The organism is Pseudohaliea sp., assembly GCF_054552115.1.
On sequence record NZ_JBTOLW010000005.1, the window covers coordinates 57,672 to 148,854 of the forward strand.

The following is a 91,183-nucleotide window of genomic DNA, read 5'->3' on the forward strand; positions in this document are numbered from 1 at the left end:
GCGAGGCGAGCCGGTCCGGATGGAAGGGGTCCAGCGCCGCCGTCTTCTCGCCGACGCCCAGGAACTTGATCGGCTTGCCGGTCACGGTGCGCACGGACAGCGCCGCACCGCCGCGGGTGTCGGCATCCACCTTGGTGAGTATTACGCCGGTGAGCGGCAGCGCATCACCGAAAGCCCTGGCCGTGTTCGCCGCGTCCTGGCCGGTCATGGCGTCGACCACGAACAGCGTTTCCACCGGCTCGAGTTCCCGCTCCAGCTCGGCGATCTCCGCCATCATCGCCTCGTCCACGGCCAGGCGGCCGGCGGTGTCGACGATGAGCACGTCGGCAAAGCTGATGCGCGCCTTCTCGAGCGCCGCCTGGGCGATGGCCACCGGTTTCTGCGTCTCGTCGCTGGGGAAGAAGTCCACCCCGACTTCGCCGGCGAGGGTCTCGAGCTGGCGGATGGCCGCGGGGCGGTAGACGTCCGCGCTCACCACCATCACCTTCTTCTTGTCGCGCTCCTTGAGCAGCTTTGCGAGCTTCGCCGCGGAAGTGGTCTTGCCCGCGCCCTGCAGGCCGGCGAGCAGGATGACCGCCGGCGGCCGCGTGGCGAGGTCGAGGCCCTCGTTGGCGCCGCCCATGACCTGCTCGAGCTCCGCCTGGACGATCTTCAGGAAGGCCTGGCCCGGGCTCAGGCTGGCCATGACTTCCTGGCCGAGGGCCCGCGTCTTCACGGACTCCACGAACTGCTTGACCACCGGCAGGGCGACGTCGGCCTCGAGGAGGGCCATGCGCACCTCGCGGAGCGTGCCCTGGATATTGTCCTCCGTCAGCCGGGCCTTGCCGGTAATGCTGCGCAGGCTCTGGGTGAGGCGGTCTGAAAGGCTCTCGAACATGCTTGGAATCCATGGGCACCGCGGCGGTGCTATCGCTGGCCGCGCGGCGGTGGCGGCCCCTGTCTATTGATTGTCCCGGGACAACCCGGTACAAAGGCGCGAGTATACGTGACCCGGGTTGCCGCCCCAACCTCCATGCCCATTGCCTTTATCGCTGTCGTTGCCGCCCTCCTTTACCTCGCGGCAGCCGGCCTGCAGTTGACCCACATGGCCCAGCGGCGGCAGCGCCTCTCCCGGGCGGTGCTGGCCATGGCCGTCGCGGCTCTCATCGGCCACGCCATGGTGACCTGGGACGCGCTGAATACCGACCAGGGGGTTTCCTTCGGTTTCTACCGCGCACTGTCCCTCTCGTTCCTGGCGGTGAACATCGCCTGCGTGGCCGCCCTCCTCAAGCGCCCGCTGCAGAACCTGCTGATCGGTCTCTTTCCGCTCTCTGCCCTGGCCATCGTGGTGGCGACGCTGGGCCCGGAGACGGCACACGCCCGCAGCGACCTGTCGCCGGGCATCCTGCTGCACATAGGCAGCTCCATCCTCGCCTACTCCATCCTCACGCTCGCCGCGGCCCAGGCGGCGCTGGTCGCCGTACAGGACCGGCAACTGCGCCGGCGCAACATGCACGGTATCGCCCGGTCGCTGCCACCGCTGCAGCTGATGGAGAGAATGCTCTTCGAGCTGATCTGGATCGGCGTGATCGCACTGACCGTAGCCATCGGCAGCGGGATGATCTTCATGGACAACATGTTCGCCCAGCACCTGGTGCACAAGACCATCCTCTCCATGGTCGCCTGGGTGGTCTTTTCCGTGCTGCTCTGGGGGCGCTACCAGCTCGGCTGGCGGGCGCAGACGGCGGTGCGCTTCACCCTGGCGGGCTTCGCGCTCCTCATCCTGGCGTTCTTTGGTTCGAAGCTCGTGCTCGAACTCATTCTTCACGTCGAGTAGGCCAGCGGGGCGGGTTGCCGCTACTTTCGTTTTTCTTCAAGATACTTTGTTGATGGCAACCCGGAGTCAACGTCACTCTTGAACGAGGCACCGCTGGGTCTCCTCTTCTCGGTTCTCGCTGCCCTCATCCTCCTCTCCGGTTTCTTCTCCGGTTCGGAGACGGGCATGATGTCCCTGAATCGCTACCGCCTGAAACACCTGCGCAGCCAGGACCACCGCGGCGCCCGCCGCGCGAGCACCCTGCTCGAGCGCCCGGACCGGCTCATCGGCCTGATCCTTATCGGCAACAACCTGGTGAACATCGCCGCCTCGGCCATCGCCACGGTGATCGCCATCCGCCTCTACGGCGACGCCGGCATCGTCATAGCGACCTTCCTGCTGACCCTGGTGATCCTGATCTTCGCGGAAATCACCCCGAAGACCATCGCCGCGCTGCACCCGGAGCGCGTCGCCTTCCCCGCAAGCGTGATCCTGCTGCCGCTGCTGAAGGTGCTCTACCCGCTGGTCATGGCGGTAAACACCGTGACCAACGGGCTCCTGCGCCTGCTCGGCGTGGACCCCAGCAAGGGCGGTGACGAGCATGTTTCCACGGAGGAACTGCGCACCATCGTCACGGAGGCCGGTGCGCTGATCCCGCAGCGCCACCGCGGCATGCTGGTGAACATCCTCGACCTCGAGGCGATCACCGTGGACGACATCATGGTGCCGCGCACCGAAGTCTACGGCATCGATCTCGACGATGACGACGACGCCATCCTCGCCGCCATCCAGAACAGCACGCACACGCTGCTGCCGGTATGGCGCGATGACATCAACAACGTGACCGGCGTGCTGCACCTGCGCAACGCGGGCCGCGTACTCACGGACGGCCGCCTCGACCGCGCCGCGTTCGAGCGCGAGATGGACAAGCCCTACTTCATCCCCGAGAGCACCCCCCTGCACACGCAGCTGCTCAACTTCCAGAAACAGAAACGCCGCCTGGCCATCGTCGTGGACGAGTACGGTGACGTGATGGGCCTCGTGGCCCTGGCGGACATCCTCGAGGAGATCGTCGGCGAGTTCACCTCGAACCTCTCGGACACGGACGACGAGATCTTCCCGCAGCGCGACGGCAGCTTCCTGATCACCGGCACGGCGAGCGTGCGCGACATCAACAAGGCCCTGGACTGGGAGCTGCCCACGGATGGCCCCAAGACCCTGAGCGGGCTGGTGCTGGAATACCTGGAGTCCTTCCCGGACGGCGCCGTGGGCCTCACCGTGGATCGCTACCGCCTGGAGATCCTCGAACTCGGCGGCAACATCGTGCGCACGGTGCGGGCACGCCCCGAGACCGCCTAGGCCGGCCGCGCAGGCGGCCTAGAGCAGGCGGACCGGGCTGTCGGCCTGGCGCCGCTCTTCGCAGCGGGCGAGGATGTCCTGCTTCTCCTTCGCACTGGCCATCCACCAGTCGGTGATTTCCTGGGCGCTGCGATAGCAGCCCAGGCAGATGTCATTGGCGTCCAGCGCGCACACGGAGATGCAGGGGGACGCGGGCTCGCCGAGGTCGCTCATGCCAGGGCCTCCAGGTCTTCCGAAAATCGTTTCGCGTTGCCCACGTAATGGTCCGCGTTGTGGGCGAGGGCCAGCTGCTGCTCCGGCGACAGCGTCTTCTTCACCTTCGCCGGCGAGCCGAGTACCAGGCTGCCGTCGGGAATCTCCGTGCCCTCGGTGACCAGCGCGCCGGCACCCACGAGACAGCCGCGACCGATGCGGGCCCCGTTGAGGACCACGGCGCCGATACCGATCAGGCTGCCGTCACCGACGCGGCAGCCGTGCAGCATCGCGTTGTGGCCGACGGTGACATTGGCGCCCACGTGCACCGGGTACCCCGGATCCGCGTGGATGACCGTGCCGTCCTGGATATTGCTGCCCTCGCCGATCTCGATAGCTTCCACGTCGCCGCGCAGCACGCAGGAAAACCAGACGCTGGCGTTTGCACGCAGGGTGACGCGGCCGATCACCGCCGCGTTCGGGGCGATGTAATGGCCTCCGCCTAGAAGCCGGGGCGTGCTGTCGCCGAGGCGGTACTGCATGGTCACTCTCCTCGCTGCTCAGAGCGCATCGATGTCATCGTTGGCCAGCGCCACCAGGTCCCAGGCCGGCTCCTCGTAGGGGTGCGCATCATACAGGGCGGCCACGGCCGCGCGCACCACCTGGTCGGCGCAAACCAGCTCCACGCGGTATTCCTCTACCTGCTCGATGGCCCCCTGGCTGCCGATGAAGGGCTGGCTCCCGGCCAGCGGCCGGAACTGGCCCCGGCCGGCCACCTGCCAGCAGCAGCTGTCATAGTCGCCGATGCGCCCGGCGCCGGTCGCAAACACCGCTTCCTTCACGGCCTCGAGGTGGGACGCAGGGACGTAGAAACAGAGCTTGTACACGGTCAGTCCTCCTGCGATGCGTAGTACGCGCGGGCGAAGGCCTCCAGTTCACCGCGCTCGATGGCGGCGCGGATACCCTGCATGTGGCGCTGGTAGTAGTGAATATTGTGCAGCGTATTGAGCTGAGCACCGAGAATCTCGTTGCAGCGCTCCAGGTGGTGCAGGTAGGCACGGGAGAAGTTGGCGCAGGTATAGCAGTCGCAATGCGGGTCCAGCGGCCCCGTATCGGCACGATGGCGCGCGTTGCGGATCTTGACCTGGCCGACGGAGGTAAACAGGTTGCCGTTGCGCGCGTTGCGCGTCGGCATGACGCAGTCGAACATGTCGATGCCGCGGCGCACCCCCTCGATCAGGTCTCCCGGCGTGCCCACGCCCATGAGGTAGCGCGGCGTATCGGCGGGGAGCGCCGGGCCGAGCTCCTCGAGCACGGCGAGCATCTCGGCCTTCGGCTCGCCGACGGACAGGCCGCCGATGGCGTAGCCGTCGAAGCCGGTGGCCGTCAGGCCGGCGAGGGACTCGCGGCGCAGGTCCGGGTACATGCCGCCCTGGACGATGCCGAAGAGCGCCGCGGGGCTGTCGCCGTGGGCGTCGCGGCTGCGCTGCGCCCAGCGCAGGGACAGCTGCATGGAGGCCGCGGCCTCGTCCCGGGTCGCCGGGTACGGGGTGCAGTCGTCGAAGATCATCACCACGTCGCTGCCGAGGGCCCGCTGCACCGCCATGGAGGTCTCCGGGTCGAGAAAGACCTTGTCGCCGTTTACGGGCGAGCGGAAAGAGACCCCGGCCTCGGTAATCCTGCGCATGGCGCCGAGGCTGAACACCTGGAAGCCGCCGGAGTCGGTGAGGATCGGCCCCTGCCAGCCCATGAAGTCATGCAGGTCGCCGTGCGCGGCGATGATCTCCGTCCCCGGGCGCAGCCAGAGATGAAAAGTATTGCCGAGGATGATCTCGGCACCGGTGGCGACGACATCCCGCGGCAGCATCCCCTTGACGGTGCCGTAGGTGCCGACCGGCATGAAGGCCGGTGTTTCCACCGTGCCGCGGGGAAAGTGCAGGCGCCCGCGGCGGGCTTCGCCATCGGACCCGAAGCGCTCGAAGCGCAGGTGGCAGGCCGCCCTCACCCGGCCTCCCGCGCGCCGGCGCAGGGCGTGAGGAACATGGCGTCGCCGTAGCTGAAAAAGCGGTAGCGCTCCGCCACCGCAGCTTCGTAGGCGGCGAGCACCGTCTCCCGGCCGGCGAAGGCGCTGACCAGCATGAGCAGCGTCGATTCCGGCAGGTGGAAGTTGGTCACCATGGCGTCGACGCAGCGGAAGCGGTAACCGGGGTAGATGAACAGGCGTGTGTCCCCGCGGTAAGGGGCGAACTCGCCGTTGGCCGCGGCCGTCTCCAGGCTGCGCACCGCCGTCGTACCGACCGCCACTACGCGGCCGCCACGGTTGCGGGCCGCGGCGATGGCGGCACAAGCGTCCTCGCCCACCTCGAGGTATTCGGCGTGCATCACATGGTCCTCGATCGCCTCGGCGCGCACCGGCTGAAAAGTGCCGGCGCCGACGTGGAGGGTCACCTCCGCGCGCGCGATACCGCGCTCGTCCAGCGCCGCGAACAGCGCCTCGTCGAAGTGCAGGCCGGCGGTCGGCGCCGCCACGGAGCCGTCGCGGCTCGCATACACCGTCTGGTAGCGCTCGCGGTCGGCGGCATCGTCCGCGCGCTCGATATAGGGCGGCAGGGGCATATGCCCCAGCTCGGCGAGCAGTTGCGTCACCGGCTTGCCGGGGGCGGCCACCCGGTACAGGTCGCCCTCCCGGCCGAGCACCTCGAGGCACTCGCCGCCGGGCTCGGCATCCCGGTCCGCGGCGAGGTGAATGACTGTGCCGGCCGCGGACGGTTTGCTCGCCCGCAGGTGCACGAGCGCCTCGTCGTCACCGCGCAGCCGCTCGACCAGCACCTCCACGCGCCCGCCCGTGCCCTTGCGACCCCAGAGCCGGGCCGGCAGCACGCGGGTGTTGTTGAAGACCAGGAGGTCCTCCGGCTGCAGCAGCGACGGCAGGTCCCGGAACTGCCGGTGCACAAGAGTGCCGCTTGTGCCATCGAGGCACAGCAGACGGCTCGCCGCGCGGTCCGCAAGGGGCCGTTGCGCGATGAGTTCCTCCGGCAGGTGGTAGCTGAAGTCGTCGCGTTGCATTTGCCGCGCTGCAGGGGGCGGGGCCCCGGGGCCCCGGAGCGCCGCTTACCCGGCGTCGTCTTCGGCGGACGCTTCCCCGGCCGCAGCCTCTGCGCCTTCGTCGGCAGCCGCTTCTTCTTCGGCAGCTTCCGGCTCCTCAGGCTCCGGCTGCTTCACCGCCGGTGCCGTGATCAGGCCCTCGGCCAGCAGGATGGCGACCTTCTCGTCACCGTTCACCGGCTTGCGCTCCGCATTCTCGACGGCGTAGCGGTCGTCGCGGCGCTGGTAGATGCGGTACTCGTCGGTCTTCTTGATCAGCTTCATGCCCATGGCAGTCTCCTTTCGCGTTCATGGCCCCTAGCGGGGCGTTACTCGGATCGGGCGCGAAGGATACCGGGAAAGCGCTGGGAGGTTAAGCACCGCGGCAGCCAGCCGCGCGTGTACATTGCGCCGCGGGGCCCCGTTGCTATAATCCCGCGCCTCCCCCTTCCCTGCCGGAGTGGTGGAATTGGTAGACACAGGGGACTCAAAATCCCCCGCCCGAAAGGGTTTACCGGTTCGAGTCCGGTCTCCGGTACCACTAATTCGTTTTATCCATACTTTACAGAGAGTTAAGCGTAGGCTCCCCCAACAATTCCTCCGAAAAGGGTCGCGATTTCAACCCACTGCTGCAAAACGGCCCCCTCCACCCATTACCGCCCCATAAATTCGTCGATAAGACCGATTATGGCCGAGAACTCCAATCCTGCGCGGGGCTAATACACGGGGTACGTACAGCTGGGCCGCTGCGAAAGTCGCCCTTTGGTCGGGTTTGTGTCGGGAGTGCTCGGGCTCCGGGCGGGCTAGCGCCGCCAGGAGCTCGTTCGTCTGGCCTGTGTAGAGGCCATAGCGCCGATTTTGGGCGACACAGTCAGCCAAATTGGCGAGGAGGCTAACTCAGGCGCCGCTCAAGTTTTCCCAGGTCCTTGTCGAAGCTAGCGTATCCAACGCCCTGTGCGTGAGCAGTAGCGAGAACCAGGGCGTCGACGAAGTCTACGCGACTGTCGCTGTACCACTGCAGCGCCATTCGCGCTGCAGTAGCGTCATGAGTCGCAATGCCCTTGAAAGCCAACAGCGCATCAAGACTGTCAGCGACCTCCGGACGCGGGACTTTGTAGAGCTTTTCCAGAACGTAAACGCACTCCGCGAGAACGGCTTGCGGCACAAAGAGATCACGCTCTCCGTCTACCGCCGGATCGATAATCTTTCGCGCCTTGGTAGACAGGCTTTTGTGATCATCCAGCAAGTAACGGAGGATGACGTTTGCATCAACGACGGTCATGCTTTTCCGCGACAGCGCTCGCCCACGCATCCTTCTCGGCGCTATGTTTGGCACTATCAGCATACGCGGCCAGGCGGCCAGCCATTGGGCGCACCGGCTCGATTCGCACCCCATCAGCATCAGCGACGATTCTCACAACATCACTGCCGAGTTGCTCCCTGATCTTTCGAGGAAGCGTAATCTGACCTTTGCTTGATATCTTTGCCGTGGCTTCCATTTTCTAAGAAGTAAAGCGATATTAATATTGTCGAATACTAGCAGAATGCCAGAACAAACCACAGGAGCTTGTTACATCACTTTTGCTTCCGTGGCCTTCCCCCATGCCGGCACCAGCACGGGCTGTCCCGCTCCCGGCGCTGCTTTCTTGATTTCCCTATGCAGTTTGCGAAGCGCAGCATCCGAAAGTTCTCCTGCCAGCTTCGGCATCGATGCAGCCTCCCCGAGGAGTCTCCTCGCGCTACGGCGAGTCAGGTCCAAAGGTTTTGGTGCCCCACAGGCTCCCCCATCTGTACCCGCTATAGGTGACAACAGCCGACACAGGCTTACAACAGGAAAATATCATAACCGTATGTATATATTGAGGTTTTGCAACTTGTCGCAACGCGTTACAACAGCAAATCGGGGCGGGTCTCCGGTACCAGCTGCGCCTCGACGCCGCGCCCCCTGAATTCCGGGCCCTGAAACCGTGCCGCCCCGCCCATCGCGTGCTGAACCGCGACCGCGTCAGAGGCCCGGCCAGCAACCGGGTGCCTATGCGGAAGCGCGGCACGGTTGCCGGGAACCCGCCGAAGAGCCAGGCTCTTGACGCCTTGCAGCAAACAACGGGATAAATGGGCGGGCAGGCAGGGGGAGTTGCCATGGCTCACGCGATCGTCCGACAAGGCTTCCTTCTCATCACGCTGGCGTTGATCGCGGGTCTGTTCATACCCGCGATGGCCGTCCCACGGCTCGGCTTGTCGGCGCATACGGTAGGGGTGATGGGCGGCATGCTGCTGATCGCCGTGGGCGCTGTCTGGTCGCATTTCGAGCTCAGCGAGACGCAGCGAAGATGGCTGCATACTCTCTGGCTCAGCTCAAGCTACCTGAACTGGCTCGCCTGCCTCGCGGCCGCACTCCTTGGCACGGGCAGGACAACGCCTCTCGCCTCCGCCGGTGCTGTCGGTGGCGCGCTGGAGGAGGCGCTGGTCGCGATCCTCTTCGCCACGGTAGCGCTGGTTTCCTTCAGCGCTTGCGGCCTGTCCCTCTGGGGGCTGCGGAACCCGGGCCGGTAACCGCGTTCCGCCCGCATGATCCCTTCGCTGCGAACTTCGGGCCGTGCAGGGAACGGGAAGCACCGCCTCCACGCCGGGGCCTCCCGGTTTCCCGTGATACCCTCGGGTTCCACCCACGCTGCAGCGACTCCCATCATGCTCCGCGCCCTCGCCCTGCTCCTCTTGCTCGACATGGTACTGTGCGCCTCCGCGCTGCCCGCGGCAGCGGCGGCTGCCGGGCCGGCCACGGCGGCCGATGACGCACTCCTTGCCGAGGCGCCCCGCGGCAGGCTGCCCGCGGGCGTCACGCCCCGCGCCTACCGGCTGGACCTTACCGTCGATCCCCGGCAGTCCGGTTTCGGTGGCAACGTAGCCATCGACGTGGAACTGGCGGCACCCGCCGACCGGATCTGGCTTCACGGGCAGGACCTCGTGGTCAACGAACTGACGGCCGTCACTGCCGCTGGGAACACCGTGAGGGGCAGCTATCGCGAGATGGCAGAGCCCGGCGTTTCCGTTGCCCTCTTCGAGGAAACGCTGCCGGCCGGCAAGGCCACGCTGAGAATCGCCTACGCCGGCGCCTTCGACCGTAACCTGGCGGGCCTGTTCAAGGTGGAGGAACAGGGTCGCCCCTACGTGTTGGCGAAGTCGGAATCGATCCAGGCCCGCTCCTATCTACCCGGCTTCGACGAGCCCGGCCTCAAGGCAACTTTCGATATCAGCCTGACCATCCCCCGGGGCTTCGAAGCCATCGGCAACGAACCGGTGGTCGCGCGGGAACCGGCCGGCGACGGCATGGAGCGGGTTCGCTTCGCGACCACGCGCCCCATGCCCACCTACCTCCTTTCCCTGGCCGTCGGCCCCTTCGACATCGTCGAGCGCCCGCCGCTGGCGGCAAACCCCGTGCGCAAGGACGCCGTGCCCCTGCGCGGCGTCTCCCGCGCCGGTCGCGGCGGCGCCATGAACTACGTGCTTGATGTGACTCCGCGGATGCTCGAGATCTTCGAGGAACAGCTGCGGCGCCCCTACCCTTTCCGCAAGCTCGACATCGTCGCCGCACCCCAGTGGCCCAGCGGCGCCACGGAACTGTCTGCCGCCATCACCTACCGGGAGCAGCGCATCCTGGTGGGCGACCACCCGGCGCCGGGCGCACGGCTCTCGCTCCTCGGCGTACATGCCCACGAACTCGCGCACATGTGGTTCGGCAACCTGGTCACGCCGCCCTGGTGGGACGACCTCTGGCTCAAGGAGGGCTTCGCCACCTGGGCCACGCCGCTGGTCCTCACGATTCTCGAGCCGGAGGGCGGCCACGACTTGAACGGCGCGGCCCGGGCCATCCGTGCCATGCGCCTGGACTCGCTCGCGAGCACCCGGGCGATCCGCGAGCCGATCGAAGACAACAACGATATCCGCAATGCCTACGACGCCATCACCTACGCCAAGAGCCTCGGCGTGATCCACATGGTGGACCAGTACTTCGGCCCCGACCGCTTCCGCCCGGCCCTCGGCCGCTACGTCGCCAGCTACGCCGACGGCGTCGCCGACTCGGCGGATTTCTACCGGGTCATCGGCGAGGAGACCGGTGAGCCCGGGCTGACGGAAACCTTTCGCTCCTTCGTGGAGCAGACCGGGGTACCCGTGATTGATGCCCGCGTGGAGTGTACCGGCGGTGAGGGACCGGTCGTGCACCTGCGACAATCCCGCTACCGGCCGCTCGGATCCAGGATCGATGACGCGGACAAGCTCTGGACGATCCCGGTCTGCCTGGACAGCGGCGGCCCGCGCCAGTGCCTGCTCATGCAGGGCCGGAAGGAAACGGTAGCGCTGGAAGCCGCGACCTGCCCGGAGCGGCTGCTGCCGAACGCCGGCGGCAGCGGCTACTATCGCTGGACGCTCGACAGCGAGTACTGGTGGAACGAACTGCTGGACGACCTCGACGACCCCGCCGCCCTGACCGGCGTCGAGGCCATGTCCCTCATCGACAGCGCTTTCGCGGCGTTCGAGGCGGGCGGCCTGGAGCCGCCCATGCTCCTCAACGTGGTCGGCGGATCATCCGCCGCAGGGGAGCGGCAGGTGCTGACCATGCCCCTGCCCTACCTTGCGGACTATCGCAACGCTTATTTCGACCAGCGCGCCCGCGAGGCCATCGCCATACTCGGGCGGCGCCTCTACCAGCCAGTACTGGACCGCACCGCCGGCAGCGACGACCCCGAAGAGCAGCTCCTGCACAGCGAGCTGCTCGCTTTCCTCGCGCGGGTTGCGGAAGATCCCGCCGCGCGGCGCCGGCTGGCCGGGATGGCGCACGCCTTCACGGGCTTCGGCGCAAAACGCGAGACAGGTGCGCTACCAAGCGATCTCTATGAAGCGGCGCTCGCGGTGGCGGTGCAGGACTCGGGAGCCGCCTTCGTGGATCACCTCGTGGACTTCCGACAGCAACTGGACGACCCGCTGTTCGAGGCCGCGAGCGCCACGGCGCTAGGCACGATACGCGATGCGGCACTGCTCGACCGTGTCCACGACCTGGCACTGAGTGAAGCACTCGGTCCCCGCGAGACCTTCGGGCTCATTACCGCGGCCCTCGCGGAGCCCGCGCTGCGGGACGCGCACTGGCGCTGGCTGCGGGACAACTTCAGCGCCGTGGTGAAAGCGATACCGGGTCAGTGGCGCCGGCGCACACCCCGTTTTGCAGCCCCTTTCTGCAGTGAGCGTCGCCTCGGCGAGCTTCGGGCCCTGTTTGCGACCCACGCCGACCGGGTGCCCGGGTATGAGCGGGCGCTGGCGCAGAGCGAGGAGAGCATCGCGCTGTGCATCGCGCTGGCGCCAAGGGGGAAGGCCTTCGGCGAGGCGATCGCCGCCTGGGCCGGGAACTGAATCAGGGCGCGGCGAGGACCGGTATGACGTCTTCGGCCCTGCCGGGGATCGAGCGCACGCCGGCGGGTGCGTCACCGGAAGGGTCGATGGACCAGCAGGCCCGGCGCGCCGCGCGGGAGTCCTCGACGATCCAGTCGGTAATGCCGACAGAAAAGGAGGTGCCCACGAAGAGCACGAGGTCGGCCGTGGGCAGGTAGGCCAGCACGCGCTCGAAGCCGTAGTCCGGGTGGCTTTGGTAGTGCTCGTCGAACCAGAGCACGTGGGGACGCAGCAGACCCTCGCCGCACTGCGGGCAGCGCGGCAACTGCGCGCGGGAACCGGCATCGCGGAAGGCCTCGAAGGCACTCGCCTCGAAGTCCAGGGTACCAAAGGCACCCTCCGGGCAGCGCGGCGCCGAGCAACGCACCTTGCGCGCCTTGCCGTGGATCTCCACCAGGGCGCGGGAGCCGGCACGGTGGTGCAGACCATCGATGTTCTGCGTGACCAGCAGGCTGCGTGCCCCGCGGGCCTCCAGCGCGTCCTCGAGGGCCGCGAGGGCCCGGTGCGCCGGATTCGGCTCGGCGCCGGCAACGCGGTCGAAGCGGGCCAGGTACCAGGCCCAGGCATCCGCCGGGTCCCGGCGGAAGTGGCCGAGGGTAGCCTTTTCCATGATCTCGTTTTTCCAGACGGCACCGGGATCCGAGCCGCGGAACGTGTCGATGCCGGACGCCAGGGATACCCCGGCACCGGTCACGAAGAGCACCGCCCGGGCACGGCCCAGCGCCCCCGCGAGTTCGTCGACCGCTGCCGCCGCCCCGCTCATCTCAGGCGTAGTGGGAGACGGCCGTACCGGCGAGCGCGGAGATGTTGAGCAGCCCCCGGGCGGTGATGGACGGGGTGACGATATGCACCGTGTTGTCCATGCCCATGAGGATCGGCCCGACCTCCAGCGCGCCGGCGCGCATCTTGAGGATATTGCGCACGCCGGAGGCGGCGTCGCCATTGGCAAACACGAGCACGTTGGCCGGGCCCTTGAGCCGCGAGTGCGGGAAGATGCGGCTGCGCAGTTCCGGGTCCAGGGCGGCGTCCGTGTGCATCTCCCCCTCGAAGTCGAAGTCCGGCTCGCGCAGTGAAAGCAGCTCCATGGCCGCGCGCATGCGCCGGCCGGAATCGATGTCGAGGTTGCCGAACTGGGAGTGGGAGCACAGCGCGATGTTCGGCTTGAGGCCGAAGCGGCGCACGTGGCGCGCGGCGCCGATCACCGTTTCGCAGATCTCCTCCGGCGTCGGCTCCGGGTGCACGTGCGTGTCGGCAATGAACAGCGGCTCGTCTTCCATGATCATCAGCGACAGGGCGCCCACGGCGTGACGGCCATCCCGGGCGAGCACCTGGCGAATGTAGTTGAGGTGCCAGAGGTACTGCCCGAAGGTGCCGCAGATCATGCAGTCGGCGTCGCCCAGGTGCACCATGATCGCGGCAATGGCCGTGGTGTTGGTGCGCATGATCACCCTGGCCAGGTCCGGGGTGACGCCGCGGCGCGCCATCAGCGAGAGGTAGGTCTCCCAGTAGGTGCGGTAGCGCGGGTCGTTTGCCGGGTCGACGATGTCGAAGTCCTCGCCGGGGCGCATGGTCAGGCCGGCGCGCTCGCAGCCGCGAAGGATGACCTCTGGACGGCCGATGAGGATCGGCCGGTCGGTCATCTCCTCGCTGATGGACTGGGCCGCGCGGAGCACGCGCTCGTCCTCGCCCTCGGCGAAGACGATGCGGCGCTCCGACTGCGCGGCCGCCGCGAAAACGGGCCGCATGAGCATCGCCGAACGGAACACGGAACTGTCGAGACGCGTCTTGTAGGCCTCGAAGTCCTCCACGGGGCGGGTGGCGACACCGGATTCCATCGCCGCCCGGGCTACCGCCGTGGCGACCACCCCCATGAGGCGCGGATCGAAGGGTTTCGGGATAAGGTAGTCGGGGCCGAAGACCAGCTGTTCGCCCTGGTAGGCAGCGGCCGCCTCGGCACTGGTCGTGGCGCGCGCGAGCGCTGCGATGCCGTCGATACAGGCGAGCTGCATGGCGTCGTTGATCTCGGTGGCACCCACGTCCAGCGCACCGCGGAAGATGAAGGGGAAGCAGAGAACGTTGTTCACCTGGTTCGGGTAGTCGGAGCGGCCCGTGGCGATGATGGCGTCCGGCGCCACCTCGCGGACCAGGTCCGGCATGATCTCCGGCACCGGGTTGGCCAGGGCGAAAACGATGGGACGCCCGGCCATGCGCCCGACCAGTTCGGCGTCGAGCACGCCGGGGCCGGACAGGCCCAGGAACAGGTCGGCGCCATCGATCACGTCGGCGAGGCCGCGCGCCGCCGTCGGCTGGGCAAAGGCGGCCTTCTGCGGGTTCATGTCCTCGCTGCGGCCCTCGTAAACAACGCCGTGGAGATCGACCAGCCAGATATTTTCCCGGCGAACGCCGAGCTTGAGCAGCATGTTCAGGCAGGCGATGCCCGCCGCCCCGCCGCCGGTGGAGACGACCTTGATGTCCTCGAAGCGCTTGCCGGCGATGCGCAGGGCGTTGGTCGCCGCCGCGCAGACGACGATGGCCGTGCCGTGCTGGTCGTCATGGAAGACCGGGATATTCATGCGCTCGCGGCACCGCTTCTCGACCACGAAGCAGTCCGGCGCCTTGATGTCCTCGAGATTCACCGCGCCGAAGGAAGGCTCCATGGCGCAGATGATGTCGGCGAGGCGCTCCGGGTCCGCTTCGTTGAGCTCGATGTCGAAGCAGTCGATGTTGGCGAATTTCTTGAAGAGGACCGCCTTGCCCTCCATCACGGGCTTCGAGGCGAGGGCGCCGATGTTACCGAGGCCGAGCACGGCACTGCCGTTGCTCACCACCGCCACCAGGTTCCCGCGGGCGGTGTAGTCGGCAGCCCGCTTCTCGTCGGCCCGTATTTCCAGGCAGGCCTCGGCAACGCCGGGGGAATAGGCGCGCGCCAGGTCCTGGCCGTTGGCCAGGGGCTTGGTCGCGCGGATCTCCAGCTTCCCCGGCTTGGGGTAGCGGTGGTAGCGGAGCGCCGCCTCGCGGGCGGCGTGGCGGCTCTTGTCGTCGTCCATGGCGCTTCAGTTCCGGAAGAAGTCGGTCAGTTCAAAAACATCAGTCAGTTCAAAAGACTGTCGAGTATAAAGCAAGGGAGCGGCCGGGCGTTCAACAGCCCGGTGCCCGGAGCAGGCGCCAGAGGCGCGGCAGTGCCGACCGCGGATCGCCCCGGTGCACCTCGTAGCTGGCGTGGGCCCCGGGCTCCGCGGAGCGGTCGAGCGCGAGGCTCCAGAGCGGGTCGATCTCGTTCGGCACCAGCGAGTAGCGGATATCGGCGACCCGGGCCGCGCCCGGTACGGCCAGCGCGACGTAACCGGCACTGAACCAGCGGAAGCGCGCGACGTCCCGCGCCTGCTGCGAAGCCGGGTCCAGCCAGGGCAGGTCCCTCGGGAGGTCGAGTACGGGAATCGACTCGCCGGGGCATTGCAGGGGCGCCCAGCCGGTGCGGACAGCGTCCACGAAGAAGCGCCCTTCGGCGCGGTAAATGGTCTTCCATAGCAGGATGTTGGCGAAGCTGGGCTTGGCCTCGACCCGTCCCGGCGCATGACCGCGCTCCCGGGCCAGGGCCTCGCCCAGCGCGCGGGCCTCCTCGCGCTGGAAGAGCCCGAGGCCGAGGTAGGCGAGCGCCCAGCACAGGCCGGCGGCCGCGAGGGCCCGGCGCCCGGTCACGGCCGCAAGGAGGACCGCCAGCGCCAGTGGCAGGGAGAACAGCGGGTCGATGATGGAGACCACGTTCCAGGCAATCCGCACATCGGAAAAGGGCCAGAACAGCTGCGTGCCATAGGTGGTGCAGGCGTCGAGGGGCGCGTGGGTGGCGTAGCCGAGGGTACAGCAAAGCCAGGTCGTCAGCGGGGAGAGACCGCGGCGGCGGCCGATGAGCGGATGCAGCAGGAGGGCACAGGCAGCGCCACCGAAGGGGATGATCACCAGGGAATGGGTGAACTGGCGGTGGTACTCGAGGAACAGGAGCGGATCCTCGCTGGAGCGGACCAGCACGTCGAGGTCCGGCGTCATCGCGGCGAGGAAGCCCAGCAGCCCGGCCGTTGCAGCGCCGGCGCGGCGCTGCGCGGCCTGCGGCAGGGCCGCGCCGGCGAGTCCCTGGGTCAGCGGATCCATCTGCGCTCCTCTGCGGGCGGTACAACGGGCCGCGCCGGCCCACGGGGGCCGCCATTGTAGTCGAGGGCGGCCACCGCTGGACAGCCGCTTCAAAACCCGCAGAATGCGCAGTTTTCGCGGCCGGAGCTACCCATGCGCGCCCTTCCGATCACTGTCTCCCTCGCCTTCCTCCTGTCCCTGGTCCTCGCCGCCGCCACGCAGGCGGGACCCGCCGATGCCACCCGCGCCCTGCACGACTGGCTCGACGGGCAGTACGAGGAGGAACTGGCCCTGTCGCCGGAGTCGCTGACGCGGCTCGGGCGCAAGGAACGCTACGGCGAGCTCGATGATTACAGCGCCGCGGCGGAAGACCGGTACCTGCAGTGGTTCCGGGACAGCGTCGAGAGCATGCAGGCGCGCTTCGACCGCGACGCCCTGAGCGCGGAAGGCCAGCTCTCCTGGGATCTGTGGCAGTGGCGCCTTCAGCGCCTGGAGGAAGAACTTGCCTACAGCGACCACGACTATGTGTTCACCCAGATCAGCGCCCCGCAGGCCGACCTGCCTCAGCTCATGATCAACTACCACGCGGTGGACACGCGCGCCGACATGGACGCCTACGTGCAGCGGCTGCGCGCCATCGGCCCGGCGCTCCGGCAACTCCTTGCCCGGGCAGAGGCCGCGGCGGCCCGCGGCATCCGCCCGCCCCGCTTCGCCTATGACAGTGTCATCACACAGGCCAGGGATGTCATCAGCGGCCATCCCTTCGATGACAGCGGCGACCCCTCGGCACTCTGGGCCGACGCGGACGGCAAGATCGAGGCCCTGGCCCAGGCCGGGGTCATCAGCGCAGCCGAGGCGGTGGACCTGCGCGCCGAGGCCCTCGCGGCCCTGCGCGGCCCGCTCAGTGCCGGCTACCGGGCCGTCATCGCCTGGCTGGAAGAGGACCGTGCGAATGCCAGGGCAGCGGCGGAGGGTGTGCATGCGCTGCCGGACGGCGAGGCCTGGTACGCGCAACGGCTTCGCTACAACACGACTACGAACCTCTCCGCGGCGGAGATCCACGCGCTGGGTCTTTCGGAGGTAGCACGCATCCAGGGGGCGATGCGCGACATCATGCGGAAAGTGGGTTTCGAGGGCAGCCTGCAGGACTTCTTCCGCTTCGTGCGCGAGGCGGACCGCTTCTACTACGCCGACACGGCCGCCGGCCGCCGCGCCTACATCGAGGAAACGCAGCACTACCTCGAGCTCATCGAGGCGCGCCTGCCGGACCTCTTCGGCACGCTGCCGGCCATGCCGCTGGTGGTCAAGCGGGTCGAGGCCTTCCGCGAGGAGGACGGCGGGGCCGCCTTCTACGAGGAGGGCACGCCGGACGGCAGCCGTCCCGGCGTCTACTACATGCATCTCTCGGACATGCGCGCCATGAACCGCACGGACCTGCAGACCACGGCCTACCACGAGGGCAACCCGGGCCACCACATGCAGATCGCCCTCGCTCTCGAGAACGAGGGACTGCCGCAATTCCGTCGTAACGAGTGGTACTCCGCCTACGGCGAGGGCTGGGCCCTCTATGCGGAGCAGGTCGCGGCAGAGCTCGGGCTCTTCTCCGACCCCTACTATGACTTCGGCCGGCTGAACTCCGAGCTCTTCCGCGCCATCCGCCTGGTGGTCGATACGGGACTGCACAGCAAGGGGTGGAGTGAAGAGCGCGCGGTCCGGTACATGCTCGACAACTCTGCCATCCCCGCGCCGAAGGTGCGCTCGGAGATCCGCCGCTACCTGGTGTGGCCGGGGCAGGCCACCTCCTACAAGGTCGGCATGCTCAAGCTCCTCGAACTGCGCGAGCGCGCCCGCGACACCCTGGGTGATCGCTTCGACCTGCGCGCCTGGCACGACCTGGTGCTCACAGGCGGCGCCCTGCCCCTGGAGCTGCTGGCGCGGCGGGTGGAGGCCTGGATCACGGCCGAGAACGGGGAAGCCAGCGAAGACAGCCGGTGATAGGCTATCGGCGTCCGAGGAAGGAGACTGCCCCATGAGCCACCCGCTTCGTCTGGCCCGCCGGCTCGCCCCCGCCTGCGCCCTCGTCCTGGCTGCCTGCCAGGGCGCCCCCCCCGCTGACAACGGCTACCGTGCGGAGCTGATCCGCACCAGCCACGGCGTCGCCCACATCACCGCCGACGACTTCGGCAGCCTGGGCTATGGTGAGGGCTATGCGGCGGCGGAGGACCACGGCTGCCTGATCGCCCGCGGGCTGGTCCAGGCGCGCGGGGAGCTCGCCCGCTATTTCGGGCCCGGCGACGGCCAGCGCAACGTGGTGGCCGACAGCGTTGTTCGCGCCCTGGGCGTTCCGGCCCAGGCGCGGGCCGCCTTCGCCGCGGAAGACAGCACCAACCGGGAATGGCTCACCGGCTATACCGCCGGTTACAACCGCTACCTGCGCGAACAGGGCGATGATGCCCCGGGCAGTTGGTGCGCGGGAGCGGCCTGGGTACGCACCGCCGTGCCGGAGGATTTCATGGCGCGGATGGTCCTGCTGGCGCAGACGCTGCCGCGCATGGCCGGCGCCCTCGCCGCCGCGCAGCCGCCGGAAACGGGCAGCAGCGCGTCGATCGAGCCGGCGCTGGTCCGCGAGGCGGTAGCTGCCATGCGCCTCGACGGCCTCGGCTCCAATGCCTGGGCCCTTGGCAGCGAACGGACGGAGAACGGGCGCGGCCTGTTGCTGGCCAACCCCCACTACCCCTGGTACGGCGGCAACCGGTTCTGGGAGAAGCACCTGACCATCCCGGGGACCCTCGACGTGTACGGCGCCCACCTCCTCGGCGCGCCCGGCGTGGCCATCGGCTTCAACCGCGGCGTCGCCTGGTCGCACACGGTGTCGGACAGCGAGCGCGTGGTGCTCTACCAGCTGGACCTGGTACCCGGAGAACCGACCCGCTACTTTCTCGACGGCGAGCCACGGTCCATGGTTTCGCGCACCGTCACCGTGCCCGTGCTTGGCGAGGACGGCACCCTGGCGGACGTCGAGCGCAGGCTATGGTTCAGCCACCTCGGCCCGGTCCTCACCATGCCCGGCATGCCCTGGACCGAAAGCGTCGCGTTCACTGCCCGGGACGCCAACGCCGCTAACACGCACCTCCTGTCCCAGTGGCGCGCCATGAACCTGGCCACCGACCTCGACGCGTTCATCGAGGCGCACCGGCGCTGGAACGCCATGCCCTGGGTGAACACGATGGCGGCGAGCGCCGACGGTCGCGCCCTCTACCTCGACAACTCCACCGTGGGGAACCTGAGCGAGGAGGCCATCGACCTCTGGCAGGAGCGCCTGGCCAGCGACCCGCGCACAGCCAACCTCTACGCCGAACGCGGCATGATCCTGCTCGACGGCAGCGACAGCCGCTTCGCCTGGGTGGAGGTGCCCGGGACACCGGTGCCCGGCACCGTCCCCTTCGAGCAGCGGCCCCGCCTCGAACGCCGCGACTACATCTTCAATGCCAACGACAGCTACTGGCTCACGCAGCCGGCGGCGCCGCTTACCGGCTACTCGCCTCTCTACGGCCCGGAGGCCACGGCGCGCAGCCTGCGCACGCGCATGAACGTGCAGCTGCTCGACCCGGACAGCCCCTACGGCTACGCCGGCGATGACGGCCGCTTCAACCGCCGGGAGGTCCGGGAAGCGCTGTTCTCCAACCGCAGCCTGGCCGCCGAGCTGCTCAAGGACCGGCTCCTGGATGCCTGCCGCGCAGCGACCGTGGTGAGCATCGATGGCGAGGAGCGCGACCTTCGCCCCGCCTGTGACGCCATCGCCGCCTTCAATGGGCATTTCGACGAGGACAGCCGCGGAGCGATTCTCTTCCGCGAGTGGCTGACGCGCTACGACTACGCCGAACACTTCGATGCCGGCAGTCTCTTCGCCGAGCCTTTCGACGCGGCGCGCCCGGTGGCCACGCCGGCCGGCCTCGCCGACGAGGCGCTGGCCCTCGAGCATCTCGCGGCCGCCGTGAACGTACTCGAAGCCGCAGGGCTGCCCCTGGATGCGCCGCTCGGGGCGGCGCAGGCGGCCTACCGCGCGGACCGCCGCATCCCCGTCCATGGCGGCAACCGCTACGAGGGCGTCGCCAATCTGCAGGTCTCCGCGAAGCCCGGCGAGCCGATGCTTCCCGGCGATCTCGACCATCCCAACGGCGGCCTCGACACCACGCCGGTGGCCGACTCGCGCCTGCTGACGGCCTCGGGCTATCCCATCGTGCACGGCAGCAGTTTCATCCTCACGCTCGCCTTTGAGGAGGACGGGCCGGCGGGAGAGGCGCTGCTGACCTACAGCCAGTCGGGCGACCCCGCGTCGCCCTGGTTCAGTGACCAGACGGAGCTGTACCGGCAGAAGCGCTGGCGGCCGGTGCTCTTCGAGCGCGAAGCCGTAGAGGCCGACAGCCAGTCGCGCAGGGTGCTCCGGGGGCCGCGGGAATAACGGCGTGAAGATTCTCGTCACCGGCATCGCCGGTTTCATCGGCTTCCACGTTGCCCGCGCCCTGCTGGCGCGGGGCGACCGCGTGATCGGTGTCGACAACCTGAACGACTACTACGATGTACAGCTCAAACGCGACCGGCTGGCGGCACTGAACCCGGGGGCGGGGGAACAGCTCGAGACGGTGGAGCTGGATATCGCCGACGCGGCGGCGCTGCGCTCGCTGGTGGCGGACGAAGGGCCGGACGCGGTAATCCACCTCGCCGCGCAGGCCGGCGTGCGCTATTCGCTCGAAAACCCACACGCCTACACGCACAGCAATATCAACGGATTTCTTTCCGTGCTCGAGGCCTGCCGTCATCATCCGGTCAAACACCTCGTGTACGCTTCGTCGAGCTCGGTCTACGGCCTCAACGCCCACCTGCCCTTCTCCGTGCACGACAACGTCGATCACCCGGTATCGCTCTATGCAGCCACCAAGAAGGCCAACGAACTCATGGCCCACAGCTATGCCCATCTCTACGGCATACCCACGACCGGACTGCGCTTCTTCACCGTCTACGGTCCCTGGGGCCGGCCCGACATGGCCTACTTCCTGTTCACCCGGGCCATTCTCGAGGGCAGCCCGATCAAGGTCTTCAACGGCGGTGAGATGGCGCGGGACTTTACCTATGTCGACGATATCGTCGAGGGCGTGGTGCGCGTGCTGGACCGCCCGGCCACCGCCGATCCCGACTGGTCCGCCGCGGCACCCGACCCCGGGCGCAGCTGCGCGCCCTACCGGGTCTTCAACATCGGCAACAATAGACCCGTCCGCCTCCTCGACTTCATCGAGACGATCGAGGCCGCGCTGGGTCGCGAGGCCGTGAAGGATTTCCAGCCCATGCAGCCCGGTGACGTGACCGCCACCTGCGCCGACATCGACGCCCTGGGCGCCTGGACCGGCTACCAGCCATCGACACCCCTGGCCGACGGCCTCTCGCACTTCGTCGCCTGGTACCGGGACTACTACGGACAGCCAGAGGACAGTAATACGCCATGAACGTCGTCATGATCGGTGCCGGCTACGTCGGCCTCGTCAGCGGTGCCTGTTTCGCGGAGTTCGGCGCCCGCGTCACCTGCGTGGACAAGTCGCCGGAGCGGATCGCCGCCCTGGAGCGCGGCGAGATACCCATTTACGAGCCCGGGCTGGGCGACCTGGTCGCCCGCAACATCGCGGGTGGCCGGCTTCACTTCAGCGGCGAGCTGGCCGGCCCGGTGGCAGAGGCGGACCTGGTGTTCATCGCCGTCGGCACGCCGGCACGCCGCGGCGACGGCCACGCGGACCTGCAGTACGTCTACGCCGCCGCCACCGAGCTCGCGGCTCACCTCGACGGCTACACGGTGATCATCGACAAGTCGACGGTACCCGTGGGCACCGCGCGGGAAGTACAGAGGCTGGTGCGCAAGGCCAACCCCGCGGCAGACTTCGACGTCGCCTCGAATCCCGAGTTCCTGCGCGAGGGCTCGGCCATCGGCGATTTCCTGCGCCCGGACCGGGTGGTGCTCGGAGTGGAGTCGGCGCGCGCCGAGGCGCTGCTGCGCGAGCTGTACCGGCCGCTGAACCTGATCGAGGCGCCGATCCTGGTCACGGACCTCGAGAGTGCCGAGCTCATCAAGTACGCCGCCAACGCCTTCCTCGCCACGAAGATCAGCTTCATCAACGAGATCAGCCAGCTCTGCGAGGCCACCGGCGCCGACGTGAACCTTGTCGCCAAGGGCATGGGCATGGACAGGCGCATCGGCCCGAAATTTCTCCACGCCGGGCCCGGTTATGGCGGTTCCTGCTTTCCCAAGGACACGCTCGCCCTGATCCGCATCGCCCAGGAGCACGGCGTTTCGAGCCGGATCGTGGAAGCGACGGTGGAGGTCAACGCCTCGCAGAAGGCGCGCATGGTCGCGAAGATACGCAGGGCCCTGGGCGGCAGCGAGGCCGACAAGCATATCGCCGTGCTCGGCCTGACCTTCAAGCCGGAAACCGATGACATGCGCGAAGCGCCGTCGCTGGCCATCCTCCCCGCGCTCGTGGACAAGGGCGCAAAGGTCGTCGCCCATGACCCGGAAGGCCTGGAGGAGGCGCGCGGCCTGCTGCCGGCTGCCGTGTCCTACGCCGGGACCATCGAGGAGGCTCTGACGGGCGCCGATGCCCTCGTGTTGCTGACCGAGTGGAACGAGTATCGGGGCCTGGACCTGGCTGACGTTCGCGCTCGCATGCGCGGGAACGTCTTCCTGGACCTGCGCAACGTCTACGAGCGCGAGCCCCTGGAAGCGGCGGGCTTTGCCTACACGGCCGTGGGCCGCTAGCAGCCGAGAAGCTCTCCGAGCTGCCGCTGCATACGCGCCAGGTCCGCCGGCGTGGACAGCCGGTGGTCTCCCCCCTTGACCAGGATGAGCGCCACATCGCCTTCCAGCGCCTCGAGGAGCGCCAGCGACTCACCCGGGGGCACACTCGCATCGGCGGTGCCGTGGATGATGCGGACGGGAACCGGCAGCGAGAGCCGCGACCCGTCGAGCAGGCAGTGCGCGCGCCCCTCGCGGAGCAGCGCTTCGCCGATCACATAGGGGCGCTCACCCGGATACTCGCTCGGCAGCTCGCAGGCACCCTCCGCGGCGAGCTGAGCCAGCCGCTCCCTGCCCAGCTGCCCGGGCAGCAGCCGCTCGGTGAAATCCGCTGCCGGCGCGAGCAGCAGGACGCCCGCGCAGCGCTCGGGCCGCCGCCGGGCGAGCAGTAGCGCCAGCCAGCCACCGAGAGATGATCCCACGAGCACCTGCGGTCCTTCGGCTACCGTGTCCAGCACCCGCGTGGCATCGTCCAGCCAGCCGCCGATGGTCCCGGCCACCAGCCGGCCGCCGGACTCGCCGTGGCCCCGGTAATCGAAGCGCGTGAAGGCGCGCCCCCGGTCGGCGCACCAGCGATCGAGGGCCGTGGCCTTGTTGCCCCGCATGTCGGAGTTGAAACCACCGAGGAACAGGACGCCGGGGCTACCACCGCGTCGCCGGCGAAAGGCGAGGGCCGCCCCATCGACGGCACTGAGAAATTGCGCGGGCTGCATCGGTTCCTCCTCCGCTGCCATGTACCGTTCTCCTTTCTGCGTTACCCGGTGGTCTGCTTATTGCCCAAGGGTCTGCTGGACGCTCGCAAAGCACCATGCTACTTTCAACGCAACCTGATACAAGGCACCCAAACGCTGAAACAAGGCAGCCACCAACTGCCGGCGAAGTGCCCCCCGGGAATTCGTGCAGGGACCACGAGGGGGTAAGCGCTCGCCGCGGCAGTAACACACTGTAACCGCAGTACCCTGAAAAACTGTTCCCGGGAATCGGGGGTAACAATGAGACACACCAACGCGCCCCGGCGCCGCACCAGGCCCGCCCAGGCCGCCGGCCGATGAGCTTGTCGATCTCCGGCAAGATCAACCTGCTGATTACGGCACTGGCGGTAACGGCCGGCGTCTGCCTCGTCCTCTTCATCGGCCAGCGCGAGTACGCCTACCAGCGTGACCAGCTGGTACTGCATGCGTCCACAGCAGTGTCGGGCCAGCCACACCTGCAGCTCACGCTCTACTTCCGCGAGCCGGCGGAGCTCGACAGTGCCCTCGAGCAATTCCTCGGCCTGTCGCCGGCGGTGCGCCACGCGGTGCTGCGGGACAGCGTCGGCGATGTGATCGCCCGGGCGGACCGGCCCTGGGCGGCGGACGCCATGCTGCCGCGGTTCAGCGATGCCCGCGCCGATCGCTCCCCGCTCGAGCAATCACTCTTCACCTATCACAGCCGGCTGGCCCCGCCAGGCTTCGATGCGGTCGCTGCCGTCACCGATGGCGAGACGGTCACCGAACTGATGCTGCCGATCACCTCCCTGGTGAACCCGACCGTGCCGGGCCTGTCCCGGGAGGATTTTGCCTTGACCCTGGCCAATCCTGACCGGGTAAACAGTATCTTTGTCAGCGGTTACATCGAGCTCGGGATCAGCAGCCTCATGCTGGTGGCGCAAACGGTGCCGGCCGTGACGCTGTCGGCAAGCTTCGGCCTGGCCGTCGTGCTGCTCTGTGCCCTCATCGCCCGCTTTACCACGCGTCGCATCACCCGCCCGCTCGGGGAGCTGGCGGCGGTCGCCGATGACATCGCCGCGGGCAAGCAGGCCAGGATGCTGAAGATTCGCGGCAGCGGCGAGATCAGCGATATCGCCAATGTCCTCAATACGGTCATCGCGGGCATGGAGGGCGAGAAGCAGCGCATGCACACGGATCGGCGGCTGCTGGCCATGAAAGTGGACGAACGCGATGCGCAGCTGACCGAGCGGCAGCAGGAACTGGACCGGGCAGTGAAACGGGTGAGCGAGACCCGGGACCGCTTGCGGCACCTGGCCTACTTCGACACCTTGACCTCCCTGCCCAACCGGCGCCTGTTCACCGAGCAGCTGTCGCTGCTCCTCAAGCTCGCCGCGCGCAACAAGGAACAGGTGGGCCTGATGCTGCTCGACCTCGACAACTTCAAGCGCGTGAACGATTCCCTGGGCCACCAGGCCGGAGACAAGCTGCTGCGGGAGGTGGGCGACCGGCTGGCGAGCAGCGTCCGCGAATCGGATGTCATCCATCGCAACGCCGACGAGGAGGCGCGCATGGACCTGTCCCGCATGGGGGGGGACGAATTCACCGTCGTCCTCAACCAGCTGGACCATGCCGAAGGCGCAAGCCGCGTAGCCGCGCGCCTCGCCCAGGCCATCGCGCGCCCCTTTTCGCTGCACGGCCAGGAGATCATCATCACGTGCTCCATCGGCATCGCCCTGGCGCCGGACCATGCGGAGGACGTGGAAGGCCTCCTGCGCGCAGCAGACACCGCCATGTTCAATGCCAAGAAGCAGGGGCGGAACCGCTACCTGTTCTATCGTGAGGACATGGAGGGGGCGAACCTCGAGCGCCTGAAGCTGGAAACGGAGTTGCGCAAGGCTCCGGAGCGCGACCAGCTGCTGCTCCATTACCAGCCGCAGGTGGACTCCCGTAGCGGCGAAGTCATCGGCGCCGAGTCCCTCGTGCGCTGGCAGCACCCCGAGTTCGGCATGGTCCCGCCCTTCCAATGGATCGATCTGGCCGAGGAGCTCGGCATCATCAACGAGATCGGAGAATGGGTCCTGCGCCGCGCCTGCACGGACCTGATGGCCCTGCGCCAGGAAGGGCTCGCCCTGCCCAGGGTCTCAGTGAATGTGTCGGCGCTTCAGTTCACCGACGGCTTCGTTGACCTCGTTGCCTTGATCCTCGAGGAAACCTCCCTGCCGCCGGAGGCGCTCGAAATCGAATTGACCGAGGGCATCATGATCGGCAGCCAGGACGGAGCGGTACGGATCGTCGAGGACCTGAAGGCCCTGGGCGTGCGCGTCTCCATCGATGATTTCGGCACCGGCTATTCGTCCCTCAGCTACCTCACCCGGCTGCCCCTCGACGAGTTGAAGATCGACCGCAGCTTCGTCCTCGGTCTCGCCCGGGGCGAGCGCAATGCCGAGCTGGTCCGCGGGATCATCGCCATGGCGAAGAGCCTGCACCTGGAACTCGTCGTCGAAGGGGTGGAAGACCCGGAAGAGCTCGCCTTTTTCCAGCGCGAGGGCGCCGATGTGATCCAGGGCTATCTGTTCAGCGCACCGGTGCCGCTGGAGAAGCTGCGCGCCCTGCTGGAGCCGGCCTACTTCGAGCGACAGATCGACCGCCTGACGCGCAAGCTCGCCAGCAGCGACCTTCAGCTCGAGCAGGCCTGAGGCGGCCGGCGACTACTGCTGCTGACCGCCCTGCGCCTGGCGCTGCTTCAGCGCCTGGATCTGCGTGAGGTTCTGCTTGTAGGCATCCGCGAGCTTCTCAATGCCCGATTCGGTCAGGCCACCCTCGTTCCCCGCCACGCTGTAGATCGCGTGAACGGCCGATGCCGACATGAGGGACCAGGAGACGACGTTGATCCCGATGCCCTCGTCCTTCATGGTGTTGGCGAGTTCGATAAAGCGTTCCATGCACGCCTGGTGCTGCTCGTGCTTGTCTTCGACCATGGGTTCCGTCTCCGTGGCATTTGTGAGGGCCGGAGTTTACCATTGTCTCCGCGCGGCTACCGGCCGCTTCGGCGAGACGCCGTCCCCGGCGCCCCGCTCTTCGGCTGAAGGAACCGACGCCCGCATGCCCACGCTTCGACGCCTCTCCCTGCTCGCGCTTGCCGTGCTCGCCACCGGAGCGGCGGCGCAGGAGGGAAAGGAACGCGCGCGGGAGTGGCACGGCGAGGTCGGTATTGGCGCCGAGTACGACACCAATGTCTCCGTGGACGAGGTGGACGTGACCTCCGGGGAGGCCGACTCCGCCTGGCTCGTGGATTTCGAACTCGGTCTCAACCAGCCCCTGGGCAAGCACAGTGACCTGAACCTCAACTACGACTTCAGCCAGGCAGGCTACGAACGCTTTTCCCGCGTCGACCGACAGACCCACATCCTGGGTGCGGACATCGGCACCGATCTGGGCAAGGCGAACACCGGCGTGTCCGCCTACTACATTAATTCGCGCCTCGATGGCGAGCCCTTTCTCGAGTACCTGCGCGTGTCGCCGTCGCTCTCCGGTTTCCTCGCCAGGAAGTGGTTTGCACGGGGCGCCTATGTCTACTCCGAGCGCACCATCGATGACCGCGCTGACCGGGATGCCACGACGCACTCGGGCGAGGTCGACCTCTACTACTTCCACCGCGGCCTTCGCAGCTATTTCAACTTCGGCTACCGCTACCGGGATGAGGACGCGACGGCTGCCCGCTTCGATTTCCGCTCCCACGGCCTGAAGCTGCGCTACATACGCCGCTTCGATCTTTTCGAGCGCCAGGCCAAGGTGGAACTCGCCTGGCGCTTCGAGGCCCGGCGCTACCTTTCGCCGACCCCGAGTATCGGCGAGGACCGGGAGGACGATCGATCACGCTGGAAACTCGACCTGGAAGTACCGCTGACACCTCGCCTCGCGCTCCAGACCTATGCCAGCTACGGGGACTACGATTCGAACCTTCCGCGGGCGGACTTCACCCAGACGATCGTCGGCGCGCGCCTTCGCTACGGCTGGTAGCTCAGTTCGCGGCGAGCGTCAGCAGCCCGTAGCCGTAGATGTCATCGCGCCCCGGGGGGCCCAGGTCGAGAGCGCTCCGATAGAGCAGGTCAATGATGTTTTCCGCCGGCTGGAGCTGGCGCAGGCGCGCCGCTGCGGTGACCGCAAAGGGCACCGCGAAGGAGGTGCCCGAGGATGCCGCGTACCCGCCGCCGGGGCGCGCGTGGCGCAGGTCGACCCCCGGCGCCGCGAGCGCCAGGTAGTCGCCCCGGTTGGCGAGGCGGAAGACGCGCTTGCCGGCATCGACGGCGGTGACGGCCACTACCGACCCGTACGCTGCCGGGTACATGGGCCTGGCCATCGGGCCGCCGTTGCCCGCGGCGGCCATGATCACCACGTCCTCACCGGCCGCCCGCTCGAGCGCCGCTTCCAGGAGCCTGTTCGGCGGGCCGGCGAGGCTGATGTTGATGACGTCCACGCCCGAGGACATGAGCCAGTCCACCGCGCGGATCAGGCTCACGGTGCTGGCAATTTCACCCTGGTCCCGGTCCAGTTCGAACACGGACGCCGCGTAGACCTCGGCCTTCGGCGCGAGGCCCAGGTAGTCCTCGGCGTTACCGGCAATGATGGACGCGATCGCCGTACCGTGCTCCGCGGGCATCTTTGCCCCGGGCCGCGCGAAGGAGCGGGTGCTGATACGCGAGTGGGCCAGGGCCGGGTGACTCAGGTCGACATCGCTGTCGATCATGCCGACACGCAACGCCAGGCTGTCGAGGTCTGCGGGCGGCGGCATGGCCGTCCGCGGCAGGACGCCGCTGCCCTCGGCTACGAGCGGGGCACCGGCAGTATAGATGTGATTGAGATCCACCTCGGCCCGGTCCTTGCCCACGACGTCGAGGACCCCCTGGCGTACCTCCGTGATATCGAAGCTCGAAGGCGCCGCGACTTCGGCAAGGCGCAGGCCCAGGCCCGGCAGTTCGGTGACCGTGTCGAAGAGGTAACCCTGCTCGTCCAGTTCCTCGAAGACCGCAGGCTCGGCCATGACCAGCCACTGTTCCTTGAGGATACGGTCCTCGTTGACTTCGAGGTGACTCTCGAGGTCCTCGACGATCTCGTCGATTTCCGTCTCGAGGCGTTCTTCGATGGCGGCGACCACCTGGGCCTCCACGTCCTCCTCGACGGCGCTTTCCACGGCGTTCTCGACGCCCGCTTCCACGTCGTCCTCGACGCTGGCAGCGACAGACTCCTCTACCGACGCCTCCACCGATTCCTCGACGCTGGCGGCGACGGATTCCTCCACCGACGCTTCCACCGATTCCTCGACGCTGGCGGCGACGGATTCCTCCACCGACGCTTCCACCGTTTCGGCAACGCTCTCCTCGACCGACTCCTCCACGGATTCTTCCACCGATGCCTCGACGGACTCCTCTACGGTGGCGGCTACCTCCTCCTCCACCGACTCCTCGACACTCTCCTCGACGGAGGCCTCAACGGTTTCCTCGACGGTTGCGGCCACCTCTTCCTCGACTGACTCCTCGACGGTCTCGGCCACGCTTTCCTCGATGGTTTCCTCGACCGTGTCATCCACCGACTGCTCGATGGTCTCCTCGATATCTTCCTCGATGTTCTCCTGGATATTCTGCTCGGTGACCTGCTCGACCTGGTCCTCGACCGCGTCCGCAACCTCTTCCTCGACAGCGTCCTCGACAGTCTCCTCGACGACCTCTTCTACCTGTTCCTCGACGTCATCCTCGATCTCCTCCTCAACCGGGTCGGGCCCGAGGTAGCCGCCCACGGGCAGCTGCGCCCGCGCGGAAACCGGTGTCAGTACAAGGAGCAACGCCAGGGCCAGCGCCAGCGCCGGGACAAGGGCTCGCGCTGACGGACGTACTGGGTTGAAGAAACGTTCCGGGTATCGATCCATGGTATGCACCTGCGGCGAGGTGAGGCCGCTCGGGCCGGGTATCCGCTACGTTGACGGACCGGGGGCAGATAAATTCCAGCCGGTGGAATAAACTGGCGCACCCGATCGTCGTCAGAGTGTAGCAGGGAAAGCATGTCGTCGCTCAACGCCAGGCAGCGCAATGATCTGATGGCCGAACTGCAGGGTCTCCGGCGCTTCTGCCTGTCGCTGACCGGCGCAGTGGCCGACGCGGACGACCTCCTGCAGGCAACGGTGGAGCGCATGCTGGAGAAAGGCATGCCGGAGGACGCCCACATGGCCAAGTGGGTCTACCGGGTCTGCAAGAACATCTGGATCGATGAAATACGCTCCAGGGAGGTCCGGCAGCGCTACACGCCGGCCGTGCAGGCGGGCACCGATGACACCGTGCCCTCTGCGGAAGTCCAGGCCGGCGGCGAGCGCAACCTGCGCGCCGTGAACGAAGCCTTGGGCCGGTTGCCGGACGAGCAGCGCCTGGCGCTGATGCTGGTGACGATCGACGGCAAGAGCTACGCCGAAGCGGCGGAGATCCTGCAGGTGCCCGTGGGAACGATCATGAGCCGGATCGCCCGGGCGCGGAAGAATTTGTTGACGGACAGCGCCCTGAGGGACCTATGACACCTCGCTGGGCATGACGGGATTGAGACGATGACAGACCGGGACTTCGAACTGCTGTCGCAGTACCTCGATGACGAGCTCGACAGCGCAGCACGCGCCGCCCTGGAGCAACGCCTGGCTGCGGAACCCGAGCTCGCCGACCTCCTCGCGCGCCTGCGCCGCCTCGACGGGCAGATCGCAGCCAGCGTCTGCGCCTCCGCCACGGACAGCGTCCCCGAACACGTCGCCGACCTGCTGCGCGAGGACGACAAGGTCGTACCGCTGTGCGCCCCGCTGCGCCGGGCCGCCTGGCCGGCGGCCCTCGCTGCCTCGGTCATCGCCGCCACCGCCCTGCTGCTGGTCCCCGGTGAGGACGGCCAACAGCCCCTGACCGGCAGCGACACGCTGCTCGCCGGCGCGCTGGAATCGGAGCCGTCACGTGCGGAAGGCTGGGTCATGCTGGCCGACGGCCGGGCCCTGCAGCCGGTGCTCACCTTCCCCAGCCGCGACGGCAGCTGGTGCCGGGAGTTCCTGCTCCGCGACGACAACCAGGACTGGCGCGGCGTCGCCTGCCGGGACGCGGGGAACTGGCAGACCCAGGTTGTCGCCCGGGAGACCTTCCTCGCCGCAGAGGAGGTCTACCGCCCCGCCGGTGCCGGTGACAACGACAAGGTTGCCGGCTTCATCACGCGCAACGCCGCCGATATCGCCCTGGGCGCCCGCGAGGAGCGGGCGCTCATCGCCAGCGACTGGCAGGACGCCCGCTAGCACCCGGCGCGGAACCAGTAGCCGCCCGCTTAGCAAAGATTCCCTACTCACCCCGGAATCGTGCGGTTGCCGCAGGTAGCTCTGTAGCTTGATCGGAAAGAAACGCGGGGCCCGCGGGCCCCGAGGACCGCGGACAGGAGCGCTAGCAAAAACTGCCCGGCGGTTCCCGCTGCCCGCAGCACCTTGACGCGTGCCGACGACCCATGTCGCCGCCGGACACACCGCGCGCGAGCAGCCTTGAGAGGATGAGGAGCACGCCCACCGCCCCGGAACGACCCTATGCTGGGACTATCCCGGACCCAATGGCTGGAAGGCGCTCCCTCATGAGGGTTTCACTCCACCCTTGTCTTGATGACGGGCAGCCGGGCGTCTTATTCCAGCAGCGGCAAAATTCCTGGTCGGGCCCGGCTTCCCGGACCGGCAAAGGGAGTGGATCCCGTGTTCGTGCAACGACATTTTCTCAGGCGGGTCGTTTCACCAGTTTGCGGCGGGAGTGCTCCATGAGCGCCCAGAGAACGTTGCTGGAACTGACCTGCCCGACCAGCTCACAGTCCTCGATCACGGGACGCCGGCGCTGCTTCGTGCGCAGCATGTCCTGCGCTACCTCGACGATGTTGTCCCCGGGGCGGCAGGAGTTGATGTCGGCGGTCATCGCCTCGTGGACGAAGGCCATTTCCGGGTCGCCATCGTTGTAGATCGCGGCGAGCACCGCCTCGATACAGTCGAGCTCCGATAGGACGCCAACCGGACGGCCGCTGTCGTCGACCACGGTTACCCCGGTCAGCTTGTACTCCACGAGGGTCTCGATGGCCTGCACGAGGTTGGCATCCCGGTGGATGGTCAGCGGCTTGCGGCGCATGCAGTCGGCAATCTTGGTCGGTTGCGGCATCGGCTGGCTCCTTGAGCGCTATTGGTAACGGCGACGTTAACGCCGCCGTGACGCCGAGTCCAGCATGGCGGGCAAGCAGCGCCGGGCATGCTATCGTTGCGCCTTGCCGCTCACCAGTCAGGAGGGAATGTCATGAGCAAGGGGTTCGATTTCAATGGTGCCGTCGTCTGGATCACCGGCGCCTCCTCGGGCATCGGCGAAGAGCTTGCGTGCCAGGCCGCGGCCCGGGGCGCGAAGCTGGTGCTCTCGGCCCGGCAGCAGCCCGAGCTCGAGCGCGTGCGCGATGCCTGCCTCGCAGCGGGCTCGCCCGAGGTCCTGGTGCTGCCCCTGGACGTGCTCGACTACGACGCCATGCCGGCAAAGACCCGCACGGTCGTCGACCATTTCGGCCGCATCGACCTGCTGGTCAACAACGCCGGCATCTCCCAGCGCTCCTTCTGCGTGGACACCGACTTCTCCGTCTACCGGCAGATGATGGAGATCAACGTGCTGGGGCAGATCGCCCTGACCCAGGCCGTGCTGCCGGTAATGCTCGAGCAGGGCAGCGGCCACATCGCGGTCACGTCCAGCGTCGCCGGCAAGGTCGGCGCGCCGATGCGCACAGGCTACTGTGCCGCCAAGCACGCGGTCATGGGCTTCTTTGATGCCCTGCGCACGGAAGTGGCCGCCGACGGCATTGCCGTTACCACCATCACGCCCGGGTTCATCCGCACCAACGTCGCCCGCAATGCCCTGACGGCGGATGGAACCCCCCTCGGTGAGGACGACGACGACATCGCCGGCGGCATGGCCGTGGCGGACTGCGTGCGGGAGATCGTCGTCGGCTTCGAGGCGGGGACGCCGGAAATCGCCGTCGGCGGCGAGATGGAGCTCGGGCTCCTCAAGCTCAAGCGGGAGAACCCGGAGCAGGCCTTCGACTTGCTGGCGCAGATGGCGGCCGATGCGCGGGCAAAGGCAGCAGGCTGAGGCGGACGGCTCGACAGGCTGACAGGACGGGCAAACCCCGCGCCGTGGGCCATACGCTCGGCCTGCGCTACCGCGCCGTCCTGTTCCTGCTCCTCACCCCCCTGCTCCTGGCAGGCTGCAGCGGTTATGAGCTGAAGAACATCGCGAAATCGGACATCGACCTGGTGACCGACGAATTCATCGATGAGACCCGCGCCCTGGTGCGCGAGCTGGCGGCAAAGCTCTATGCGCGCAACCCGGCGGAACTGCGCAAGGTGCCCGGCATGACCGTGGAGCGGCGCCTGCAACTGCTGAAGGATACACCGGGGCCGCTGAACTTCCCCGAACTCGGTGGGCGCGAGGGCATTGTCGCCCTGGAGGTGGTGTTCAACCCCGCTTTCGAGGGCGACCGGGTCTTCGCCCTCGTCGCGGGCCTGGGCGGCATGCTGCGCGAGGCCTATGGCTACAACACCGAGACCTACCTGCTCTCGGAGCCGCTGGAACCGGAGGCCCTGAAAACCAGCGCGCGGAATATCGAGATTCTGCTCTGGCGCCTGAAGAACACCCGCCGGGCCGACGGCCGTCCCTTCCTGGTCACGAGCGAGTACCGCGGCGTGACCGACAACCTGTCCTTTGAACGCCTCTTCGGCAAACTCATCGCCCTGCAGGACATGATGGCGCGCATCGCCGGGGACGCCGGGGACCGCCGCGTCACCCGGGCGGTGCACGCGGCGTCCTCCATGTTCATCCCCCTGCCGATCTAGCGTCCGGCGGTTTCGCCTCAGGCGGCGGCCTGTGCTTCCTCGGCGGCGCGCTCCCGGGCGTTCTCCGGCGGCTCGAAGCGCTCACCGTAGGCTGCGGCCAGCTCCTCGCAGCGCGCGACGAAACGGCCGTAGCCGTAGGTCTTCACGAACTGCAGGAAGCCCCCGGTCCAGGGCGGCGCGCCGATGCCCATGATGGAGCCGATGTTGCCGTCCTCCTCGGAGCGCAGCACGCCCGACTCCAGGCACTTGAGCGACTCGATGACCTGGCGGAACAGGAGCCGGTCCTTGACGTCCTGCTCCGGCACGCAGACTTCCGGGTTGTAGTAGAGCTCGAGAAGCTTAGGCCATATGGTCCGGCTGCCGTCCTCGGCGTACTCATAGAAGCCGCCGCCGTGATACCGGCCGCCGCGGCCATAGTCCTCCACCAGCGTGTTGATGACGCCGCGGGTGACGGTGCCGTCGCCCCACTTGTCGAGCACACCCATCTCCTTCCAGGTCTGCTGCGCCTTACGCGTCAGTTCAAGGCTCACCTCGTCGTACACCTGAAGCGGACCCACGGGCATGCCCACGGCCTTGCCCAGGTTGTCGATAAGCACCGGGTGCATGCCCTCGGCGAGGAGCCGCACGCCCTCGTCGAGGTAGGTGCCGAAGGTCCGTGATGTGAAAAAGCCGAGGGAGTCGTTGACGACGATCGGCGTCTTGCGGATCTGTTGCGTGTAGTCGAAGGCTTTCGCGAGGGCCTCATCCGAAGTCTGTTCCCCCATGATGATTTCCACCAGGGGCATCTTGTCCACCGGGGAGAAGAAATGGATGCCGATGAAATTCGCCGGCTTTTCACTGGCCTCGGCCAGCTGCGTGATCGGTAGGCTGGAGGTGTTCGAGCCCCAGACGCCCCCCTCGGCGAGGAACGGCTCGCTGCTGCGGGTGATCTCGTGCTTCAGGGCCATGTTCTCGAACACGGCCTCGATGATCAGGTCACAGCCGCCGAGGTCCGCGTCCTCCGCCGTGGGCTTGATGAGCGCCAGCACTTCCTCGCGTTTCTCCGGGGTCATGCGGCCGCGCTCCACGCGCTTGTCGAGCAGCTTTTCCGCATAGGACTTGCCCTTCTCGGCCGCCTCCAGGGAGACGTCCTTGAGAATGACCTCGATGCCGGCCATGGCGGAGACGTAGGCAATGCCCTGCCCCATCATCCCCGCGCCCAGCACACCCACCTTCTTGGTACTCGTCTGCGGGACGCCATCGGGCCGGCTGGCGCCGCCGTTGACCTTGTTCAGCCCGAAGAAGAAGGTGCTGATCATGTTCTTCGCCTGCGGCGTGGTCACCAGGTGCGTCAGGCCGCGGGACTCCACCACCAGGGCCGTCTCAAGATCCAGGCGCGTGGCCTGCACCGCCACGTCGAGGATCTTTTCCGGCGCCGGCAGCAGGCCGCGGGTCTTCTGCCGCAGCATGGCCGTGGCCGCCGGGATAAGCTGGGCGATCTTCGGCGAATTGGCATCGCCACCGGGAATGCCGAAGCCCTTGCGATCCCAGGGCTGCACCGCCGCCTCGGGGTTGTCGCGATTGGCGAGGATCCAGGCCCTGGCCGCCGGCAAGAGTTCGTCCTTCTCACGCACCAGGTCGTGGATCATGCCCTCGTCCAGGGCCTTGCCCGGCGCGATGCGCTTGCCTTCCAGGAGATAGGGCAGCGCTTTCTCGAGGCCCAGGAGCTTGGTCAGGCGGACCACGCCACCCCCCCCGGGCAGCAGGCCCAGGCTGACCTCCGGCAGGCCCAGCTGCACGCCCTTGTCATCCCAGGCGAGGCGATGATTACAGGCGAGGCACAGCTCGAAGCCGCCACCGAGGGCGGCGCCGTTGATGGCCGCGACCACCGGCACCGGCAGTTTCTCGAGGCGGCGCAGCTGGTCCTTCACAGTGTCGATGCCACCCTTGAAGCGCTCCACGTCCGCCGGCGTCACCGCCAGCAGCTCGTGGAGGTCACCGCCGGCGAAGAAGACCTTCTTGGCCGAGGCGATAACCACGCCGGCGAGACCCTCTTCCTGCTCGAGGCGGGCGACGGTCTCACCCATGGCTTCGCGGTATTCATCGTTCATGGCATTGACCGGCCCGGTCATGTCCATGGTGACGGTCACGATGCCGTCGGCGTCCTTGTCGTAGTGGAATACGCTCATGATTCGGATCCTTTTCCCGGTGGCTGGGGTGCGTCAGACGCGCTCGATGATGGTGGAGATACCCATGCCGCCGCCCACGCAGAGAGACAGCATGGCGCGCGAAAGGTCGCGCCGCTCCAGCTCGTCGACCATGGTGCTCACCAGCATGGCGCCGGTCGCGCCCAGCGGGTGGCCCATGGCGATGGCCCCGCCGTTGACGTTGGTGACGCTGTGGTCGATGTCCAGGTCGCGCATGTAGCGCAGGGCGACGGAGGCGAAGGCCTCGTTGATTTCCCAGAGATCGATGTCGGCGGTGGTCATGCCCGCTTTCTTAAGGCACTTCTTCGCGGCCGGGCCGGGGCCCGTGAGCATGATCACCGGGTCGGTGGCGAGCACGGCCGTGGCGACGATACGCGCCCGCGGCGTGAGGCCCAGGTCCTTGCCCGCCTTCTCGCTGCCGATGAGCACGGCACTGGCGCCGTCGACGATGCCCGAGGAGTTGCCCGGCGTATGCACGTGGTCGACGTGGTCCAGGGTCGGGTACTTGCCCAGGATAACGTCGTCGAAGCCCATACCGCCCATCATCGCGAAAGACGGGTTGAGCTGGGCAAGCCCCTCAAGGGTGGTGCCGGGCTTGATGAAGTCGTCGCGCTCGAGAATGGTCAGGCCGTTCTCGTCGACCACCGGCACCACGGAGCGGTCGAACCAGCCGTTGTCGCGGGCGTGGGCGGCCCGGCGCTGCGACTCGACGGCGAAGGCGTCCACGTCCTCGCGGCTCCAGCCCTCCAGCGTGGCGATGGTGTCGGCGCCGATGCCTTGCGGCACAAAGCCGGTCTTGGCCGCGAAGGCGGGGTCACCACCCATCGGACCGCCGTTGGACCCCATGGGCACGCGCGACATGCTCTCCACACCCCCGGCCACCACCAGGTCCTCCCAGCCCGACGCGATCTTCTGCGCGGCGATGTTCACGGCCTCGAGGCCGGAGGCACAGAAGCGGTCGAGCTGCACGCCGGCGACGGACTCGTCCCAGTCGGCATTCATCACGATCATCTTGGCGATGTCACTGCCCTGCTCGCCGATGGGCGTAACGCAGCCCATGACCACGTCATCGACGTAGGCGGTGTCGAGTTGATGGCGCGCCCGCAGGGCGCGGAGCAGCCCCGCACCGAGGTCGATCGGCTTGACTTCGTGCAGGGTGCCGCCGGGCTTGCCCTTGCTGCGGGGGGTGCGCACGGCGTCGTAGATATAGGCTTCGTTCGGCATGGTCTCGTCCCGTGGGGTCCACTTGAGACCCCGCATTCTGCCGTCCGCGGCGCGCGGGGGGCAATGACGCCAGCGCCCCGCCCAATTGACCGAAAGTGACAGCGCTCGGCGCGCCGCCGTGCTATCCTCGCGGCCCCGCCGGCGGCATGGACAGGAACGGATGGGCAACGCGACGATCAACTACGGCGATGTCTTTGACGCCAGCTTTCACCGCATCCTCGGCGACGGCGCCTTCAACCCCGCCTTTACGACCCGCTTTTACGAGATCTTCCTCGGCCGGGACCCGGATATTGCCGACCGCTTCGCCAACACGGACATGAGCGCGCAGAAAACCATGCTGCACGACTCCCTGTTCACCCTGGTGGACTTCTATCGCAACCGCGTGCTCACGCCGCAGCTGCGCCGCCTGGCGGCGGTGCACAGCCGGGCCCAGCACGATATCCCGGCGGACCTCTACGACCGCTGGGTGAACTCGCTGGCTGCCGCGGTGGCGGAATTCGACCCGGAGTACGACGAGGACGTGGGCCTGGCGTGGCGCCTGGTTCTGAGCCCCGGCATCACCTACATGCGCTACTGCTACGACCGCTGAGCCTGCTCCCGTGGTCCGCGCCCTGCTCGTCGCCCTGCTGCTCGCCGCCACCGTCCCGGGTGCCGTACTGGCCGCCCCGCCGGGCCACGTGCCCTGGACCACCCTGCTCGAGGCGCACGTGCACCCGATCGACGACGGTGCGAGTACCGTGGTGGACTACGACGGCTTCGCCCGGGACCGGCTCGCCCTCAACCGCTACCTCGACCGCCTGTCGGCGGTGACGCAGGCGGATTTCGACCGCTGGAGCGCCGACGAGCAGCTCGCCTTCCTCATCAATGCCTACAACGCGTACACCATCGCCCTGGTGCTCTCCGGCTGGCCGGATCTCGAATCCATCAAGGACCTCGGCGGCTTTCTGCGCACCCCCTGGGAAAAGCGCTTCTTTCGCCTCCTCGGCGAGCGCCGCTCCCTGGACGACGTGGAGCACGGGCTGATCCGCGGCAGCGGTCGCTACGAGGAGCCGCGCATTCACTTCGCGGTGAACTGCGCGAGCATCGGCTGTCCCGCCCTGCGCCGGGAGGCCTATGTCGGCGACCGCCTCGACGCACAGCTGGAGGACCAGGCCCGGCGGTTCCTTGGCGACGAAAGCCGCAACCGGGTCACAGACGGCGCCGTGGCCGTCTCGCCGCTGTTCAAGTGGTACCGGGAGGACTTCACGAGCGGCTGGCGCGGGGCCGACAGCCTCGGCGCCTTTCTCGCCCTGTACGCCGATGCCCTCGGCCCGCGCCACGTCGGCCGGGCCGCCCTTGAAGCCGGCGACCTCCCCGTTAGATTCCTCGACTACGACTGGCGCCTGAACAGCGCCTCGCCGCCCAGGGAACGCTAGCGCTCGCGCAGCCAGGCGAGCAGCGCCGCGCGCTCTTCGTCCGCCATCCCCGTCACGTTGCCCAGCGGCATATAGCCGGTGCCGAGAGCCGTCGCCGCGCGCGCGGCGGCCGCATCCACCGCGGCGAGGGTCTGAAGCTCGAGCCCCAGGGGTGCGGCAGCCATGCCGGGCCAGCTGGGCGCCTGCGCGTGGCAGACAGTGCAGTGGGTTTCCACGAGCGCCAGCGCCTCACCGTCGGAGAGCCGGGGCCCTGCGCTCACCACGGCCCGGCTGCCGTCCCAGGCCAGCCAGCCGGCCACGGCCAGGAAACCCGCGAAAGCGAACACGAGGATGGACGGACGCACGATGCCCCGGTGCCGCAGGTTGAAGAAGTGGCGGGCGAACGCGGCGAGTGCGAGCAGCAGGAACAGCAGCAGCGGCGCGGCGCGGTGGCCGTAGAGCACCGGGTAGTGGTTGCTGATCATGCACAGCAGCACCGGCAGCGTGAAATAGTTGTTGTGCGTGGAGCGCAGCTTGGCCCGGGCCAGCCCCGCCAGCGGCGGTTCCCCGCCGCTTTCGAGGCTGCGCACGAAGGCGCGCTGCGCCGGAATGATGCCGAGGAAGACATTGCCCGCCATGATGGTCCCGAGCAGCATGCCCACGTGCAGGGCCGCCGCGCGCGGGGCGAAGAGCTGGAAGGCGAGCCAGCAGGCCCCGGCCGTCAGGGCGACCATGAGCCCCGCGAAGAGCCACTGTTGCCCGCCGGGCGGGCTGCGCAGCAGCGCCTCGTAGACTGCCACGCCGGCCGCCAGGAACAGGAGGCTCGCGAGCACCGCCGCCCCCGGGCCCGGCACCCAGCTATCCTGACCTGCCAGCAGCGTCGGCGCCTGCAGGTAGTAGACGAGGCAGAGCAGCAGGAAGCCGGACAGCCAGGTGGCGTAGGCCTCCCAGTAGAACCAGTGCAGCCGGCGAGGCATGGCCGGCGGCGCCCCCCGGTACTTGCTCACCTCGTAGATGCCGCCGCCGTGGAAGGACCAGAGGTCGCCGGCGACGCCGGCGTCCGCCTTTTCCGGAGGTGGTGTCTGCAGGGAGTTGTCCAGCCAGATGAAGTAGAAGCTGGCGCCGATCCAGGCGATGCCGAAGATGAGGTGCGCCCAGCGCACGAGCAGGGCCGCGAGATCCCCGAGCGTCGCCTCCACCTCAGGCCCCCACGACCAGCCGGCCGTCGCGCTTGCGGCACTGGCCGGCGACCCAGGTCTCGCGCACCAGGCGGTCATCGCCGAGTATCTGGTAGGCGAACCACTCCTCGGCGATGTCCCGGCAGGCGGCCACCCGCCCGGCGAGGAGCGGAATCTCCCGCGGGTTGAGGCGCAGGAAGTCGGCGTCCGAGCCGGGCGCCAGGGTGCCGATACGCCCTTCCAGGCCCAGCGCGCGGGCGTTACCCAGGGTGATCGCATGGAAGGCCTCGAGCGGCGGTAGCGGCTGGCCGCCGAGCTGGCAGACCTTGTAGGCGTCGGCCAGGGTGCCGAGCATGGACAGGTCAGTGCCCGCACCGACGTCCGATGCGATGGTCACAGGCACCCCCGCCGCGGCGAAGGCCTGCCAGTTGAACAGGCCGCTGCCGAGAAACAGGTTCGAGCTCGGGCAGAAGGCAACGGCGGCACCGGTCTCGGCGAGGCGGCGGATTTCGCCGGCCTCGAGGTGCAGGCAGTGGGCTAATACCGAGCGCTCCGTGCACAGGCCATGGGCATCGTAGGTATCGAGGTAGTGCGCCGCCTCGGGGAACAGCTCGCGCACAGCCGCCACCTCCCGGGGGTTTTCCGCCAAGTGGGTCTGCAGGTAGACGCCCGGGTGATCGCGCAGGAGCTGGCCGGCGCCGGCGAGCTGCGCCGGCGAGGAGGTAAGGGAGAAGCGCGGCGTGACCGCGTAGGCGAGGCGCCCGCGGCCGTGCCAGCGCTCGATCAGCGCCCGGGATTCGTCGATACCGCACTCGGCGCTGTCGCGCAGAGCCTCGGGGGCGTTGCGGTCCATGAGCACCTTGCCGGCGATCAGGCAGAGCCCGCGCGCTTCGGCGGCGGCAAAGAGCGCGTCGGTGGCGTGATGATGGCTGGTGGCGTAGACCATGGCGCTGGTCGTGCCCTGGCAGAGGAGCGCGTCGAGGAAGTCGGCCATGGCCACGCGGGCGAAGGCCTCGTCGGCGAAACGGGCCTCCGCCGGGAACGTGTAGCGCTCGAGCCACTCGAGAAGCTGCTCGCCGTGGGAACCGATGACGTCGAGCTGCGGCGCATGCACATGCGTGTCGACGAAGCCCGGCACGACGAGATCGCCCCCGAGATCGGTACAGGACGCAAGGTCGACGCCCCGCGCCTCGGCCGCGGCCGCCGCTTCGAGCGCGGCGATCCGCGTCCCTTCGACGACCAGCACGCCATCCTCGAGGTACTCGACGCGATAGCCCCCGCCCGCCGTCGGCAGACAGTGCAGGAAGCGGCCGCGAAAGCAGCGCGCGCGCCCGGTCGTGGCCTCAGCTGCCACGGTAGGTGCTGTAACCGTAGGCCGAGAGCAGCAGCGGCACGTGATAGTGCTCGGCGCTGTCGATGCGGAAGGCCACCGCTACCTCCGGGTAGAGCGTGTCTTCCCCGCGGGCGGCAAACCAGTCGCCGGTGGCAAACTGCAGCCGGTAGACACCGGGCGCAAGAGCCACGGCGGGCGTCCAGCTTCCCACGCGGCCGTCGTCGTCGGTCACGCCCTGAGCCAGCGCCTCACCGGCCGCGTTGAAAAGCGACACCGCAAGGCCCGTGGCCGGAAGCCCCCGGCCGAGATCCAGCACGTGGCTGCTCAGGGTGGCTGTCTCCGCCATCAGGCTGTCTCCTGTTGCTGTGAATCTGTGTCGGGGCCGCTGTCCGGGGAGCTGCCCCGAAGCCCCGCGATCGCGCCCGCCAGGCGCAGGCGCGTGATCGCCGCCTGCTCCCGGGCGGCATTGGCCAGCTCCGTCGCGCGGTCGTTGGGCAGCCGCTCGCGCAGCAGATCGCGCATGGCCGCGGCGGGCTTGCCGCTGGCACAGACGATGAAGATGAAGCCGTGCCGGTCCTCGTAGGCGCGGTTCAGGGCCAGCAGGTCCGCAAGGACCGCTTCGTCGGCTGCCGCCACCTGCCCCTGCTCCCGCGCCGCCGGCGCGAAGCGGTCGCGCAGCGCGGCGAGGTCGCCGATACGGGCGTGACCGGCGAAGGCCTCGAGCAGTGCCGCCTCGTCCATGCGCTGCCAGTGCGCGGCGGCGGCACGGAGGAGTGCGGCGCCGTCGGCGAAGGGCCGCTCGGAAAGCATGGCCGCCACCCAGGGCGTGCAGTGGCAGGCGTGGAACAGCAGGCGGCGCGCCTCGACCGGCGGCGCCGTGTTGAACTCGTCGAGGGTCATCATTCCGTTGCGTGCTCCAGCAGCCGCCGCAGCTGCCGCCAGTCGAGGGCATCACCACGGATTGCGTCGCTGTCGCCGCCCTGGCGCTGCAGCAGACCGGCGGCGATGGCGATGGCGACGGCCATGGGCCGCTTGCCGGGCACCGCCGCAAGGCCCACCGGGCACTCGAGACGGTCGATGAGCCCCGCGGGAATGCCGTCGCGAGCGAGGCGCGTGCGGAAGCGCTCCGCCTTCGTCCGCGAGCCGATGAGGCCCACATTGCGCCAGCGGTAGTCGGCGAGCAGAGCATGGACCAGGCGGTAGTCGAGGTCATGGTCGTGGGTGAGTACCAGAAGCTCGGCCCCGTCCGGCAGAGTCGGCAGCGCGTCCAGCGGGTCCGCGAGGTGTTCTGCGCACACGGCCGCCGGGGGCGCGGCCAGCAGCTCGGCGCGGTTGTCGACCCAGCGCACCCGGAAGGCCAGCTCGGCGAGCATGGGCACCAGTGCCCGCGCCACGTGCCCGGCGCCGAAGACCACCACGTCGCCCACACCGGGCCGGATGACTTCGAACAGCACGCTGACGCTGCCCCCGCAGCACTGCCGGGCGTCGGCGCCCAGGGGGATTCCCGTCACCTGCTGCCGGGCCTCGCCATCCGCCAGCAGCGCCCGCGCTCGCTGGAGCACCAGGAACTCGAGCTGCCCGCCGCCGATGCTGGCCCAGCTGTCCTCCCCGGTGATAACCATCTTGGCGCCGGCCTCCCGCGGCGTGGAACCGGCGGTGCTCAGCACCGTGGCCAGCACGTAGGCCTCGCCGCGGCGCTCCCGCTCCGCTGCCGCGGCGGCCCAGCTGCCGCCGTGGAGGGCCATCAGCGGCCGCCCCCGGCGCGCGCTTCCTCGATGGCCCAATAGACCCGCTCCGGCGTCGCCGGCGGGTCGAGGCGCGGGTTGAAGCGGTAGTCACAGAAGCTCGCGCAAGCGTCGCGGAGCGCGCACCAGGTCGAGACCGCGAGCATCAGCGGCGGCTCGCCCACGGCCTTCGAGCGGTAGATGGTCTCGGCATGGTTGGCGCGGTCGAAGAGCCGCACGTTGAGCTCCCCCGGCAGATCGAAGGCGGTGGGGATCTTGTAGTTCGCCGGGCTGTCCGAGAGCAGGCGGCCGCGGTCGTCCCAGGCCAGTTCCTCGGTGGTCAGCCAACCGAGGCCCTGCACGAAGCCGCCCTCGATCTGCCCGAGGTCGATGGCCGGGTTCAGGGAGTCGCCGACGTCGTGCAGGATGTCGACCCGCTCCACCCGGTACTCCCCGGTGAGCGCACTCACCCGGACCTGGCTGCAGGCGGCGCCGCCAGCAAAGTAGTAGAAAGGCCGGCCCCAGGCTGCGTCGCGGTCGAAGTCGATCGCCGGCGTGCGGTAGAACCCGTTGGCGCTCAGCGAGACGCGCGCCAGGTAGGCCTGCCTGATGAAGTCCTCGAAGGGCAGGCTCTCGCCGCCGGCGTGTACCCGGTCGTCGGCGAACTCGACCTCGCCGGCATCGCAGCCGAAGAGCGCCGCCGCAAACGCCACCAGCCCACGCTTGATGCGATTGCAGGCATCGAGCGCCGCCATGCCGTTCATGTCCGCGCCCGAGGACGCCGCCGTCGGCGAGGTGTTCGGGACCTTGTCGGTGCGGGTGGCACTGACGAGCACGCGCTCGTAGCGCACGCCGAGCGCCCGGGCGACCACCTGCGCGACCTTCGTATGCAGCCCCTGCCCCATCTCTGTGCCGCCGTGGTTCAGGTGGATGCTGCCGTCGGTGTAGATGTGCACCAGGGCGCCGGCCTGGTTCAGGTGTTTCGCGGTGAAGGAGATGCCGAACTTCACCGGCGTCAGCGCCACGCCCCGGCGCACATCGTCCTGCGACGCATTGAAGCGGGCGACGGCCTCGCGCCGCGCCCGGTAGCCGCAGTCGTCGGCGAGCCGGCGCATAAGGTCGGGAAGCACCGATTCCTCGATGGGCTGGCCGTAGGGCGTCACGTCGCCCTCGGCATAGAGGTTGTCCAGGCGCACGTCCAGCGGATCGCGGCCGACCCGCCGCGCGATGTCGTCGAGCATGGCCTCGGCGGTGATCAGCCCCTGGGGGCCGCCGAAGCCGCGGAAGGCCGTATTCGAGACCTTGTCGGTGCGGCAGTAGAGGCCCCGGATGCGCGCGGCCTGCAGGTTGTAGGCGTTGTCCGCGTGGAACATCGCGCGATCGACGATACCCTGGGAGAGATCCGCCGAGCAGCCGCAGTCGCCGGCAAGCACCATGGTCACGCCCTTGAGCCGCCCGCATTCGTCGAAGCCCGCACGGTAGCGGTTCCAGAACGGGTGTCGCTTGCCCGTCTGCACCATGTCGTCGCGCCGCGGCAGGCGGTGACGCACCGGGCGGCCGGTGCGCACGGCGAAGAGCGCAGCGAGGCAGGCCGGCATCGCCGCCTGGGATTCCTTGCCGCCGAAGCCCCCGCCCATGCGCCGTACCTCAGCCTGGACTGCGTGAATCGGCAGGCCGAGCACGCCGGCGACCAGCTTCTGCACCTCGCTCGGGTGCTGGCTGGAGCTGTACACGTGCACCCCGCCCTCCTCGGTGGGTTCGGCGGTGGCGACCTGCCCCTCCAGGTAGAAATGCTCCTGGCCGGCCATGCGCAGCTCGCCGTCCAGAGACAGCGGTGCGGCGAGCAGCGCGGCCTCCGGCTCGCGCAGGCAGAACTCGTGGGGCGGCAGCAGGTAGTACTCGCGCTCGACCGCTGCGCCGAGATCGACGATGGCTTCCAGCGGCTCACAGTCGATGTCCGCGAGGGCAACGGCCTGCTGCGCGGCCTCGAAGCTGGTCGCCGCCACCGCAAAGACCGGCTGGCCGAGGTAGAGCACCTCGCCGTCGGCGAGCAGCGGGTCGCCGTCGAAGACCGGGGCGATGTCGCCGTTACCGGGGATGTCGGCGGCGCTGATCACATCGACCACGCCCGGTGCCTCGCGCACCCGGGACAGCTCCAGGCGCGTGAGCAGGCCACGCGCCATGGGGGCCCGGCCGGTGGCCACGTGCAGCTGGTTCGGGTAGGTCGGCATGTCGTCGACGTACACGGCCGTGCCCGCGACATGACGCCAGGCCGAGTCCTGCGGCAGCCCCTTGCCGACGGGGTCCGCCGTGGCGGCAGCTGCGGGCACGCTGCGGGCTTGTGGCGAGAGCTTACGCATGCAGCGGCTCCACCGCGTCAATGCCAAGATCGCGTCCTTCCCGGAGTTCCCGGAGCGCCCGGCGCAGCAGCGCCGCCGCCATGGCGCGGCGATAGGCGGCGCTGGCCCGCACATCGTCGATGGGCGTGAACGCCTCTGCAGCCGCGGTACAGGCCCGCTCGATAGTGCGGTCATCGAGCGTGCCCGCCGTCAGCACGCCTTCGACGGCGGAGGCACGCACCGGTGTCGCCGCCATGCCGCCAAAGGCGACCCGGACCTCCCCCACCCGGTCCCCGGCAAGGTCCAGGGACAGGGCGAGAAGCACCGTGGAAATGTCGTCCTCGAAGCGCTTGCTGAGCTTGAAGATGCGGTGCGGCCGCGTCAGCGAGGCCCGGGGGATGCGCACAGCAGCGACGTACTCACCGGCCTCGAGCACCGTCTCGCGGTAGCCGCGGTGGAAACCGTCCACCGCTACGTCGCGACGGCGGCCGTCCGCGCCGGCGATTTCCACGGTTGCGTCCCAGGCCAGCAGTACCGGGGGCATGTCGGCGATCGGCGAGCCTCCCGCGAGGTTGCCGCCGAGGGTGCCGCGGTTGCGGATCTGCCGCGAGCCGAGACGTTCGAGCATCGCCACGAGCGGCGGTGACTCCGTTTCGAACAAGCGCTCGAGCATGCTGTAGGGCACGGCGGCACCGATACGCAGCGCGTCATTGGCGTCATCAACGGCGCACAGCTCGGCCACCGCGGTGATATCGACCACCGGGTCCGGTGCCGCGTACTGCTGGGTGATCTCGAGCACGGCATCCGTACCGCCGGCGACCAGCCAGGCGTCGGGATGCTCGCGCAGCGCAGCCTGCAGGGCGGCTTCATCGCGGGGGCGGTAGTAACCGGCGGGCAGTGCCTCACCGTGGTTCACCTCACCGGCCGGCGCACCGCTTTCGGGCACCACCGGCGCCGGCGGGTAGCCGTACATGCGCCGGCCCGCCTCGAGGATCGGCCGGTAGCCGGTGCAGCGGCAGAGGTTGCCGGCGATGGCCCCCCGGATGGCGTCGTCGCCCCGGCCGCCTTCGGCATAAAGCCCGGCGAGAGACATGACAAACCCCGGGGTACAGAAGCCACACTGGGAGCCGTGGCAGTCGACCATCGCCGCCTGTACCGGGTGTCGGCCCGGTCCGTCGCTGCCGGCCAGGCCCTCCACGGTAATGACGCGCTCGCCGGCGACGCTGCCGAGAAGCGTGATACAGCTGTTAACGCTTCGCGGCACTTCCCCCTGGCGGGCGAGCAGTACGGTGCAGGCACCGCAGTCGCCAGAGGCACAGCCCTCCTTCGTACCGCAGAGGCCGGCGCGGGTGCGCAGGAAACGCAGCAGCGTCTGCGAGGGCGCGCAGCCCGTCGCGTCGTGGGTTTCTCCGTTGACCGTCAGCTGCACCGTACCCGCGCCGCCTCACCGCTGCCTGTCCGGTAAACGGTAGCAAATTACTTGCCAGCGCGGCAGGCGTTCAGGCGCCGCCCTCCCCGGCAGCGTCAACCTCGCCGGTACCGGCGCTCGCGGCGGCCGTGCCCGCACCCGCCAGCCGCGGCAGCAGGGCCAGGCAGGCAATACCGGCGACTGCCAGCGCGAGGGCGACGGCGGCGAGCGCGGCGAGCCCTTCGGTGACCAGGGGCGCCGCCAGCGCGGTGCCCCCGGCCGTCGCCGCCATCACGAACAGCAATACCAGCGCGGACGCCCGGGCGTCGTCACCGTGCGAGGCCTGCAGGGCGCAGTAGAAGCCCGGCGGCCCGCGCAGGCCGAAGCCCATGTTGAAAGGCAGGAAGAGACCGATGATCACCGCCATGTCGCGGCCACCGGCGATGCTGTAGGCGAAGAGCGCGCCCAGGCCGGCGAGGGAGAGCAGGCTGCCGCCGAGAATGACGCGCTCGGCGCCGTAGCGTGCGACCACCCGACTCGCCAGGTTCGCGGCGATGATGAAGGTGGTGATGCCGCAGACCTGCATGGTGATGAAGTCACCGAGGGTGCCGCCGAGTGTTGTCGTGATCACCACGGGCATGCCGAAGACGTAGACCAGCAGGCTGCCGAGGGCAAAGCCCTGGCTCAGCGCGTAGCGGTGGAAAACCGCGTTGGTCAGGAGCACGATGTAGCTGTGTCCGCTGCGGCGCGCGGCGACCGGTGGCAGGATGCGTCCCGCGACGGCAACGAGCGCCGCCAGGGCCAGGGCGAGCGCACCGGTGACCAGGAAGGAGGCCTGCCAGCCGCCCCGGTGCAGCAGCCACACGCCGATGATCGGCGCGATGGCCGGCGCCAGCGACTCGACGCTGCCGATGAAGCCGATAGCGCGCATGGCGCCGCGGGGACTGAACAGGGCGCGCACCATGCCTGGCGCTACTACCGCCGCGCAGGAGGCGGCCACCCCCTGCAGGAAGCGCAGCAGCACCAGCACGGGCAGTGTCGGCGCTGCGGCCGCGGCCAGGGACGTCATGCCATAGAGCCCCAGGGCGAGCACCAGAAGCCGGCGGTTGTCGTGGCGCGCGCCGATCTCCCCGAACAGCACGAGACCGATACCGGTGCCCGCGGCAAAGGTCGCGAGCACCAGCTGCGCCTGTGCCGCATCGCCGCCGAGCGCGGAAGGCAGCGTCGGCACGGCCGGCAGCACGAGGTCCGTGCCCGCGAGGCCCAGCAGCGTACAGGCAATGAGCAGCGCCGTGGCCGCCACGGCACGCGTCTGGGGAATAGCGGTTGCCTCCTCGGGCGCGGACGACATGGGCTGGCCTCGGCAGACGGTGAACGGGAAAGGGGCGCAAGGATAGCAGAGGGGCGCCCATCGTCGATTGCGCCAGCGGGGTGAACTTGCTTTACTCACCGCTCCGCAACGGCAATGCCTGTAGCAACCGGGAGAAGACCATGACCCTGCCCCGCCGCCTGCGCGTCGCCGGTGCCGCCTGCCTGACGAGCCTGCTCCTCGCCGCCTGCGGGGGCGACGGCGAGCCGGTCCCGGAACCCTCCGGCAAGCCCCGCGTCGCGCTGGTGATGAAATCCCTGGCCAACGAGTTCTTCATCAGCATGGCGGCCGGTGCCCGGGCTCACCAGGCAGCGCACGCCGACCGCTACGAGCTCATCGTCAACGGCATCAAGAACGAGAGCGACCTCACGCAGCAGGTCTCCCTCGTCGAGCAGATGATGGCTTCACAGGTGGACGTGATCGTCATCGCCCCTGCGGACTCCCGGGGACTTCTGCCCGTCACGAAGCGCGCCGTCGACCAGGGCATCGTGGTCGTCAACATCGATAACCGGTTCGATGCCGAAGCCCTCGCCGGCATGGACATGCACGTCCCCTTCGTGGGGCCGGACAACCGCGAGGGCGCCTACCGCGTCGGCCTCGCCCTCGCCGAAACGCTCGAGCCGGGCGCCGAGGTGGCGATCATCGGCGGCATTCCCAGCGCTTTCAATGCCCGGGAGCGGGCCGCGGGCTTCCGCAAGGCCATGGCCGAGGCCCGCATGAGGGTCGTCACGGAGCAGGCGGCGGACTGGGAGCAGGCAAAGGCCGCCACGGTGGCCGCCGCCATCCTCAACGAGAACCCGGACCTCACCGCCCTGCTCTGCGCCAACGACAGCATGGCCCTCGGCGCCGTGGCCGCCGTGCGCCAGGCGGGACGCCGCGGTGAGGTCGCGGTCGTGGGCTTCGACAACATCTCCGCCGCCCGCGACCTCATCGCCGGGGGCGACATGCTTGCCACGGCCGAACAGTACGGCGATCAGCTCGCGGTCTTCGGCATCGAGTACGCCCTGCAGGTGCTGGAATCCGGCGCCGCGCCGGAGGACCGCCAGACCCCCGTGGACGTCATCACCGCGGAAGACCTCTGAGCCCCGACGGCATGGAGGCACTGCTCTCGATCAGTGGCCTGTACAAGGCGTTCGCCGTGCCGGTGCTGCGCGGCGTGGATTTCACGGTGCGGCCCGGAGAGATCCACGCGCTCATGGGCAGCAACGGCGCCGGCAAAAGTACGCTCTGTAACATCGTCACCGGGCTCCTGGCCGCCGACCGCGGCGAGCTGACCCTCGCCGGCCGCCCCCACCGGCCGCGCTCGCTGCGCGAGGCGGAAGCCGCCGGCGTGCGCATGGTCATGCAGGAGCTGAACCTCTTTCCTACCCTCAGCATTGCCGAGAATCTCAGCTTCCAGCGCCTCGGCAACCGGCTGGGCCTGCTGTCGCGGCGCCGGCTGGCGGCCCGGGCGGAGGCGGCGCTGGCACGCGTCGGCCTCGCGCACCTGGACCCGTCGCTGCCGGTGGCCCGGCTCGGCGTCGGCCAGCGGCAGCTGCTGGAGATCGCCCGGGCCCTCGCCGACGAGCCCCGCCTGCTGATTCTCGACGAGCCGACGGCCGCGCTCACGGACCCGCAGATTCACCGGCTCTTCGGCGAGCTCCGGCGCCTGCGCGACGCCGGCGCGGGCATCATCTACATCTCCCACCGCATGGACGAGATCTGCCAGATCGCCGACCGTGTCTCCGTGCTCCGCGATGGCGAACTGGTCGCCACGGAGGCCGCGGCGGACCTCGACAGTGACCGCATCGTGGAACTCATGGCCGGCGCGCCCCTCGAGCGGCCGGCGCGCGGCGCCGGCCGCGCCGCGGGCGAAGCGCTGATGACCGTCGATGGCCTCGGTCGCGACGGGGTGTTCGAGGACATTTCCTTCACGCTCCACGCCGGCGAGGTACTCGGCATCGCCGGGCTCATCGGCGCCGGGCGCACAGAACTCCTGCGCGCGCTCTTCGGCGCAGACCCCGCAGACCGCGGCGCGCTTCGCCTCGCCGCGGACGGCTTCGCCACGGCGCACCGCTTCCGTCGGCCGGCGGACGCCATGGCCGCCGGCATCGGCCTGGTGGTCGAAGACCGGCGCGACCAGGGCCTGCTCCTGCCGCTGGGCATCGACCGCAACGTCAGCCTGGCCAGCTACGGAGCGCTGCAGGGTCCCGCCGGGCTGATCGACAGCGGGGCGGAAGCCGCTCTTGCCGGGCGCTACTGTGAGGCCCTGGCCGTGCGCTGCGCCGGCACCGGCCAGCCGGTGCGGGAACTCTCCGGCGGCAACCAGCAAAAGGTGCTCATCGCCCGCTGGCTGGCCCGGGACTGCCCCGTGCTGCTCTTCGACGAACCGGGTCGCGGCGTCGACGCCAGCGCCAAGGCGCGCATTCACCGCCTGATCCGCGACGCCGCGGCCGCCGGTCGCGGCGTCGTGGTGGTGTCCAGTGAAAACGATGAACTCTTCGCAGTGAGCGATCGCATCCTCGCGCTCTCCCGGGGCCGGCTGGCCGGCGAGTTCGACGCGGCGACGGTCACCGAGGAAGCGCTGCTCGCCGCCTGTTTCCGCTACCACAGCCAGGACGGCCAGCGAGAGGAGGAACCCCGTGCCGCGACGCCCTGAGATCCGCCTGCCCTGGAACTCGCTGGGGCTCGTCGCCGTGCTCGCATTGCTGGTACTGCTGTTCAGCCTGCAGAGCGACTACTTCTTTTCCGCGGTGACCTTCCGCACCCTCGCCAACCAGATCCCGACCCTGACGGTAATCGCGGTCGGCATGACCTACGTGCTGCTGGTGGCGGGCATCGACCTCTCGGTGGGCTCGGTCATGGCCCTCTGCGCCGCGCTCATGGGCGTCCTCATGGTCGATGCCGGCTGGCCGCTGCCGCTGGCCCTCCTGGCCAGCCTGGCAGCGGGCCTGGCCTGCGGCCTGGCCAACGGCGCGATCAGCGCACACTGGCGCATTCCCTCCTTCGTGGTGACCCTGGGCATGCTCGAGATCGCCCGCGGCGGCGCCTACCTCGTCACCGATTCGCAGACCCGCTACCTCGGCGGCGCGGTCGGCGCCATCGGTGACCCGCTGCCGGGCCTGGGCCTGTCCCCGGCGCTCCTGGTCGCCCTGGCCGTCGTCGCCGTCGCCCAGTTCCTGCTGCTGCGCACCGTGTTCGGGCGCTACCTGGTCGCCATCGGCACCAACGAGGAGGCGGCACGCCTGTCGGGGGTCAACACGGGGCGCTGGAAGGCCCTGGTCTTCGCCATCGCCGGCCTGCTCGCCGCCCTGGGCGGCGTATTCCAGCTCGGCTACCTGCAGAGCGCCGACCCGAACGCCGGCATCGGCCTCGAGCTGTCGGCCATCGCGGCCGTCGTCATCGGCGGCACCAGCCTCTCCGGCGGCCGCGGCTCCGTGGTCAACAGCTTCCTCGGCGTGCTGATCATCGCGGTGATGCAGACCGGCCTGGCCCAGCTCGGCGTCTCCGAACCGGGCAAGCGCATCATCACCGGCGCCGTCATCATCGTCGCCGTGCTGATCGACCAGTACCGGGAGCCGCTGGCGGCACGCCTCGCCCGGCGATGAGCATACCCGTCAGCAGTGGCAGCAGCGCCGCCGCGACGGCCCCGGGCACATTTCCGGGCCGGTCGGTGCCGGAGCGCGCCCCCCGGAGGATCGGCAGGCGGACGGGCATGGCACTCCTCTGCACGGTCTTGCTGCTGGCTGGCTGCCGACAACCCGGAGGACCGCCCCCGGGGGAGAGGGGCGATCGCGCCGCCGCGGCCCTTCACCTCGAGCCTGTCGCTGACGAGCTTCGCACCGTGTCCTGCCCGCCCGGCACGCCCTTCGCGCCGTTGGCGCCGATCCCGCTCGAGGTGACCCCGGTGGACCTCGCAGACATCGACCCGGACGAGGACCTGCCCGGTGCCGCTTTCGCCGGCGGCTGGCAGCTGGCCAGCCCCTCCCCGGCCTTCGGTGGCCTTTCCGGCCTCGCTGCCCACGGCGACCGGTCGCTGCTGGCGGTCAGCGACCGCGGGGCCTTCGTTGAGATCGATCTCGCTGATGGCGCGCCCGTCGCCGCCCGGCTGGCGCCGATGCACCTGGATGCGGCAAGCGGCAAGGCGGACCGGGATGCGGAGGGACTGGCGCTGCGCGACAATCTGGCGCTGGTCAGCTTCGAGCACCGCCACCGGGTCCTCGCCTTCGACCTCGAGCGCTGTGGCGCGGCGGCGCGGGGCGCGGCGGTCGCGGCCTTCGGCGGTGCCGTGCGCGGCCTGACGCGCGCCCTGGCGGCCAACGGCGGTGCCGAGGGCCTGGCCCTGGCGCCCGGCGGTGGACTGCTTCTCGCGCTCGAGCTCGACGACGGCGGGCTGCCGCTGGCGCAGCTGGCCGCGGACGGCAGCGCCTCGGTCAGCGCGCGCATCCCGCCCCGGGGCCGGCCGGTGCTCACGGGCATCGACAGCACCGCGACGACGCTCTACGCGGTGCTCCGCGACTACCTGCCGGGCATCGGCAACCCCATCGAGGTGCTGGCGCTTCCCCTGGGCGCCGACGGGCCCGATGCAGGCGCGGTGCGCCGGGTGCTGCGGCTGGCGCCGCGCCACGGCACGGACAACTTCGAGGGCATCGCGCTCGCACCCCGGAGCGACGGGAGCCTGCGCCTCTGGCTGATCGCCGACGACAACTTCTCGCGCCGGCAGCGGACCCTGCTCTACGCCTTCGACCTCAGGGACGACCCTCAAGCCGCGCCATAGGCCGCCAGGTCCTCGCGCAGTTGCTCGCGCGCCGCCGGCGCCAGGAAACTCGCGTCAATGGCGTTGGCGAGCAGGCGCCTCGCCGTGGGGATGTCGAGGCCGAGCTCGCGGTGGAGGGCGAGGAAGTTCTCTGTGAGATAACCGCCGAAGTAGGCCGGGTCGTCCGAGTCCACGGTCACCGCCACGCCCGCGTCCAGCAGCTGCGGCAGCGTGTGGTCCGCGAGGCGGTCGAAGACACGCAGGCGGACGTTGGACAGGGGGCAGACCGTGAGCGGAATGCCCTCCCGGGCCAGGCGCTCGACCAGGGCCTGATCCTCCACCGCGCGCACACCGTGGTCGATGCGTTCCACACCAAGCACGTCGAGGGCATCGCGAACGAAGGCGGCGGGGCCCTCCTCGCCGGCGTGGGCGGTAAGCCGGTAACCGCGCTCCCGGGCGGCGGCGTAGAGCCGGGCAAAATCCGCCGGGGGATGGTCGCGCTCGGCGCTGGCGAGGCCGATGGCGGCGAAGTGGCCGCGCCAGGGCTCGGCGGCCTCGAGCTGCGCCAGGGCCTCGGCTTCCGGCAGGTGGCGCAGGAAGCTGAGAATGAGCACCACCGACTGGCCCCAGCCGCGGCGCGCATCGTCGATGGCGGCGCTGAAACCGGCCATCACCGTGTCGAGGGCCACGCCCTGGGGCGCGTAGGTCTGCGGCTCGACCATGATCTCCGCATGCACGATGCGCTCGCTGCGGCAGACGGCGAGGTAGTCGCCCATGAGGTGGTAAAAGTCCTCTTCCGTGCGCAGTACGGAGGCGCCGTGGTAGTACAGATCGAGGAAACTCTGCAGGTCCGTGAAGGCGCAGGCCGCCTCCACGTCGGCCTCGCTGGCGTAGGGCAGCGCGACGCCATTCTTTTCCGCGAGCGCCAGCAGGCGCCGGGGCTTGAGCGAACCGTCGATATGCAGGTGCAGTTCGCATTTCGGTGCGCCGCGGATCCAGCGCTCGAAGTCATCACTCACGGGGGTCTCCTCGCCGCTCATCAAGGCGCCCGATCATGGCCCCTGGTCCGACGCTGTGCAACGCGGTCGTGCTAACGTAGGCGTTTTTTACCGCGGAGAGCGACCGTGCAGGAACGCGAACCCGAAGCGCTCTGGCTCGCCGCGCCGGCGGCCTGCTGGACCGGCACCGGCGCCGATGCCGGCGGCGGCATCGTCATCCGCGGCAACCGCATCATCGAGCTGGTGCCAGCGGGTGGCGAGGCGCGCACTCCCGGGGCGCGGCGCGAGTCCGTCGCCGGTCTGGTGCTGCTGCCCGGGCTGGTGAACTGTCACCACCACTTCTACCAGACGCTGACCCGTGCCTTTCCGGCCGCGCAGCAGAAGGAACTGTTCGAGTGGCTGCAGGCGCTCTACCCGGTGTGGGCCGGGATCGACGGCGAGGCCGTCACCGTGTCGACCACGCTGGCGCTCTGCGAACTGCTGCTTTCCGGCTGTACCACTGCCGTGGACCACCACTACCTGTTCTCCGCGAGCACCGGCGACGCCATCGACCGGCAGGTCGAGGCCGCCGCCGACCTGGGGGCGCGGGTCGTACTGACCCGCGGTTCCATGAGTCTCGGCACTTCCCGCGGCGGCCTGCCCCCGGACAGCGTGGTGCAGGACGAGGACGCCATCGTCGCCGACTGCGAGCGGCTCCTCGCGCGCTACCACGACCCGGCAGACGACGCGCTGTGTCAGGTCGCCCTGGCGCCCTGCTCGCCCTTCTCCGTCTCCAGCGAGCTCATGACCGCGGTCGCTGCGCTGGCGGCGGAGCGCGGCGCCCTGCTGCATACGCACCTCGGCGAAACCGAGGACGAGAACAGGTTCTGCCTCGAGCGCTATGGCAAGCGCCCAGTGGATGTCCTCGAGGAGACCGGGTGGCTTCGGCCCGGCACCTGGCTGGCCCACGGCATCCATTTCACGGACGCCGAGATCGCCCGCCTCGGCGCCGCGCGCGTGGCGGTGAGCCACTGCCCCTCCTCCAACCTCTTCCTAGGCTCCGGGCTCTGCCCGGTGCTCGACCTCGAGGCCGCCGGCTGCCCCGTGGGCATCGGCGTCGATGGCTCCGCGTCCAACGACCACTCCAACCTCATGGAGGAGGTCCGGCAGGCGCTGCTGGTGCAGCGGCTGCGCTACGGCAGCGCGGCCGTGGCGGCCACGGACGCCCTGCGCTGGGGCACCGCGGGCGGCGCCGCGCTCCTCGGCCGGCGAGCCCTCGGCCGGCTGGCGGTAGGCGCCGTCGCGGACCTCGCCCTCTTCGATCCGGCCGAGGACCTGCGCTTCTCCGGCGCCGGCGACCTGGTCGCGGCGCTGGTCACCAGCGGCGCCCGGCGGGCGCGGCACGTCATGGTCGACGGCCGCTGGCGCCTCCGCGACTACGCGCTGGCGGGCGTGGACCTCGATGCGCTGCGCAGCCGCCACGCGGTTTGCGCGCGGCGGCTGCAGGCGGGGTAATACCCGGACGCGCCGGGGCTCCGGCACAAAGCTGCCGATTGCGGTATGGACTTTTTTCGGACTATATTTGGTCCTGAACAGGAGGGTGGGTATGAAGCTATCGAGGCAAATCAAGCCGATCAGTTACCTGAAGGCTCATGCCGCAGAAATCGTGCGCAACCTGTCACGGCAAGGCGAACCTCTGGTTATCACTCAGAACGGTGAAGCCAAGGTCGTGCTGCAGGGCATCGAAAGCTATGAGCAAACGCAGGAGACCATGGCCCTTCTGAAAATCCTCGCGCTCGGCTCGCAGCAGATCGAGGAGGGCAAAGTCCAGCCCGCCGGTGATGTCATTCAGCGGCTTCGAAGCCGGAGCAAGAAACGCGGATGACCTTCCGGGTCTTCCTGACCGACGATGCGTCACGGGATCTGGAGGAGTTGTACGACTACGTTGCGTCCCACGATGCGCCGGGCAAGGCGGATTATCTTCTCGAGCAAGTAGAGAAAGCTTTTTCGACCCTCTCCGACAACCCGGAGCGGGGAGCCTACCCAGGAGAACTGCTGGCCATCGGGCTTCGCGAGTACCGTGAGATTTTTTTCAAGCCCTACCGCATCATCTACAGAGTCATGACCGACATTGTCTATGTCATGGTCATTGCCGACGGCCGGCGCGACATGCAGACACTGTTGCAGCGACGCTTTTTGCGCGGCTGAACATCGCGGCACCAGCCACGCACTCGCCAACGGGGATCACGCAGGTCTGGCTGCCCAAAGACGACGGCGCGCGGCGCATCCTGTTCCTCGTCGACACCCGGAACCCGGGCGACCCGATGCTCCCTGGCGGCGCCTTCGAGCAGGTCGTCGAGCTTCGAGGCGATCCCGCCGGGTTCAGTCCGCGGCCGGTGGTTGCGGTGTCGTCAGCGTATCGAGGAACAGGGCGAAGGCCGCCTCGGCGTCAGTCTCCAGGCACACGGCAGCCGGCGTGCGACCGCTGTCGGGGGCTGGCGCCATGACCCCGGCGCTGGCGGCATCGAGGTGCCGGCGCGGGGAACCGTCGGCGGCGCGATCGGGCATGGAAAGGTCCGACCCGGGGAACCAGGGCTTGTCGGTGCCGGAGGCGGCAACCGACAGCGGCATCCTCTCGCCGCGGCAGAAACGCTCGGGGTCGACCACGGTCATCGCGGCGAGGACGTCCCAGTAGTAATACTCCCCCGAGTCGATGAACCAGTCGTTGGCGTCCAGGACCCGGTCCCACCAGTCCGCCGCCGGGTTGTCGGCCCGGGCCTTCACTTCCGCTGCGACGGCGGGCGTCACGCGGACATCGTTGGTCACGTCCAGGCCCACCACCTCGACGGCCAGCGGCCCGGCGAACACGCGGTCCGCCGCCACCGGGTCCACGTACAGGTTCCACTCCGCCTGCGTATTCGGGTGACCGTCCGTGAAACCCGGCACGATGATGTTCCCCGCCTCGCGGAGATTGCCGCCCATGATCACCAGCCGGTCCACCTTTGCCGCATCGCCCGGGTAGCGCTCGAGCCACTGGGCGATGTTGGTCAGCGGTCCCGTGGCGAGCAGCGTCACCGGCTCCGCGCTGGCGGTGATCGCCTCGTGGATGAGTTCCACCGCGTGCCCGTCCCGGGGTGTGCGCTCGCTCGCGGGCACCGCGACGCCGGACAGCGCGTCCATGTCTTCCTGCCAGGGCTCCGGGAACACGAAGTAGCCATCCAGCGGCACCGGGTCGCCACAGGCCGCGGGAATCGCGGCGCCGGCGGCGGCCAGGTCTGCCAGGGCGAGGGCATTGGCGACGCCGGGCCCGCAATGCGCCTCACCGCTGCCGGCCACGGTGATGGCGCGCAGGTCCACGGCCGGATGGCGGGCGAGAAAAAGCAGCGCCGCCCAGTCGTCGATGGCCATGTCCGTATCGAAGACGACGGGGGTGGGCCGCGGGGGTGCTGCCTCGAAGCGCTCCCAGTCCGCGAGCAGGGCGTCAAGCGCGGCGCTGCCGACCCGCCAGGCGGCCTCCAGCGCCGGCCGCCCCTCGTCCGGGTAGGACGCGGTGGTGCTCCAGGCCGCCGTCCGGCCCGGGGGCGGCATCGTGAAGTTGCTCGCCGTGCGCAGCACCAGCACCCGGTCCGGGTCCACCAGCTGCTCGCGGGCAAGGCGATGCAGCGCCGTGAGTGTACCGCTGTCCTCCATGTTCGAGGTCATGAATTCCATCCCGCTGCCCGCATAGAGCGGCACCCAGTCATTGGCCCAGCGGTTCAGCTGTTCGCCGTGCCAGTAGGTGCTCGCCGAGAGGGTCTCGCCCACGGTGACGAAGGGCGGGCGCTGCGCCTCCGGGAAACCCTCGTAGGCGGCGCGGAAAGCCTTGAGTGCCGGCGTATCCGGCAGCGCCACGTCGCGCGTCTGCCGGAAGGCCCAGTCCGCGAGCGCCGCGTTCAGGGGAAAACTGATCGTGTCCAGGGTCCAGCCCGTGGAGACATCCTGCGGCCCCTGCGCCGGCTCGTCGGCGCCGAGGGGGATGAAGCCGTAGGGCCAGTGGTCCGGGATCTCCCGGGCGTCGATCTCGTAGACGAGGTCGCCGTCGACCACGGCACGCGCCCAGGCGGCGGAGCCCAGGGACAGGTCTTCCGGATCGGCGCCGGCGATGCCGGCCACCAGCCAGTAGGCCCGCGACAGGTCGAAGCGCTCATCGAGGCCCAGCGCCATGATGGACGCGGTCGCGTTGGCAATGCCGCCGCCGACACAGATCAGCAGCACGCCGTCTTCCGTCAGGTAGAGCGGGTACTCGCCGAGGGGAAAGGGGTAGCGTTCGGCAATTTCCGAACGCTCGACCCAGTACTGCAGTTCCCCGGGCCGGTCGCCGGTGGGTTCGCCGTACTCGAACATGGTGACGACCACGGCGCGCACGGGCACCGGCTCGGCGCGCACCGCGGACGCGAGGCTGCCGGCAAGCAGCGCGAGACACAGGGTCAGGATGCAGCGCATCAGGGGTTCTCCTCTCGTTCCCGGGCCGCGAGGGCCCGCAGGGTCAGTTCCAGGGCGGCCAGGGCCGCGGCGACATCCTCTTCCGCCACGGATTCCGCCGGGTGGTGGCTGATGCCCCCGGCGCAGCGGACGAAGAGCATGCCGACATCGGTGAGTTCCGCCAGGCTCATGGCATCGTGGCCGGCGCCGGAGACGATGGACACGGGATTGAGCCCGAGATCCAGGACCGCGTTCTCGAGCACCCGCTGCAGCCAGCTCGCGCACTCGACCGCCGGCGCCCGGTGCGTTTCCTCCCAGGCAACGCGCATACCCCGGCTTCCGATCAGCCGGGCCAGCTCGTCCGTGAGAGCCTCCACGGCGAGGTCCCGGGTGTGGTCCCGCCCGGCGCGGATGTCCACGGTGAACTCGCAGTCCCCGGGGATCACGTTCGGCGCCCCCGGGTAGCACTGCAGCTGGCCGACGGTGGCGACGATCTCGAAGCGGTCAGCGATGCGCTCCACCAGGTGCACGGCGCTGGCGGCGGCGACCAGGGCATCCTGGCGCATGTTCATCGGCACGGTGCCCGCGTGCCCGGCGCGCCCGCTGACCCGGACGCGGAAGCGCCGGGCGCCGGCGATGCTGGGCACCACACCGAGGGGCTGGTCGTTGTCCTCGAGCACAGGCCCCTGCTCGATGTGCACCTCCAGGTAGCCGACCAGTTCCTCGCCGGCACGGCTGGCGCTGCCGATAGCGGCCGGATCGCAGCCGAAGGCACCCAGCGCTTCGCCAAGGGTCGTGCCATCGCCGTCGCGCAGATCGAACCAGGCCGGGTCCCAGCTGCCGGCGACGGCACGGCTGCCGAGGAGCGTGGTGCCGAAGCGGGCCCCCTCCTCGTCCCCGAAGCCGAGGAGATCGACATGGAACGGCAGCGCCTCCCCGGCGGCGTGAAAACCCGCCATGGCTTCGAGCGCAACGAGCACACCGAGAATGCCGTCGTAGCTGCCGGCGTTGCGCACGGTATCGAGGTGGGAACCAAGCATCAGGGTCCGGCGTGGACCGTCTCCCGGCGCCGCGAGCCTGCCGCAGAGATTGCCGGCCGCATCCTGCCACGCCGCCAGGCCCGCCTCCTCGAGCCACCCGGCGACGCGGGCGTTGCAGCGGGCGTGCTCGGGCGTCAGGAAGCTCCGGTAGATGCCATCGTCGAGGGAGGAAATCGACGCCAGCTCATCGCAGCGGGCCATCACCCGGGCCGCCGCCGCGCGCTGCTCGGGCGTCGCCTCGAAGACTTGCTGTGCGGGCGGCGTGTCCACGGGCAGGCGTCTACCGGCCTGCGGCGAACACGTCGAGAGCGGCGGCCACGGCCTCGCCGGCCGGGGCGGCAACGCCCTCGAGGCGCAGGCACTGCTCGAGGCTGGCGAGGGTCGTGAGTACCGCGTCCCGCCGGGCGTTGTAGCCCATGGTGCCGATCCGCCAGATCACGCCGTGCAGTGGCCCGAAGGAGGTACCGATCTCGATGCCGAAGTCCGTCAGCATGCGCCCGCGAACCGCATCACCATCGACGCCGTCGGGGATGTACACGCCCACCACGTTGTGCATGCGGTGTGCCTGGTCGCCGAAGAGGCGCAGGCCCATGGCCGCGAGGCCGGCGGCCAGGGCCGCCCCCGCGACGCGGTGCCGCTCCACCGCGTTGTCGATGCCCTCCTCCAGCGCGATGCGTGCGCATTCGCGGGCGCCGTAGAGCATGCTGGTGGCTTCCGTGTGATGGTTCAGGCGGGCCTCGCTCCAGTAATCCATGATCATGGCGAGGTCAAAATAATTGGAGCGAATGCGCGCTCCCCCCGCGTCCTCGTCACCCTCGGCGCGGAGGCCGCGCTCCACGTGGCGCCGCTCGCGAATGAGCGAAGCGGCGCGGTCCGACAGCGTGACCGGAGCGATGCCCGACGGTCCGCCCAGGCACTTCTGCAGCCCCGCGGAAACAGCGTCGAGGCCCCAGGCATCGGTCTCGAAGGGGTTGCCGACGATGGACGCGGTGCAGTCGCAGTAGAACAGCACCTCGCGCTCCCGGCACAGGCGACCGAACTCGTCGAGGGGCTGGCACATGGTGGTCGAGGTGTCGCCCTGCACCGTGGCGAGGAGCTTCGGCCGAACCCGGTCCAGGGCCTCGGCAAGCTGCGCCGGGTCGCAGACTTCCCCCCAGGGGACGCTGATCGTATGGACTTCCGCGCCGCAACGCTCGGCGATCTCCGTGAGCAGCTGGCCGAAGCGCCCCATGACCGGCACCAGCACCCGGTCGCCGGGCTCCAGCAGCGACACGAGGCAGGCCTCGATGCCACCGCGCGCGGTGCTGTCGACGAGGAAGGTCCAGCGGTTTTCCGTGCGGAAGACGCCGCGGTAGAGGGCCATGGCCTGGTTCATGCAGGCGGTCATGGACGGGTCGAACTGGCCCACGAGCTGGTGGGACATCGCCCGCAGCACGCGCGGGTCGCAGGTGATCGGCCCCGGGCCCATCAACAGGCGAGGCGGAGGCAGGAAGCTCGAGCGCAGCGCGGGCGCCAGGTCGTCGAAATTCACGGGTCACCCTCCACGGCTAGGTCAGCGGGGCGAGCAGCGGCGCGGCCAGCTGCCACAGCATGCGGCCACCCACCAGGAGGAGGAAGACCGAGAAAACCCTTTTCAGCGTCAGGCCCGACAGACCGCTGCCGATCCTGACGCCCAGGGGCGCGAACAGCATGGTCATCGGCACGATGGCGAGAAAGCCCGGCAGGTTGACCGCGCCAAAGGTGCCGACGGGCGCATCCGCCGGCGTCTCGGGCAGCACCACCATGAGCAGCGCCCCCGGGAGCGCGATCACCAGCCCGAAGAGCGCCGCAGTGCCCACCGCCCGGTGGGCGACCACGTTGAAGGCGGTCATGGCGGTGACCCCCAGGGTGCCACCGCCGATGCCCATCATCACCGAGATACCGCCGATCACCGCGGCGATCAGCCACTGCCAGGGTCGCGCCGGCAGGCTGTCGCGCAGTGGCGGCGCGTTCGGGCGGAAGATGTTGTTGAGGGCAATGGCAACGGCCACCACGCCGAAGACGCCGGTAAGCAGCAGACCGTTGACGAGCGACGCCGTGACACTGCCGAGCACCACGCCCGCCACCATCGCCGGCAGCCAGGCGCGGAAGAGTGCGAGATCGACGTTGCCGCGGGCGTGGTGCGCCCGCGCCGAGGCGATGCTGGTGGGAACGATAGTCAGCAGGGACGTGCTGGTGGCGATGAGCATCGCCGACGGCGGCGAAATGCCCAGCGACTGGAACACGAGGAACAGCACCGGGACGATGACGATGCCACCGCCGACCCCGAGCAGGCCGGCGAGAATACCGGCAAGGATGCCGGCGCCGGCCAGGGCGGCGAGCACCGGCAGCCACTCGACCAGCCCGCTCAAGGGGCGGCCCCCGCCGGGCCGACGGGCGCCGCGCCGTCGCTGCGCGGGTCCGTCGCCGCGGTCACGGACCCGTCCGCCGCCTGGCAGACGGCGCCGGCGTGGCCCATGAGTTCGCTCCGTGCCGGCACTTCGCGCACCGCGTGGCCGAGGGCGCGCAGCCCCGGCGCCAGCCGCGGGAACAGGTCCGCCTCGAGCTTGAGGTCCTGGCTGTCATCGCCCCAGGTCCGGCCGAGGAGCCAGCGGCCTCGGGCAATCGCCTCGGCGAGAGGCTCACCGCCGTAGTGGTAACGCGTGAACAGCGCCGCCTGGGTTTGCGGTTGCCCCTCCCCGCCCATGGTGCCGTAGGCCAGGCGCCGGCCGTCGTCGAAGAGCGCCAGCGCCGGGTTGAGCGTGTGTCGCGGCTTGCGCCGCGGCCCGAGGGCGTTGCGGTCCGCCGGGTTGCGGCTGAAGCCGAGGCCGCGGTTGTTCCAGCTGAGGCCGTAGTCCGGGTGTACCAGACCGGCGCCGAACTCCCAGTAGAGGCTCTGGATGAAGCTGACCAGGCAGCCCTCGCGGTCCAGGGCGCCCATCCAGACCGTGTCGCCGTGCTCCGCGCGCTGCGGCCAGGGACTGGCACTCGAGTCGTCGATCGCCGCCGCATGCCGGCGCAGCGCCGCCGGCTCGAGCAGCCCGGGCCAGCGCTCGGAGAGCCGCGACGGGTCCGCAACCTCCGCATCGCGTACCGTGAAGGCGCGCTTCGTGGCCTCCACCAGCGCGTGCACGGCCTCGAGCTCGGACGGCGAGGGGTGCGCCCGGCGCCAGGCGTCGTGGATGGCGAGGATCAGCAGCGAGGCGATGCCCTGGGTCGGCGCCGGCAGGTTGAACACACGTGCCCCGGCGAGGCGGGCGGTGAGCGGCGTGACCCGGCGCGCGCGATAGGCGGCGAAATCGTCCCGGCGCAGGGGGCTGCCCTGCTCCGCAAGCCAGCCGGCCAGCTCCGTCGCCAGCGCCCCGCGGTAGACCGACTCCGTGCCCTCGACGGCGACCCGCTCGAGAAAGCGGGCGAGACCGGGGTTGGCGAGCTGCTCGCCGGCGGCCAGGGGACGGCCCTGCGGGCAGTACACGGCCTGGTAGGCGGCGGCATCGGCGAGCACCGGCTGTACCTTGGCGCTCGCCGCGGCGAGGCTGGCGGTAACCGTGATGCCATCGCGGGCGAGCGCCGCGGCCGGCGCCAGCAGTTCGGCGAGGGGGCGAGCCGGGTAGCCATACTCGGCGGCGCAGCCGCGGGCCTCGCGCCAGCCGTCCAGGGTACCGCCCAGGCAGAGCGCCGCCGGGCCGCCGCGCGCCGGCACCCCGTCGAGCCCCTGCGCCGCGTACCACTCGGGCGTGGCGAGGGCGGCGCTGAAGCCACAGGCGTCGATCGCGACCGGGTTCTCCCCCGGGGCCTGCAGCAGCCAGAAACCGTCACCACCGAGGCTGTTCATGTGCGGGTACACGACGCTGATCGCCGCCGAGGCGGCGATCATCGCATCGATCGCGGAGGCGCCGTCCTCGAGGAGCGCCTGGCCGATCCGCGCCGCGGTGGCGTGCGGCGCGCTGAACGCGACCTGAGGATGGCTCACGGGCTGGCGAGATCAGCGGGCGTCGGCGGGCGCGGGCCGTAGCGATCCCAGTTCGCGAGGAGCGTATCGATGACCCGCGAACCGACCAGGTAGGCGGACTCCAGGGACGCGTCCAGCCCCGCGTAGCCCTCGTTCTCGGCGAGGAGATTCTCGGCGGCACTGACCCCGGGCGGCGGCATGGTGTAGTTGCTCGCGGTGCGCAGCACCATCACCCGGTCGCGGTCGACACGGCCGGCACGGTCGAGCCAGGTAATGGACTGCATCGTGCCCGTTTCCTCCATGGCGGACGTCACGAATTCCCCCTCACCGTCGGTCCAGTAGTCGACCCAGTCATTGGCCCAGTCGTTGAGAATCTCGCCGTGCCAGAAGGTCAGTGCGGCCAGGTTGTCCCCCTTGAGAACGAAGGGCGGCTTCTGCGCCTTCGGGTGCTCCGTGTAACGCTCGCGGGTCCCGGCCAGGGACTCATAGTCCGGCAGCGCGATGTCCTTTGTCAGCTGGTAGGCCCACTCCGTCAGTGCGGGGTTCAGGCGGAACAGCTCGCCGGTCGGCTCCGGCCGGTCGGCATCGAAGGGCTCGTCCGTGTAGCGCGCGAGGTAGCCGTACTTCCAGTCCTCCGGCATCTCCCGGGGATCGATCTCGTGCGCAAGGTCGCCGTCCACGAGGTACTCGGCCCAGGCGGCCGAACCGATGGAGGCGTCCTCCGGATCGACGCCGGAGATGCCGGCGACCAGCCAGTAGGCGCGGGTGAGATCGAAGCGCGGGTCCATGCCCAGCATCATCACCGACGCCGCGGCCTTGGCGGTGCCGATACCGGTTACCATGACGAGCAACTTCGACGCCGGGTCGTAATACAGGTCGTGGTGCGCCGGGAAAGCGATCCGCTCGGTAAGCTCCCGGCGCTCCAGCCAGAGCTGGAACTCCCCGGCCTGGTCGCCCCGGTCCTCGCCGATCTCGAACATGGTCACCAGTACGGCGCGGACCTCCTTCGGCGCCGGCGTGGCGGGCGCGGCCAGCGCGGCGGGCAGGGCAAGCAGGGCACCGAAGCACAGCGCCAGGGCGGGTGCCACAAAAGAAGAACGGCTCATGGGGTCTCCTCGGTTCGGGTGGATGCGGGGGCGAGCTCGCAGAGCGCATAGCGGCGGCAGAGGAAGCCGTGGCTGCGCGCGTCGGTGGCGAGCACTGCCGCCGGGTCGCCGGCCAGGGCTCGCTCGAAGTTCGCGAGGCGCAGCGCGTAGCGGCTCAGGAGCGCCGCCTTCAGGGGCTCCGGGGCAAAGCTGTAGCTCAGGCTGTTGCGCGAGAGCAGGACCAGTTCCTCCCAGGACAGGTTGAACTCGCGCACGGCGACGAAGAACTCATCGGTCAGGTTCGAGTCCCACATGCCGCGATCGTCGGTGGACAAGGCCACCGGGACGCCGGTGCGCAGATACTCGGGAAAGGGATGCTGCGCGTAGTCATCGACGTATTCCAGCAGGAGATTCGAGATCAGGTTGATCTCCACGAGATAGGGGCCGTGACGCATGAGGCGCAGCGTGTGCGGGTCCGTGATGAGGTTGATCCCGTGGCCGATGCGATCCGCGCCGAGCAGCAGGGTATCGCGCACGTGGTGGTTGGGCTCGTCCACCTCGCCCGCGTGGATGGACAGGCGCACCCCATGGTGCTCGCGGCGCAGTGCCCGGAGCGTGTCCAGGAAGCGCAGCGGGTGACCCTTGTCGTTGTCCTCGCGCCCGACCATGTTGACCGCGACGAAGAGATCGCGGTTGCGCGCCACGAAGGCATAAAGCGTGCGCAGCATCTCCTCGGCGTTCGGCGCAAAGCGCAGGATCGCCACCTGCAGCTTCACCGCGACGCCCGTCGCCGCCGCATCCGCCTCGCGCAGGCGATCACGATAGATGGCCGCTACCGCGTCGGGCGGAAAGCGGCTGCCGTCGGGACGGAGGTAACCGAGCACGCCGATCATCGTCTCCAGGTAGAGCAGGCCCTCGCGCCCGAAGGCCTGCATGTTGCGGACGAGCGCATCGGCCGTGAAGTAGGGGTTCAGGTAGAGATCGCCCATGCGCTGCCAGTGGGTTTGGAAGAACTCGTCCCGGCCCTCGTGGGCCTTGTCCAGCACCATGCTGTCCAGCCAGGCCCGGCGCTGGCCGGCGTCGAGGTCCTCGAGACGCTCGAACTCCCCCCGCTCGCAGGGCGATAGCTGCTCCCAGCTGCTCTCCTGCAGCGTAAGGAACAGCAGCAGGTACGGGGCGGGGCCGAAGGCATCGCCGCCATAGGGCCGGCAATTGTCGATGCGAACCCGCGTGTAGAAATGATAGCCGCGCTCGGCCTGGGCCAGGGCGAGCTCGTAGAACCAGTCGTCGAGGACAGACCCGGAGAGGTGGTTGTGGAGGTCGCCGCCCTTGGGCATGGCATAGAGGAAGCGGTAGAGCTCCTCGTCGGTCGCCTCGGTCTTGAAGCGCTCGAACCACGCCCCGGTGTCGACCGCCGGCGGCGGCACCGCCGCGCCGGCGCCCCCGGCGAGCAGGGCGAGGAGCGCGGCGGCCGCGAGGCACAGCCCGCCGGCCCAGCCACGGCGCCGGCGGGGCGGCGTTGGCGAGGTGTGTCGTTCAGTCACGGAGAGTCTCCAGCATGAGCGGCGTAGCACAGGGGGCAGCGAGCAAGAAGAATGCCACCGGCACCCCCGGCGCGGGAACACCGCGATTATGGCACGGCGGCGACACCCCTCGCACCAGCGCAGGGCACTCTGCGCCGGCAGAGTGCAGCGAGGGCGGCGACGGCCCCGGCGCCACGATGGTATGGTACTTGCCTTCCCCGGGGGGGAACCCCGAAGGAGACAGCAACCCGTGACCGATCCCTACCCCCGAGACCTGCGCGGCTACGGCCAGCACCCGCCGGGCTTCCGCCTGCCCGGCCACGCGCGCATCGCCGTGCAGTTCGTGGTCAATATCGAAGAGGGCGGGGAAAACTGCGTCCTGCACGGCGACCCGGCCTCCGAGACCTTCCTCTCGGAGATCATCGGCGCCGAAGCCTACCCGGACCGGCACATGAGCATGGAGTCGCTCTACGAGTATGGCAGCCGCGCCGGCTTCTGGCGCCTGCACCGGCTGTTCACGCGCCGGCGGGTGCCGGTGACGGTGTTCGCGGTCACCAGCGCGATTGCCCGCAACCCGGAGGCCGTGGCCGCCATGCGCGAGGCGGAGTGGGAAATCGCCTGCCACGGCCTGCGCTGGATCAGCTACCAGCAGGTGCCGGCAGCGGTCGAGCGCGAGCACATGCAGCGTGCCATCGCCTGGCACGAGGAACTCACGGGGGCAAGGCCGTTGGGCTGGTACACGGGCCGGGACAGCCCGAATACACGGCACCTGCTGCTGGAGGCCGGCGGTTTCCTCTACGACTCGGACTCCTACGCTGACGACCTGCCCTACTGGGTCGACGGCTCTCACGGCCCGCACCTGGTCATCCCCTACGCGCTGGACACGAATGACATGCGCTTCGCCACGGCCCAGGGCTTCAACAGCGGCGACCAGTTCTTCAGCTACCTTCGCGACGCCTTCGACGTGCTCTACGCCGAGGGCGAACACTGCCCCCGGCTGCTCAACGTCGGCCTGCACTGCCGCCTCGCCGGACGGCCCGGCCGCTTCCGGGCCCTGCAGCGTTTCCTGGACCATGTGCAGGCACACGACCACGTGTGGCTCTGCCGGCGCGAGGACCTCGCCCGGCACTGGCACGAAAACCACCATCCCGACCAGGAGGGCCGCCATGACTGACAGCTCACGCCGGCGCCGGCCCGGCGCGCCCGGTTCCACCCGCCGACCCCGCGCCAGCGGGGCCTCCACGATCCTGGCCACCTCTCTCGCCGCAGCGTCGACCACCGCCGCACCCTCGGTGGAGGACCTGGTGCAGGCACTCGGCCTCGAGGCGCACGTGGAGGGCGGTTATTTCCGCCGCACCTACGCCGCGGAGGAGCACCCGCGGGTGCAGACCCCGGCGGGCGAACGCTACAGCCTGACCTCGATCTTCTACCTGCTGACGCGCGAATCCCCCACCGGCCACTTTCACCGCAACCGCTCGGACATCGTCCACTACTTCCAGCTCGGTGACCCCATCACCTACTACCTGCTGCACCCGGATGGACGGCTGGAGACGGTCGTCATGGGCCAGGACGTGGCCGCGGGTCAGCGCCTGCAGCTCACGGTCCCCGGCGGCATCTGGAAGGCGTCGTCCCTCGGCGAGGGCCCGCATGGCTACGGCCTGATCAGCGAAGCGGTGAGCCCCGGTTTCGACTACGCCGACATGACCCTCGGTGACGCCGCCAAGCTGGCCGAGGCCTTCCCCGAGCACGCCGAGCTCGTGCGGCGCCTCGCCCACGGCGACGACGGGAAAAGTACCCAAGGCGGGCGTTGACGCCTCCCCCCGGCCGACGCACCATTCCGGTGCGTCTGCGCCAGCCTGAGGAGCCCGACCGTTCCCCGCGCCGCCCGCCGTGCCCCGGCACCGGCCCCGGACCGCGCCAACTCCCTGATTCAAGGGCACATTCACGTGAATCGCTCCCGGCCCCCGGAAAACGGCGGTCTTGGCATCAATTCTGCTAAGTAGAGCGAAAGCGAAAGCGCAGCAGCTGAAACTGCGACGCCACAAGAACGTGGTCAACAGCGTCGCAAACGGGCCCCGGCCGAGCCGGCGGCCGCCTGAACTCGTCGAGGAGAAACCATGAACGTACCCGCGAAACGCCTGCCGCTGGCCGCGGCAATCACCGCGACCCTGGCCGCGGGCCAGCCCCTGCTGGCCCTGGGACAGGACAACCCGGCCCTGGAGGAAATCGTCGTCACCGGCTCCCTGCGCAGCCTGCCGGGTGAGGATGTCGACGTCTTCGGCTTCGGCAAATCGCTGCTGGAGACGCCGCGCTCGGTATCCACGATCAGCGCCGACCAGATGGAGCGTTTCAACGTCAACGATATCGACGAGTTGATAGCCTTTTCGCCGGGCACTTTCACCCAGTCCTTCTTCGGCGTCGCCGGCTCCCTGGATATCCGGGGCACGGCCGGTGAGACCTATTTCCGCGGCATCCGCCGGGTGGATAACCCCGGCAACTACGCGACGCCCATCGCCGCCGCGGACCGGGTCGATATCGTGCGCGGCCCGGCCTCGCCGATCTACGGGCCTGCCAAGGTCGGCGGCTACCTGAACTTCAATCCCAAATCCGCGAGGGCCGGCTCCGGCGAGTATCTTGACGAGAACACCGGCGGCCTCTCCTACACCACCGGGAAATGGGACCGCCAGGTCCTCGCGGGAGATCTTGGGGGGCCCATAGGGGACAACGCGGGCTACTATCTCTACGGCGAATACGAGGACTCCGACAGTTTCTATGACAACACGGCGACGGAGCAGACGATTCTGCAGGCCGCCTTTGATGTCGATCTCACGGAGCGGCTGCACCTGCAGTTCGGGGCCATGTACCACGATTTTCTCGGCAACCAGGTGGCCGGTTGGAACCGGCTGACCCAGGACCTTGTCGACAACGGCACTTACGTCACCGGCACAGCGCAGCCCCTGGATACCGACGGTGACGGCAAGATCTCGGACCAGGAGTACAATGCAACAGCCGCCTTCGGCCCCGATGGGCAGACTATTTCACAGTTCTTCCTCTTCCCGAGTTTTGTCACCGAGGAGGACCTCAACCCCCTGAGTGCCCTCGAAAACCCCGGCACCACCACACTCAGCCGGAGCAACGTACTCGTCGATCCCAACGACGAGTTGGATAACGAGACCTTGACGCTCTACTTCGATGCCATCTACGAGATGGACAACGGCCTCAAGGTGACCAACCAGCTCTTCTATGAGAGCCTCGAGAACAATAACGAGAATGCCTACGGTTTCTCCCAGGGCGGCGAGACCTGGGTGTTCGAGGAGAAGCTCATCTTTGCCTACACGCTCGACGGCAACGGCATGACGTCCAGCCTTCAGTTCTCCCCTTCGGTCCGACACACGGATTTCGAACGGGGCAACGATTTCGCCAACGAATATTTCGACCGGCGCGACCTGTCTCAGACGGCCGCCGAGCGTGATCCGTCCCTGGACACACGCCTGCTGTCGACGCAGATCGACGCCGATTACGACGACTACCGCTTTGGCGACTACACCATGTGGGGCCTGGCCTTCCTGGGGGACTTCGTTTGGGACAACGGCCTCAACATCACCTTGGGGCTGCGCCAGGACTGGCTTGATATGGAGTCCAACTCGGACCTCAACCGCTTGCTGTCTCCCGATCCGGACCTGGTAGCAGCGAACCCCAATGGTATCGTCACTGTTACCGACAGCGACGACATCACCTCCTGGACCGTGAGTGCCAGCTGGGCGACACCCCTGGGACTCATACCCTATGCGACCATCTCGGAGCAGTCGACCGTGGTTGCCAGCCAGATGGGCGACCTGCCGGTCGCCCTCGTCCGCGACGGCACGGCAACGGACGTCTCCGAGCTCGTCGAGTTTGGTATCAAGGGCAGCTATCTCGACGACACGCTGTACTTTGCGCTGGCCGCCTACGAGCAGGAGCGCACGGACTTCAATGCCCAGGACATCGTCACCAACGCGACAACGCAGACAGAAGGCTATGAAGCCGAGCTTCGCTGGGTAGTCACACCGCAGCTCGTGGTCACGGCCGCCTGGACCAATGTCGAGGTGACCATGGCAACGGCCGTGGAGAACGGGACACAGTTCAGCTTCTTCGGCGCCGGCGATATGCCTCAGATCAATCCGGCCCTCATCTATGGCGGCCAGGCCATCGGTCTCATTCCCGTGGGCGGAGAAGGCAACGTCGCGGGCCTGAAGCAGGGTATCCCCGAAAATATCTTCTCGGCGACGGCCACCTACGACTTCGACAATGGCCTGGCGGTAAACGCCAGTGTGATCGACGTCGATTCGACCTATTCGAGCTTCTCGAAGGTCGTGGAACTACCGGCCTACACCCTGGTCAATGCTGGCATCAGCTATGAGACTGATAACTGGAAGCTCAGCCTCACGGGCAAGAACCTCACCGACGAGGAGTACTTCCGGGCCAATTTCACCAATCTCTTCGGCGCACAGATCGTCCTGCCGGAACTCCCGCGTCACTGGGTCGCCAAGGTGGACTACCGCTTCTAGCGGCCTGAACGACTGCATCCGGTCCATGCAGCCTTCCAAGCCCTCGCAAGAGGGCTTTTTTTTATTGCCATTCCGTTCCGAGCGAGTACGGGATGATTCTCGGGCGCTTCAAGCTCGTCCCTTTTCGCAGTTTCCCGGATCGGATGCCGGAGAGTGCCCCCAGTCGCTCCCCGATACACGCTTTGTGGGGGCACTCTCCGGCATCCGCCCCTACCGCCCTGGCTCCGTTCCGGCGCCCCGGTTATGCGAGCGGCTGCAGGGGTGAGGGCAGGAACTGGAGAAACAGGGCCCCCGGCCCCTCGAGACCGGCGCGGCCGGTGACTTCGGCGAGGAGCCAGGTGCACTGGCATGCAGTTTGCTATTTTTCCCTGTACCGCGGCTGACCCGCGCAGCGAACCAGGCCCCTTGCCATGGATGACACCCCGATCAGCGATGCTGAACTCGATGCCCTCGCCCGCCTGGCCGGGCTGACGATCCCGGCCCACTGCCGCGAGGGTGTGCGCCTGCATCTCGCCAACGCACGCCGCATGCTCGAGGCACTGGAGCCGCTGGCAGGCGACGGGGAGACACTCAGCCTCGCGCCGGTCTTCGACCCCGCGCCAGGCAGCGGCGGGCCGGGCGCGGCGTGATCGACGCCGGAGCCCTCGCCGGCACGGTGCGCCGCGGTGAGATCACCGCGAGTGACGCCGTGGCGCAGGCCCTCGCCCGCGTCGACGCGGCCAACGGCACGCTCAACGCCTTCACCGCCGTGGTCGCCGAACGCGCCAGGCGCCGGGCGGAAGCAATCGACCGGCGCCTGGCTGCGGGCGAGGATCCCGGCCCCCTGGCCGGCGTACCCTTCGCGGTGAAGAACCTCTTCGACGTCGCCGGGCTCACCACCACCGCCGGCAGCCTGATCAACCGCGACCTGCCGGCCGCGGCAGAAGATGCTCTACTCGTCCGGCGGCTGGAGGCCGCCGGCGCCGTGCTGGTCGGCAGCCTGCACATGGGCGAATACGCCTATGACTTCACGGGCGAGAACGTCCACGACGGTCCCTGCCGTAACCCGCACAATCCCGGCTGTATGACCGGCGGCTCTTCCTCCGGTGCGGGGGCCGCCGTCGGCGGTGGCCTGGTGCCGTTCGCTCTCGGTTCGGACACGAACGGGTCGATCCGCGTGCCGGCGTCGCTGTGCGGCGTCTTCGGCCTGAAGCCCACCTACGGCCGCCTGCCGCGCACGGGCACCTATCCCTTCTGCGACAGCCTGGACCACGTGGGGCCGCTCGCAGCGACGGTATCGGACCTGGCCCTGGTCTACGACGCGCTGCAGGGCTTTGACGCGGGCGATCCGGCCTGCGCCCGCCGCGTCCCCGAACCGGCCGGCGCAACCCTTGCGACAGGGCTTGACGGTGTGCGCGTTGCGCGGGCCGGGGGCTTCCTAGCGGCCCCGGACTACCCACAGGCCCGCGCCGCCGTGGACCGGGTCTGCGCGGCACTCGACGTGAGCGGGGAAGAGCCCCTGCCCGGCGCCGCTGCCGGCCGGGCCGCGGCCTACCTGATCACCAACGCCGAGGGGGCGGCGCTCCACGACCGGCACCTGCGCGAGCGCGTCGATGACTTCGACCCGGACACCCGCGACCGTTTCCTTGCCGGCGCCCTCCTCCCCGCGAGCTGGTATCTGCGTGCGCAGGCCGCGCGCCGGGCCTGGCGCGAGGAGATGGCGGCGGTGTTCCGGCGCACGGACCTGCTGGTAGCGCCCTGCACGCCCTGCCCCGCGCCGCCCCACGGAACCCGCTACCTCGAGCTCGCGGGACGCCGGGAACTGCTGCGGCCCAACCTCGGCCTGTTCACCCAGCCGTTCTCCTGCATCGGCCTACCCGTCGTGAGCGTGCCGCTCTGGCTGCCCGGGGAAACACTACCCATTGGCGTACAGCTGGTGGCCGCCCCCTGGCGTGAGGACCTCTGCCTGCGGGCTGCGCAGGCCCTTGCCGAGGCCGGCGTTGCCGAAGCGCGACCGGGGGTGGTGTAATGCCGAACCCCGGCCAGCGGCCCGGCTCCAACCTGCCAACCGCGGAGAGACCGTCATGAGAGACTTCATCCAGGCCCTGCCCAAGGCAGAGCTGCACGTGCATCTCGAGGGCACGCTGGAACCGGAACACATCTTCGCCCTGGCCCGGCGCAACGGCATCACCCTGGAGTACGAGCGTCCCGAGGACGTGGTCGCGGCCTACGATTTCCACGACCTGCCCTCCTTCCTGAAGATCTACTACGCCGCCATGAACGTGCTGCGCGAGGAGGCCGACTTCTACGAGCTGGCCTGGCACTACTTCCGCCGCGCCGCCGCGCAGAACATCGTTTACGTCGAGCCGTTCTTCGACCCACAGGCACACACGGTACGCGGCGTGCCCTTCGAGACAGTGATCAACGGTATCAGCCGGGCCCAGCACGATGCCGCGGAGAAGCTCGGGGTGGAGAGCAACCTCGTGCTCTGCTTCCTGCGCGACATGAGTGCCGAGTCCGCCGCCGAGACCCTGGCCACGGCCGAGCCCTTCCTCGACCGCATCATCGGCGTGGGCCTCGACTCGGACGAGAAAGACAACCCGCCGTCAAAATTCGCCGAGGTCTTTGCCCGCGCCCGCTCGCTCGGCCTCAAACTGACCATGCACTGCGACGTGAACCAGAAGGACATTCTCGACCACCTCCGCGAGTGCCTGGATCTCATCGGCGTGGACCGCATCGACCACGGGATCAACGCCCTGGAGGACCCGGCACTCTGCGACGCCATCGTCGAGCGCGGCCTCGGCCTGACGATCTGCCCGGTGTCGAACCGCTTCGTGGTGCAGAGCCTGACCGGCGACGAGATCCGGCAGATGCTGGCGAAGGGCATGCGCGCCACGATCAACTCCGACGACCCCGCCTATTTCCGCGCCTATCTCAACGAGAACTTCGAGGCCCTGGTCCGGGAAGCCGCCTTCACGGAAGCCGAGGTCCTGCAGCTCGTGCGCAACGCCTTCACGGTGAGCTGGCTCCCGGACAGCCGCAAGACCGAGTACCTGGCGCGGGTCGACAGCGCCTCGCGCAGCGCGGCCGGGCACTGACGTGGCGGGGCTCCTGGAAACGCGCTTCGGCATCGAGGCGCAGGGCAGCACTGTCCGCCGCGAGCTTATGGCGGGTGTCACGACCTTCCTTGCCATGGCCTACATCACCGTCGTCAACCCGGCGATCCTCTCCGAGGCGGGCATGGACTTCGGTGCCGTTTTCGTCGCCACCTGCCTCGCCGCCGCCATCGGCACCGCGGTCATGGGCCTCTATGCCAATTACCCGGTGGCGCAGGCCCCGGGCATGGGCCAGAACGCCTTCTTCACCTACGGCATCGTGCTGGGCATGGGCTACGCGTGGCAGACCGCGCTCGGCGCCGTGCTCATCTCGGGGATCATCTTCATCCTGCTGTCCGTACTGCCCGTACGCGAGTGGCTGATCAACGCCATTCCGCGCTCCCTGAAGCTCGGCATCTCCGCCGGCATCGGCCTGTTTCTCGGCATCATCGCCCTCACCGGCAGCGACATTATCGTCCGCGACCCGGCGACACTGGTGTCCCTCGGCAACCTGGCGGCCCTGCCGGCAGCGCTGCTGCTCGTCGGCTTCGTGGTCATCGCCGCCCTGTCCGCCCGCCGGGTCACCGGCGCCGTGGTCATCGGCATGCTGCTGGTCACGGTGCTCGGCTGGTCCACGGGCGCGGCCGAATTCCAGGGGGTTTTTTCCGCGCCGCCACCGCTCACGACCTTTCTTTCCCTGGACCTCGCCGGCGCTTTCGACCTGTCCATGGTCACGGTGATACTGACACTGCTCCTGGTGGATGTCTTCGATACGGCCGGGACGCTCGTGGGCGTCGCCAACCGCGCGGGCATGCTCGACGAAAACGGCCACCTGCCGCGGCTGCGCAAGGCGCTGCTCGCCGACTCCAGCGCCACGGCGATCGGCGCGCTGCTCGGCACCTCCTCCACCACCAGCTATATCGAGAGCGCCGCCGGCGTCGAAGCCGGCGGCCGCACGGGCCTGGCCTCGGTCACCACCGCACTCCTGTTCCTGCTCTGTCTCTTCATCGCCCCGCTGGCGCAGAGCATTCCGGCCTTCGCCACCGGCGCGGCGCTTCTCTTCGTCGCCTGCATCATGGCCCGCGCCCTCGAGGATCTTGACTGGGCCAATGTCACCGAGTCCACGCCGGCTGTGGTCACCTCGCTCGCGGTCCCTCTCTCCTACTCCATCGCGGACGGCATCGGCCTCGGCTTCATCACTTACGCGGCGATCAAGCTCGTCTCCGGTCACGGCCGCGAGTGCCCGGCGGCGGTCTATGTGGTGGCAGCAGTCTTCGTGCTAAAGTTCGCCTTCCTCGGCTAGGGCGAAGACAGGGTCATGGACGACAAGGTCTACATTTCCGCGAACGACCTCCTGCTGGATTCCTTCCGCCTCGCCCAGAAGATCTATGACAGCGGCTTCCGCCCGGACTTCATCATCGGCGTCTGGCGCGGCGGTGCGCCGGTCGGGATCGCTATCCAGGAGTACCTCGAGTACGTCGGTATCCACACGGACCACATCGCCATCCGCACCTCGTCCTACTATGGCATCAACAAGCAGGACAAGACGGTGCGCGTGCACGGCCTCGACTACATCATCGACAACGTCAACGCCGAGCACCAGGTGCTGCTCGTGGACGATGTCTTCGATTCGGGACGCAGCATCCGCGCCATCTTCGACAAGCTGCGCGCGAAGACCCGGCGCAACATGCCCGAGACCATGCGCGTCGCCACCCCCTGGTACAAGCCGGCGAAGAACGTTACCGATATCACCCCGGACTACTACGTCCACGAAACAGACGCCTGGCTGGTGTTCCCCCACGAGCTCGTCGGCCTGACGCCGGAAGAGATCCAGGCCAACAAGGGCGATCTGGCCAGCACCATCAGCCCGGGGCTGCACGAGCCCTGAAGCGCGCGCCGGCCCGACGCACCGCCCGCGCCGCAGGCCGGCTACAATAGCCGGTTTCAGCAATAGCCGGTTTCAGCCGTAATCCGCTGACGTCGCACCGCCGGAGCCCCGCATGCCCCATCGCATCCCCGCCGCGTTCGCCATCCGTGCCGTCATCCTGGGCCTTTGCGGCCTGGTCGCCGCCTGCAGCGGCACACCGCGGGAAGGCAGCGTCCCGGCCCGCTACTGGTCCGTCGCCGGCGAGCAGTGGCTTGCGACCGACGACCTCGCCACGGCGGTGGCGGACGCCGACTATCTCCTGCTCGGGGAAATCCACGACAACGCGGCACACCACCTGGGCCAGGCGGACCTGCTCCGGCGCTTTCCCGGTGAGAACCTCGCGGTGGGCTTTGAGCAGCTGGACAGCGCCCAGGCCGCGGGGCTCGACGCGGCGCTGGCCAGCGACGACCCACTGGCCGCACTGCCGGACGCGGTGGCCTGGGCGGACGCGGGCTGGCCACCCTGGGGACTCTACGAGCCTGTGTTTGCGGCGGCGCTCGAGCGCGGCCGGCGCATCGTTCCACTGTCCTTTCCCCGGCGCGAGGCCTTCGCCATCGCCGAAGCCGGCTATGACGCGGTGCTGCCGCCGGAGGCGATCGCCGCCCTCGATCCGGCCGGCGTTCTCGACGCGGCGGCGCAGGCCGTGCTCGAGCGGGAACTGGCTGACGCCCACTGCGGCAAATTGCCCGCGTCGATGCTGCCGGCCATGGCGAAGGTGCAGGTTGCGCGGGACGCACACATGGCCTGGCGCCAGGTCCATGCCGGCGAGCGCGGCGTGCTTGTGCTCGGCGCGGGCCACGCGCGGCGGGATCGGGCCGTCCCACGCTTTCTCGAACGCTTGCGGCCCGAGGCCCGCATCGCAGTGGTCGTTTTCGTCGAGCGTCGACCCGACGCCACCTTCCCCGACGACTACCCGGAAGCGCAACCGGGCTTTGCGGACTTCGTCGCCGTGACCGCGGCGGCGGAGCGTCCGGACCCCTGCGCAGGCATCGGCGAACATTGAACCTCAAGCATTGAGGGAAGGACCTTGAGGCGCACAGGTTGAAAGTCGGTGTCCTCCTGCTCGCCGCCGGCCGCGGCACCCGCTATGGCAGCGACAAGCGCCGGGCGCGCCTCCCGGACGGGACGCAGCTACTCGACGGCAGCATCGCGGCCATTGCCGAAACCGGCCTCCCGCTTCGCGTCGCACTGGGCCCTGGCGACGGCGCCCTGGCGGAGGCGCTGAACCTGCGCGCCATCGACACGCTCCGCTGTGCCGAAGCAAGCCGGGGCATGGGAGCGACCCTGGCAGCTGCCGTACGGCAGCTCCCGGCCTGGGATGCGGTGCTGATCGCCCTCGGCGATATGCCGTGGCTGCGCCCTGCGAGCATCGCGGCGGTAGCGCGGGCCGCCGGGCCGGCTCTGATCTGCGTTCCCTGCCACGACGGTCGCCGCGGCCACCCGGTGGCCTTCGGCGCACGCTTCCTGCCCGAACTCGCCGCCCTCGACGGCGACCGCGGCGCCCGCGACCTGCTCCTGCGCCACACGGCGGCGGTACGGGAACTGCCGGTCGATGATCCGGGAGTGCTGCGCGATGTCGATCGTCCCGCGGACCTGGAAGATGCCGCGCTATACCCCGGGACACAGGGCCGCTAGACTAGGGCGCAAACCCCGAAAAGGGATGCCGTTTGCCCCTGTTCCCGCCCGACGCCAATCCGCCGCTGTCGCGCTGGCTCCCCGGTTTCCTGGCAGCGGTCATCGCCTGGCAGTCACTGAACATCGCGGCGCTGCACGCGGCGCCGTTCGGCGGCGCTCTCGCACCCTTCTTCCCGACGCCCTGGTCCCAGGTGCTGCTCAAGGCGCTCGCCGCTGCGGCGCTCGCCTTTGCTGCCATTCGCGGGCACAACTCGCCGACACTGCCGTCGCTGGCGCTCCTCTGCGGTGCCCTCGCCCTGGGTGCCTGGTCCAGCCTGCTGTTCCAGGCCGACATGGGCAGCTACCGGGCACCGGGCGCACCCTGGGCAGACATTCTGAACCAGGTGAGCTATGCCCTCGTCTGCCTGGCGATTCTCTGGCTGCCGACGCACGGCGCCGTGTTCACTTCCCGGCGCATGATGCTGACGGACCTGCTCATCGCCCTCGGCGCCTTCGGCCTGCTCCTGTGGGAATTCGTTCTCCTGCCGAGCCGCAACGCCAGTGAAGCACCGGCGACGCTGGCAACGCTGCTGGAGATCGGCTACCCGGTGCTAGACGCGGCTCTCCTCTCGGCACTGCTGCTGAAGTTCCCGATCTCGCGCCTCGGGCCCAATCGCGTGGCCTTCCGCCTGCTGGCCATCTCGGTGCTTGTACTGTTTCTCGCCGACAGCGCCTTCGGTATCCATCGCTACCTCCAGCAAAGCACTGCGCTGCTCCTCGTGGCCGAACTGCTCTACAGCACCGCCACCATCGGCATGCTCGCCACGGGCCTTCGCTACGGGCGCGCAGCGAGCCTGCACCCGACACCGGCGGCGCAGCAACACAGCCAGATCGACCTGTCTCCGGTGAGCGTTGCCATGATGGCCGCGGTGCTCAGCGCGCTTTTCTTCGAGGTACTGCTCAAGGACGTGCCCAGCAAGCGCATTCTCCTGGGCACGGGAGCGTTGATGATACTGCTTCTCTACCGGCAGATGCTCACCCACGCGCTGCGCAAGGCATGGATGGAAGCCCAGGAGAGACACCTCCAGGCGACCGTGGACGAGCGCACGCGGGAGCTCGCCGAGGCCAACCGCAAGCTGGAACAGCTGGCGGAGCTCGATGCGCTGACCGGCCTGCCGAATCGCCGTGCCCTGGAGCGCAAGCTCAACGAGAGCTGGCACATGTGCGCGCGCCTAAGGGAACCCCTGGCCGTCGCGATCATCGACATCGACTTTTTCAAGCCGTACAACGACAACTACGGCCACGGCGAGGGTGACAAGTGTCTCCGCGCCGTGGCGCAGGCGCTGGCCATGCACCTGCGCCGCAGCACGGACCTCGTCGCCCGCTACGGCGGCGAGGAGTTTGCGGCGGTCATGCCGCTTACGGAAGCGAGGGCCGCCGCGGGCTTCATGGAGGACCTGCGCGCCGCGGTCGCCGCCCGGCATCTCGTGCACGAACACTCTCCTGCGGCGGACCGGATCACCATCAGCATCGGTATCGCCGACTGCCTGCCGGGCGCCGGGAACCACTGGCAGAGCCTCCTGGATGACGCGGACCGGGCGCTCTATGCGGCGAAGGAAGCCGGGCGCAACCATGTGCAGGTCGCAGCCGGAGACCGCGGCTCACTGCACGGCGTCATCTGAGGCGCCCGCGCGCGCGGGTGCAAGCGCGAGGCAGTCGTCGCCGCGATCGCGGATCGCCTCGCAGGCCGCCCGGGCCGCGGCGAGTGACGCAAACGGTCCCGCCTCGAGGCGCAGGAACCGGCCCCGCTCCCCGAGTACCACCGGTACCAGCTCGTGCTGCAGACCCGCAAGGACGGCACCGTGCCGCGCGAGGAGCGTACGCCAGCCGCGTTCCGCATTGGCGGATTCGCGGTAGGCCGCGAGGCGCAGACGGTAGCTGCCGGCAAGGTCCGCCGCCCCGGCCGGCGAGGTCGGCTCCCCGGTGGCTGCCTCCGCCACCGGGGCTTCCGTTACCGTGTCCTCCCCCATGGCCCCATCCCGGCGCGCCGGCGATGCTGGCGCGGGCGCCTCCACCACCGGCTCCGGCGGCGCCTCGGACAGGGCGGGAAGCACCGCCGGGCGTACGCCGGCCTCGCGCAGGTCAGTGAAGCGGCGCCAGGCCTCGCGGTTGCCCGCCATGGCCGCCCGCGCGTACCAGGCGGCGGCGACCGACCGGTCCTGCGCCACACCGCTGCCCTGCTCGTAGGAATAGGCAAGGTTCACCTGCGCGGGAAGGTGGCCGCGCTCCGCCGCGGCGCGAAACAGGCGGACGGTCTGCTTGAGGTCCTGCTCCACACCGCGGCCGTCGAGGTAGAGCAGGGCGAGATTGTACTCCGCATCTGCCAGCCCCCGGGCAGCGGCGCGACGGTACCAGCGGGCTGCCGTCGCAGCACTCGGCACGACACCCTGCCCCCGCTCGTAGGCAATGCCCAGGGCAAATTGCGCACGGGGGTGGCCATCATCGGCCAGCGGCTGCCAGAGTGCGATCGCCGCCGTGTACTCGCCGCGCTGCCAGGCGGCTTCGCCCGCTGCGTAGTCATCCGCGACAGCGCCGGACACGAGCGCGGCCAGCAGCAGCGCCGCGGGCAGGCGCTTCGCAAGCCATCGCATCACGGCTTGCTTTGCCCACGCTGCGCCGGGCACCCGGTCTGACAGGGCACTCACGGCAGGCACACACGCACCCGGGCGCCGCCGAGCTCGCTATCCTCGAGCGCCAGCTCGCCCCGCTGTGCGTTGACGATTTCCAGCACGACCGCCAGCCCGATACCCTGCCCCTCCCGGCGCGTATCCGCCCGGGCGCCGCGATGCAGGAGCAGGTCGCGCAGTTCCGGCGAGATGCCCGCACCGTCGTCTTCCACCGTGAGGGACAGGCTGCCGCCGCCGCTGCCACCAGCCACGGTGATGCGCACACGGCTCTGTGCGTACTTGCAGGCGTTATCGAGCAGATTGCCGAGCAGCTCCATGAGGTCGCGTTCGTCACCGCGGAAACTCGCGCCCGCCGGGCAGTGCGTCTCCAGCGCCAGCTGCCGGTCCGCGTAGACCTTGAGGAGCGTCGTGCGCAGCCGCGCAAGCACCGGCGCCACCGCCACGCGCTGCAGCAGCCGGCTACTGCCTCCCGCTGCACGCTGCAGGTGCCAGCCGATCACCTGCTCCATGCGCTCGAGCTGCTCGTCGAGGAGCCGCGGGTAGGCGCTGTCCCCGGGCGCGGCGTTACGCAGCACCGCGAGCGGCGTCTTCAGGCTGTGGGCAAGGTCCGCCAGCGTGTTGCGCATGCGCTCCCGCCGTTGCTGTTCCCCGCTGAGCAGCAGCTGCAGGTTTTCCGTCACCGGGCGGACTTCCCGCGGCCACGGCCCCTCGAGGCGCGCGGTCTCGCCGGCCTCGATCCGGGCGATATCCCCCGCCAGCCGCGCCAGCGGGCGAAGACCCCAGGCCAGGATCAGGCCCTGAACGGCCAGCAGCGCAAGGATCGTCGCGCCCAGCCACAGCCACAGGCTGCGCCGGTAGGCGGCGATATCCGCATCCCGGGGCCCGGTGCTCTCGGCGACGGAGAAGCGCAGGGGTACCGCGGCACCGTCGTCCGTTTCCCAGAGAACCTGGTAGGCATGGCGCAGCAGTCCCTCGCGCTCAGACCGATGCCGCTGCCCCGGCGCCAGCTCGGGAACGCCTGCGGTGAGCGCAGCCAGCGGCTGCGGCAGCAGCGCAGCGGAGGGCGACAGCCAGAGCGGCTCGCCGCTGCCGTCCGTGACCAGCGCATAGAGCCCCGAGTTCGGTTGGGCGAGCCGGGGCTCGAGGGGCACCAGGGGCAGCGTGATACCGCCGTCGTAATCGGCCTGCGCGAGCAACGCCAGCACCTGGAGCTGCAGCCGCTCGCCGGCGGCGGCGTCGAGAGCCAGCCGGTGCGCGCGCTCGAGGGACCACCCGGTGATTCCCAGGGCGAGCGGCAGGAGCAGTGCCGAGGCGAGGAACAGGCGCGCAGCGAGGGACAGGGGCTGCCTGGTCATGCGCTCGAGCGGTCCAGGGTGAAGCGGTAGCCGGCACCGCGCACTGTCTCGATCGGCGCCAGGCCGCCCTCCGGATCGAGCTTGCGGCGCAGGCGAGCCACGAACTGCTCGATGACGTTGCCGTCACGGTCGTGGTCGTGGTCGTAGAGGTGATCGAGCAGTTCGCTGCGCGAGATCACCTCGCCGGCCCGGTGGGCGAGATAGGCCAGCGTGTTGTACTCATAGGCGGTCAGGCTCAGTTCCTCCTCCCCGCGGCACACGCGGCGGGCGCTGAAGTCGATGCGCAGCGGTCCGTAGTCCGCCACGCTCGACCGCCGTCCCTCGACCCGGCGCAGCAGCGCGCGCAACCGCGCCTCTACCTCCTCAAGGTAGAAGGGCTTGGTGACATAGTCGTCGGCGCCGGCCTCCAGCCCGCCGACCTTGTCCTGCCAGTCGGCGCGGGCCGTGAGGATGAGGATAGGCATGGCGAGCCCCTCGTCGCGCCAGCGCCGGATGAGTTCCATGCCCTCGATATCGGGCAGGCCCAGGTCGACGATGGCGATATCGCAGGGGTACTCGCTGGCGAGCCAGGCCGCCTCGCGGCCGTCCGGCGCTTCGTCGACAACGAAGCCCGCAGCCCGGAAATGGCCGGCGAGGCGTTCGCGCAGGCGCACGTCGTCCTCGACGATGAGCAGGCGCACCGCTCAGTCCTCGATGGTCACGGTCGTCACGCGGCCATCCTCGCGCAGGAGCCTTACCCGGTAGCCGTCACGGGAGCGACCGACGGCAAGCGCACGGCCGCCGTAGCGCCGCTGGGCTTCCGCCACGGCTGCGCGCGCACCGGGGTCGCCCCCGGCCGGCGCCACGAGGGACTGGCGCGCCGGCGCGCCGTTTTCCCGCTCGCGGCCGCGCTCCCGGTCGTCTTCGCGCTCGTCGCGGCCACGCTCGAGGGCCCGCAGGATGCGTTCCTGCCAGGCTTCGAGACCGTCGTCGTCGGCGCGGAGGCCGGCGCTGCCCGCGAGCAGCGCGGTGACAAGCAGGGGCAGGCAGAGCCAGCGAGGGAGCATGGGCGTGTTCCAGCGGCGGGCTGTCCCCGGGGCCGGGGGCTCAGGGCAGCGGTTTCAGCTCCACACGGACCGGGATCGTGGCACCGGGATCGCGGGCCGTGCGCGTCTCGTAGATGGTATCGCCATAGCGGTAGCTGACGCGATAGCCACTGACCCGCTCGCGCTCCCGCAGCTCATACTCCACGCTGCACACATCCTCGGTGACATAGTAGCCGTCGTCGCGCTGCTGGCGCCGGCCGATGTCGTTGCCAACGGAAGCCCCGAGGACTGCGCCGGCGCCGGCGATAACACCCTGGTGCCCCGTGTCATCGCCAATGGCCCCGCCGAGGGTGCCGCCGAGCACCGCGCCGAGGATCGCCGGCGTCGCCGAGCGGTTGCGGCCGCGCTCTACCACGCGCACGCGCTCGGCGCGGCAGGTCTCGTGGGGAATGCGCTCGGTGACGACCTCGACAATCGGCTGCGCGGACACCACGGGAGCATCGATGACAGTGCTGTGGGATTGTGCCAGGGCGAGGCCCGGGACGCTGAGAGCAAGGGCAAGCAGGGTCTTCTTCATGGTTGCATCCTCCTGTTCAACCTGCCTGCCATGATGCGGCGGCATTCCTGAACGAGGGCTGAACGCCACGGAAAAAGTCAGCAGGCAGCGTTCAGGGCGTGTTCAGGACGCCCGCGACACCATGGGGCCGTGCACTGAACCGGTGTACGCGGAAAAAAAGGAGACAACCCATGGGACGCAGACTCAGGACCCTGGCCCTGGTGGCGGCACTGGCTGCCGTTGTACCCGGCCTCGCGCTCGCCGACCGCGATGACCGCCGCTACGACGATGACCGCTGGGAACGGCGGGCACGCTGGGACGGCGACGGCCGCCAGGACCGTCGCTGGCGCACGCACCACTGGCGCCGGGACCACTGGCGCCGGGACCACTGGCGTTGGGACCACTGGCGTCGGGACCACTGGCGTGACTACCGGCGCTGGCGCGGGCACCGGGCTGTGCCCCGCCAGCGCTGGTATGGCGGCTGGTACACCGCGCCGCGCCACCCCTGGTACCCGCGCTACGGGTACCCTGACCGTCGGTACCGGGGCGCGGGCATCATCGGTGGCGCCATCATCGGGTCAGCGATCACCGGTGCGCTCCTCGACGAGGAATGCAGGGACTGCAGCCGCGACCGCGAGCTGCGGCCGACGCGCGAAAGCATCCGCTGCTACCGCCTGGAACGTTCCGCGGACGGCTACGAGCGGCGCATCGAGCTGCCGGCGAGCGAGTGCCGGCGCTAGGCGCGGCTCAGGGCGCGACGGCGCGCACCGTGCCCTCGCGGCGCGGGTCCGCGGCACCCACGAGGCCCTTCGCCGTGACACGGATCACGTGCAGCCCGGAGTTCTCGCCCTCACGCTCCTGGACCGGGTAGCCGCGGGCGGCGAGGGCGTCGGCGAGGGCATCGCCGGTGCCCGTGCCCACCTCTACCCGTACCGGTCGCCCGCGGGCGATGATGTTGGGGAAGGCGACCGCCTCCTCGACGGAGAGGCCCCAGTCGAAGACACCGAGCACCGTCTTGGCAACATAGGCCGGGATGGAGTTGCCGCCCGGTGATCCCGTGACCATGACCAGCTCACCGCTGGCATCGTCAAATATTAGCGTGGGCGACATGGAGGAGCGCGGTCGTTTGCCCGGGCCTACCGCGTTGGCGGGGTGCGGCCCGGTCGGGGACACTTCCCGGGCAAAATCCGTGAGCTCGTTGTTGAGGAGAAAGCCGGCGGCCCAGCGCGAACTGCCGAAGGGCGCCTCGACCGTGGCGGTGAAGGAGACGGCATTGCCCTCCCCGTCGACGATCGACAGGTGCGTGGTACCGCCGATTTCCTGCGTCGTATCCGCACCGTGGCGCGCTGCCTGCGGCATGCCCAGGAGCACCGCGTCCGGGTCGCCGTGGCCGGCTTCCTCCCCGGGCGCCGCGCGATCCCCGGACCGCGCTTCGATGTAGCGCGGGTCGAGCAGGTGTCGGAGCGAGAGCGTCATCGCTTCCGGGTCGCCGAAGTAGTGGTCGCGGTCGGCATAGGCGAGGCGCTGCGCATCGACGAAGCTCGCGACGCGATCTTCCCGGCCGGGGTTCTCCGGCAGCAACGCGTCGTAGAGGTTGGCGACGAGAATCTCCATGGCGCCGGAGGAGGGCGGCGTGGCACTGCAGATGCGCAGGGAACGCCAGGGCCCGCAGACCGCTTCACGCTCCACGGCGCGGTAGCCTGCGATATCACCGAGGCTGAGCGTGCCGGGATGGGGCTCTTCGGCCACCGCGGCAACGATCTCGGCGGCCACGTGACCGCCATAAAACGCGCCGGCGCCCTCCTCCGCGATCGCTTCCAGTGTTTCCGCATACTCGGGATTCCTGCGCATGGCACCGGCCTGCAGCGCCTCGCCACCGGGGTAGAAATAAGCGGCCGTGTCCGGATTGTCATCCAGCCGCGTGTACTTCCTCATGCGCTCCAGCAGACCGGCCAGCCGCGGGGACACCTCGAAGCCCGCTTTCGCGAGACGGATCGCCGGCTGGAACAGGTCCGGCCAGGGCAGCCTCCCGTGCCGGTCGTGCGCCTGCTTGTACAGCGCCACCACGCCCGGCACCCCGACGGCCAGCCCCGACTGCCAGGCATCGAGGAAACCCATGACTTCGCCGTCGCGCATGAACATGTCCACGCGTGCGCCGGCCGGCGCCGTCTCCCGGCCGTCGTGGAAGACAATGCGGTCATCCGTCCGGTCGTACACCAGCATGAAGCCGCCGCCACCGAGGCCGGAGCTCTGCGGCTCCACGAGGCCGAGGACGGCGTGCGCCGCGATGGCCGCATCCACCGCGTGGCCGCCGCGCTCGAGCATCGCCACCGCGGCGTCGGTCGCGTAGGGGTTGGCCACGGCCGCCATGGCGCCGTGGGGCCAGCCGTCGTCGGCCGCAAGCCGCAGCGGCAGGGCGATCGCGACAGCGATGAGTAACAGTTTTTTCAGTCGGGGCATGCTGGCATCCTGCTCGGGTGTGGTGCGCATGGTACCGAATGCGCGAGAGCTGCGCAGTGCTCAGCGCTGCAGCTTGGTCTCCAGGATCACCGAGGACTTGGTGCGCAGCACGCCGCGCAATTCGCTGATGCGGTCGAGGAGCTGACTGAGGGCGCCGGTGCTCGGCGCGGAGAGCACCACAATCAGGTCATAATCGCCGCTGATGGCGTAGAGAGCCTGCACTTCCGCAAGGCGGCCGAGTTGCTCGGTCACCTGCGCCGTGAGCCGCTGCTCCACCTCCACCAGCACGTGCGCGGCCACCTGCCCGGCGCGGTACGCCTCACCGAGCGTGACCGTATAGCCGGTGATGATGCCCTCGCGCTCCAGCCGCGCCATGCGATTGTGCACCGTGGCCCTGGACACGCCGAGGCGGCGGGCGAGGGCCGTGGAGCTCAGGCGGCCGTCCCCACGCAGGGCGGCGATAATGCGGTCATCCAGCGAGTCTGACATTCCGTCATAATAGCTTGACGAATTGCCATTTAGAAGGACACATCCGCGCGGTTCGGCTATTCAGAATGACAGCCCCCCCGCGTAGACTGAGACGCGATCACAGGAAGAGGCGACAGGACGAGGTGAAAGCCATGCAGGTAACCCGCGCGACCTTCGACGAGGTCATGGTGCCCAACTATAATCCCGCCGCCGTCATCCCGGTACGCGGTGAAGGCTCGCGCCTGTGGGATCAGGATGGCCGCGAGTACATCGACTTCGCCGGCGGCATCGCCGTGAACTGCCTCGGCCACTGTCACCCCGCCGTCGTCAGCGCCCTGAAAGACCAGGCGGACCGGCTCTGGCACCTGTCCAATGTCTACACCAACGAGCCGGCGCTGCGCCTCGCGCGCAAGCTTGTCGATGCCACCTTCGCCGAGCGGGTCTTCTTCGCCAACTCCGGGGGCGAGGCGAACGAAGCCGCCCTCAAGCTGGCGCGGCGCTGGGCCGTGGACCACCACGGCCCCGAGAAGGACCAGATCATCGCCTTCGAGCGGGCCTTCCACGGCCGCACCTTCTTCACCGTCACCGTCGGCGGCCAGCCCGCCTACGCCGAGGGCTTCGGCCCGCGCCCGGGCGCCGTGGACCACGTGCCGTACAACGACCTCGCGGCCCTCGAGGCGGTCATCTCCGACCGCACCTGCGCCGTGGTCCTCGAGCCCCTGCAGGGCGAGGGGGGCATCATCAACCCGGCGCCCGGTTTCCTTGCCGGCGTGCGCGAACTCTGCGACCGGCACAACGCCCTGCTGGTCTTCGACGAGGTCCAGACCGGCGTCGGCCGCACGGGCCACCTCTACGCCTACGAAGGCGCCGGCGTGACCCCCGATATTCTCTCCAGCGCCAAGGCCCTGGGCGCCGGCTTCCCCATCGGCGCCATGCTCACCACGGCGGCCATCGCCGAGAGCTTCAAGGTCGGCACCCACGGCAGCACCTACGGCGGCAACCCGCTCGCCTGTGCCGTGGGCGAGACCGTGCTCGATCTCATCAACACCCCGGAGGTGCTGGAGGGCGTGAAGGCCCGCGGCGAGCGCATCCGGGCGACGCTCGAGGCTATAAACGCCGAGCACCAGGTCTTCAGCGAGATCCGCGGCCAGGGCCTGCTCATCGGCGCGGCCCTCGCGCCGGCCTACGCCGGCCGCGCGCGGGATTTCCTCAACGCCGCCCTCGACGCCGGCACCATGGTGCTCGTTGCCGGTGCAGACGTGGTGCGCTTCGCGCCATCGCTGGTCATCCCCGAGGCCGACATCGACGAAGGGCTGCGCCGCTTCGCCGAGGGCGTTGCCGCCGTGGCGGAGCCGGCAGCGGCCGCGAGCTGACGCCATGATGGTCATCCGGCCCATCGAGGCCCGGGACTTCCCGGCCCTCGTCCGCTTTGCCTACGAGTCCGGCCACGGCTTCACCTCCCTGCCGAAAAACGAACCACAGCTGCAGGTGCGCATCGAGCGCGCCCGGCAGGCCTTCCGGGAGGGCCCGGATGCGCGCGGCAACGCGGGCTTCCTGTTCGTCATGGAGGACAGCGAGAGCGGCGCCGTCGTCGGCACCAGCGGCATCGAGGCGCGGGTGGGGACGGAGGACGCCGTCTACCACTACCACCTGAGCAAGGTCGTGCACACCTCGCGGGAGCTCGGCATCCACAATACCGTGGACGTGCTCACGCTGTGCAACGACTACTCCGGCGCCACGGAGATCTGCACGCTGTTCCTCACCCCCGAGGCCCGGCAGCGGCGCAACGGCTTTCTGCTGTCGCGCTTCCGCTTCCTGTTCATGGCCCAGCACCCGCTGTTCTTCGCCGATACGGTCATGGCGGAGATGCGCGGCGTGAGCGACGAGGACGGCCGCTCGCCCTTCTGGGGCTGGCTGCAGAAACATTTCTTCTCCATGGACCTGGCCGATGCCGTGCACCGCGTGGGCATGGGGCAGAAGTCCTTCATCGCCGAACTCATGCCCCACTACCCCGTGTACGTGAGCCTCCTCGACAAGGCCGCCCAGGCGGTCATCGGCAAGGTGCACGCCCAGACCGTACCGGCGCTGCGCATGCTGGAGCGCGAGGGTTTCCTCTGGCGCGGTTACATCGACCCCTTCGACGCCGGCCCCACGGTGGAAGCGCGCCGCGACGCCATCGGCTCCGTCGCCGCCAGCTGGGCGGAGACCGTCGCCGTCGTCGACCGCCTGCCTGCGGAGGCGCCGACGGCGCTGCTGACCAATGGCGAGTGCGCGGGCTTCCGCGCCACCCTCGGCAGCTACCGCGTCGACGACAACGGCACGCTGCAGATCGACGCCGCCGCAGCGGCGGCGCTGCGCACGGAGAGCGGCGGCCGGCTGCGGGCCCTGGCCCTGCCGGCCAGGCAGTTACGCGAATGGCAGGAGGAGCACGCCGCATGAACAGTCACTACTGGAACGGCCAGTGGCACGCGGGCGGTGGTGACCCGCTGCGCTCCACGGACCCGGCGCACGGCACGGTGCTCTGGGAGGGCCGGACGGCGACCGCTACCGATGTCGATGCCGCCATTGGCGCGGCCCGGGAGGCCGCCCCGGCCTGGGGCCGGCGCTCGCTCGACGAACGCATAGGCCTCGCAGAAACCTTCGCTGAAGCGGTGAAGGCCGACAGCGAGCGGCTGGCACGGCTCCTCGCCGCCGAGGTCGGCAAGCCGCTCTGGGAGGCGCGCACGGAAATCGGGGCCATGGTCGGCAAGGTGAAGCTGTCCATTGACGCCCAGGCGGAACGCGCCGGCAGCCGCAATCAGCCCATGGGTACCGGTACCGCTGCCCTTCGCCATCGCCCCCACGGCGTCCTCGCGGTCTATGGCCCGTACAATTTCCCCGGGCACCTGCCCAACGGCCACATCGTTCCGGCGCTCCTCGCCGGCAACACGATCGTTTTCAAGCCCAGCGACCTCACCCCCGCCGTGGGCGCGGCCATGGTCGAACTCTGGGAACGGGCCGGCCTGCCCGCGGGCGTGCTCAACCTCGTGCAGGGTGCCGTCGGCACCGGCGAAGCCCTCGCCGGCCACCCGCAGATCGACGGGCTGCTGTTCACCGGCAGCGCGAAAACCGGCCAGCTCCTGCACCGGCAGTTCGCCGGGCAGACCGGCAAGCTGCTGGCGCTGGAGCTCGGCGGCAACAACCCGCTCATCGTCGATCGCGTGGCCGACCTCGACGCAGCCGCCCACACGATCATCCAGTCCGCCTTCATCACCAGCGGCCAGCGCTGCACCTGCGCCCGGCGCCTGTTCCTGCCCGCGGGCGCAGACGGCGATGCGCTTCTCGACAAGCTGCTGGCCGCCACCCGGGGCCTGCGCCTCGGCGCCTGGGACGACGAACCGGCACCCTTCCTCGGGCCGGTGATTTCCGCGCAGGCCGCCTCAAACCTGCTCGCCGCCCAGGACGACCTCCTCGCCACCGGCGCCGAGGCGCTGCAGCCGCTCGCCGGCGACCCCCGCGGCGGGGCCTTCCTGGCGCCGGGTATCGTGGAGGTCAGCGCCCTCGGCGACGATCTGCCGGACGAAGAGCGTTTCGGCCCGCTGCTGCAGGTGCTCCGCTACGCGGACCTCGACGAGGCCATTGCCGGCGCCAACGCCACCCGCTACGGCCTCGCCGCCGGCGTCATCGGCGACGACGAGGACCGCTACCATTACTGCCGGGAGCGGCTCCGCGCCGGCATCCTGAACTGGAACGGCCCGACCACCGGCGCCAGCGGATCGGCCCCCTTCGGCGGCATCGGCGATTCCGGCAACCTGCGGCCCAGCGCCTGGTACGCCGCAGACTACTGCGCCTACCCGGTGGCCTCCGTGGAGCTGCCTGCGGTAGCGCTACCGGAGCAACCCGTGCCGGGCACACCCTGGAGCAAGGAGGGCTGAGCGACAGCATGGACCCCACGGAATTCTTCGACCGGCTCTGGGACGATTACCTGCAGCACGCGCCGAGCGCCGAGGGCATCCACGCCCTGCTCGGCGGCGGCGCGCCGATCGTCAACGACCATATCGCCCTGCGCACCTTTGCCACGGACCGCCTCGGCGTCGATGCCCTGCACCCGCTGTTCGAGGCCCTGGGCTACGAGATCGGCGACCACTACCGGTTCCGCGTCAAGAAACTGCGGGCGCGCTACTACCGCCACCCGGACCCGGCCCGGCCGAAGATCTTCATCAGCGAGCTGCTGCTCGACGAGTGCAGCGACACCCTGCGCGACACGGTGCTGGCGCTCTGTGAGCAGGTGTCCGCCGCCGCCACGGCCGAGCCCGCCTTCCTTTGCGGAAACCGGCCCTGGGACCTGCCGTTCGCCAGCTACCGCGCGCTGCGCGAGGAGAGCGAATACGCCGCCTGGCTTGCCGCGCACGGCTACCGGGCCAACCACTTCACCGTGAGCGTGAACGACCTCCCGGGCTTCGACGCCGTCGCCGCGGTGAATGCCGCGCTGAAGAGCGCCGGCTACGCGCTCAACGACGCGGGCGGTGAAATCAAGGGCTCCCCGGAGGTGCTCTTGGAACAGTCGTCCACCCTCGCCGACCGCGTACCCGTGCGCTTCAGCGACGGCGAGCAGGTTGTTCCGGGCTGCTTCTACGAGTTCGCCTATCGCTACCGGCAGGCCGACGGCAGCCTCTACCAGGGTTTCGTCGAGGCCAGTGCCGACAGGATCTTCGAAAGCACGGACGCGGGCGCATGAGCAAGCTCGACGCTGCCATCCGTGACGCCGCCCTCGCCTTTGTGGCCGAGGGCGCGGAAACCATGCGCGCCGAAACCATCGCGCTGGCCGAAATCAATTCCGGGAGCTACCACGCCGCGGGCGTGAACCGCGTGCGCGAGGCGCTGGCGGAACTGTTCGCTGACCTGGGCGCAGAGAGCACGGTCCTGCCATCAGCGCCGCTGGAAGTGCTCGACGACGACGGCGCCCTGCGGGAACGCACCCTGGGCGACGGGCTGCGTCTGCGCAAGCGACCGGACGCACCCTTCCGGGTGTTTCTCTGCGGGCACATGGACACGGTGTTTCCAGCGGACCACCCCTTCCAGGCCGTGCACGAGATCGACGGCGACACGCTCGGCGGACCCGGCGTGGCAGACCTCAAGGGCGGCCTCGTGCTCATGCACCGGGCCCTCCTCGCCCTCGAGCGCAGCCCGCTCGCGGAGAAGATCGGCTGGGAGGTGCTTCTCAACCCGGACGAGGAGATCGGCTCGCCGGTCTCGGCGCCGTGGATCCGCGAGGCAGCGGCGCGCGCGGACGTGGGCCTCATCTACGAGCCGAGTTTTCCCGACGGCAGCCTTGCCGGCCGCCGCAAGGGCTCGGGCAACTTCGCCCTGCTCGCCCGCGGCCGCGCCGCCCACGCCGGCCGGGACCACCACCTCGGCCGCAACGCCATCCGCCTGCTCAGCGAGGCCCTGGTCGCCATCGACGATCTCAACGGCCAGCGTCCGGGCGTGACCTTCAACCCGGGTTTCGTGCACGGCGGCGGCGCCGTGAACATCGTGCCGGACACCGCCGTCGGGCGCTTCAATATCCGTGTCGAGGAGCCGGAGGACACCGCCTGGTGCGAGCAGGAACTCGCGGCGATCATCGATTCCCTGGATGCGCGGGACGGGTTGTCCCTCGAGCTGCACGGCGGCTTCACCCGCCCGCCGAAAGTGCCGGGGCCGGCGAACGAGCGCCTCTTCGACCTCGCCCGGGACTGCGGTGCCAGCCTCGGCGTAGACCTCGCCGTGAAGCCGACCGGCGGCTGCTGCGACGGCAACAACCTCGCCGCCGCGGGCGTGCCCAACATCGACACCCTGGGCGTGCACGGCGGCAAGATTCACTCCAGCGAGGAATGGATGCGGGTGTCGAGCCTCGTGGAGCGCGGGCAGCTGAGCGCGCTACTGTTGTTGCGGCTGGCGGCCGGGGACTGGTCACCGGACTGAACCGTGCGGAGCGCCGGGCGAAAATCGCTTATCGTGGCGTTCCCGGAGCGGGGGGCTGGGGGGGGGGCCCGCCGTCTCCCCCCCCCCAACTCGTTGGGGGAGGCCCCCGACCCCCACCCCCCGCTCCGGGAA

General features: G+C 69.3%; 81 protein-coding genes and 1 tRNA gene (1 of these 82 running past the window's edge). 41 read left to right on the forward strand and 41 right to left on the reverse strand.

The genetic code is table 11. The features are described from left to right. On the reverse strand, nt 1–877 hold the 5' portion of the coding sequence (ffh, locus tag ACX93N_RS04150) for a signal recognition particle protein (protein WP_459427133.1). 518 nt of this gene lie to the left of the window's left edge; 877 of the gene's 1,395 nt are visible here — the first part of the coding sequence; its start codon is at nt 875–877; its stop codon lies off the left edge, out of view. A 135-nt stretch (nt 878–1,012) separates the two neighbouring features. Here ffh and ACX93N_RS04155 point away from each other — a divergent pair, with 135 nt between their 5' ends. Further along, complete coding sequence (locus ACX93N_RS04155) at nt 1,013–1,816, forward strand: cytochrome C assembly family protein (protein ID WP_459427134.1); 804 nt, start codon at nt 1,013–1,015, stop codon at nt 1,814–1,816. A 78-nt stretch (nt 1,817–1,894) separates the two neighbouring features. Continuing rightward, nucleotides 1,895–3,154: an HlyC/CorC family transporter gene (locus ACX93N_RS04160; protein WP_459427135.1), complete on the forward strand. Its 1,260-nt coding sequence runs from the start codon at nt 1,895–1,897 to the stop codon at nt 3,152–3,154. An 18-nt stretch (nt 3,155–3,172) separates the two neighbouring features. Here ACX93N_RS04160 and ACX93N_RS04165 read toward each other — a convergent pair whose 3' ends face one another. From ACX93N_RS04165 to ACX93N_RS04190, 6 genes are read right to left on the reverse strand one after another with little or no spacing between them, the layout of a single operon-like run. Then, complete coding sequence (locus ACX93N_RS04165) at nt 3,173–3,367, reverse strand: DUF1289 domain-containing protein (protein WP_459427136.1); 195 nt, start codon at nt 3,365–3,367, stop codon at nt 3,173–3,175. Next, complete coding sequence (locus ACX93N_RS04170) at nt 3,364–3,888, reverse strand: gamma carbonic anhydrase family protein (protein ID WP_350034713.1); 525 nt, start codon at nt 3,886–3,888, stop codon at nt 3,364–3,366. The genes ACX93N_RS04165 and ACX93N_RS04170 overlap by 4 nt, the downstream gene beginning before the upstream one ends. 18 nt (nt 3,889–3,906) lie before the next feature. Continuing rightward, nucleotides 3,907–4,233 (reverse strand): NGG1p interacting factor NIF3, encoded by a 327-nt coding sequence (locus tag ACX93N_RS04175; protein WP_459427137.1) that lies wholly within the window; start codon nt 4,231–4,233, stop codon nt 3,907–3,909. Nucleotides 4,234–4,235: 2 nt separating this feature from the next. Then, the gene (gene tgt / locus ACX93N_RS04180; protein ID WP_459427211.1) at nt 4,236–5,333 is read right to left on the reverse strand and encodes a tRNA guanosine(34) transglycosylase Tgt; all 1,098 of its coding nucleotides are present in this window, start codon (nt 5,331–5,333) and stop codon (nt 4,236–4,238) included. Nucleotides 5,334–5,347: 14 nt separating this feature from the next. Further along, nucleotides 5,348–6,412, reverse strand: a complete 1,065-nt coding sequence (gene queA / locus ACX93N_RS04185; RefSeq protein ID WP_459427138.1) for a tRNA preQ1(34) S-adenosylmethionine ribosyltransferase-isomerase QueA — start codon at nt 6,410–6,412, stop codon at nt 5,348–5,350. Between the two features lie 45 nt (nt 6,413–6,457). After that, the gene (locus ACX93N_RS04190) at nt 6,458–6,721 is read right to left on the reverse strand and encodes a hypothetical protein (RefSeq protein ID WP_459427139.1); all 264 of its coding nucleotides are present in this window, start codon (nt 6,719–6,721) and stop codon (nt 6,458–6,460) included. Between the two features lie 163 nt (nt 6,722–6,884). Between ACX93N_RS04190 and ACX93N_RS04195 the strand changes: the two genes are divergently transcribed. Then, nucleotides 6,885–6,971 (forward strand) — tRNA-Leu (locus ACX93N_RS04195). A gap of 351 nt (nt 6,972–7,322) precedes the next feature. Here ACX93N_RS04195 and ACX93N_RS04200 read toward each other — a convergent pair. Together ACX93N_RS04200 and ACX93N_RS04205 are read right to left on the reverse strand one after the other, a co-directional pair. Then, nucleotides 7,323–7,712 carry a PIN domain-containing protein gene (locus ACX93N_RS04200; protein WP_459427140.1) on the reverse strand — a complete coding sequence of 130 codons (390 nt, stop codon included), beginning with the start codon at nt 7,710–7,712 and terminating at the stop codon, nt 7,323–7,325. After that, on the reverse strand, nt 7,699–7,929 hold the full coding sequence (locus ACX93N_RS04205; protein ID WP_459427141.1) for an AbrB/MazE/SpoVT family DNA-binding domain-containing protein: 231 nt from the start codon (nt 7,927–7,929) through the stop codon (nt 7,699–7,701). Before ACX93N_RS04205 ends, ACX93N_RS04200 begins: the two co-directional genes overlap by 14 nt. 640 nt (nt 7,930–8,569) lie before the next feature. On the opposite strand from ACX93N_RS04205, the gene ACX93N_RS04210 reads away from it, so the two are divergent. Together ACX93N_RS04210 and ACX93N_RS04215 are read left to right on the forward strand one after the other, a co-directional pair. After that, nucleotides 8,570–8,983, forward strand: coding sequence for a hypothetical protein (locus tag ACX93N_RS04210; RefSeq protein WP_459427142.1), 414 nt, complete (start codon nt 8,570–8,572; stop codon nt 8,981–8,983). 135 nt (nt 8,984–9,118) lie between these two features. Next, nucleotides 9,119–11,833, forward strand: coding sequence for a M1 family metallopeptidase (locus ACX93N_RS04215; protein WP_459427143.1), 2,715 nt, complete (start codon nt 9,119–9,121; stop codon nt 11,831–11,833). Nucleotide 11,834: 1 nt separating this feature from the next. Here ACX93N_RS04215 and ACX93N_RS04220 read toward each other — a convergent pair whose 3' ends face one another. The 3 genes from ACX93N_RS04220 to ACX93N_RS04230 all read right to left on the reverse strand — a co-directional run bounded on the left by ACX93N_RS04220 (nt 11,835) and on the right by ACX93N_RS04230 (nt 16,018). Further along, nucleotides 11,835–12,635, reverse strand: coding sequence for an SIR2 family NAD-dependent protein deacylase (locus ACX93N_RS04220; protein ID WP_459427144.1), 801 nt, complete (start codon nt 12,633–12,635; stop codon nt 11,835–11,837). A 1-nt stretch (nt 12,636) separates the two neighbouring features. Then, on the reverse strand, nt 12,637–14,919 hold the full coding sequence (locus ACX93N_RS04225; protein ID WP_459427145.1) for an NADP-dependent malic enzyme: 2,283 nt from the start codon (nt 14,917–14,919) through the stop codon (nt 12,637–12,639). A gap of 91 nt (nt 14,920–15,010) precedes the next feature. Beyond that, nucleotides 15,011–16,018 (reverse strand): metal-dependent hydrolase, encoded by a 1,008-nt coding sequence (locus tag ACX93N_RS04230; RefSeq protein WP_459427146.1) that lies wholly within the window; start codon nt 16,016–16,018, stop codon nt 15,011–15,013. 132 nt (nt 16,019–16,150) lie between these two features. Here ACX93N_RS04230 and ACX93N_RS04235 point away from each other — a divergent pair, with 132 nt between their 5' ends. Genes ACX93N_RS04235 through ACX93N_RS04250 form a run of 4 tightly spaced genes read left to right on the forward strand, consistent with a single transcriptional unit; the run spans nt 16,151 to nt 22,799 of the window. Further along, nucleotides 16,151–17,992, forward strand: a complete 1,842-nt coding sequence (locus ACX93N_RS04235) for a DUF885 domain-containing protein (RefSeq protein ID WP_459427147.1) — start codon at nt 16,151–16,153, stop codon at nt 17,990–17,992. Between the two features lie 34 nt (nt 17,993–18,026). Then, nucleotides 18,027–20,459, forward strand: coding sequence for an acylase (locus tag ACX93N_RS04240; protein ID WP_459427148.1), 2,433 nt, complete (start codon nt 18,027–18,029; stop codon nt 20,457–20,459). Nucleotides 20,460–20,463: 4 nt separating this feature from the next. Beyond that, nucleotides 20,464–21,498, forward strand: a complete 1,035-nt coding sequence (locus tag ACX93N_RS04245; protein ID WP_459427149.1) for an NAD-dependent epimerase — start codon at nt 20,464–20,466, stop codon at nt 21,496–21,498. Beyond that, nucleotides 21,495–22,799 (forward strand): UDP-glucose dehydrogenase family protein, encoded by a 1,305-nt coding sequence (locus ACX93N_RS04250; RefSeq protein WP_459427150.1) that lies wholly within the window; start codon nt 21,495–21,497, stop codon nt 22,797–22,799. Before ACX93N_RS04245 ends, ACX93N_RS04250 begins: the two co-directional genes overlap by 4 nt. Here the strand turns inward: ACX93N_RS04250 and ACX93N_RS04255 are convergent. Beyond that, nucleotides 22,796–23,569, reverse strand: coding sequence for an alpha/beta hydrolase (locus tag ACX93N_RS04255; RefSeq protein ID WP_459427151.1), 774 nt, complete (start codon nt 23,567–23,569; stop codon nt 22,796–22,798). The two genes, ACX93N_RS04250 and ACX93N_RS04255, sit on opposite strands and share 4 nt — an antisense overlap. A gap of 314 nt (nt 23,570–23,883) precedes the next feature. Here ACX93N_RS04255 and ACX93N_RS04260 point away from each other — a divergent pair, with 314 nt between their 5' ends. Further along, on the forward strand, nt 23,884–26,241 hold the full coding sequence (locus tag ACX93N_RS04260; protein ID WP_459427152.1) for a putative bifunctional diguanylate cyclase/phosphodiesterase: 2,358 nt from the start codon (nt 23,884–23,886) through the stop codon (nt 26,239–26,241). A gap of 12 nt (nt 26,242–26,253) precedes the next feature. On the opposite strand, the gene ACX93N_RS04265 is transcribed toward ACX93N_RS04260, so the two are convergent. Beyond that, nucleotides 26,254–26,523 carry a DUF3144 domain-containing protein gene (locus tag ACX93N_RS04265; RefSeq protein ID WP_459427153.1) on the reverse strand — a complete coding sequence of 90 codons (270 nt, stop codon included), beginning with the start codon at nt 26,521–26,523 and terminating at the stop codon, nt 26,254–26,256. Between the two features lie 124 nt (nt 26,524–26,647). Here ACX93N_RS04265 and ACX93N_RS04270 point away from each other — a divergent pair, with 124 nt between their 5' ends. Then, complete coding sequence (locus ACX93N_RS04270; protein WP_459427154.1) at nt 26,648–27,565, forward strand: surface lipoprotein assembly modifier; 918 nt, start codon at nt 26,648–26,650, stop codon at nt 27,563–27,565. 1 nt (nt 27,566) lies between these two features. On the opposite strand, the gene ACX93N_RS04275 is transcribed toward ACX93N_RS04270, so the two are convergent. After that, nucleotides 27,567–29,468 (reverse strand): S8 family serine peptidase, encoded by a 1,902-nt coding sequence (locus ACX93N_RS04275; protein WP_459427155.1) that lies wholly within the window; start codon nt 29,466–29,468, stop codon nt 27,567–27,569. A gap of 132 nt (nt 29,469–29,600) precedes the next feature. Here ACX93N_RS04275 and ACX93N_RS04280 point away from each other — a divergent pair, with 132 nt between their 5' ends. Next, the gene (locus ACX93N_RS04280; protein WP_459427156.1) at nt 29,601–30,104 is read left to right on the forward strand and encodes an RNA polymerase sigma factor; all 504 of its coding nucleotides are present in this window, start codon (nt 29,601–29,603) and stop codon (nt 30,102–30,104) included. A gap of 30 nt (nt 30,105–30,134) precedes the next feature. After that, nucleotides 30,135–30,851 (forward strand): anti-sigma factor family protein, encoded by a 717-nt coding sequence (locus ACX93N_RS04285; RefSeq protein ID WP_459427157.1) that lies wholly within the window; start codon nt 30,135–30,137, stop codon nt 30,849–30,851. Nucleotides 30,852–31,311: 460 nt separating this feature from the next. Here ACX93N_RS04285 and ACX93N_RS04290 read toward each other — a convergent pair whose 3' ends face one another. Continuing rightward, nucleotides 31,312–31,740: a CBS domain-containing protein gene (locus ACX93N_RS04290; protein WP_459427158.1), complete on the reverse strand. Its 429-nt coding sequence runs from the start codon at nt 31,738–31,740 to the stop codon at nt 31,312–31,314. A 132-nt stretch (nt 31,741–31,872) separates the two neighbouring features. On the opposite strand from ACX93N_RS04290, the gene ACX93N_RS04295 reads away from it, so the two are divergent. After that, nucleotides 31,873–32,706, forward strand: a complete 834-nt coding sequence (locus ACX93N_RS04295) for an SDR family oxidoreductase (protein WP_459427159.1) — start codon at nt 31,873–31,875, stop codon at nt 32,704–32,706. A gap of 44 nt (nt 32,707–32,750) precedes the next feature. Next, nucleotides 32,751–33,449 (forward strand): hypothetical protein, encoded by a 699-nt coding sequence (locus tag ACX93N_RS04300; protein ID WP_459427160.1) that lies wholly within the window; start codon nt 32,751–32,753, stop codon nt 33,447–33,449. Nucleotides 33,450–33,466: 17 nt separating this feature from the next. Here ACX93N_RS04300 and ACX93N_RS04305 read toward each other — a convergent pair whose 3' ends face one another. Further along, the gene (locus ACX93N_RS04305; protein WP_459427161.1) at nt 33,467–35,617 is read right to left on the reverse strand and encodes a 3-hydroxyacyl-CoA dehydrogenase NAD-binding domain-containing protein; all 2,151 of its coding nucleotides are present in this window, start codon (nt 35,615–35,617) and stop codon (nt 33,467–33,469) included. A 33-nt stretch (nt 35,618–35,650) separates the two neighbouring features. Further along, entirely contained in the window at nt 35,651–36,859 is a 1,209-nt protein-coding gene (locus ACX93N_RS04310; RefSeq protein WP_459427162.1) for an acetyl-CoA C-acetyltransferase, read from the reverse strand. 160 nt (nt 36,860–37,019) lie between these two features. Between ACX93N_RS04310 and ACX93N_RS04315 the strand changes: the two genes are divergently transcribed. Next, the gene (locus tag ACX93N_RS04315; protein ID WP_459427163.1) at nt 37,020–37,448 is read left to right on the forward strand and encodes a globin; all 429 of its coding nucleotides are present in this window, start codon (nt 37,020–37,022) and stop codon (nt 37,446–37,448) included. Nucleotides 37,449–37,458: 10 nt separating this feature from the next. Continuing rightward, a complete protein-coding gene (locus tag ACX93N_RS04320) occupies nt 37,459–38,274 on the forward strand; it encodes a DUF547 domain-containing protein (protein WP_459427164.1) in 816 nt (271 codons plus the stop codon). Here ACX93N_RS04320 and ACX93N_RS04325 read toward each other — a convergent pair. From ACX93N_RS04325 to ACX93N_RS04360, 8 genes are all read right to left on the reverse strand, one after another. Further along, entirely contained in the window at nt 38,271–39,452 is a 1,182-nt protein-coding gene (locus tag ACX93N_RS04325; RefSeq protein WP_459427165.1) for a urate hydroxylase PuuD, read from the reverse strand. The two genes, ACX93N_RS04320 and ACX93N_RS04325, sit on opposite strands and share 4 nt — an antisense overlap. A gap of 1 nt (nt 39,453) precedes the next feature. Continuing rightward, nucleotides 39,454–40,785, reverse strand: a complete 1,332-nt coding sequence (guaD, locus tag ACX93N_RS04330; RefSeq protein ID WP_459427166.1) for a guanine deaminase — start codon at nt 40,783–40,785, stop codon at nt 39,454–39,456. After that, nucleotides 40,775–41,110 carry a hydroxyisourate hydrolase gene (gene uraH, locus ACX93N_RS04335; RefSeq protein WP_459427167.1) on the reverse strand — a complete coding sequence of 112 codons (336 nt, stop codon included), beginning with the start codon at nt 41,108–41,110 and terminating at the stop codon, nt 40,775–40,777. Before uraH ends, guaD begins: the two co-directional genes overlap by 11 nt. Then, the gene (uraD, locus tag ACX93N_RS04340) at nt 41,110–41,667 is read right to left on the reverse strand and encodes a 2-oxo-4-hydroxy-4-carboxy-5-ureidoimidazoline decarboxylase (RefSeq protein WP_459427168.1); all 558 of its coding nucleotides are present in this window, start codon (nt 41,665–41,667) and stop codon (nt 41,110–41,112) included. Before uraD ends, uraH begins: the two co-directional genes overlap by 1 nt. Then, on the reverse strand, nt 41,664–42,509 hold the full coding sequence (xdhC, locus tag ACX93N_RS04345) for a xanthine dehydrogenase accessory protein XdhC (protein WP_459427169.1): 846 nt from the start codon (nt 42,507–42,509) through the stop codon (nt 41,664–41,666). The genes uraD and xdhC overlap by 4 nt, the downstream gene beginning before the upstream one ends. After that, entirely contained in the window at nt 42,509–44,848 is a 2,340-nt protein-coding gene (gene xdhB / locus ACX93N_RS04350; RefSeq protein ID WP_459427170.1) for a xanthine dehydrogenase molybdopterin binding subunit, read from the reverse strand. The genes xdhC and xdhB overlap by 1 nt, the downstream gene beginning before the upstream one ends. Continuing rightward, on the reverse strand, nt 44,841–46,256 hold the full coding sequence (xdhA, locus tag ACX93N_RS04355) for a xanthine dehydrogenase small subunit (RefSeq protein ID WP_459427171.1): 1,416 nt from the start codon (nt 46,254–46,256) through the stop codon (nt 44,841–44,843). Before xdhA ends, xdhB begins: the two co-directional genes overlap by 8 nt. Nucleotides 46,257–46,326: 70 nt before the next feature. Continuing rightward, a complete protein-coding gene (locus ACX93N_RS04360) occupies nt 46,327–47,586 on the reverse strand; it encodes an MFS transporter (RefSeq protein WP_459427172.1) in 1,260 nt (419 codons plus the stop codon). Between the two features lie 140 nt (nt 47,587–47,726). On the opposite strand from ACX93N_RS04360, the gene ACX93N_RS04365 reads away from it, so the two are divergent. From ACX93N_RS04365 to ACX93N_RS04380, 4 genes are all read left to right on the forward strand, one after another. Further along, on the forward strand, nt 47,727–48,686 hold the full coding sequence (locus ACX93N_RS04365) for a substrate-binding domain-containing protein (protein WP_459427173.1): 960 nt from the start codon (nt 47,727–47,729) through the stop codon (nt 48,684–48,686). A gap of 11 nt (nt 48,687–48,697) precedes the next feature. Further along, nucleotides 48,698–50,242: a sugar ABC transporter ATP-binding protein gene (locus tag ACX93N_RS04370; RefSeq protein WP_459427174.1), complete on the forward strand. Its 1,545-nt coding sequence runs from the start codon at nt 48,698–48,700 to the stop codon at nt 50,240–50,242. Beyond that, entirely contained in the window at nt 50,226–51,191 is a 966-nt protein-coding gene (locus ACX93N_RS04375; protein WP_459427175.1) for an ABC transporter permease, read from the forward strand. Before ACX93N_RS04370 ends, ACX93N_RS04375 begins: the two co-directional genes overlap by 17 nt. Nucleotides 51,192–51,298: 107 nt before the next feature. Then, complete coding sequence (locus ACX93N_RS04380) at nt 51,299–52,360, forward strand: esterase-like activity of phytase family protein (protein ID WP_459427176.1); 1,062 nt, start codon at nt 51,299–51,301, stop codon at nt 52,358–52,360. Here ACX93N_RS04380 and ACX93N_RS04385 read toward each other — a convergent pair. Next, a complete protein-coding gene (locus ACX93N_RS04385) occupies nt 52,345–53,358 on the reverse strand; it encodes an adenosine deaminase (protein WP_459427177.1) in 1,014 nt (337 codons plus the stop codon). The genes ACX93N_RS04380 and ACX93N_RS04385 overlap by 16 nt on opposite strands. A 105-nt stretch (nt 53,359–53,463) precedes the next feature. Here ACX93N_RS04385 and ACX93N_RS04390 point away from each other — a divergent pair, with 105 nt between their 5' ends. From ACX93N_RS04390 to ACX93N_RS04400, 3 genes are all read left to right on the forward strand, one after another. Then, entirely contained in the window at nt 53,464–54,831 is a 1,368-nt protein-coding gene (locus ACX93N_RS04390; RefSeq protein ID WP_459427178.1) for an 8-oxoguanine deaminase, read from the forward strand. A 91-nt stretch (nt 54,832–54,922) separates the two neighbouring features. Continuing rightward, entirely contained in the window at nt 54,923–55,201 is a 279-nt protein-coding gene (locus ACX93N_RS04395) for a type II toxin-antitoxin system Phd/YefM family antitoxin (RefSeq protein ID WP_459427179.1), read from the forward strand. Then, complete coding sequence (locus ACX93N_RS04400) at nt 55,198–55,524, forward strand: type II toxin-antitoxin system RelE/ParE family toxin (RefSeq protein WP_459427180.1); 327 nt, start codon at nt 55,198–55,200, stop codon at nt 55,522–55,524. The genes ACX93N_RS04395 and ACX93N_RS04400 overlap by 4 nt, the downstream gene beginning before the upstream one ends. A 174-nt stretch (nt 55,525–55,698) precedes the next feature. On the opposite strand, the gene ACX93N_RS04405 is transcribed toward ACX93N_RS04400, so the two are convergent. From ACX93N_RS04405 to ACX93N_RS04435, 7 genes are read right to left on the reverse strand one after another with little or no spacing between them, the layout of a single operon-like run. Beyond that, entirely contained in the window at nt 55,699–57,798 is a 2,100-nt protein-coding gene (locus ACX93N_RS04405) for a nucleoside hydrolase (protein WP_459427181.1), read from the reverse strand. Further along, nucleotides 57,798–59,087, reverse strand: a complete 1,290-nt coding sequence (locus ACX93N_RS04410) for an allantoate amidohydrolase (protein ID WP_459427182.1) — start codon at nt 59,085–59,087, stop codon at nt 57,798–57,800. Before ACX93N_RS04410 ends, ACX93N_RS04405 begins: the two co-directional genes overlap by 1 nt. Before the next feature lie 10 nt (nt 59,088–59,097). Then, the gene (locus ACX93N_RS04415; RefSeq protein WP_459427183.1) at nt 59,098–60,348 is read right to left on the reverse strand and encodes a pyridoxal-phosphate-dependent aminotransferase family protein; all 1,251 of its coding nucleotides are present in this window, start codon (nt 60,346–60,348) and stop codon (nt 59,098–59,100) included. A 16-nt stretch (nt 60,349–60,364) separates the two neighbouring features. Further along, a complete protein-coding gene (locus tag ACX93N_RS04420; protein ID WP_459427184.1) occupies nt 60,365–61,207 on the reverse strand; it encodes a sulfite exporter TauE/SafE family protein in 843 nt (280 codons plus the stop codon). Next, nucleotides 61,204–62,808 carry a gamma-glutamyltransferase family protein gene (locus ACX93N_RS04425; RefSeq protein ID WP_459427185.1) on the reverse strand — a complete coding sequence of 535 codons (1,605 nt, stop codon included), beginning with the start codon at nt 62,806–62,808 and terminating at the stop codon, nt 61,204–61,206. Before ACX93N_RS04425 ends, ACX93N_RS04420 begins: the two co-directional genes overlap by 4 nt. Further along, complete coding sequence (locus ACX93N_RS04430; protein WP_459427186.1) at nt 62,805–63,893, reverse strand: purine nucleoside permease; 1,089 nt, start codon at nt 63,891–63,893, stop codon at nt 62,805–62,807. Before ACX93N_RS04430 ends, ACX93N_RS04425 begins: the two co-directional genes overlap by 4 nt. Beyond that, a complete protein-coding gene (locus tag ACX93N_RS04435) occupies nt 63,890–65,416 on the reverse strand; it encodes an adenosine deaminase family protein (RefSeq protein WP_459427187.1) in 1,527 nt (508 codons plus the stop codon). The genes ACX93N_RS04430 and ACX93N_RS04435 overlap by 4 nt, the downstream gene beginning before the upstream one ends. Before the next feature lie 229 nt (nt 65,417–65,645). On the opposite strand from ACX93N_RS04435, the gene puuE reads away from it, so the two are divergent. The 11 genes from puuE to ACX93N_RS04490 all read left to right on the forward strand — a co-directional run bounded on the left by puuE (nt 65,646) and on the right by ACX93N_RS04490 (nt 78,239). Next, complete coding sequence (gene puuE, locus ACX93N_RS04440) at nt 65,646–66,569, forward strand: allantoinase PuuE (protein ID WP_459427188.1); 924 nt, start codon at nt 65,646–65,648, stop codon at nt 66,567–66,569. Beyond that, entirely contained in the window at nt 66,562–67,206 is a 645-nt protein-coding gene (locus ACX93N_RS04445; RefSeq protein WP_459427189.1) for a cupin domain-containing protein, read from the forward strand. The genes puuE and ACX93N_RS04445 overlap by 8 nt, the downstream gene beginning before the upstream one ends. Before the next feature lie 306 nt (nt 67,207–67,512). Further along, nucleotides 67,513–69,942, forward strand: coding sequence for a TonB-dependent siderophore receptor (locus tag ACX93N_RS04450; protein ID WP_459427190.1), 2,430 nt, complete (start codon nt 67,513–67,515; stop codon nt 69,940–69,942). A gap of 410 nt (nt 69,943–70,352) precedes the next feature. After that, entirely contained in the window at nt 70,353–70,571 is a 219-nt protein-coding gene (locus tag ACX93N_RS04455) for a hypothetical protein (RefSeq protein ID WP_459427191.1), read from the forward strand. Beyond that, nucleotides 70,568–71,950, forward strand: coding sequence for an AtzE family amidohydrolase (locus ACX93N_RS04460; protein WP_459427192.1), 1,383 nt, complete (start codon nt 70,568–70,570; stop codon nt 71,948–71,950). Before ACX93N_RS04455 ends, ACX93N_RS04460 begins: the two co-directional genes overlap by 4 nt. Before the next feature lie 55 nt (nt 71,951–72,005). Beyond that, on the forward strand, nt 72,006–73,019 hold the full coding sequence (gene add, locus ACX93N_RS04465; protein WP_459427193.1) for an adenosine deaminase: 1,014 nt from the start codon (nt 72,006–72,008) through the stop codon (nt 73,017–73,019). 67 nt (nt 73,020–73,086) lie between these two features. Then, a complete protein-coding gene (locus ACX93N_RS04470) occupies nt 73,087–74,319 on the forward strand; it encodes an NCS2 family permease (RefSeq protein ID WP_459427212.1) in 1,233 nt (410 codons plus the stop codon). Nucleotides 74,320–74,334: 15 nt separating this feature from the next. Continuing rightward, the gene (locus ACX93N_RS04475) at nt 74,335–74,904 is read left to right on the forward strand and encodes a phosphoribosyltransferase (protein WP_459427194.1); all 570 of its coding nucleotides are present in this window, start codon (nt 74,335–74,337) and stop codon (nt 74,902–74,904) included. A gap of 112 nt (nt 74,905–75,016) precedes the next feature. Further along, entirely contained in the window at nt 75,017–75,946 is a 930-nt protein-coding gene (locus tag ACX93N_RS04480) for a ChaN family lipoprotein (RefSeq protein ID WP_459427195.1), read from the forward strand. Between the two features lie 38 nt (nt 75,947–75,984). Beyond that, on the forward strand, nt 75,985–76,578 hold the full coding sequence (locus tag ACX93N_RS04485) for a nucleotidyltransferase family protein (RefSeq protein ID WP_459427196.1): 594 nt from the start codon (nt 75,985–75,987) through the stop codon (nt 76,576–76,578). A 32-nt stretch (nt 76,579–76,610) separates the two neighbouring features. After that, the gene (locus ACX93N_RS04490; RefSeq protein WP_459427197.1) at nt 76,611–78,239 is read left to right on the forward strand and encodes a GGDEF domain-containing protein; all 1,629 of its coding nucleotides are present in this window, start codon (nt 76,611–76,613) and stop codon (nt 78,237–78,239) included. Here ACX93N_RS04490 and ACX93N_RS04495 read toward each other — a convergent pair. The 5 genes from ACX93N_RS04495 to ACX93N_RS04515 are packed head-to-tail and all read right to left on the reverse strand — an operon-like array spanning nt 78,219 to nt 82,201. Next, a complete protein-coding gene (locus ACX93N_RS04495; protein ID WP_459427213.1) occupies nt 78,219–79,208 on the reverse strand; it encodes a tetratricopeptide repeat protein in 990 nt (329 codons plus the stop codon). The two genes, ACX93N_RS04490 and ACX93N_RS04495, sit on opposite strands and share 21 nt — an antisense overlap. Before the next feature lie 50 nt (nt 79,209–79,258). Beyond that, nucleotides 79,259–80,599 (reverse strand): ATP-binding protein, encoded by a 1,341-nt coding sequence (locus ACX93N_RS04500; RefSeq protein WP_459427198.1) that lies wholly within the window; start codon nt 80,597–80,599, stop codon nt 79,259–79,261. Continuing rightward, the gene (locus ACX93N_RS04505; protein WP_459427199.1) at nt 80,596–81,279 is read right to left on the reverse strand and encodes a response regulator; all 684 of its coding nucleotides are present in this window, start codon (nt 81,277–81,279) and stop codon (nt 80,596–80,598) included. The genes ACX93N_RS04500 and ACX93N_RS04505 overlap by 4 nt, the downstream gene beginning before the upstream one ends. Before the next feature lie 3 nt (nt 81,280–81,282). Then, entirely contained in the window at nt 81,283–81,645 is a 363-nt protein-coding gene (locus ACX93N_RS04510) for a PepSY domain-containing protein (RefSeq protein ID WP_459427200.1), read from the reverse strand. 40 nt (nt 81,646–81,685) lie between these two features. Then, entirely contained in the window at nt 81,686–82,201 is a 516-nt protein-coding gene (locus ACX93N_RS04515) for a glycine zipper 2TM domain-containing protein (RefSeq protein WP_459427201.1), read from the reverse strand. A gap of 170 nt (nt 82,202–82,371) precedes the next feature. On the opposite strand from ACX93N_RS04515, the gene ACX93N_RS04520 reads away from it, so the two are divergent. After that, nucleotides 82,372–82,920, forward strand: a complete 549-nt coding sequence (locus ACX93N_RS04520) for a hypothetical protein (RefSeq protein ID WP_459427202.1) — start codon at nt 82,372–82,374, stop codon at nt 82,918–82,920. 7 nt (nt 82,921–82,927) lie between these two features. On the opposite strand, the gene ACX93N_RS04525 is transcribed toward ACX93N_RS04520, so the two are convergent. Both ACX93N_RS04525 and ACX93N_RS04530 read right to left on the reverse strand, forming a co-directional pair. Continuing rightward, the gene (locus tag ACX93N_RS04525) at nt 82,928–84,640 is read right to left on the reverse strand and encodes a gamma-glutamyltransferase family protein (RefSeq protein ID WP_459427203.1); all 1,713 of its coding nucleotides are present in this window, start codon (nt 84,638–84,640) and stop codon (nt 82,928–82,930) included. Nucleotides 84,641–84,700: 60 nt separating this feature from the next. Further along, the gene (locus ACX93N_RS04530; protein ID WP_459427204.1) at nt 84,701–85,129 is read right to left on the reverse strand and encodes an Lrp/AsnC family transcriptional regulator; all 429 of its coding nucleotides are present in this window, start codon (nt 85,127–85,129) and stop codon (nt 84,701–84,703) included. Nucleotides 85,130–85,260: 131 nt separating this feature from the next. Between ACX93N_RS04530 and ACX93N_RS04535 the strand changes: the two genes are divergently transcribed. From ACX93N_RS04535 to ACX93N_RS04555, 5 genes are read left to right on the forward strand one after another with little or no spacing between them, the layout of a single operon-like run. Beyond that, on the forward strand, nt 85,261–86,481 hold the full coding sequence (locus tag ACX93N_RS04535) for an aspartate aminotransferase family protein (RefSeq protein WP_459427205.1): 1,221 nt from the start codon (nt 85,261–85,263) through the stop codon (nt 86,479–86,481). A gap of 4 nt (nt 86,482–86,485) precedes the next feature. Continuing rightward, the gene (astA, locus tag ACX93N_RS04540) at nt 86,486–87,547 is read left to right on the forward strand and encodes an arginine N-succinyltransferase (RefSeq protein ID WP_459427206.1); all 1,062 of its coding nucleotides are present in this window, start codon (nt 86,486–86,488) and stop codon (nt 87,545–87,547) included. Continuing rightward, nucleotides 87,544–89,022, forward strand: coding sequence for a succinylglutamate-semialdehyde dehydrogenase (astD, locus tag ACX93N_RS04545; protein WP_459427207.1), 1,479 nt, complete (start codon nt 87,544–87,546; stop codon nt 89,020–89,022). The genes astA and astD overlap by 4 nt, the downstream gene beginning before the upstream one ends. Before the next feature lie 8 nt (nt 89,023–89,030). Next, nucleotides 89,031–89,825, forward strand: a complete 795-nt coding sequence (locus ACX93N_RS04550; RefSeq protein WP_459427208.1) for a 2-oxoadipate dioxygenase/decarboxylase family protein — start codon at nt 89,031–89,033, stop codon at nt 89,823–89,825. Further along, complete coding sequence (locus ACX93N_RS04555; protein ID WP_459427209.1) at nt 89,822–91,051, forward strand: hydrolase; 1,230 nt, start codon at nt 89,822–89,824, stop codon at nt 91,049–91,051. The genes ACX93N_RS04550 and ACX93N_RS04555 overlap by 4 nt, the downstream gene beginning before the upstream one ends. Nucleotides 91,052–91,183 lie beyond the last annotated feature (132 nt).

Excerpts from the sequence above, each read along its gene's own strand:
- ACX93N_RS04280 (WP_459427156.1), top strand. The coding sequence starts at position 29,601 with ATGTCGTCGCTCAACGCCAGGCAGCGCAATGATCTGATGGCCGAACTG.
- uraD (WP_459427168.1), bottom strand. The coding sequence starts at position 41,667 with ATGATGACCCTCGACGAGTTCAACACGGCGCCGCCGGTCGAGGCGCGC.
- ACX93N_RS04405 (WP_459427181.1), bottom strand. The coding sequence starts at position 57,798 with ATGCGCTGCATCCTGACCCTGTGTCTCGCGCTGCTTGCCGGCAGCCTC.
- uraH (WP_459427167.1), bottom strand. The coding sequence starts at position 41,110 with ATGGCGGAGACAGCCACCCTGAGCAGCCACGTGCTGGATCTCGGCCGG.
- ACX93N_RS04445 (WP_459427189.1), top strand. The coding sequence starts at position 66,562 with ATGACTGACAGCTCACGCCGGCGCCGGCCCGGCGCGCCCGGTTCCACC.
- ACX93N_RS04380 (WP_459427176.1), top strand. The coding sequence starts at position 51,299 with ATGGCACTCCTCTGCACGGTCTTGCTGCTGGCTGGCTGCCGACAACCC.
- ACX93N_RS04205 (WP_459427141.1), bottom strand. The coding sequence starts at position 7,929 with ATGGAAGCCACGGCAAAGATATCAAGCAAAGGTCAGATTACGCTTCCT.
- ACX93N_RS04550 (WP_459427208.1), top strand. The coding sequence starts at position 89,031 with ATGGACCCCACGGAATTCTTCGACCGGCTCTGGGACGATTACCTGCAG.
- ACX93N_RS04210 (WP_459427142.1), top strand. The coding sequence starts at position 8,570 with ATGGCTCACGCGATCGTCCGACAAGGCTTCCTTCTCATCACGCTGGCG.
- ACX93N_RS04310 (WP_459427162.1), bottom strand. The coding sequence starts at position 36,859 with ATGCCGAACGAAGCCTATATCTACGACGCCGTGCGCACCCCCCGCAGC.
- ACX93N_RS04230 (WP_459427146.1), bottom strand. The coding sequence starts at position 16,018 with ATGGATCCGCTGACCCAGGGACTCGCCGGCGCGGCCCTGCCGCAGGCC.
- ACX93N_RS04250 (WP_459427150.1), top strand. The coding sequence starts at position 21,495 with ATGAACGTCGTCATGATCGGTGCCGGCTACGTCGGCCTCGTCAGCGGT.
- ACX93N_RS04365 (WP_459427173.1), top strand. The coding sequence starts at position 47,727 with ATGACCCTGCCCCGCCGCCTGCGCGTCGCCGGTGCCGCCTGCCTGACG.
- ACX93N_RS04455 (WP_459427191.1), top strand. The coding sequence starts at position 70,353 with ATGGATGACACCCCGATCAGCGATGCTGAACTCGATGCCCTCGCCCGC.
- ACX93N_RS04260 (WP_459427152.1), top strand. The coding sequence starts at position 23,884 with ATGAGCTTGTCGATCTCCGGCAAGATCAACCTGCTGATTACGGCACTG.
- ACX93N_RS04170 (WP_350034713.1), bottom strand. The coding sequence starts at position 3,888 with ATGCAGTACCGCCTCGGCGACAGCACGCCCCGGCTTCTAGGCGGAGGC.
- ACX93N_RS04235 (WP_459427147.1), top strand. The coding sequence starts at position 16,151 with ATGCGCGCCCTTCCGATCACTGTCTCCCTCGCCTTCCTCCTGTCCCTG.
- ACX93N_RS04530 (WP_459427204.1), bottom strand. The coding sequence starts at position 85,129 with ATGTCAGACTCGCTGGATGACCGCATTATCGCCGCCCTGCGTGGGGAC.
- ACX93N_RS04285 (WP_459427157.1), top strand. The coding sequence starts at position 30,135 with ATGACAGACCGGGACTTCGAACTGCTGTCGCAGTACCTCGATGACGAG.
- ACX93N_RS04475 (WP_459427194.1), top strand. The coding sequence starts at position 74,335 with ATGGACGACAAGGTCTACATTTCCGCGAACGACCTCCTGCTGGATTCC.
- ACX93N_RS04515 (WP_459427201.1), bottom strand. The coding sequence starts at position 82,201 with ATGAAGAAGACCCTGCTTGCCCTTGCTCTCAGCGTCCCGGGCCTCGCC.
- ACX93N_RS04520 (WP_459427202.1), top strand. The coding sequence starts at position 82,372 with ATGGGACGCAGACTCAGGACCCTGGCCCTGGTGGCGGCACTGGCTGCC.
- ACX93N_RS04200 (WP_459427140.1), bottom strand. The coding sequence starts at position 7,712 with ATGACCGTCGTTGATGCAAACGTCATCCTCCGTTACTTGCTGGATGAT.
- ACX93N_RS04400 (WP_459427180.1), top strand. The coding sequence starts at position 55,198 with ATGACCTTCCGGGTCTTCCTGACCGACGATGCGTCACGGGATCTGGAG.
- ACX93N_RS04265 (WP_459427153.1), bottom strand. The coding sequence starts at position 26,523 with ATGGTCGAAGACAAGCACGAGCAGCACCAGGCGTGCATGGAACGCTTT.
- ACX93N_RS04295 (WP_459427159.1), top strand. The coding sequence starts at position 31,873 with ATGAGCAAGGGGTTCGATTTCAATGGTGCCGTCGTCTGGATCACCGGC.
- ACX93N_RS04450 (WP_459427190.1), top strand. The coding sequence starts at position 67,513 with ATGAACGTACCCGCGAAACGCCTGCCGCTGGCCGCGGCAATCACCGCG.
- ACX93N_RS04275 (WP_459427155.1), bottom strand. The coding sequence starts at position 29,468 with ATGGATCGATACCCGGAACGTTTCTTCAACCCAGTACGTCCGTCAGCG.
- ACX93N_RS04500 (WP_459427198.1), bottom strand. The coding sequence starts at position 80,599 with ATGACCAGGCAGCCCCTGTCCCTCGCTGCGCGCCTGTTCCTCGCCTCG.
- ACX93N_RS04480 (WP_459427195.1), top strand. The coding sequence starts at position 75,017 with ATGCCCCATCGCATCCCCGCCGCGTTCGCCATCCGTGCCGTCATCCTG.
- ACX93N_RS04430 (WP_459427186.1), bottom strand. The coding sequence starts at position 63,893 with ATGAGCCGTTCTTCTTTTGTGGCACCCGCCCTGGCGCTGTGCTTCGGT.
- xdhC (WP_459427169.1), bottom strand. The coding sequence starts at position 42,509 with ATGGCCCTCCACGGCGGCAGCTGGGCCGCCGCGGCAGCGGAGCGGGAG.
- ACX93N_RS04255 (WP_459427151.1), bottom strand. The coding sequence starts at position 23,569 with ATGGCAGCGGAGGAGGAACCGATGCAGCCCGCGCAATTTCTCAGTGCC.
- ACX93N_RS04495 (WP_459427213.1), bottom strand. The coding sequence starts at position 79,208 with ATGCGATGGCTTGCGAAGCGCCTGCCCGCGGCGCTGCTGCTGGCCGCG.
- ACX93N_RS04535 (WP_459427205.1), top strand. The coding sequence starts at position 85,261 with ATGCAGGTAACCCGCGCGACCTTCGACGAGGTCATGGTGCCCAACTAT.
- ACX93N_RS04215 (WP_459427143.1), top strand. The coding sequence starts at position 9,119 with ATGCTCCGCGCCCTCGCCCTGCTCCTCTTGCTCGACATGGTACTGTGC.
- ACX93N_RS04270 (WP_459427154.1), top strand. The coding sequence starts at position 26,648 with ATGCCCACGCTTCGACGCCTCTCCCTGCTCGCGCTTGCCGTGCTCGCC.
- ACX93N_RS04470 (WP_459427212.1), top strand. The coding sequence starts at position 73,087 with ATGGCGGGTGTCACGACCTTCCTTGCCATGGCCTACATCACCGTCGTC.
- queA (WP_459427138.1), bottom strand. The coding sequence starts at position 6,412 with ATGCAACGCGACGACTTCAGCTACCACCTGCCGGAGGAACTCATCGCG.
- ACX93N_RS04165 (WP_459427136.1), bottom strand. The coding sequence starts at position 3,367 with ATGAGCGACCTCGGCGAGCCCGCGTCCCCCTGCATCTCCGTGTGCGCG.
- ACX93N_RS04360 (WP_459427172.1), bottom strand. The coding sequence starts at position 47,586 with ATGTCGTCCGCGCCCGAGGAGGCAACCGCTATTCCCCAGACGCGTGCC.
- ACX93N_RS04190 (WP_459427139.1), bottom strand. The coding sequence starts at position 6,721 with ATGGGCATGAAGCTGATCAAGAAGACCGACGAGTACCGCATCTACCAG.
- astA (WP_459427206.1), top strand. The coding sequence starts at position 86,486 with ATGATGGTCATCCGGCCCATCGAGGCCCGGGACTTCCCGGCCCTCGTC.
- ACX93N_RS04370 (WP_459427174.1), top strand. The coding sequence starts at position 48,698 with ATGGAGGCACTGCTCTCGATCAGTGGCCTGTACAAGGCGTTCGCCGTG.
- add (WP_459427193.1), top strand. The coding sequence starts at position 72,006 with ATGAGAGACTTCATCCAGGCCCTGCCCAAGGCAGAGCTGCACGTGCAT.
- xdhB (WP_459427170.1), bottom strand. The coding sequence starts at position 44,848 with ATGCGTAAGCTCTCGCCACAAGCCCGCAGCGTGCCCGCAGCTGCCGCC.
- astD (WP_459427207.1), top strand. The coding sequence starts at position 87,544 with ATGAACAGTCACTACTGGAACGGCCAGTGGCACGCGGGCGGTGGTGAC.
- ACX93N_RS04525 (WP_459427203.1), bottom strand. The coding sequence starts at position 84,640 with ATGCCCCGACTGAAAAAACTGTTACTCATCGCTGTCGCGATCGCCCTG.
- ACX93N_RS04510 (WP_459427200.1), bottom strand. The coding sequence starts at position 81,645 with ATGCTCCCTCGCTGGCTCTGCCTGCCCCTGCTTGTCACCGCGCTGCTC.
- ACX93N_RS04305 (WP_459427161.1), bottom strand. The coding sequence starts at position 35,617 with ATGAGCGTATTCCACTACGACAAGGACGCCGACGGCATCGTGACCGTC.
- ACX93N_RS04395 (WP_459427179.1), top strand. The coding sequence starts at position 54,923 with ATGAAGCTATCGAGGCAAATCAAGCCGATCAGTTACCTGAAGGCTCAT.
- ACX93N_RS04555 (WP_459427209.1), top strand. The coding sequence starts at position 89,822 with ATGAGCAAGCTCGACGCTGCCATCCGTGACGCCGCCCTCGCCTTTGTG.
- ACX93N_RS04220 (WP_459427144.1), bottom strand. The coding sequence starts at position 12,635 with ATGAGCGGGGCGGCGGCAGCGGTCGACGAACTCGCGGGGGCGCTGGGC.
- ACX93N_RS04315 (WP_459427163.1), top strand. The coding sequence starts at position 37,020 with ATGGGCAACGCGACGATCAACTACGGCGATGTCTTTGACGCCAGCTTT.
- ACX93N_RS04225 (WP_459427145.1), bottom strand. The coding sequence starts at position 14,919 with ATGGACGACGACAAGAGCCGCCACGCCGCCCGCGAGGCGGCGCTCCGC.
- ACX93N_RS04290 (WP_459427158.1), bottom strand. The coding sequence starts at position 31,740 with ATGCCGCAACCGACCAAGATTGCCGACTGCATGCGCCGCAAGCCGCTG.
- ACX93N_RS04155 (WP_459427134.1), top strand. The coding sequence starts at position 1,013 with ATGCCCATTGCCTTTATCGCTGTCGTTGCCGCCCTCCTTTACCTCGCG.
- ACX93N_RS04240 (WP_459427148.1), top strand. The coding sequence starts at position 18,027 with ATGAGCCACCCGCTTCGTCTGGCCCGCCGGCTCGCCCCCGCCTGCGCC.